At 64.4% G+C, this 114,422-nt stretch carries 105 protein-coding genes, 1 tRNA gene, 1 other RNA gene and 3 pseudogenes (1 of these 110 running past the window's edge); 37 read left to right on the forward strand and 73 right to left on the reverse strand.

Going from position 1 to position 114,422, the window contains the following annotated elements:
- Window positions 1-91: 91 nt before the first annotated feature.
- A protein-coding gene (locus IQ16_RS26595) for an IS630 family transposase (RefSeq protein ID WP_145831636.1) occupies window positions 92-1,034 on the forward strand; the annotation gives its coding sequence in 2 pieces (ribosomal slippage) (window positions 92-427 and window positions 429-1,034; 942 coding nt in all).
- Window positions 1,035-1,267: 233 nt separating this feature from the next.
- Here IQ16_RS26595 and IQ16_RS26600 read toward each other — a convergent pair.
- Window positions 1,268-1,459, reverse strand: coding sequence for a CsbD family protein (locus tag IQ16_RS26600; protein ID WP_018640760.1), 192 nt, complete (start codon window positions 1,457-1,459; stop codon window positions 1,268-1,270).
- Window positions 1,460-3,178: 1,719 nt separating this feature from the next.
- On the reverse strand, window positions 3,179-3,811 hold the full coding sequence (locus IQ16_RS26615; protein WP_244635855.1) for a hypothetical protein: 633 nt from the start codon (window positions 3,809-3,811) through the stop codon (window positions 3,179-3,181).
- 725 nt (window positions 3,812-4,536) lie between these two features.
- On the opposite strand from IQ16_RS26615, the gene IQ16_RS46660 reads away from it, so the two are divergent.
- Window positions 4,537-4,737: a hypothetical protein gene (locus IQ16_RS46660; protein WP_018640763.1), complete on the forward strand. Its 201-nt coding sequence runs from the start codon at window positions 4,537-4,539 to the stop codon at window positions 4,735-4,737.
- 231 nt (window positions 4,738-4,968) lie between these two features.
- Entirely contained in the window at window positions 4,969-5,187 is a 219-nt protein-coding gene (locus tag IQ16_RS26630; RefSeq protein ID WP_145642295.1) for a hypothetical protein, read from the forward strand.
- A 1,248-nt stretch (window positions 5,188-6,435) separates the two neighbouring features.
- Here IQ16_RS26630 and IQ16_RS26640 read toward each other — a convergent pair.
- The 8 genes and pseudogenes from IQ16_RS26640 to IQ16_RS26670 all read right to left on the reverse strand — a co-directional run bounded on the left by IQ16_RS26640 (window position 6,436) and on the right by IQ16_RS26670 (window position 12,256).
- Window positions 6,436-6,639: a hypothetical protein gene (locus IQ16_RS26640; RefSeq protein WP_018640766.1), complete on the reverse strand. Its 204-nt coding sequence runs from the start codon at window positions 6,637-6,639 to the stop codon at window positions 6,436-6,438.
- A gap of 709 nt (window positions 6,640-7,348) precedes the next feature.
- Window positions 7,349-7,789, reverse strand: a pseudogene (locus IQ16_RS47670) (DUF3363 domain-containing protein); the annotation flags it as partial.
- An 87-nt stretch (window positions 7,790-7,876) separates the two neighbouring features.
- Entirely contained in the window at window positions 7,877-8,269 is a 393-nt protein-coding gene (locus tag IQ16_RS47675; protein ID WP_430648215.1) for a DUF3363 domain-containing protein, read from the reverse strand.
- 120 nt (window positions 8,270-8,389) lie between these two features.
- Window positions 8,390-8,584 carry a hypothetical protein gene (locus tag IQ16_RS47680; RefSeq protein WP_430648216.1) on the reverse strand — a complete coding sequence of 65 codons (195 nt, stop codon included), beginning with the start codon at window positions 8,582-8,584 and terminating at the stop codon, window positions 8,390-8,392.
- A gap of 449 nt (window positions 8,585-9,033) precedes the next feature.
- Window positions 9,034-9,267: a hypothetical protein gene (locus tag IQ16_RS26655; protein WP_141379031.1), complete on the reverse strand. Its 234-nt coding sequence runs from the start codon at window positions 9,265-9,267 to the stop codon at window positions 9,034-9,036.
- 317 nt (window positions 9,268-9,584) lie between these two features.
- Window positions 9,585-10,648, reverse strand: a pseudogene (locus IQ16_RS26660) (IS110 family RNA-guided transposase).
- Window positions 10,649-10,847: 199 nt separating this feature from the next.
- Window positions 10,848-11,564 carry a lytic transglycosylase domain-containing protein gene (locus tag IQ16_RS26665; protein WP_014493153.1) on the reverse strand — a complete coding sequence of 239 codons (717 nt, stop codon included), beginning with the start codon at window positions 11,562-11,564 and terminating at the stop codon, window positions 10,848-10,850.
- 179 nt (window positions 11,565-11,743) lie between these two features.
- Window positions 11,744-12,256, reverse strand: a complete 513-nt coding sequence (locus IQ16_RS26670) for a S26 family signal peptidase (RefSeq protein WP_018640767.1) — start codon at window positions 12,254-12,256, stop codon at window positions 11,744-11,746.
- 79 nt (window positions 12,257-12,335) lie between these two features.
- Here IQ16_RS26670 and IQ16_RS26675 point away from each other — a divergent pair, with 79 nt between their 5' ends.
- Entirely contained in the window at window positions 12,336-12,701 is a 366-nt protein-coding gene (locus IQ16_RS26675) for a hypothetical protein (protein WP_014493151.1), read from the forward strand.
- A 136-nt stretch (window positions 12,702-12,837) separates the two neighbouring features.
- The gene (locus IQ16_RS26680; protein WP_014493150.1) at window positions 12,838-13,047 is read left to right on the forward strand and encodes a hypothetical protein; all 210 of its coding nucleotides are present in this window, start codon (window positions 12,838-12,840) and stop codon (window positions 13,045-13,047) included.
- A 1,064-nt stretch (window positions 13,048-14,111) separates the two neighbouring features.
- Here IQ16_RS26680 and IQ16_RS26685 read toward each other — a convergent pair.
- The 5 genes from IQ16_RS26685 to IQ16_RS26705 form a co-directional block, all read right to left on the reverse strand.
- A tRNA-Lys gene (locus IQ16_RS26685) sits at window positions 14,112-14,187 on the reverse strand.
- 180 nt (window positions 14,188-14,367) lie between these two features.
- Entirely contained in the window at window positions 14,368-14,976 is a 609-nt protein-coding gene (locus IQ16_RS26690) for a Spy/CpxP family protein refolding chaperone (protein WP_026311667.1), read from the reverse strand.
- A 212-nt stretch (window positions 14,977-15,188) separates the two neighbouring features.
- Window positions 15,189-16,205 carry a TRAP transporter substrate-binding protein gene (locus IQ16_RS26695; protein ID WP_018640771.1) on the reverse strand — a complete coding sequence of 339 codons (1,017 nt, stop codon included), beginning with the start codon at window positions 16,203-16,205 and terminating at the stop codon, window positions 15,189-15,191.
- Between the two features lie 290 nt (window positions 16,206-16,495).
- Window positions 16,496-18,058: a 2-isopropylmalate synthase gene (locus IQ16_RS26700; RefSeq protein ID WP_018640772.1), complete on the reverse strand. Its 1,563-nt coding sequence runs from the start codon at window positions 18,056-18,058 to the stop codon at window positions 16,496-16,498.
- Between the two features lie 676 nt (window positions 18,059-18,734).
- Entirely contained in the window at window positions 18,735-18,998 is a 264-nt protein-coding gene (locus IQ16_RS26705; protein WP_018640774.1) for a hypothetical protein, read from the reverse strand.
- 274 nt (window positions 18,999-19,272) lie between these two features.
- Here IQ16_RS26705 and IQ16_RS26710 point away from each other — a divergent pair, with 274 nt between their 5' ends.
- The 11 genes from IQ16_RS26710 to IQ16_RS26755 all read left to right on the forward strand — a co-directional run bounded on the left by IQ16_RS26710 (window position 19,273) and on the right by IQ16_RS26755 (window position 32,913).
- Window positions 19,273-20,505, forward strand: coding sequence for an SMP-30/gluconolactonase/LRE family protein (locus IQ16_RS26710; protein ID WP_026311668.1), 1,233 nt, complete (start codon window positions 19,273-19,275; stop codon window positions 20,503-20,505).
- 142 nt (window positions 20,506-20,647) lie between these two features.
- Window positions 20,648-21,289, forward strand: coding sequence for a glutathione S-transferase family protein (locus IQ16_RS26715; protein WP_018640776.1), 642 nt, complete (start codon window positions 20,648-20,650; stop codon window positions 21,287-21,289).
- Window positions 21,290-21,349: 60 nt separating this feature from the next.
- A complete protein-coding gene (locus IQ16_RS26720) occupies window positions 21,350-22,471 on the forward strand; it encodes a D-alanine--D-alanine ligase family protein (protein WP_018640777.1) in 1,122 nt (373 codons plus the stop codon).
- Window positions 22,472-22,529: 58 nt separating this feature from the next.
- Complete coding sequence (locus tag IQ16_RS26725; RefSeq protein ID WP_018640778.1) at window positions 22,530-23,627, forward strand: NAD(P)/FAD-dependent oxidoreductase; 1,098 nt, start codon at window positions 22,530-22,532, stop codon at window positions 23,625-23,627.
- Between the two features lie 367 nt (window positions 23,628-23,994).
- A complete protein-coding gene (locus IQ16_RS47345; protein WP_283812192.1) occupies window positions 23,995-24,129 on the forward strand; it encodes a hypothetical protein in 135 nt (44 codons plus the stop codon).
- Between the two features lie 98 nt (window positions 24,130-24,227).
- On the forward strand, window positions 24,228-25,103 hold the full coding sequence (locus tag IQ16_RS26730) for a branched-chain amino acid ABC transporter permease (protein WP_018640780.1): 876 nt from the start codon (window positions 24,228-24,230) through the stop codon (window positions 25,101-25,103).
- Window position 25,104: 1 nt separating this feature from the next.
- Window positions 25,105-26,031: a branched-chain amino acid ABC transporter permease gene (locus IQ16_RS26735; protein WP_018640781.1), complete on the forward strand. Its 927-nt coding sequence runs from the start codon at window positions 25,105-25,107 to the stop codon at window positions 26,029-26,031.
- A complete protein-coding gene (locus tag IQ16_RS26740; RefSeq protein WP_020607778.1) occupies window positions 26,031-27,512 on the forward strand; it encodes an ATP-binding cassette domain-containing protein in 1,482 nt (493 codons plus the stop codon). The genes IQ16_RS26735 and IQ16_RS26740 overlap by 1 nt, the downstream gene beginning before the upstream one ends.
- A 40-nt stretch (window positions 27,513-27,552) precedes the next feature.
- Window positions 27,553-28,788 (forward strand): ABC transporter substrate-binding protein, encoded by a 1,236-nt coding sequence (locus IQ16_RS26745; RefSeq protein WP_018640783.1) that lies wholly within the window; start codon window positions 27,553-27,555, stop codon window positions 28,786-28,788.
- 161 nt (window positions 28,789-28,949) lie between these two features.
- Complete coding sequence (uvrA, locus tag IQ16_RS26750) at window positions 28,950-31,460, forward strand: excinuclease ABC subunit UvrA (RefSeq protein ID WP_018640784.1); 2,511 nt, start codon at window positions 28,950-28,952, stop codon at window positions 31,458-31,460.
- A 142-nt stretch (window positions 31,461-31,602) separates the two neighbouring features.
- Entirely contained in the window at window positions 31,603-32,913 is a 1,311-nt protein-coding gene (locus IQ16_RS26755) for an ABC transporter substrate-binding protein (RefSeq protein WP_018640785.1), read from the forward strand.
- A gap of 184 nt (window positions 32,914-33,097) precedes the next feature.
- Here IQ16_RS26755 and IQ16_RS26760 read toward each other — a convergent pair whose 3' ends face one another.
- From IQ16_RS26760 to IQ16_RS26800, 9 genes are all read right to left on the reverse strand, one after another.
- A complete protein-coding gene (locus tag IQ16_RS26760; RefSeq protein WP_018640786.1) occupies window positions 33,098-34,267 on the reverse strand; it encodes a Gfo/Idh/MocA family protein in 1,170 nt (389 codons plus the stop codon).
- 44 nt (window positions 34,268-34,311) lie between these two features.
- Complete coding sequence (locus IQ16_RS26765) at window positions 34,312-34,626, reverse strand: septal ring lytic transglycosylase RlpA family protein (RefSeq protein ID WP_018640787.1); 315 nt, start codon at window positions 34,624-34,626, stop codon at window positions 34,312-34,314.
- A 103-nt stretch (window positions 34,627-34,729) separates the two neighbouring features.
- Entirely contained in the window at window positions 34,730-35,575 is an 846-nt protein-coding gene (locus IQ16_RS26770; protein ID WP_018640788.1) for a CmcJ/NvfI family oxidoreductase, read from the reverse strand.
- Between the two features lie 336 nt (window positions 35,576-35,911).
- A complete protein-coding gene (locus tag IQ16_RS26775) occupies window positions 35,912-36,850 on the reverse strand; it encodes an ABC transporter substrate-binding protein (protein ID WP_018640789.1) in 939 nt (312 codons plus the stop codon).
- The gene (locus IQ16_RS26780) at window positions 36,847-37,947 is read right to left on the reverse strand and encodes an LLM class flavin-dependent oxidoreductase (RefSeq protein ID WP_018640790.1); all 1,101 of its coding nucleotides are present in this window, start codon (window positions 37,945-37,947) and stop codon (window positions 36,847-36,849) included. The genes IQ16_RS26775 and IQ16_RS26780 overlap by 4 nt, the downstream gene beginning before the upstream one ends.
- 30 nt (window positions 37,948-37,977) lie before the next feature.
- On the reverse strand, window positions 37,978-39,150 hold the full coding sequence (locus tag IQ16_RS26785; protein WP_018640791.1) for an acyl-CoA dehydrogenase family protein: 1,173 nt from the start codon (window positions 39,148-39,150) through the stop codon (window positions 37,978-37,980).
- Window positions 39,144-39,941: an ABC transporter ATP-binding protein gene (locus IQ16_RS26790; protein ID WP_018640792.1), complete on the reverse strand. Its 798-nt coding sequence runs from the start codon at window positions 39,939-39,941 to the stop codon at window positions 39,144-39,146. Before IQ16_RS26790 ends, IQ16_RS26785 begins: the two co-directional genes overlap by 7 nt.
- Entirely contained in the window at window positions 39,935-40,957 is a 1,023-nt protein-coding gene (locus IQ16_RS26795) for an ABC transporter permease (protein ID WP_145831843.1), read from the reverse strand. The genes IQ16_RS26790 and IQ16_RS26795 overlap by 7 nt, the downstream gene beginning before the upstream one ends.
- Window positions 40,935-42,038 (reverse strand): ABC transporter substrate-binding protein, encoded by a 1,104-nt coding sequence (locus IQ16_RS26800; protein ID WP_018640794.1) that lies wholly within the window; start codon window positions 42,036-42,038, stop codon window positions 40,935-40,937. The genes IQ16_RS26795 and IQ16_RS26800 overlap by 23 nt, the downstream gene beginning before the upstream one ends.
- Window positions 42,039-42,512: 474 nt before the next feature.
- Here IQ16_RS26800 and IQ16_RS26805 point away from each other — a divergent pair, with 474 nt between their 5' ends.
- Window positions 42,513-43,493 carry an ABC transporter substrate-binding protein gene (locus IQ16_RS26805; RefSeq protein WP_026311669.1) on the forward strand — a complete coding sequence of 327 codons (981 nt, stop codon included), beginning with the start codon at window positions 42,513-42,515 and terminating at the stop codon, window positions 43,491-43,493.
- 126 nt (window positions 43,494-43,619) lie between these two features.
- Here the strand turns inward: IQ16_RS26805 and IQ16_RS26810 are convergent, their stop codons facing one another.
- Window positions 43,620-44,084 (reverse strand): hypothetical protein, encoded by a 465-nt coding sequence (locus IQ16_RS26810; RefSeq protein ID WP_018640797.1) that lies wholly within the window; start codon window positions 44,082-44,084, stop codon window positions 43,620-43,622.
- 326 nt (window positions 44,085-44,410) lie between these two features.
- Here IQ16_RS26810 and glgC point away from each other — a divergent pair, with 326 nt between their 5' ends.
- From glgC to IQ16_RS26825, 3 genes are read left to right on the forward strand one after another with little or no spacing between them, the layout of a single operon-like run.
- Window positions 44,411-45,673, forward strand: a complete 1,263-nt coding sequence (gene glgC / locus IQ16_RS26815; RefSeq protein ID WP_018640798.1) for a glucose-1-phosphate adenylyltransferase — start codon at window positions 44,411-44,413, stop codon at window positions 45,671-45,673.
- Window positions 45,670-47,124, forward strand: a complete 1,455-nt coding sequence (gene glgA / locus IQ16_RS26820) for a glycogen synthase GlgA (protein ID WP_018640799.1) — start codon at window positions 45,670-45,672, stop codon at window positions 47,122-47,124. Before glgC ends, glgA begins: the two co-directional genes overlap by 4 nt.
- Window positions 47,125-47,157: 33 nt before the next feature.
- The gene (locus IQ16_RS26825) at window positions 47,158-47,418 is read left to right on the forward strand and encodes a SemiSWEET transporter (protein WP_018640800.1); all 261 of its coding nucleotides are present in this window, start codon (window positions 47,158-47,160) and stop codon (window positions 47,416-47,418) included.
- 47 nt (window positions 47,419-47,465) lie between these two features.
- On the opposite strand, the gene IQ16_RS26830 is transcribed toward IQ16_RS26825, so the two are convergent.
- Window positions 47,466-48,260, reverse strand: coding sequence for a DODA-type extradiol aromatic ring-opening family dioxygenase (locus IQ16_RS26830; RefSeq protein WP_018640801.1), 795 nt, complete (start codon window positions 48,258-48,260; stop codon window positions 47,466-47,468).
- A 158-nt stretch (window positions 48,261-48,418) separates the two neighbouring features.
- Between IQ16_RS26830 and IQ16_RS26835 the strand changes: the two genes are divergently transcribed.
- Window positions 48,419-48,598 carry a hypothetical protein gene (locus IQ16_RS26835; protein ID WP_018640802.1) on the forward strand — a complete coding sequence of 60 codons (180 nt, stop codon included), beginning with the start codon at window positions 48,419-48,421 and terminating at the stop codon, window positions 48,596-48,598.
- A gap of 7 nt (window positions 48,599-48,605) precedes the next feature.
- Here the strand turns inward: IQ16_RS26835 and IQ16_RS26840 are convergent, their stop codons facing one another.
- Both IQ16_RS26840 and IQ16_RS26850 read right to left on the reverse strand, forming a co-directional pair.
- Window positions 48,606-50,072: a carboxylesterase/lipase family protein gene (locus IQ16_RS26840; protein ID WP_026311670.1), complete on the reverse strand. Its 1,467-nt coding sequence runs from the start codon at window positions 50,070-50,072 to the stop codon at window positions 48,606-48,608.
- 258 nt (window positions 50,073-50,330) lie between these two features.
- Window positions 50,331-50,579, reverse strand: coding sequence for a hypothetical protein (locus IQ16_RS26850; RefSeq protein ID WP_018640804.1), 249 nt, complete (start codon window positions 50,577-50,579; stop codon window positions 50,331-50,333).
- A gap of 191 nt (window positions 50,580-50,770) precedes the next feature.
- On the opposite strand from IQ16_RS26850, the gene IQ16_RS26855 reads away from it, so the two are divergent.
- The 3 genes from IQ16_RS26855 (at window position 50,771) to IQ16_RS26865 (ending at window position 54,256) form a co-directional block, all read left to right on the forward strand.
- Entirely contained in the window at window positions 50,771-53,461 is a 2,691-nt protein-coding gene (locus tag IQ16_RS26855; RefSeq protein WP_018640805.1) for a flavin-containing monooxygenase, read from the forward strand.
- A 132-nt stretch (window positions 53,462-53,593) separates the two neighbouring features.
- The gene (locus IQ16_RS26860) at window positions 53,594-53,866 is read left to right on the forward strand and encodes a hypothetical protein (protein ID WP_018640806.1); all 273 of its coding nucleotides are present in this window, start codon (window positions 53,594-53,596) and stop codon (window positions 53,864-53,866) included.
- Window positions 53,867-53,950: 84 nt separating this feature from the next.
- Window positions 53,951-54,256, forward strand: a complete 306-nt coding sequence (locus IQ16_RS26865; protein ID WP_018640807.1) for a hypothetical protein — start codon at window positions 53,951-53,953, stop codon at window positions 54,254-54,256.
- A gap of 267 nt (window positions 54,257-54,523) precedes the next feature.
- Here the strand turns inward: IQ16_RS26865 and IQ16_RS45840 are convergent, their stop codons facing one another.
- The 10 genes from IQ16_RS45840 to IQ16_RS26905 all read right to left on the reverse strand — a co-directional run bounded on the left by IQ16_RS45840 (window position 54,524) and on the right by IQ16_RS26905 (window position 67,222).
- On the reverse strand, window positions 54,524-54,679 hold the full coding sequence (locus IQ16_RS45840) for a hypothetical protein (RefSeq protein WP_018640808.1): 156 nt from the start codon (window positions 54,677-54,679) through the stop codon (window positions 54,524-54,526).
- A 160-nt stretch (window positions 54,680-54,839) separates the two neighbouring features.
- Window positions 54,840-55,358 carry a septal ring lytic transglycosylase RlpA family protein gene (locus IQ16_RS26870; RefSeq protein WP_026311671.1) on the reverse strand — a complete coding sequence of 173 codons (519 nt, stop codon included), beginning with the start codon at window positions 55,356-55,358 and terminating at the stop codon, window positions 54,840-54,842.
- 152 nt (window positions 55,359-55,510) lie between these two features.
- Complete coding sequence (locus tag IQ16_RS45845; RefSeq protein ID WP_018640810.1) at window positions 55,511-55,675, reverse strand: hypothetical protein; 165 nt, start codon at window positions 55,673-55,675, stop codon at window positions 55,511-55,513.
- Window positions 55,676-55,705: 30 nt separating this feature from the next.
- Window positions 55,706-56,956 (reverse strand): DUF1501 domain-containing protein, encoded by a 1,251-nt coding sequence (locus tag IQ16_RS26875; RefSeq protein WP_018640811.1) that lies wholly within the window; start codon window positions 56,954-56,956, stop codon window positions 55,706-55,708.
- Between the two features lie 2 nt (window positions 56,957-56,958).
- Window positions 56,959-58,416, reverse strand: coding sequence for a DUF1800 domain-containing protein (locus IQ16_RS26880; RefSeq protein WP_018640812.1), 1,458 nt, complete (start codon window positions 58,414-58,416; stop codon window positions 56,959-56,961).
- 173 nt (window positions 58,417-58,589) lie between these two features.
- Window positions 58,590-61,109, reverse strand: coding sequence for a M56 family metallopeptidase (locus IQ16_RS26885; RefSeq protein ID WP_018640813.1), 2,520 nt, complete (start codon window positions 61,107-61,109; stop codon window positions 58,590-58,592).
- Window positions 61,106-61,498: a BlaI/MecI/CopY family transcriptional regulator gene (locus tag IQ16_RS26890; RefSeq protein WP_018640814.1), complete on the reverse strand. Its 393-nt coding sequence runs from the start codon at window positions 61,496-61,498 to the stop codon at window positions 61,106-61,108. The genes IQ16_RS26885 and IQ16_RS26890 overlap by 4 nt, the downstream gene beginning before the upstream one ends.
- A gap of 341 nt (window positions 61,499-61,839) precedes the next feature.
- Window positions 61,840-63,489 carry an NAD-dependent malic enzyme gene (locus IQ16_RS26895; protein ID WP_080648012.1) on the reverse strand — a complete coding sequence of 550 codons (1,650 nt, stop codon included), beginning with the start codon at window positions 63,487-63,489 and terminating at the stop codon, window positions 61,840-61,842.
- Between the two features lie 300 nt (window positions 63,490-63,789).
- Window positions 63,790-64,788 carry a Bug family tripartite tricarboxylate transporter substrate binding protein gene (locus tag IQ16_RS26900; protein ID WP_018640816.1) on the reverse strand — a complete coding sequence of 333 codons (999 nt, stop codon included), beginning with the start codon at window positions 64,786-64,788 and terminating at the stop codon, window positions 63,790-63,792.
- Between the two features lie 100 nt (window positions 64,789-64,888).
- The gene (locus tag IQ16_RS26905; RefSeq protein ID WP_018640817.1) at window positions 64,889-67,222 is read right to left on the reverse strand and encodes a mechanosensitive ion channel domain-containing protein; all 2,334 of its coding nucleotides are present in this window, start codon (window positions 67,220-67,222) and stop codon (window positions 64,889-64,891) included.
- Between the two features lie 808 nt (window positions 67,223-68,030).
- On the opposite strand from IQ16_RS26905, the gene IQ16_RS26910 reads away from it, so the two are divergent.
- Window positions 68,031-68,915 (forward strand): MBL fold metallo-hydrolase, encoded by an 885-nt coding sequence (locus IQ16_RS26910; RefSeq protein WP_018640818.1) that lies wholly within the window; start codon window positions 68,031-68,033, stop codon window positions 68,913-68,915.
- A gap of 366 nt (window positions 68,916-69,281) precedes the next feature.
- On the opposite strand, the gene IQ16_RS26915 is transcribed toward IQ16_RS26910, so the two are convergent.
- From IQ16_RS26915 to IQ16_RS26955, 9 genes and pseudogenes are all read right to left on the reverse strand, one after another.
- A complete protein-coding gene (locus IQ16_RS26915; protein WP_018640819.1) occupies window positions 69,282-70,319 on the reverse strand; it encodes a patatin-like phospholipase family protein in 1,038 nt (345 codons plus the stop codon).
- Window positions 70,316-71,245 (reverse strand): polyphosphate kinase 2 family protein, encoded by a 930-nt coding sequence (locus tag IQ16_RS26920; protein WP_018640820.1) that lies wholly within the window; start codon window positions 71,243-71,245, stop codon window positions 70,316-70,318. The genes IQ16_RS26915 and IQ16_RS26920 overlap by 4 nt, the downstream gene beginning before the upstream one ends.
- Window positions 71,205-72,224 (reverse strand): branched-chain amino acid ABC transporter permease, encoded by a 1,020-nt coding sequence (locus IQ16_RS26925; protein ID WP_018640821.1) that lies wholly within the window; start codon window positions 72,222-72,224, stop codon window positions 71,205-71,207. The genes IQ16_RS26920 and IQ16_RS26925 overlap by 41 nt, the downstream gene beginning before the upstream one ends.
- Window positions 72,221-73,102, reverse strand: a complete 882-nt coding sequence (locus tag IQ16_RS26930; protein ID WP_026311672.1) for a branched-chain amino acid ABC transporter permease — start codon at window positions 73,100-73,102, stop codon at window positions 72,221-72,223. Before IQ16_RS26930 ends, IQ16_RS26925 begins: the two co-directional genes overlap by 4 nt.
- Before the next feature lie 5 nt (window positions 73,103-73,107).
- Window positions 73,108-73,815 (reverse strand): ATP-binding cassette domain-containing protein, encoded by a 708-nt coding sequence (locus IQ16_RS47525; RefSeq protein WP_018640823.1) that lies wholly within the window; start codon window positions 73,813-73,815, stop codon window positions 73,108-73,110.
- A 9-nt stretch (window positions 73,816-73,824) separates the two neighbouring features.
- Window positions 73,825-74,580 (reverse strand): annotated as a pseudogene (locus tag IQ16_RS47530) (ABC transporter ATP-binding protein); the annotation flags it as partial.
- 12 nt (window positions 74,581-74,592) lie between these two features.
- Window positions 74,593-75,903 (reverse strand): ABC transporter substrate-binding protein, encoded by a 1,311-nt coding sequence (locus tag IQ16_RS26945; RefSeq protein WP_018640825.1) that lies wholly within the window; start codon window positions 75,901-75,903, stop codon window positions 74,593-74,595.
- Window positions 75,904-75,997: 94 nt separating this feature from the next.
- Complete coding sequence (locus tag IQ16_RS26950; RefSeq protein WP_018640826.1) at window positions 75,998-76,702, reverse strand: hypothetical protein; 705 nt, start codon at window positions 76,700-76,702, stop codon at window positions 75,998-76,000.
- Between the two features lie 28 nt (window positions 76,703-76,730).
- A complete protein-coding gene (locus IQ16_RS26955) occupies window positions 76,731-77,756 on the reverse strand; it encodes an ABC transporter substrate-binding protein (protein ID WP_026311674.1) in 1,026 nt (341 codons plus the stop codon).
- A 138-nt stretch (window positions 77,757-77,894) separates the two neighbouring features.
- Between IQ16_RS26955 and IQ16_RS26960 the strand changes: the two genes are divergently transcribed.
- Window positions 77,895-78,344, forward strand: a complete 450-nt coding sequence (locus tag IQ16_RS26960; RefSeq protein WP_018640828.1) for a cupin domain-containing protein — start codon at window positions 77,895-77,897, stop codon at window positions 78,342-78,344.
- Window positions 78,345-78,389: 45 nt separating this feature from the next.
- Here the strand turns inward: IQ16_RS26960 and IQ16_RS26965 are convergent, their stop codons facing one another.
- On the reverse strand, window positions 78,390-79,178 hold the full coding sequence (locus IQ16_RS26965; RefSeq protein ID WP_018640829.1) for an ABC transporter permease: 789 nt from the start codon (window positions 79,176-79,178) through the stop codon (window positions 78,390-78,392).
- On the reverse strand, window positions 79,178-79,996 hold the full coding sequence (locus tag IQ16_RS26970) for an ABC transporter ATP-binding protein (RefSeq protein WP_018640830.1): 819 nt from the start codon (window positions 79,994-79,996) through the stop codon (window positions 79,178-79,180). The genes IQ16_RS26965 and IQ16_RS26970 overlap by 1 nt, the downstream gene beginning before the upstream one ends.
- A 287-nt stretch (window positions 79,997-80,283) precedes the next feature.
- Here IQ16_RS26970 and IQ16_RS26980 point away from each other — a divergent pair, with 287 nt between their 5' ends.
- Window positions 80,284-81,066, forward strand: coding sequence for an ATP-binding cassette domain-containing protein (locus IQ16_RS26980; protein WP_026311675.1), 783 nt, complete (start codon window positions 80,284-80,286; stop codon window positions 81,064-81,066).
- Window positions 81,063-82,619: a glycine betaine ABC transporter substrate-binding protein gene (locus IQ16_RS26985; RefSeq protein WP_018640832.1), complete on the forward strand. Its 1,557-nt coding sequence runs from the start codon at window positions 81,063-81,065 to the stop codon at window positions 82,617-82,619. The genes IQ16_RS26980 and IQ16_RS26985 overlap by 4 nt, the downstream gene beginning before the upstream one ends.
- Window positions 82,620-82,800: 181 nt before the next feature.
- On the opposite strand, the gene IQ16_RS26990 is transcribed toward IQ16_RS26985, so the two are convergent.
- Both IQ16_RS26990 and IQ16_RS26995 read right to left on the reverse strand, forming a co-directional pair.
- Entirely contained in the window at window positions 82,801-84,513 is a 1,713-nt protein-coding gene (locus IQ16_RS26990; protein WP_026311676.1) for a sulfatase-like hydrolase/transferase, read from the reverse strand.
- 198 nt (window positions 84,514-84,711) lie between these two features.
- On the reverse strand, window positions 84,712-85,365 hold the full coding sequence (locus tag IQ16_RS26995) for a TetR/AcrR family transcriptional regulator (RefSeq protein WP_035665804.1): 654 nt from the start codon (window positions 85,363-85,365) through the stop codon (window positions 84,712-84,714).
- A 106-nt stretch (window positions 85,366-85,471) separates the two neighbouring features.
- Between IQ16_RS26995 and IQ16_RS27000 the strand changes: the two genes are divergently transcribed.
- The gene (locus IQ16_RS27000; protein ID WP_035665807.1) at window positions 85,472-86,092 is read left to right on the forward strand and encodes a hypothetical protein; all 621 of its coding nucleotides are present in this window, start codon (window positions 85,472-85,474) and stop codon (window positions 86,090-86,092) included.
- Between the two features lie 7 nt (window positions 86,093-86,099).
- Here IQ16_RS27000 and IQ16_RS27005 read toward each other — a convergent pair whose 3' ends face one another.
- The 9 genes from IQ16_RS27005 to miaA form a co-directional block, all read right to left on the reverse strand.
- On the reverse strand, window positions 86,100-86,951 hold the full coding sequence (locus tag IQ16_RS27005) for an SDR family oxidoreductase (RefSeq protein WP_018640836.1): 852 nt from the start codon (window positions 86,949-86,951) through the stop codon (window positions 86,100-86,102).
- Window positions 86,952-87,428: 477 nt separating this feature from the next.
- Window positions 87,429-88,448 (reverse strand): ketol-acid reductoisomerase, encoded by a 1,020-nt coding sequence (gene ilvC / locus IQ16_RS27010; RefSeq protein ID WP_018640837.1) that lies wholly within the window; start codon window positions 88,446-88,448, stop codon window positions 87,429-87,431.
- A gap of 133 nt (window positions 88,449-88,581) precedes the next feature.
- Window positions 88,582-89,184: a LysE family translocator gene (locus IQ16_RS27015; protein WP_026311677.1), complete on the reverse strand. Its 603-nt coding sequence runs from the start codon at window positions 89,182-89,184 to the stop codon at window positions 88,582-88,584.
- 7 nt (window positions 89,185-89,191) lie between these two features.
- Window positions 89,192-90,067: an EamA family transporter gene (locus IQ16_RS27020; protein ID WP_018640839.1), complete on the reverse strand. Its 876-nt coding sequence runs from the start codon at window positions 90,065-90,067 to the stop codon at window positions 89,192-89,194.
- A gap of 49 nt (window positions 90,068-90,116) precedes the next feature.
- On the reverse strand, window positions 90,117-90,812 hold the full coding sequence (locus tag IQ16_RS27025; RefSeq protein ID WP_018640840.1) for a class I SAM-dependent methyltransferase: 696 nt from the start codon (window positions 90,810-90,812) through the stop codon (window positions 90,117-90,119).
- A 3-nt stretch (window positions 90,813-90,815) separates the two neighbouring features.
- The gene (ilvN, locus tag IQ16_RS27030) at window positions 90,816-91,358 is read right to left on the reverse strand and encodes an acetolactate synthase small subunit (RefSeq protein ID WP_018640841.1); all 543 of its coding nucleotides are present in this window, start codon (window positions 91,356-91,358) and stop codon (window positions 90,816-90,818) included.
- A 23-nt stretch (window positions 91,359-91,381) separates the two neighbouring features.
- Entirely contained in the window at window positions 91,382-92,353 is a 972-nt protein-coding gene (locus IQ16_RS27035) for a threonine dehydratase (protein ID WP_018640842.1), read from the reverse strand.
- A gap of 4 nt (window positions 92,354-92,357) precedes the next feature.
- Window positions 92,358-94,133, reverse strand: coding sequence for an acetolactate synthase 3 large subunit (locus tag IQ16_RS27040; RefSeq protein ID WP_018640843.1), 1,776 nt, complete (start codon window positions 94,131-94,133; stop codon window positions 92,358-92,360).
- 503 nt (window positions 94,134-94,636) lie between these two features.
- The gene (miaA, locus tag IQ16_RS27045) at window positions 94,637-95,578 is read right to left on the reverse strand and encodes a tRNA (adenosine(37)-N6)-dimethylallyltransferase MiaA (RefSeq protein WP_018640844.1); all 942 of its coding nucleotides are present in this window, start codon (window positions 95,576-95,578) and stop codon (window positions 94,637-94,639) included.
- Between the two features lie 11 nt (window positions 95,579-95,589).
- On the opposite strand from miaA, the gene serB reads away from it, so the two are divergent.
- Window positions 95,590-96,495, forward strand: coding sequence for a phosphoserine phosphatase SerB (gene serB / locus IQ16_RS27050; protein WP_018640845.1), 906 nt, complete (start codon window positions 95,590-95,592; stop codon window positions 96,493-96,495).
- A gap of 155 nt (window positions 96,496-96,650) precedes the next feature.
- Here the strand turns inward: serB and IQ16_RS27055 are convergent, their stop codons facing one another.
- The 12 genes from IQ16_RS27055 to IQ16_RS27110 form a co-directional block, all read right to left on the reverse strand.
- Window positions 96,651-98,162: a Do family serine endopeptidase gene (locus IQ16_RS27055; RefSeq protein WP_018640846.1), complete on the reverse strand. Its 1,512-nt coding sequence runs from the start codon at window positions 98,160-98,162 to the stop codon at window positions 96,651-96,653.
- A 144-nt stretch (window positions 98,163-98,306) separates the two neighbouring features.
- Window positions 98,307-98,513: a DUF2065 domain-containing protein gene (locus tag IQ16_RS27060; RefSeq protein WP_018640847.1), complete on the reverse strand. Its 207-nt coding sequence runs from the start codon at window positions 98,511-98,513 to the stop codon at window positions 98,307-98,309.
- A 70-nt stretch (window positions 98,514-98,583) separates the two neighbouring features.
- Complete coding sequence (gene hflC / locus IQ16_RS27065; RefSeq protein ID WP_018640848.1) at window positions 98,584-99,480, reverse strand: protease modulator HflC; 897 nt, start codon at window positions 99,478-99,480, stop codon at window positions 98,584-98,586.
- On the reverse strand, window positions 99,477-100,619 hold the full coding sequence (gene hflK / locus IQ16_RS27070; protein WP_145831845.1) for an FtsH protease activity modulator HflK: 1,143 nt from the start codon (window positions 100,617-100,619) through the stop codon (window positions 99,477-99,479). The genes hflC and hflK overlap by 4 nt, the downstream gene beginning before the upstream one ends.
- Before the next feature lie 153 nt (window positions 100,620-100,772).
- Complete coding sequence (locus IQ16_RS27075; RefSeq protein WP_018640850.1) at window positions 100,773-101,285, reverse strand: dihydrofolate reductase; 513 nt, start codon at window positions 101,283-101,285, stop codon at window positions 100,773-100,775.
- On the reverse strand, window positions 101,285-101,770 hold the full coding sequence (locus IQ16_RS27080; RefSeq protein WP_018640851.1) for a GNAT family N-acetyltransferase: 486 nt from the start codon (window positions 101,768-101,770) through the stop codon (window positions 101,285-101,287). Before IQ16_RS27080 ends, IQ16_RS27075 begins: the two co-directional genes overlap by 1 nt.
- A 5-nt stretch (window positions 101,771-101,775) precedes the next feature.
- Window positions 101,776-102,570, reverse strand: coding sequence for a thymidylate synthase (locus IQ16_RS27085; RefSeq protein WP_014493053.1), 795 nt, complete (start codon window positions 102,568-102,570; stop codon window positions 101,776-101,778).
- A gap of 170 nt (window positions 102,571-102,740) precedes the next feature.
- Window positions 102,741-103,724: a tripartite tricarboxylate transporter substrate binding protein BugD gene (locus IQ16_RS27090; RefSeq protein WP_018640852.1), complete on the reverse strand. Its 984-nt coding sequence runs from the start codon at window positions 103,722-103,724 to the stop codon at window positions 102,741-102,743.
- Between the two features lie 118 nt (window positions 103,725-103,842).
- On the reverse strand, window positions 103,843-105,360 hold the full coding sequence (locus tag IQ16_RS27095; protein ID WP_018640853.1) for a tripartite tricarboxylate transporter permease: 1,518 nt from the start codon (window positions 105,358-105,360) through the stop codon (window positions 103,843-103,845).
- A 4-nt stretch (window positions 105,361-105,364) separates the two neighbouring features.
- Entirely contained in the window at window positions 105,365-106,126 is a 762-nt protein-coding gene (locus IQ16_RS27100; RefSeq protein ID WP_018640854.1) for a tripartite tricarboxylate transporter TctB family protein, read from the reverse strand.
- Window positions 106,127-106,221: 95 nt separating this feature from the next.
- Window positions 106,222-106,752: a chromate transporter gene (locus IQ16_RS27105; RefSeq protein WP_018640855.1), complete on the reverse strand. Its 531-nt coding sequence runs from the start codon at window positions 106,750-106,752 to the stop codon at window positions 106,222-106,224.
- The gene (locus IQ16_RS27110) at window positions 106,749-107,354 is read right to left on the reverse strand and encodes a chromate transporter (protein ID WP_018640856.1); all 606 of its coding nucleotides are present in this window, start codon (window positions 107,352-107,354) and stop codon (window positions 106,749-106,751) included. Before IQ16_RS27110 ends, IQ16_RS27105 begins: the two co-directional genes overlap by 4 nt.
- Window positions 107,355-107,449: 95 nt before the next feature.
- Here IQ16_RS27110 and ssrA point away from each other — a divergent pair.
- From ssrA to feoB, 7 genes are all read left to right on the forward strand, one after another.
- Window positions 107,450-107,816: a transfer-messenger RNA gene (ssrA, locus tag IQ16_RS27115) on the forward strand.
- Window positions 107,817-107,929: 113 nt separating this feature from the next.
- Window positions 107,930-108,448: an SspB family protein gene (locus IQ16_RS27120; RefSeq protein ID WP_018640857.1), complete on the forward strand. Its 519-nt coding sequence runs from the start codon at window positions 107,930-107,932 to the stop codon at window positions 108,446-108,448.
- 90 nt (window positions 108,449-108,538) lie between these two features.
- The gene (gene fumC / locus IQ16_RS27125) at window positions 108,539-109,972 is read left to right on the forward strand and encodes a class II fumarate hydratase (protein WP_026311678.1); all 1,434 of its coding nucleotides are present in this window, start codon (window positions 108,539-108,541) and stop codon (window positions 109,970-109,972) included.
- Between the two features lie 278 nt (window positions 109,973-110,250).
- On the forward strand, window positions 110,251-110,439 hold the full coding sequence (locus IQ16_RS27130) for a DUF4169 family protein (protein WP_018640859.1): 189 nt from the start codon (window positions 110,251-110,253) through the stop codon (window positions 110,437-110,439).
- The gene (locus IQ16_RS27135) at window positions 110,436-110,687 is read left to right on the forward strand and encodes a ribbon-helix-helix domain-containing protein (RefSeq protein ID WP_018640860.1); all 252 of its coding nucleotides are present in this window, start codon (window positions 110,436-110,438) and stop codon (window positions 110,685-110,687) included. The genes IQ16_RS27130 and IQ16_RS27135 overlap by 4 nt, the downstream gene beginning before the upstream one ends.
- Window positions 110,688-110,803: 116 nt before the next feature.
- Entirely contained in the window at window positions 110,804-111,079 is a 276-nt protein-coding gene (locus tag IQ16_RS27140) for a FeoA family protein (RefSeq protein WP_018640861.1), read from the forward strand.
- A 36-nt stretch (window positions 111,080-111,115) separates the two neighbouring features.
- Entirely contained in the window at window positions 111,116-112,987 is a 1,872-nt protein-coding gene (gene feoB / locus IQ16_RS27145; RefSeq protein WP_018640862.1) for a ferrous iron transporter B, read from the forward strand.
- 905 nt (window positions 112,988-113,892) lie between these two features.
- On the opposite strand, the gene IQ16_RS27155 is transcribed toward feoB, so the two are convergent.
- Window positions 113,893-114,422: the 3' portion of an outer membrane protein gene (locus tag IQ16_RS27155; RefSeq protein ID WP_018640865.1), read on the reverse strand. The gene runs 229 nt beyond the window's last position; only the last 530 of its 759 coding nucleotides appear in the window; the start codon falls outside the window, past its right edge; it ends in the stop codon at window positions 113,893-113,895.

The following is a 114,422-nucleotide window of genomic DNA, read 5'->3' on the forward strand; positions in this document are numbered from 1 at the left end:
CTAGAGCATGTTGTTTTTGACTGGAATCGGGGTTCCCAGAGGGGGCGATTTCTGATTCAAACTCCATGCTGGGTGGGGGAGGCCAGCATGGATGACGCGTCCCTATTCGGAAGACATCCGTGAACGCGCCTTGGCTCGCGCTGACGCGGGCGAGACGGTTCGTTCGATCGCAGAGGCGCTACAGATCAGCCCCTCCTGCGTGACGAAGTGGAAGAACCTAAGGCGTGATACCGGAGGCCTGGCGCCCGGCCAGATCGGCGGCCACAAGAAGCGGGTTCTGTCGGATGCCAACGCCGACTGGCTGCGCAAACGCATTCGCTCGGGGCCATTCACCTTGCGCAAGCTGACGCAGGAGCTGGCTGCACGGGGGATCAAGACAGACGTGCGGGCGGTGTGGACTTTTGTTCACGCCGAGGGGCTCAGCTTCAAAAAAAACGCTTCTACCAGCCGAGCAGGATCGCCCAGACGTCGCACGTAAGCGGACCCGCTGGAAAGCGCATCAAGGCAGGATCGATGTCGCACGGTTGGTTTTTATCGACGAGACGTGGATCAAGACCAATATGGCGCCGCTACGCGGCTGGGGGCCTTGTGGACAGCGCCTCCAAGCATCTGCACCTTTCGGCCATTGGAAGACCATGACCTTCATCGCGGCGCTGCGTCACGATCGGATCAGTGCGCCTTGGGTGATTGATGGCCCTATCAATGGTGAACTCTTCACGCTGTACGTCGAGAAGGTGTTGGCACCCACCCTCGCACCGGGCGAGATCGTCGTTCTCGACAATCTTGGCAGCCACAAGGGCAAAGCGGCTCGCCAAGCTATCCGGGCCAGAGGCGCCCACCGTATCTTCCTGCCGCCCTACAGCCCTGACCTCAACCCGATCGAGCAAGTCTTCGCCAAACTCAAACACCTCATGCGAGCCGCAGAGCCTCGTGACGTGGAGGCAACCTGGCGGAAGGTTGGTGAACTCCTCGATCTCTTCTCCGAGGCGGAGTGCACCAACTACTTCAAAAACTCAGGCTATGTTTCCGTGTAAATACATCATGCTCTAGCTGTTCCTATAGGATGCAAACGCTCCCTCACGCTTGGTGGCTGAAAACCTCAGTAAGGAAGAGCAGCGAACGGCCGGCGCACACGAAAATTGAGAGTCGGGGCGAGGACGGGCCTTTCCAAGCCTCGCGCCATTTCGGAACAAAGATCCAAGAAGCCGTCTGCCCACCAGAAAAGAGAAGGCCGCCCGGAGGCGGCTAGTTTTGTCTTCTCTTCTGCTTATTTCTTGAGGGCGTCAGCGGCGTCCCGCTCTGCATCCTTCACATCTCCCGCCGTGTTGTGGGCAGATCCCGTCGCCTTGTCGATCTTGCCTTCGACTTCCACGTCCTTGTCGCCGATAAGTTTACCGGCACCTTCTTTGATGGCGCCTTTTGCCTTGTCGGCAAGGCCCTTCACATGTTCGCGGTCCATGATCGTGTCGTTTGCTGTTGGAAGTGTACACAACGAAAGCGTTGCGCAGTGGTTCCGCCTGCGGAGGCCCGCTTAAGGCCGCCGGCGTCGGACGCCTCGGCATATTGAAGGCAAGACAAGCCACCACGAAACTCTCGTCACCTGCGGGCCGTTCTAACCGACTCGTGCTCTTATGGGACGCGCCGGCCGGTCGCCGAGTGCGCCCAAGCGGATGGTCAAAATTGCTCAGACCTGGTCTGCCACAAGTGTTAACAACGCCTATCACCGTCCGGCTCATGGCTTCTATCGGTGCTGAGAACGCCAATTGCGCTCCCGCCTAACCGAACAGCGAGCACCCATGTTCAAGCAATCATCGATATTTCAATACCGCTTAGAGGACGAGGCAATTGACTTGCGCAAGCAGGCTGAGGGTATGCCTCATGGCGTTCGACGCGACGAGCTTCTACGGATGGCCAACCGGATCGATAACTCGGTTATCGTCAATAAGTGGCTGGATTCACCAGGTCTGCGCGCTCCGACATAGACTACTAGCGCAGAGAGGCCGCCTCAGTTGGCGGCGTCTGGCCTTAAGAGCCTGACATAGGTCGCGAACACCAGCCCGCGCGCGGAAGCGATCACCGCATGACGGCAGTCGGCCTGCGGCAGAAACTCGAATAGTTCCTAGCGGGAGCCGAAACAAGTGCTCGCTATCCAGCACCGAAAGGCGCACTGTCCGCCATCGCGCGGCCCTTAGCAATTACGGTGATGTGATCGCAAGTTGCGCTCCCGCTTGACCCGCAGCGGAGCATCAAACATGGCGGCTCGACGGCCCTCACACCAATCATCGACACTCGAATATCGCCTCGCACAGGAGGCGATCAATCTCCGCCTAGTCTACAGGTCAAGGAGTTGCCCGTTGGCGTTCGCCGCGCAGAGCTCTTGCGAAAGGCCAGGCACATCGATGTTGCAGGAGAGATCAACAGGTGGTTGACCTCGCCGGACTACAGGCGCCACCTTAAGCTTGGCTCTCGTTCGCGTGATGAACTTCTGCACTCCACGAAGAGACCAACCTATACCGGGATTTTACAGTCTCCCTCCCGGGCTGGTAAGCCGCCGCCTGCGCTTTATTTAAGCGGGCGGCGTTTTTGTTCTCAGGGGCCAAACGACCTCATCTCCTGCGGTTGCCCCACCACCGGCCAAGGCCCAGTCATAGGCGCCGGTGGTTGACAGACGGGTCCCAGCCTACGGTCGGTAGCCATGTGCGACGACGATCTGTTACTTCCATCTATGTGCCGATGCGACGTCCCTGGCGGGACATCACCCGGGACGCGCTGCGCCGCTCTCATGCGCTTTGGAAATCGAGCCCGAAATGAAATCGGGCCGCTGATGCAGGTCCGTTCTCATGCGCTTAGTCTTCTACCACCTTAGTCTTTCTTTCTTCGGCTTCTTGGCTTCGCGATTGCCGCGTTGCTATCCCTTCGCCATGCCGTCAATCTCCTGTTGCGGTTCGAGTTCATCCAGTTCATCCGACTGCAGAACGCGCCCTCGATCAACGTCGGCAGAAAACGATAAGCTTTTCATACTTTCTTTAGCAAATCTCGACCGACTCCGCTTTGGTGAACTCTCTTCAGGGGGGCTTACCTTTGCGGCTGGGGAGCGTAAGCAATCTTCTTCAGTGCCTTGTTCGCATCACCGCGACCTTGATAAGTGCCGAGCAACTCGCCCTCGTCGTCAATTTCTTCAACCCGACACAGGGTCCAGCGCTTGTCTTTGCCCTGCGCGATGCGGAACGCACGACCGTTGCGGCGACAATAGAATGCTTCGGATCTCTCGATTCTGGTCCACGCACAATCCGCGCCCAACAGAAACCGCTGTTCCAGCCTTATTCGCTCTTCCTCTCTCCAGCGCCGATAGCTTTGCTCCTGCTCCGTTTCTAAGCCTGTCTTCCTCGCGCTCGATGCGCTCCTGCAACGCTCCAATGATCGCGCGCATCTCGGTGCCGTTTCCCTTGTCTGACTGACACAATGCGACACAGCCATTTCTGAGTTCGTCCTTGGGATAACTTGTATGTGGTTCTTCCCAAATAGCGCGCAGACTCTGCTCCACATCCGTTTTCGTCAACGGCAGGCCGGGTAACGTATTCAGAAACGCCTGGAGGTCCTCGACGGGTATCCAGATGGAGCCGCTGCCTGTGCGGCCTCTTCTCGCCGACTCTCCCCACTTCTTCCACACGGAGCTTGCTCCATCCAGCGCTTTCATAATCTCGCGCGATACCTTGTGAACGCTATGCGGCTCACGCAGGTGCTTCAAGGATGGGCTTTTTACGTAATCAAACAAGATAGAGGCGACGGCGTAGTGACGATCAGCGTTCATGCGGAGCTCTCGTCGTTTTAATGCAACAGCAAGGCAAGTTACGCGGTGCGGCTCAGGCAACTCTCAACAGGCTAACTCGATAACACCATTAGGTTCACGGTTCTGGGGATGCTCCGGATCGATGCCATTGAGAACCCGCCGCTTAACGGCGCGCCAGATGGTCTGGCATAGCTCCGCCGCAGCTTTCGATGCCTGAGTGCAGATTGGCTCTTCGGTGACCAGCCCACGCACCGACATGGATATGTGCCCACATTGAACACATACTCATTAAACGTAGCACCGATGAAGTGCCGGGCTAAGTGTGGATGGCGGACTACTTCGCCCTCCCACTGTGGTGGACTGCTCGGCGCTATGGTGCTTCGCATTCGCGCCACCCTTCCCGACAAGGGGAGGGCGAGAACCACGCTGGCAAGAATGAAGGCGATAGGGCTATGCGCTGCATGCCCCCTAAACGCATTTTGGGAGCTTTTTGTTGCTATGCACCGTAGGAACGGATCGCCAGCCGCTTCCGTTACCCATCATGGAAAATATACGCCCACAAGACGAAGACCCGCGCGAGACGCCGCTGGATGATCCGCGGCAGCAGACTGACGCCCCCCATCACAAGCAGACAAATGAACCGTGGAAGGGCAATCCTGAGAAGGATCAACTCCCTCCTGACCGGCCGGACATCGATCTGGAGAATGGCAGGAGAGCAACACCCATCAGTCGAGAGTAGCAGTATCATGTATCGTACCCGCGAATACCTTGAGTGCGCCGAGAACTGCGCGCAGCTCGCGGAGCAGGCTCGGACGGCCCCCGCCGCGCGCCGCTATCAACGCATGGAGGCGGCTTGGCGCGCGCTCGCCGAGGAGCAGCAGTGGCTGGACGGGGAGATTCCGCCGGTAGGCAGACCAAATTCATCCGCGCTACACTCGCACTCATGACGCGCACAATCCGCGCTCGCTGCCAATAAGGAATTGCTTCGTCGGCGGTAGCCCAACCTGACTTTCATCGTGCGCTGGCAGCGCACAACACAGTGACATGAGACATAATTGTACCCAACTTTGTGCGTAACCTCCCGTGTGCACAAAGACGCCTGCGCTTGCTCGGCGCTCAGCCAGGGTAGGAACCATAGTCGTTGGGACAGCTTGGTATCCAAAACGAAAGGATATCTTATGTCCACAAAGATACCCAACACAGAAGCCGATGCGGGCCGTCAAGTCCCGTCACGTCGTCACGACGCTGGTAGCGGCGCGAACGAAACTACCGATGGATTGGATGCAAGCACCGAAGCGTTGCGCCATGCTGCGGAAGACACGCCATCGGGTGCCTTGCCGGAGGATGTTGAGATTGTCCCGGTATTTGACCGCGCCGACTTAGCACCCAAAATTTAGTTGCAACCATGGTGAAGAAAAAGCACGGCATCATTATCGAAACACCCATGGAAGCGCGTCAAGCCGAACCCGGGCCCTCGATCCTCTTGCTGCTTCTCATCAGCGTAAGTGTCGCTGTGCTCGCTATGGCCGTTGTCTGGTTCGTTTTCTTCCGTACCTAGCGTCGCGTTGCTTTTAGCTAGGCCGATTTACAGCCCGTTAGGTGGAGAATTGTCAGACCGGACTGCATTGATCGCGAGCCGGGCCAATCCCATGTCCATCCTAACGGAGGACAGCTTGAAGCAATCGCAGCATTCCAAAATGCAGAGAACTGCCGAGCGCGCTGCCGAGATCCAACTTTCCACCGGTACAAGCGCATAGAAACCGCATGAAGGACTTTGGCCGATGAGCAAGAATGGCTGAATGGTGAGATTATTCAGAACGCCGAGTCCCGGGACTAGCTGCGTTCAAACTTAGCGAACTGAGTAACGGCGGGTCTGTTGCTAACCTTGGGGAGCACTTCCGGACCTGGGCAAACAGCGGTACCTCGACCAGTGTTCCGATCAGTCGCGGCAACGCTTGCTGTTCGACTCCATTTCCGTCACGCAAGAGCTCGCCCAATTCAATGTGAGAAAGGCGGCCACCAGAAGGGGCATTGGGCTGATGAATAATAAAAGCATGACCGCTAGTCGGCTCGCGCCCCGATGAACCAAGCGTCGCCATTTGGACTGCGATATAGTTCTCGCCGGTCTGAATATTTCCTCCTAATCGCCCCAAGCTAGGGCGCGTACTAATAACTCCCTTGTATGAGGTCCGCTATGATCCTGATAGTGGCGCACTAGCACTAGCCGCTCTCGCCAGGTCCGAGCTGGGACAACATCGGGCTAGCAAATAGAGCCGCCAACTGGATCGGCTTTTAGTTCATCTTCGCCGAAGCTCGTCATGTAGCCCGGGATCGTCGGCACACTCTTGCGCGGCCTGTCGAGCTTCCTCCATGCCGCCCCCCGGCGAAGGCTTTGGACGGGCTGCTTTTCGGTCACGCTATTTCGTCATCCCAAACACGGCTGTTGGCATCTCCGACATTCAAAAGACCCAACAGCTTTTTCTTGCCCGCGTCGAATGCCGAAAACGAAGGGAACAAGGCTCACGGATGGGGCCGGGATCCTGCGGCTCGGGAGGGCTGCTTTGCAGGAGTCTGTCATCGGTCGGTCGGCAAGGGTCGTTCAAATACCGAACCATCTCAGGCAAGCGTTGCCGCTATACAAACTCCTATTCTTCCAGCTCCGTGAGGATGCGGTTGCGGTGCTGGATATGCTGCATCTGAATGGCGAAGAAGGTGTTTAGAAGCTTCTGAGCCTCGGTTGTGTTCGCTCCTCGGCGAGCCAAGTCCGCAATACGCTCCTCTTGCTTGGCAATATTCCGCTCGCCTTGGGCGACGTGCCGTTCGGCCTGTTCCAAATGGCGAAGCTGCATTGCGCGGTCCACGAGGCAACCTAGAACAGAGTTGGACAGTTCCCAAACGCAGGCCCGATGTCATCCCGGCAAGAAAATTGTCTAGCATAAAAGGACGCCAAATGAAGCTGTCTCACTCGGGAGTGAGCTTGTAAACGTCACCGGTTGAGTTCCTGAAACAGCCCTTGCTGCTTTTCCGTAACAAGCGCTGGTACAATTTCCGCCGTCCAGCCTTCGGGGACAGCCGCGAGGACGAGTGTCAACGCCTGACTTGGCTTGCCGCTTCGCTGGCGGCGCATCGTCTGAGGCCACCTCCACAATCGTGAACGAATTGCCGAACGACTCTGCCATCGATGGCTAATCCGAAGACGTGCTGCAAGTTGCAACAACTAGCTGGGATGGGCCACGGTCGGTAAGCAGCCTTGACCGGGAATTAAGTTTCCCGGCAAGCCGAACTATGGGCCCCCGCCAAGGCTCTCAGGGGCCTCCTGGACGTGCGCGACGGCACCCGCGACGGATCGGACTGCGCCGAGTTCTCAGGGGAAGGGCGAGACGCCCGTGACCTGAAGGTGTCGCGGAACACGGTTCGGAAGGTGCTGAGGTCGGGAGAGACCTCCTTCGAGTACGAGCGGCAGGTGCAGCCGCGGCCAAAGCTGGGACGATGGGCAGCGAGGTCGCGCTTGCGACTAAAGCCCCATTCGATTCCACCGCCGTCCTTCACGACACCGGTGACGTGTTGGCCGAGCCTCTTTTCGAGTTCGCGGGACCAAGGCACGAGCTGGAAACCGAGCCCATTATCGATATGGCGAAGCGTCCCGAGGTGAGCGTCAGCCTGGCGATACGTTCCCGCCACATGCTCCCCGGAGGCGGCATTCACGCGAGGCAGGCCGGTGCCGACCGAGACCTTTGCTGCCACCTCGTCCAGTTCGCGTCGACGCAACGTGTCCAGGAGATCGTGCTGCAGGATGATGCGTTGGCCCTGCCGCCGGGCCAGGCCCTGCTGGATCAGATGCTCGGTACGGGCCTCCATGGCGTCGCGGGTCTCGCGGCCAAATCCACCCATGGCGAGCGGTATCGGGTCGCGTTCGACGAGCCTGTAGTCGAGCCAGGTTGCTCCTTTAGCCGTCACCTGCCCACCGAGATCGAGGTCGGAACGGGTCGCTAGCACCACGGTCGGTCGCGGATCGCCGGCTTGACCCAAGCGTCGGACCTCGACGATACCGCCGACCGGCGGTGCATGTTCGAAAGCCTCGAGCCCTCAAAAGCACACATGGTGCGCCCGTCCGTCTGTTCCGTCGATCAGAGCATAGGCCTCGCCGGTCAGTTCGTCATGCAGTCCACGGTCGACAAGTCGTCCGACAATCTGGAATGTCGGCTGGCCGCCCTCGATAATGAAGTCGGCAACGCCGCGAGCTTCTCCGCGCTCGGCAAAGGCGCGGTGCACTGTCTCGATGATGTCAGCGCGCATACCGAGGTCGCGCAAGCTGCGCTCGGCCTCGAGTCCGACCATCCATTCCTCTGGCGCGGCGGGTGCGGCGAGGCCCATCTTCTCCAGGTGTTGAAGACGACCGACCATCAGGCGCCGGATCTCGGGATCGGACTTACCGGGATTCTCCGGGCGAAGATCGATCGAGCCTGTCTCATCGGCCATCAGCCGGATCTCTCGGTCGAGCCGCGTCCATCGTTCCGCCGTGACTTCCCTCTCGAGCGAATTGCGGATCTCGTGCTCCGGCTTTGGACCGAGTTCGATGGCGACCAGTTCCTCGGCGCGTCAGCGCAGGCCTTGGCTGATGTAGTCGCGGGAGATCACGAGATCCGCTCCTTCCTCATCTACTCCCCGAACGAGAAGACGAACGTGAGGGTTGTCGGTGTTCCAATGATCGACAGCCACCCAATCGAGGCGCGTACCAAGGTCGATTTCCATCTGTCTGGCGAGATCGCGGGTAAAGGCCTTCAGGTCGGTCATGTCGCCGGCGTCCTCGGGTGAGACGATGAACCTGAATGATGCCGGTCGTCCTTGCAGCGTTCTGCGAAAGCTGCGCTATCGGTGCGGCCACCGGCGGCATCGAACATCTCTCCGCTCGCCGCTCCGGGTCACGCCGTCACGCTTCAGATATAAAATGTGGGTCGTCAGCGGCGCTGAGCGAAAGGCTCGCCCTGTGTGACGAACCACGCGTGCCTTCACCACAACGCGGCGTGTCGGGCTGAACAATCTGGCGCGGCTAAAGGACAGCCTGCCGCGGCCAAACGTCGAGCGCCCATAGGCTGCAGCACGCCTGCCAGCTGCGGCCTGCCCCGAGGTGTGTCCTGCTTTCTTCGCGGCCCGCAGCACCTGGTTGATGAAGCTCTTCGGCTTCGGCGCGCGGGTACTGCGGATGCGTCCAGGCCGAATACGCAGATCGCTGTCGCCCACGCTCACGGCAAGGCCTGCCAACGATCAAAATCGCACATGGTGCCGAAGACGCCTTTGATTCCATTGGTCAAAATGCAAAGCGCGGCACGCGCCCCGACTGACCGGCACGCCAGAACCCAAGCCATGCCAATGGCTTGCGGTTCGACCGGCGAGCCCCTTTTATCTCGCCTTCCTAATCGGGCATGCAAAGTCAATCCACGTCTACGCTTTTCTGCGACTTTCTGCACTTCAAACATCACGCACTCCTTGCAACAACAACGCACACACCTCACCAAAGCCGCGACCGCGGTTTGCATTCTCCAGGCGGGGTCCATGCGTTCCTTCGCGTTCAGCACTATGGCCGCCGCATGCTCTTCATCAGGTTCGTAAACAGGGCTGTCCAAGCAGTCTGGCGCTCTCATCACGTAGGACGGAAGCAGGCAAGAAATAGGGGACATTCCCCGTTTCGCGGCCCGCCAGGGGACGCTCACCGCGCGCGCGGATCTCTAATTGTTGCTCCTTCTCAGCATGCCGGCTGCAGCACCAGCGCTCATCCTCCGTGATCCAACAGAAGTTACTGCGCAGGCTTTAAGCGCAATCGTTGCGTGACCTTGGCACCGAAGCCGACGTGGAAGTCGGTCTCATTGACCCACATCCTGTGCAGAATGCTCGCAAGCTTGCGTGCAGCCGCGACGCCGCGCACAACATGCTCGACCGCTTGGCGATCCGCAGGCCCCAAGCCCGCAAGGCCGACCATTTCCTGACCCGCAGCAACAAGCTAGCGGCCGCCTCGCAGAGCGCTTAGCGAACTGCGACGTCGCCCTGTTTGGTAATTCGGCCTTCGAAGTCGATGGACGTTCCAGACTGGTGTCGCCTTGGCGTCAGACCAAAATGCGCGCCGACTGTCCGAGATCGCGCAAACCGGAGAGGGTCATCGACACCAACCTTGAACGAAAGAGCCGCAACGGGACCGACGCCGGGTACGGTCATCAGCCGACGACAAATCGTATCATGTTGGACCACCTGCAGGAGTACCTTATGCAATCGTTCGTAACCCTCGAAGATCGCTCGCCGTACGTCCAACATGGCCTCGATCATCACGGAGAATACCGGATCGCTGTGCTCGATGAGCTCGCGGACCTGCGCTTCGTATCCTCCGCGGCCGACCGCTCCAACCATCAGACCGTAAGCCCTCAGCGTGCCACGAATGTGGTTCTCGAGGTCGATCAGCTTGCGCTTGAGCAGCTTCCTGTTCGCCAGCAGCGAGCGCATTTTCTGCATCTCGATGTTCTTGACATGGACGGCGCGATACCAGCCCAGCCGCATCATCTGCGCGATGCCGCGCGCATCGTTGCGGTCGGTCTTATTGCGCATTGTCGAAAGCGAAACGCGCATATGGCGCGCTTCTACGACAATCATCGGAAGTCCAGCTGGTTGCAATTCGCGATACAGCCAGAAGCCTAGCGATGACGCCTCGACCCCCACTCTATCGAGGCGATCCGCGCAGCCCTCTACAGCGGAGCGGATCGCCTCTGGCTCCGTGCTGACCTTGACTTCGCGAACCGTGAGACCCTCGCCATCAACGATGCAAACGCTGGTTTCTTCAAGGCCGACGTCCAGTCCAACGTACAGTTTCATCGGAGCTCTCCCTTGTGGCAACGACCTTGCAAGTCGTTGCACCAGGCTCCAGATTCGGCCACGACCGTCTTATCCCCGTGCATCGGTATCTCGAAGCCCGATTTGAAGAGCTGTCCTGCTGTCGTGCGTCCCCACCTCCATCGCCTTTCCGCACATTCTTCTCCAGCGCACGCCAATGCTTGCGAGGTTGCGCATTCGGTCATCGCGGGCGTCCTGCATCAGATCTCGCGACGAACAACCCTGTTGCCTGTGGCACGATGGCCGAGATGTTGTGAACGGCAGCGGCCGTCGGAGCCCGGTTCGGCGGGCGCCCAGGCTGCAGCCGTGCATCGGTCTTCGAGCTTCCAGACCGCACAACGAAGAGCACCGCTGCCGATCGCTGCAGGTTCGCAACTGCCTCCGAACCTGTGATGTCGTCGCCGACCACTGGTCCAAGCTTGTCCAAATTGGCCTGGGTCTCAGCTGGCAATGGACGGCCGGCCAGATGCGTCTCGTAGCGAGCAGGTCCGGCGTTGTAGGCTGCAAGGAAGCCCGGTGAACCATACCGATCGTGCATTTCGCGAAGATACGCAGTACCCGCAAGAATATTGTCGCTGGGATCGTACGGATCGCTGCCGAGATGGTACCGCAGGTGCAGATCTGCCCAAGTCTCCGGCATGATCTGCATCAGCCCCATGTCGCCTTTCGGTGACTTGGCGCGCACGTCTCCAACGCTTTCGACGTCTATGACTGCGCGTATCCAGTGCACCGGGACGCCGAAGCGACGCGAGGCCTCCTCGACGAAAGCCGCAAATGGATCGCCAGTTCGATAACTCGCCGTAGCCACCGCAGGTCGCATCCGGGCGACAGCAGTAGCGTTATTGACGGCCAGGACGAGGAACAGCGGCACGACAACGCGCAGGCTTCTCTCGAACAAGCACAAGCATGCCGCCGTGCGCGCGCCCGTCCAGGGTAAAGTCGCTTCGCGCCGGCCTTCCGGCCGCCCTGGACCGCCGCTGCGCGCGACGGCTGTGCGTTTGTTGGTCGGGACGGAGGAATGGTGCCGCACTCGGTCGAACAGAGGAATGGCAGATCGGACTCTCAACACGCGCACGATCAGTCCTCCCAAGTCCACACAGGGAACGCTCGGCCAATCACGGCCGATGTCGGCAAGAACCCGAAATAGCGGCCATCCAGCGAGTTGGCGGACTGCCAGTTCATGACGAAGAATTCGCCCTCGCCGACGACGCGGCAGCCCTGCCATTTCGGGAGCGGTCGGCCGCGGTCATCGCGCTCCCGCGCTTGCCCCATTTCGATCGCGTCGACAGAAACTGTGAGCCCGTTTCGGCAGACGGTCTGCCCCGGAAGCGCCAGCACGCGCTTAAGCATCGGCACTCTGGCCGGCAGATAGCCGTTCAGGTCGAGGAAGCTTGCAAGCGGCTCCGGTGGCTGTACGGCGAGGAGTTCCGTGACGAACAGGCTGTCAACCGGTCGCAAACGATAGAGGCCGAACGGTACGCTCTCGGATGCATTCCAGACGTAGAGCGGCGTGATCTCGAGAACGATAGGCGCGATAAGAGCCGCGGCACCGCCGAGCATCGCGGTCAGCGTCTTGAACCTGCCGATCATCGCATGATCCTCTGCCGGTGAAGCCACGCCTGGTGGCCCACGGGGTGGCAGGAGCTTTGCGGCTCCCAGCACCCTGCGTATGGGTGTCGGAATTCGCGCGCACCTCGGCTCATCCCTAAGTCCGCTTGCCATTCGCGCGTTGCTCGTGCATTGCGCCGAACCCATAGACATCCCGCATGTCGAGGTCCGGGGTCGCGCCTCTCAACATCTTGCCGAAATTGCGATCTGCAATGACGATACCGTCCGCGTCGTGTTCGAGGGAACGATCACCGCATCCAAGTACATAAGGGCGCCAATCCCCGTTCCTGACGAACCTCTTGAAGGGCTGGTCAAGATCAAGGAGACGCTTGTTTACGCGACCGAAGTCGACCCCCACCATCCAGGCAACTACACGCGCGCGGGTCTGGATGTGATCTTTCGACCGAACAGCGGGCAAGGTACGTGACAAGGCAACGCATGCTGTATCGAAGAGCTTCTTCGGCAAGGATCGGCCCACGGTCGCCGAAGACGAGTTGCGCCGCGACGCCTGGAATGGGAGAATTGCCTCCATGCCGAGAATACATATCGGGGACGCTCGCTCGATGCTCCCGCATTCAATTCACTACAATGCGCGCGCGGAAGGACACAACAGCAAGAAAAAGCAGGAGCTGAAATACGCGCTCATCGTGTCTGTTACGGCGCGCCGCGTGACCGACCTCTACAATCGCATCGTGCGCCGTTACCGCGGAACGTTGGAAGCGCTCATGCCTGTGATTGAAATCCCTGTGCGTGTCGAAAGCCAGGAGGAATAACCTCGTGAGCTATTCGAAACGCGTCCTCTTCGGCAATGACCCGGAAGACGAGCCGGTGCGCGCTAAGCTTCAAGAGCAAGCCGAGGCCCTTCTAAGATCATTCACCTTCAAAATCCCGATGCGCCGCGAAAATCGCCTTCCTGGGCCCCACTGGGATTCCCGATGACCATTGGTACTGCAATGCGCCGTCGATGAATTGAGCATCGCGACGATCAAGGTCAACGATCAGTTGTGCGCACGCTCAGAAGCCGAGGCAAAGATCATCAAAAAGAGAGCTGAAGAGTTCTACAATGGCTTCCTCCAGGAAGACGTTCGGATACCCGCGAAGCTATAAGTCGGCGTGATGCGTTAGCGATCAAGCGAGTCCATGCTGCGTCCTTGCTGCGTGGAGCCGCCGATACAAGTTGGTAGTCATTGAAATTGAACGGGAATTTTTGCGAACGATGCCGCGTCGGAATTCGTGGGACGGAATCGCAATTTTTGCGATGAAATAAGAGAATTTCAGAGGGTTTGGTGGTTGGGGCGGCAGGATTCGAACCTACGTCTGGTGGAATCAAAATCGGCTGCGGCGGGCCTCGGCGCGAAACGATGATTTCTTCTCGGGCGCGGTCGCAACCATACCAGGTTCGCTCCAGGACCGACCTCCGTAAAACTCGACGAACGCGATCGAATGCAAGACACGTGCAGGCTACCGTACCGACCGACAGCAAAAACTTCAGAAAACTTAGCCAATCCATCTCGTTCTCAACGACAACCTTGGGGGAGCGAAGGTTGATATTCGATCCTCGCGAATAGACAAGGTGGTCAAACATTCAGATGGAAACCACCCCAAGGTGGCTGGGCAAATGTGCATGGTTCACGGAGCCGACGATCAAGAGGGCCGACAGTTGCGGCGCGGTCGTGCCTGTAACAGCTTGGCGAGGCTCATTCGCTTCCCGAAAAAGATTGCCGGCGCTTCACATTATCGAGAGCCAGCCGAGCGAAAACTCGAAAAAACACCGTTTGAAAAACCGTTTTAGTTCGGCCGTCTCAAACGGTCTCTCTCGCTAAGGTCCTGATTTATATGGTGGGCGCACCAGGGCTCGAACCTGGGACCCGCTGATTAAGAGTCAGCTGCTCTACCAACTGAGCTATGCGCCCGAAGGCCGGTCAAAGCCTTGCGAGGCCGGTCGTTTAGCAAAGCGATCCGGGTCTGGCAAGCGATGTGGCGCATGTTTTCCAAGGTTCTTCCACAGCCGCAAAAAAGCGAAAAGCCGCTGGATTCCAGCGGCTTCGCCAAGGCTGATCCAAGGTTAAATCCCTCGGAAAATACGGGGTGGCTCAGAGCCGGCCCTCGCGATCCCGGTCCGGGCCGCCGTCGCGGTCGAAGCGGTCCCGGTGGAAGTGCTCCATGCCCCTCTCCATCATCCGGTCCATGCCGCGTCCCATGAAGTGGTGGGGCGGGCCGTCCTCGCCGCCGCCGAACGGGCCGCGGTGACGGGTCAGCACGGCGAGGCGCCGCTTCTGGCCCTCGTCCAGGGTCTTGTAGAGCGGATCGGCGGCATCGGCGATCTTCTTCAGGGCAGCGGAACTGGCGCCCATGTCCTCGGCGCGCTGGCGCAGGCGGGCGATCGGATCGTCCGGCTTGTCGACATCCCTGTTTGCGTCACCTGGGCCTGCATTCATGCGCGCATTGGCGCGATCGATGCGCAGCTTGGCGAAGTCGCGCACGGCGGCCTCGACCGGCGGCCACAGCTTTTCCTGATCGGCATTGAGCTTCAGCCCGGCGTGGACGGCGGCGATCCGCGCGTCGACGAAGGCGGCGCGGTCTTCCGGGTTCATGCGGATGTGGCGGAAGTGCTCCATCCACGGGCGATGATACTGGGCATAGACCGCGCCCGAGCCGGCGATGCTGAGCGCGGCGATGGCGGCGATGGTGAACTTCTTCATCCGAACCTCCTCTGGAAGGATGCCCGCAAGGATGAGCGCGAGGAGGCTGACGCGCAACTTACAACTTGGACAGGGAGCGCGTTCTAACGGAGATGTAACTGCCGTGAATGTCCGTTCAGATGCATACTGAAATGATTTGCAACAGAAAGGGCTTCCGTGCCGACACGGAAGCCCTCTGTTCATGCATTATTTATCCGCGCGCCACGCGCGCGTCAGTTCGTCGTGCTCTTGGCTTCCTTCAGGAACTCGTCGATCAGCGGCTGGCCGACGCGGCCCGCGGCGTCCTTGTAGACCGGCTCCATCGCCTTGCGCATCGCCTCGTCCTGCGCGCCCGTGAGCTTGATGATCTCGCTCTTGCCGCTCTTCTTGATCTCGGCGAGCGCGTCGTCGTTCTCCTTCTGCGACTGCGCGTTGTTGAAGTCGGTCGCTTCCTTCATCGCCTTCGACAACTGGTCGCGGATGTCGGCCGGCAAATCGTCCCAGAACTTCTTGTTCACGATCACGACGTAGCCGATGTAACCGTGATTGGTCTCGGTGATGTACTTCTGCACCTCGTGCATCTTCTGCGTATAGATGTTCGACCAGGTGTTCTCCTGCCCATCGACCACGCCGGTCTGCAGTGCCTGGTAGACCTCGCCGAAAGCCATCACCTGCGGCAGCGAGCCGAGCGTCTTGAACTGGGCCTGCAGCACGCGCGAGGACTGGATGCGGAACTTGACGCCCTGATAGTCGGCGGGCGCAATCAGCTTCTTGTTCGCGCTCATCTGCTTGAAGCCGTTGTCCCAATAGGCAAGGCCGGTGATGCCCTTGGGCTCGAGCTGCTTGAGCAGCCGCGCGCCGAGCGGGCCTTCCGTCACCTTCCGCAGCGTCTTCAGGTCGGGCAGGATGTAGGGCAGATCGAACACCTCGAACTCGCGGATGCCGAGCGGGCCGAACTTGGAGTTGGACGGCGCCAGCATCTGCACGCTGCCGAGCTGGAGCGCCTCGAGTTCTTCCTTGTCCTTGTACAGCGTCGAGTTCGGGTAGACCTCGACCTTGACCTTGCCGCCGGTGTACTTCTCGGCGAGCTCCTTGAACTTCTCCGACGCCTTGCCCTTCGGCGTGTCGGTGGCGACGACGTGGCTGAACTTGATGATGATCGGCGACTGCGCCAGTGCCGGCCCGGTCAGGCCAAAGTTCAGACCAAGTCCCAGGACCGCGATGGACGCGGCGATCGCGAAGGTGCGCATAGTCTCTCCCTGTTGTTTTTTGGGCCGCCCGGCGCGCAGGCGCGCCAATCCTTATGCCGGCAGCATCAATAGCGGCTGGGAGAGACAGCCGCTATTGGCCCTTAGCAGGGCAGCTATTCATGATGAATGCCGCAAGCGCAGGTGCGCCCCCTCTCCCGCTTGCGGGAGAGGGCTGGGGAGAGGGTGTCTCCGCAACGGGACATTCCCCCAGAGGAGAGAACCCTCACCCGCCGCTTCGCGTCGACCTCTCCCGCAAGCGGGAGAGGTGCAACAACTCGCAGCTTCGCTTGTCAGCCCGCAGCCGCCGTCGTCACCGTGTCGCGCTGGCGCTTCATGACGATCTTGTTGAGCGCGCCGAGATAGGCCTTGGCCGAGGCCACCAGCGTATCCGGATCCGCCGCCCGCGCCGTCATCGAGCGGCCGTCCTGCGACAACCGCACCGAGACTTCCGCCTGTGCATCGGTGCCTTCGGTGACCGCGTGAACCTGGTACAGTTCGAGCTTGGCCTCGTGCGGCACCAGGCGCTTGATGCAGTTGAACACCGCATCAACAGGACCGTTGCCCTCGGCTTCCTCGATCTTGATCTGGCCGTCGACATCCAGCTTCATGGTCGCGCGCTGCGGACCATGGGTGCCCGCGATCACGGTCAGCGAGGTCAGCTTGATGCGATCGTGCGAGGCCGCCATCTCCTCGTCGACCAGCGCTTCGATGTCCTCGTCGTAGATGTCCTTCTTGCGGTCGGCGAGCGCCTTCATCCGCGTGAACGCATCTTCCAGCTGGTTCGGGCCGAGCTTGTAGCCCATCTCCTCCAGCTTGTGCACGAAGGCGTGACGGCCGGAGTGCTTGCCGAGCACCAGCGAGGACTGCTTCAGGCCGACCATCTCGGGCCGCATGATCTCGTAGGTCGAGGCGTCCTTCAGCACACCGTCCTGATGGATGCCGCTCTCATGCGCGAAGGCGTTCCGGCCGACGATCGCCTTGTTGTACTGGACGGGAAACGAAGTCGCCGCCGACACCACCTTCGAGGCGCGGGTCAGCTGCGTTGTGTCGATCTTGTTCCAGTACGGGAATTTGTCGTTGCGCACGTTGATCGCCATCACGATCTCTTCGAGCGCAGCGTTGCCGGCGCGCTCGCCGATTCCGTTGATGGTGCACTCGACCTGGCGCGCGCCGCCGACGATGCCGGCCAGCGAGTTCGCTACCGCCATGCCGAGGTCGTTATGGCAATGCACGGAGAACACGGCTTTATCTGAGTTCGGCACACGCTCGATCAGCGTCTTCATGAAGTGGGTGTATTCCTCCGGCACCGTGTAGCCGACGGTATCGGGGATGTTCACCGTGGTGGCGCCGGCCTTGATCACGGCCTCGACGATGCGGCAGAGGAAATCCATCTCGCTGCGGGTGCCGTCCTCGGCCGACCATTCGACGTCGTCGATCTGGTTGCGGGCGCGCGCGACCATGGCGACCGAGGTCTCGAGCACTTCTTCCGGAGTCTTGTTCAACTTCACCCGCATGTGCAACGGCGAGGTCGCGATCACAGTGTGGACGCGGCCGCGCTTGGCGAATTTCACTGCTTCGGCGCAGCGGTCGATGTCGGCCGGATGCGCGCGGGACAGGCCGGCGATGACGGAATTCTTGGAGCGGCGGGCGATCTCGCTCACCGCTTCGAAGTCACCCTGCGAGGTGATCGGGAAGCCGGCCTCGATCACGTCGACGCCCATGTCGTCCAGCAGCTCGGCGACCTCGAGCTTCTCCTCGAAGGTCATGGTGGCGCCGGGGCACTGCTCGCCGTCGCGCAGCGTGGTGTCGAAAATGATGACGCGGTCCTTGTCGGACTTGTTCGCGGGGGCCATTGCAAATTTCCTTTTGAGCTTTTGGCGCCGTCAGTCTTCTGGGCGCCTGAGGTGTCCGGTGATCTCGACCAGCCCCTGAGCGCCCAGGCGCGTTGCGCCCAGCCGGCCCTCAGGGGCAGCTAAGAAGAAGCCCGCCAAGAAGGAGGGTGGGCAGCGCGGCCGGGATCGTGGCGGCGGCCAGAGCCACCTCCTTCGAAATCCCATCAATTTGGCCGCGAATCAGCATTGCCAGACCCTTTTGAGCCCTCAAATCCTCGGTCAAAACCGTTGACGGTTGGTTGCCGGGAGGCCCGATGCGCCCGTTTCTAGACGAGAAACGGGCGCAACTGCAACGCCAAAAGATGGTCAAGAAGGCTGACCTGGTTGGAGGTCGACCCATGCCTCCCTCAGCAAGCCTCCCATCAGCCCCGTCATCCTGAGGCGCGAGTGGCGCGATGCGCTCAGCATCGCGCCGGGAGCCTCGAAGGATGAACGGCCGGGATGCATCCGGGCCGTCGCCCTTCGAGGCTTGTCCTGCGGCGCAGTCGCGCCGCAAGGCGCGCACCTCCAGCGAGGAGCGCTAAGCGCTCGCGCGGGGGTGACGGTGATGCAGGAAAGTTCGCCGCAAGCTCCGCGTCCTTGCGATACAAGGCCCCGGATTGTTCTTCGCCCTATCCGAATTACGAGGTACCTCGGACTATCCCGCGCGGCGGGCGCGGGCCCTGCTCTCCCAGCGATCCAGCATCTGGCCGAGTTCGCCGGTGGCTACCTTCGCAACTGCGTTGGAATTCGCGGCTTCGTTGGTGTTGGCGGGCGCGGCGGCGCGCAACCAGCCCGGCTCGCTGTATTCGCGCCAGCGCTGCGCCTCCGCCCGACGTTTGCGGGAGACACGATCGCGGGTGAAATAGCCGGCGGCGAACGCGACGGCGAGCGCAATGACCAGTGCAACAACGGCTAACACAGTGAACTCCGGAAATTGCCCCGCCCCGTTCTGCCAGCATCGCGCGCGAGGTCAAGGCTTGACAGACCCCAAAACCGGCCCCGGTTAACAGCCCGCGGGCGAGGCGAATTGTCGCCCTGCAGCTCGCGCAGCCGCAATGCGGCAATGTTGCGGCGATCTCGCGGCATCGCGCGGAGGCTGCGAACCTGCCCCTCGCAACCTGACGCGGACCGGACTAACCTTCGCCTCGCTTGGCCGGATCAACCGGCCAGCCGAACACGACCGGGAGGACGCGATGACACGCCAGGAGGCTCCTGAGCAGGAGCAGCGTGCGCAGGATGCTGCGCTTTCACGACGAACACTTGTCCGGGGATTGGCGCTCGGCGCCGCGGCCACAATGGCCGGCCCCGCGCTGGCCCAGACCGGGCCTGCCGCACCGCCGACGACGATCACGACGCCGCCACGCGATTTCGGCCCGGGCGGCGCGCCGACCACCTATTTCTGGGACCCCGACATCGTCGCGGTCGATCCGTCCTTCAACGATCTCGCGCAGCCCAACACCGCGATCAAGCGCCTCTATACCGGCCTGTTGTGGGCGGAAGGTCCGGCGTGGAGCGCACAGGGACGGTACCTGCTGTGGAGCGACATTCCCAACAACCGGCAAATGCGCTGGACCGAGGATGACGGCCGCGTCAGCGTATTCCGTTCGCCCTCCAACAACTCCAACGGCAACTCGTTCGACTTCCAGGGCCGCCAGCTCTCCTGCGAGCACCTGACACGCCGGGTGACGCGCTACGAGCATGACGGCACCGCCACGGTGCTGGCAGACTCCTATCAGGGCAAGCGGCTGAACTCGCCGAACGACATCGCGGCGCATCCCGACGGCAGCTACTGGTTCACCGATCCGCCCTATGGCGGCCAGCTCTATGAAGGCGAGCCTGACGTCGCGGGCGGTCCGAGCAATGCGGGTGGCAAGCTCAATCCGCGGATCGGACAGCCGGCCGGCTTCGTGCCGGGCAAGCGCGAGCTGCCGACCAACTGCTACCGCATCGATCCCTCCGGCCGCATCGATCTCGTCGTCACCGAGGACCAGGTGCCCGATCCGAACGGCCTGTGCTTCTCGCCCGACTACAAGAAGCTCTACATCGCTTCGACCGGCAAGGGACCGGGCGACACCGGCCCCGGGGGCAAAGGCGAGATTTTTGTCTTCGACGTCGGCACGGACAACAAGCTCTCCAACCTCAAGAAGTTCAGCGATTGCGTGATCGACGGCGTGAAGTGCGGGCCCGACGGCCTGCGCTGCGACGTCAACGGCAATCTCTGGGCCTCCAGCAACGCCGGCCGCGCCGTCGGCTACAGCGGCGTGACGGTGTGGTCGCCGGAAGGCAAGCTGCTCGGCCGCATCCGTCTGCCGGAAGTCTGCGGCAACGTCTGCTTCGGCGGCCCCAAGCGCAACCGCCTGTTCATGGCCGCGAGCCAGTCGCTCTACGCGGTGTATACGGCGACGCAAGGCGCGGGGCCGGGCTGAACGATACAAGCTGAATGCGACGAGGCGTCAGCGCACCCCCGCTGGCGCCTCAACTATGAAGCCGATCGTTCACCGGGATAACGAAGTGACTGTCACCGCCCGTCCAATGACCTCGTCTAACCTAATCTAGGAACGCTTAACTATGCTCACCGTCTATGGCGAAGGTCGTGGCTTCCGTGTCGTTTGGCTGCTTGAGGAATTAGGGTTGGCTTATCGGCTGCGGCCGGTCGATCTGCTGGCAGCAGAGAAGGATCGCGATTTCCTCACGATCAACCCCGCCGGCTTCATTCCCGCACTACAGGACGGCGAGACGATCATGGTCGAATCGATCGCGATTCTTGAGTACCTGCTCGCCCGCCACGGCTCAGGTTCGCTTGCCGTCGCCCCTGATGATCCCTCCTTCGCTTCCTATCTGCAATTTCTCCACTTGGGCGAGGCCGGGCTCGCCGGGCCGATGAACGCCGTCCTTGTCGGTCGCCAACTGGCGCCCGAAGCCGAGCGAAATGCCCGGGTTACCCGCTGGGCACTCGAGACCTTCGAGAGCCGGCTGGGGTTGGTTATCCGCCGCCTCTCGGATTGCCCCTATCTCGCCGGCGACCGATTCACTGCTGCCGATATCTCGGTGAGCTACGCGCTCCTGCTCGGCCTGCGAACTGGCAACTACGTCCCCGGTTCTACCGAGCGGGACTATCTCGCTCGCACGACGGCACGCCCTGCCTACGCCCGAGCGATGGAAAGCTGCCAGGCCACCAAGGCTTGGGCGGCGAGATCACCGGGGTTGTAATCGCCCTGGTCTTCCGCAGGCAGCACGTGACTTCCGGACAGCGCGCGTGATAATTGAGCCATGGCAGACAAAATTCGCGTGGTTGTTCTCTATGGCGGCAGGTCCGGCGAGCATGAGGTCTCGCTGAAGTCGGCGGCCTCCGTATTCAGGCATCTCGACCGCACCCGCTTCGAGGTGATCCCGGTCTCCATCGACAAGGAAGGTCGGTGGCAATGGAACGATCTTCGTTCTCTCGATCAGGCGCAGACGACGTCCTTGCCGATCCTGCCCAACGCGCCGGAGATAAGGCTTGCCAGAGAACCTGATGGACGCGTCGCTCTCATGCCGATTTCCGCAGGGACGATGGACCCGCTCGAGATCGACGTCGTCTTTCCGGTCATCCACGGCCCGCTTTGCGAGGACGGCACCGTGCAGGGCCTGCTGGAATTGGCTGACGTCGCCTATGTCGGATCCGGCGTTCTCGCCTCCGCCGTCAGCATGGACAAGGATGTCGCCAAGCGGCTCGCTGAATTCGCCGGCATTCCGGTCGCGCCCTATCGCGTGCTCACCCGCAAGGCCTTCGTTCAGGACCGATCTTCATCGCTTGCGAAGGCGGCCGAGGGCCTGAGCCTTCCGGTGTTCGTCAAGCCGTGCAACATGGGCTCCAGTGTCGGCATTCACAAGGTGAAGACCTGGGATGCGCTCGGAGCCGCGCTCGACGATGCGTTTCGCTATGACGTCAAGGTGCTGGTCGAGCAGGGCATCGACGCGCGCGAGATCGAGGTCGCGGTGCTCGAGGGCGAGACGCTGTTCGCGAGCCTCGCCAGCGAGCTGAACCCCAACGCCCATCACGAGTTCTATTCCTACGAGGCGAAGTATCTCGATCCTGACGGCGCTCGGGTCGACCTTCCGGCCGGGCTGGATGAAGCACAGATGGAGCGCGTGCGGTTGCTGGCGACGCGGGTGTTTGCGGCGCTCGAATGCAGTGGCTTCGCGCGCGTCGACTTCTTTCTCGACCGGCAGGGCGGAGAGTTCTGCTTCAACGAGATCAACACCCTGCCCGGCTTCACGTCGATCAGCATGTATCCGAAGATGATGGAAGCCTCGGGGGTCCCCTATGGCGAGTTGCTGACCCGCCTCGTCGATCTGGCGCGGGACCGGCACCGGCAGCGGCAATCGCTGGAACGGGGTTACGCGAGCTAGGTTGTCTCCGCTCGGGAGCAAAGCGCCCCAGCAATTGACGCGAGCCAGGGAGCCCATCATGCGCGTTGTGATCTGCGGCGGCGGCGTGATCGGAGCCTGCACGGCTTATTTCCTGCGCTGCCGCGGCATCGACGTGACTGTCGTGGAGCGAACCGATGTCGCGGCCGCCGCGTCCGGCAAGGCCGGCGGCTTCCTGGCGCGCGACTGGTGTGCCGGCACGCCGCTCGATGCGCTGGCCCGGCGCAGCTTTGCGCTTCACGCGCAACTGCCTGGCGAGATCGCGGGTGACTGGGGCTACCGGCCGATGACCGCCTATAGCGGTTTCGTCGCGTCCGACGGTGACACGCGCCGGGATGCACCATCCGCGCTTGGCTGGCTCAGCGACGGTGTCGTCATCACACAGCGCATTGGCACGACGAAGACGACTGCGATCGTTCATCCCCGCAAGTTCACGTCGGCCGTGATGGACGCATCGCTCGCGCTCGGCGCGGAGCTTCGCCCAGGCCGCGTCACCGGCCTCGTGCGCGATGGCGATCGTGCGAGGGGTGTCGAGGTCGAAGGTCGCGTCATCGCGGCTGATGCCGTCGTGATCGCGATGGGGCCGTGGTCGGTGCTCGCGGTGCAATGGATGAGCCTGCCGGCCGTCTACGGCCAGCGCAGCCCGAGCATCGTCTACGACACCGCCTCCGACGTGCCGGCCGATGCGCTGTTCCTGGAGTATGAGGGCGACGGCGGCGCGGTCTCGATCGAGGTCTTCCCGCGCGCCGATGGCAGCACGCACATCACGGCCCTGTCCGACATCGCACCGCTGCCGCTCGATCCTGCCGCCGTGATGCCGGACGTTGATGCGATCGCGCGGCTGCAAGGCATGTCGGAGCGGCTGTCACCGCTGTTCCGTCCCGAAAGGATCATCGCGCAGCAGGCCTGTTTCCGTCCGGTGACGCAGGACGGCTTGCCGCTGATCGGCAAGGTGCCTCACAGCGAGGGCCTCTATGTTGCGACCGGACACAATGTCTGGGGTATCCTCAACGCACCCGCCACCGGCGAAGCCCTGGCGGGCCTGATCGCCGACGGCGCAACGCGCGAGGTTGATTTGTCGCCATTCGATCCCGCCCGGCTGATACCGCTCGATCCATCCCTGCTGCAAGCACGCTGAACCGCCAACAGTTCGCTTTCTTGTAGCCCGGATGGAGCGAAGCGAAATCCGGGACCTCAGTGCCCATTGATGAGAACCCCAGATTGCGCTTCGCTCCATCCGGGCTACAGCGCTCGACGACGTCGCGGCTCTTCAGTCGCGGATTGCTCTCAGCCTTTGATACTCACGCATGCCCATCGACGGAATCTGCATGCCTGCGCGGCGCAATGAGCGTCGCGCATCTTTTCCCGCCCGCAAAACGCACAAGCGCTCAACTTTAGTCCGCCTCTCACAATCCTGAATGCAGTTTCACTTGCCGAGAAACTCTCCGCCGGTATAGTCGCGACACAATGGCTCACAAGAGGCCTGTTCAAAGGGAGAGAACAACATGAAGAAACGACTCTCTGTTGCGTTGCTTATAGCGTGCGACATGGCCGCGACCGGCGTGCCGAAGGACGTTGCAAAGGCCGGCGCAAAGGCCGACGTCTGGCTTCCGAGCCTCATCAAACCCATCACAGGCTGATCGGGACTGCTCTCCGGGCGTGAGCCTGGAAGCATTCACACGCGCTCCATCCAGCACCTTCCCTCAAGGAGGCAGCTCGTCTGCCTGGCCAATCATCTATGCGAGCTTTCCAGATCTTGATCGATGGCTTTGCCATCAGCGCTCTCTACGCCCTCGGTGCCACCGGCTTCACGCTGATCTTCGGCGTCTCGGGCGTCCTCAACCTCTCCCACGGAGCCATCATGGTCGCGGCAGCCGTCGCCGCCTGGGCCGCCGCGAGCATCCTCGGCGTCGGCACCTATGCCGGCGCCCTGATCGGCGTCGGGGTCGCCCTCCTCACGGCGTTTGCCACCTATTTCGCGGTGGTGAAGCCGATCCAGGATTCCCGGCGCATCCCGAACGAGGAGAAGGAGATCTTCGTCCTCACGGGAACGCTGCTCTGGGGCATCATGATCCAGGAGCTGATCGCCTATTTCTTCACCAACAACGCCAAGACTGTGCTGCCGATCGTCGAGGGCGTGGTCGAGATCCTCGGCGTGCGCACGCCGCGCAACGAGATTTTTACGGCGATCGTGTGCTGCCTCGTGATCGCGCTGCTGTGGCTGCTGGTGAACCGCACCCGCACCGGCAAGGCGGTGCTGGCGGCCTCAATGAACCCGCGCGGCGTGACTTTGCTCGGGCTCGAGCTCACCAACATCTACATCGTGGTGTGGGCGATCTACGGCATCCTCGCCGGCATCGCCGGCGTGCTGCTCGGCATGTTCCTCGGCGTCAGCTCGTACAGCGTCGGCCCTCTGACGGCGAGCGCGTTCTCGATTGTCGTGCTCGGCGGCCTCGGCAGTGTCTCGGGCTCGCTGATCGCCGCTTTCGTGGTCGGCTATCTGGAAACGCTGACGGCCTATCTGGTCTCGCCGGCCTATCGCACCATCCCCGCGCTCTTGCTGCTCGTATTCGTGATGTACATCCGGCCCCAGGGCCTTCTGGGGAGGCGCTGAGATGTCGAGCTTTTTCACCTCGCGCCTGTTCTTCATCTCGCTCGCGCTGGTCGTGATCGCGGCGACGCTGCCGCTCTATGTCTCCGGCTATGTGCTCGGCCTGCTCACCGTCGCATTCTATTTCGGCGTGTTCGCGATGGCCTGGGACCTCTTGTTCGGCTTTGCCGGCGAGGTCAATTTCGGCCCGACCTTCCTGATCGGCGTCGGCGCCTACACCGCCGGCATCCTGAACGCCCAGTTCGGCTGGTCGGTCTATGCTTGCATCGTGCTGGGCGCACTCGCCTCCGTCATCGCCGGTCTCGTTCTGGCGCTGCCGGCGCTGCGGGTGCGCGGGCCCTATTTCGGCCTGACCACATTGGTCGCGGTCTTGATGCTGCAGAACTTCATCGTCGTGTTCGCCGACCTCACCGGCGGCGAGATCGGCCTCACCATCCCCGACGTCATCAGCATCAATGCCGGCACGAACTACTGGATCGCGCTTGGTTTCATGACCATCTCCGCCGCGATCCTCTATGGCCTGTCGCAATCGCCTGTTGGACTCGTGCTGCAGGCCAGCGGCCAGGATCCGGTGCAGGCCGGCGCGCTCGGCTTCAACATCGTCAAGCACAAGCTCGCCGCCTTCATCGTCAGCGCGTTCTTCTCTGGGCTCTCAGGGGCGCTGCTGGTGTTCTATTTCGGCACCGCCTCGGTCGGCACCGTCGTGGACGTCGCGGTCGGCGTCAACGTGATTGTCTCGGCTGTGCTCGGCGGCCGGCGCACCGTGCTCGGTGCGGCGCTGGGCGCGATCTTCCTGATCGTCGCTGGCGAGTTCCTGCGCCCCACCGGGGAGCTCGCCACCTTCATCGTCTCGGCGGTCGCACTTCTCGTCGTGCTGTTCTTCCCCGGCGGCTTCTTAGGGGCGGCCCTTTCGCGCGAGGCTCGCTCGTGATGGATATGAGGCTTTCAAACCGGGCCGTGCTCGAAGTCCGCGGCCTGACCAAGCGTTTCGGCGGATTGACCGCGGTGAAGAACCTCGGCTTCGAGGTCAACAGCGGCGAGATCTTCGGCCTGATCGGGCCGAACGGCTCGGGCAAGTCGACCGCGATGAAGAGCGTGATGGGCATCGAGCGCCCGACCTCGGGCGAAGTGATCTTCGAGGGCGAGGACGTCGCCGGCCTGCCCGCGCACAAGATCGCGCGCAAGGGCTTTGGCATGGTGTTCCAGCACTCGCGGCCGCTGAACCGGCAGACGGTGCTGGAGAACATCATGGTGGCGCTCTTGCCGGACAGCCTGTTCATGCTGTTTCCGGACAAGGCGCTGGTCGAGCGCGCCAAATGGATCGCCGAGCGCGTGGGCCTAGGCAACGTCATGAACCGCCGTCCGCCGACGCTGCCCTTCGCCGACCTGCGCCGGCTCGAGCTCGCGAAAGCCATCGCCCGCGATCCCAAGGTCGTGCTGGTGGACGAGCCCTTTGCCGGGTTGACGCGGGCCGAGGTTGATATCTTCTCCGACCTGATCCGCAGCTTTCGCGACGACGGCCGCGCGGTGATGCTGGTCGATCACAACGTCAAGAGCGTCGCCGCGCTCGTCGACCGCGTGCTCGCGATGTATCTCGGCGAGGAGATCGTCACCGGCAAGGCTGAGGAGGTCATGCGAAACGAGACCGTGCGCCGGGTCTATCTCGGCGGCGCGATCGAGACCCATGCCCGGCCCGAGACCAGCTTCAGGGATAAGGTGCCGCTGCTCCAGGTCGAGAATGTCAGCGTGTTCTATGGCAAGGCGCAGGCGCTGGAGAACGTCTCGATCCACGTCCACGAGGGCGAGTTCGTCTCCGTGGTCGGCCTCAACGGCGCCGGCAAGACCACGCTGTTCAACACCATCTCCGGCTTCCTGCCCTACACCGGCGAGATCGTGCGCGGCGGCGATAAATTGCGCGGCACCAGTCCGGCAAAGATCGCGCGCAGCGGCCTCGTGCAGTGTCCGGAATCGCGCGAGCTGTTCGGCGAGATGACGGTCCGGGAAAATCTCGATCTCGGCGGCCAGCATCTGTCCGACGACAAGCGCGCCGCGCAGCTCGCCTGGCTGTTCGAGCTGTTCCCGATCCTCAAGGAGCGCCAGGGCCAGATGGCGCAGACACTGTCCGGCGGCGAGCAGCAGATGCTCGCGATCGGCCGCGCACTGATGATGCAGCCGCAGATCCTGATCCTGGACGAGCCGACGCTGGGCCTTGCCCCCGTCATCCTCGAGCAATTGTCCAAGGCACTGACAAAACTGCGCCAGACCACGGCGATCACGGTGCTGCTCGGCGAGCAGAACGTTACTTTCGCGCTGCCGCATGCCGACCGCGTCTATGTTCTGGAGCACGCCAGGATCGTCTGGGAGGGCGATCCCGCCCGCTTCGCCAGCGAAGCCGGCGCCGATTTTCTTTAAGTCCTCAACATCAACAAGAAGCATAGAAAGGGAAACGACCATGCGATCTTCAGTTCTCAGCGGCAGCTTCCTCGCCTCGGCGCTCGCCTTGTGCCTCGCCGCACCCGCCTACGCGCAGTCGAACGATCCGATCAAGATCGGCGTCATTGCCGAGGTGCAGTCGATCGCGGGCGCCGCGACACCGGGCGGCGCGCAGATCGCCGCCGACGAGATCAACGCCAAGGGCGGCATCCTCGGCCGCAAGGTCGAGATCGTCACCTACGACAACAAGAGCTCCTCGGCCGATTCGGTGCGCGCCTTCCAGCGCGCCGTGAGCGAGGACAAGGTGTCCGCGGTGATCGCGAGCTACATCTCCGAAGTCGTGCTGGCGCTGGAGCCCTGGGCGGCGCGGCTGAAGATGCCGCTGATCACCCCCGGTGCCGCCTCGAACGAGATCACCAAGGCGATCCACAACGACTACGAGAAGAACAAGTACACCTTCCACGGCTACCTGACCTCGGCCGCCCAGGCCCAGCTCGTCTGCGACGCGGCCAAGGACCTCCTGGTCGACAAGCTCAAGTTCAAGACCGTCGCGATCATGAGCGAGGACGCCGCCTGGACCAAGCCGCTCGACGTCGGCTACGAGGCCTGCCTGCCCAAGGCCGGGCTCAAGGTCGTCGAGCATGTGCGCTTCTCGCCCGATACCACCGACTTCACGCCGATCTTCAACAACATCGAGGGCAAGAAGCCCGACGTGATCGTGACAGGCATCTCGCATGTCGGCGTGCAGCCGACCGTGCAGTGGAAGAACCAGCAGGTGCCGATCCCGATGTTCGGCATCAGCGCGCAGGCGCTGAGCCCGACCTTCTGGAAGGACACCAATGGCGCCGCCGACGGCGTGCCGTCGCTGGCGGTCGCCACTCCTGATGTCGCCGTGACCTCCAAGACAAAGCCGTTCGCGGCCGCCTTCAAGGCCAAGTTCGGCTCGCCGCCGGCCTATACCGGCTACACCGCCTATGACGAGGTCTACATCATCACCGACGCGATCAAGCGCGCCGGCTCGACCGATCCCGACAAGATGGTCGCCGAGCTCGAGAAGACCGACTACGAGGGCACGATCGGCCAGATCCAGTTCTACGGCAAGAACGACGAGTTCACCCACGGCATCAAGGCCGGTCCGGGCACGGTGACCGGCCTCGTCTTCCAGTGGCAGGACGGCAAGCAGGTCGTCGTCTGGCCCGAGAAGATCGCCGAAGGCAAGATGAAGTTTCCGAATTTTGTGAAGCTGTCGCAATAACATCCGGGGCCGGCCCGCTGCCGGCAGCCCAACACTCGAGCAAGGCCCGTCGCATGAACGCGGCGGGCCTTCGCTTTGTGAAGAACGGAACTGCCCCGCTGGCATCAAAGGACCCATCCTGCGATCTTGCCGTTAATGCCGGATGTAGCCGGAGGAGCCAGATGGACGACCGACCGAGACAATCCGAGAGCCTGATGCAGGACGATGGCTTCGTCCGGGTCCGGGGCGCCCGCGAGCACAATCTCAAGAACGTCGACGTCAAGATTCCACGCAACGCCCTCGTCGTGTTCACGGGGGTCTCGGGCTCCGGCAAATCCTCGCTCGCCTTCGGAACGATCTACGCCGAGGCGCAGCGGCGTTATCTCGAATCGGTGTCGCCCTATGCGCGGCGCCTATTCCACCAGATGCAGATCCCGGAAGTCGACGACATCGAGGGCCTGCCGCCCGCCGTCGCGCTCCAGCAGCAGCGCGGCGCGCCGACGACGAGGTCGTCCGTCGGCAGCGTCACGACCATCTCGAACCTGCTCAGGATGCTCTATTCCCGCGCCGGCGATTACCCGCGGGGGCAACCGATGCTCTATGCGGAGTCGTTTTCTCCCAACACGCCGGAGGGCGCCTGCCCGACCTGCCACGGCATCGGCAGGATGCTCGACGTCACCGAGAAATCCATGGTGCCCGACGACACCAAGACGATCCGCGAGCGCGCCGTGGCCGCATGGCCGAGCGCCTGGCAGGGACAGAACCTCCGGGACATCCTGACGACGCTGGGCTACGACGTCGACAAGCCCTGGCGCGAGCTGCCGAAGAAGGACCGCGACTGGATCCTGTTCACCGACGAGCAGCCGACGGTTCCGGTCTATGCCGGCTACAACGCAGCCGAAGTCAAACGGGCGCTGCGCCGCAAGGAGGAACCGAGCTATCAGGGCACGTTCACCGGCGCCAAGCGCTACGTGATGCAGACCTATGCCAAGTCCGAGAGCGCGATGATGAAGCGCCGCGTTGCGCAGTTCATGATCACGCAGGACTGTCCGACCTGTCATGGCACGCGGCTGAAGCCAGAGGCGCTAAAGGTGAAGTTCGCCGGTCTCAACATCGCAGAGATCTCGCACCTGCCGCTGAAGCAATTGCAGGAGCTGATCAAGCCGTTCGCGAAGACTTCGCCGGACAGGTCGGAGAAGGCTGTCGTCGCCCGGCGCATCTGCGAGGATCTGTCGGCACGCCTCGCCGTCCTGCTCGACCTTGGCCTTGGCTATCTCGCCTGCGAGCGCAGCACGCCGACGCTGTCCCCGGGCGAGCTGCAGCGCTTGCGTCTGGCGACGCAGGTCCGCTCCAACCTGTTCGGCGTCGTCTACGTGCTCGACGAGCCGTCCGCAGGCCTCCACCCCGCCGATACCGAGGCGCTGCTGCGTGCGCTCGACCGGCTGAAACGCGCGGGCAACTCGATCTTCGTGGTCGAGCACGAGATCGAGGTGATCAGGCATGCCGACTGGCTGGTGGATGTCGGGCCCGACGCCGGCGACGGCGGCGGACGCATCCTCTATAGCGGGCCGCCCGCAGGGCTCGGCGACATCGCGCAATCGCGAACCGCGAGCTATCTCGCGCACCCTCGAAAGAAGCTGCCGACGATCCGCCGCGAGCCGAACGGGCATCTGAAGATCAGAGGTGTGGTCCGCAACAATCTCCGCGGCCTCGACGTCGATATTCCGCTGGGCGTGATCACCGGCATCACCGGTGTGTCGGGCTCCGGCAAATCGAGCCTGATCAGCCAGTTCCTGGTCGAGGCCGTGGCCGGGCATCTCGGCCATACGCTGATCACCGATGCGGATGACGACAGCCTGGCTCCGACGGTCGAAACCCTGGGCGGCAAGATCCTCGCCGGTCTCGACCGTGTCGATCGCCTCGTCGTCGTCGACCAGAAGCCGATCGGCCGTACGCCACGATCCAATCTTGCGACCTACACCGGCCTGTTCGACCACGTCCGAAAACTGTTCGCGGCAACGCCGCAGGCCAGGGCCCGCCGCTACGATGCCGGGCGCTTCTCGTTCAATGTCGCCAAAGGCAGGTGCGCCACCTGCGAGGGTGAAGGCTTCGTCTGCGTCGAGCTCTTGTTCCTGCCCAGCGTCTACGCGCCCTGCCCGACCTGCAAGGGCGCGCGCTACAACGACAAGACGCTCGAGGTGAGGATTGACGGCAACTCCATCGCGGACGTGCTGGCGATGCGCGTCGACGAGGCCTTCGACTTCTTCCGCGGCGATGCCACCCTGAACCGTTCGCTGTCCGTCGTGCGCGAGGTCGGCCTCGGCTATATCCGCCTCGGCCAGTCCGCGACCGAGCTGTCCGGCGGCGAGGCCCAGCGCATCAAGCTCGCAACCGAGCTGATGCGTCCACAGCGCGGGCACACGCTCTATATCCTGGACGAGCCGACCACAGGCCTTCACCCACGGGATGTCGAGCGGCTGATCGCCCAGCTCGATCGGATCGTGGATGCCGGCAACAGCGTGGTCGTGGTCGAGCATGACATGGATGTCGTGGCTCACAGCGACTGGATCATCGATCTCGGTCCCGGCGCCGGCGACGAGGGTGGCCTTATCGTCGCAGCGGGGACACCGCATCAGCTCGCCAAGGCGGGCGGGAAGACCGCGCGCTATCTGGCGCGCCGCCTGGAGCACTGATTGCACGATTTCGCGGCATCATTTCGCAATTGCGTTCCAGGCCGTGGAGGACGGACCCAGACTTTCGCGATGTTGACTTTCCGCCGCCCCCCTCCCCATACTTCGCGAAAAATAACAACCAACGGTTTTGAGGGAGGATAGGATGCCGACTTCACGCAGGCAGCTGCTGAAGGGTACGGCGGCTGCCGCCGCCACACTCAGCCTCGATTGGACCAGGGCCCAGGCGCAAGCGGAGACATTGCGCATCGGCCTGATCTACGACCTCACCGGTCCGTTCGCCGCCGGCGGCTCGGTCGCCTCGTCGATCGGCGCGCAGATCGCGATCGATCTCGTCAACGAGAAAGGCGGCGTCGGCGGCAAGACCAAGATTGCTCCGGTCGCCGCGGATTCCCAGAGCAAACCCGACGTTGCGATCAACGAGGCCGAACGCCTGATCAGTCAGGAGAAGATCGACATTATCAACGGCGTCTATGCGAGCTCGCATGCGGTGCCGCTCGCAGCCAAGGTCGAGCAGCAGAAGAAGATCCTCTGGATCACGACCGCGGTCTCGACCGCCGTGTTCAAGGACAAGAACCTGCAATACGTGTTTCGCGCGCAGATCCATTCGGATCAATACGGCCAAGCGTTTGCGGGCTTCCTCGCCGAGCACGCCAAGGCCAAGCTCGGCATGGAGCCGGGCGAGGTGAAGGTCGCGCTGATCCACGAGGACGGCCCCTACGGCGTCGGCGTCGCCGCGGCCGACGAGGCCTATGCCAAGCAGGCCGGCATCCAGGTGGTGCTGCGCGAGGGCTATTCGGCCTCGGCGCCCGACCTGTCGGTGCTGGTCACGAAGATCAAGCGCGCCAAGGCCGACGTGATCTCGCATGCCGGCTACAACCCCGACATCACCCTGTTCCTGCGCCAGGCCCGCGAGAGCGGATTGCGCTTCAAGATGCTGTTCGGCGCCGGCGCGGGCTACAGCCAGCTCGACAAGCTGCGCGCCACCTTCGGCGCCGACATCGACAATTTCTGCAACATCGATCCGGTGCCGGCGCAGCTGCTCGATCCGGCGAAGCTCGCGCCGGGTATCGGCGATCTGACCAACGCCATGGTGACGCGCTACAAAGCCAAGACCGGCGCCACCGACGTGCCGCCGCACTGCTCGATGGGCTTCAACCAGACCTGGGTGCTGCTCAACAACGTGCTGCCGGTCGCCAAGGAGAAGTACGGCAGCTTCGAGCCCGAGGCGATCCGCAAGGCCGCGCTCGACGTCGACATCCCCGCCGGCGGCACCATCCAGGGCTATGGCGTGAAGTTCTTCCCGCCGGGCACGCCGATGTCCGGCCAGAACGAACGCTCGACGCCGGTGGTGATGCAGAACGCCGGCGAGCACATCTCGGTGGTGTGGCCGACCAACATCAAGACGCAGGACCCGGTCTTCCCGCTGCCGAAAGGCTCGACCTACGGGGCGTGAGGGGGCCCTGCTCCCACCCTCCCCTGGAGGGGGAGGGTCGCTACGCATGCAGCGAAGCGGAATGCGTGGCGGGGTGGGGTGATCTCTCCTCACGGGCACTGCCCGATTGGAGAGATCACCCCACCCCGCTCGCGCTACGCGCGATCGACCCTCCCCTCCAGGGGAGGGTAAGCGTACCGATCCCCTACAACACCACCCTTCTTCCCTCCTCCGCCGCCCAGTACCCGGCGTAGTTCACCTTGATCGTCTCATAGGCCAGCGCGAGGCCCGACAGCGGCTGCCGCCCGGTCGCGGCGCATTCCATGAAATCCTGGATCTCCTGGAGATAGCCGCGCGTCCATTCCTCCTCGAGGCAGACATATTGCCAGCCGGTTTTGCGGTCGACCTTTTCGGTGATGTAGACGCTGGCGAGCTTCTCCTCGCTGGTCTGATAGCTCATCAGATGATTGTTCGGCGTGATGTTGGCGAACAGCGAGCCGCCGCTCGTGTAGGTCTCGATCAGGTTGCGCACGCCGCCCATGATCATGTCGCCGGAGAAGATGGTGGCCTTGGTGCCGTCGGAGAAGGTGGCGGTGAGCGTGCCCCAATCCTCGACGTCGAAGGGATTGGCCTTGATGTAGCTGCGCTCCTCCGGCTTGAGCGCGGCGGTGACGTTGCCGACATCGCCGGTGACGCTGGCGACATGGATGCTCTCGCCGCGCGCCCTGGCCTCCACCTGCTTCAGATACAGCACGGCCGAGAGCGGATGGCAGCCCATGCGGATCAGCGAACCGCCGCCGGTCATCGCCCATTGCGCCGCATGCGCGGCGTGCGAGCCGGAATGGCTCTCCTCGCCCTTCATGAACAGGATCTTTTCCTTGGTCGCCTTGATGATCTCCGCGGTCTTGGTCACCGCTGGCGCGTAGATCCAGTCCTCGGCATACATGAAGAGTTTTCCGGTGCGCTCGATCGCGGCGCGCGTCCTGTCCATCTCTTCGATCACGCGCTCATACATCAGCGCCTTGGGCACGTGCTTGCCGATCGGCTGCATGTCGCCCTCGCGCCCGAAATAGCCGGCGAACGGCTTTTCGCAGATGACGTGCTTGCCGGCCTGCATGCTGGCGACGATCATCTCCGCATGAAGGTTCGGCGGCGTGCAGATGTCGATGACGTCGAGCTCGCCGTCCGCGATCAGCTCGGCGAAACTCCGATAAACACGCGGAATATTGTGATGCCGGGCGAACGCGACGACCTTGTCGCCCCGCGCGGCGACCGCCGCGACCTCGACATCCACGCCATAGACGCGCCGGAACGCATACATGTGCAGCTCCGACACGAAGCCGCAGCCGACGAGTCCCACCCTGATCCCGGTCATAGCGCCCCCCTTGCTTCGGGCGGCACTATAGCGCGCTCGGAGAGCTAATCCACCGACACGCGCACCACGCCGGCGCTCATCATGCCGAGCGCGCGGGCGGCCGGCACCGAGAGATCGACGATGCGGCCGCGGATGAAGGGGCCGCGATCATTGACGCGGCACTGGATCGTGCGCCCGCTGTAAGACACCCTGAGCACGCTGCCGAACGGGCGTGTGCGGTGGGCGCAAGTCAACTCGCCGCCTTTGCCCGCCCTTCCATATCCGTAGTACGAAGCAAGCCCGCTTTCGGCGTTAGCGACGGAGATGAAGGCGGGGAATGAAGTCATCAAGCAAAACAGTAGAGTCGTCTGCGCGCGCACGGCACCGCTCCCGGTTAACCCTGCCCGGCGCTGCAAACGTCGTTTTGTTCCCTCAGGTTCCAGGAACCCTGCCGGAAGTGTCCGGCAGGGTCATCACAGTTTGTTACTGCCGGTGAAACACCAGCGTTCGCACCTCGATGCTTTCGCGGGGTGCGGCATCGGCCGGCGTGGTCGGATCCACGAACGCGGTGTGCGGCCCGAAACGGGTGCGGCCGTCGGTCGCGGAATCGTAGCACTTCAGCAGCAGCGCCTCGTCCGGCGTCATCTCCGGGAAATAGAACCAGCGGTGGTTCGGATTGTATGTCACCGAATAGGTTTCACCGCGACGGTTGGGATAGATCAGGTCGGATGCGACGAGATCCTCGGGCTTAACCGTCGTGCCGTCAGCCATGGCGAGCGGTGAATCGCGCAAGGGTCCGCGGATCGGTCGCCACAGATTGATCACCTGCACACGCCCCTTCAGCAGCTCCTCGGCCTCGTCAGGCAGATGCTCGCGCACGCGGTTGGCGCCGGAGATCACGGTCTGGTCGACATGCACGCGCGTCGCCGGCTGACGCGGCCCGCCGCCACGAATATCCGGGGCGCCCTCGACGCGCTTGCGCACGGTATGGTCGAAGATGACCACACGATCGGCCTTCAGCGTCGCGCGAAGGAAGGCTTCGACGGCGGGATAATAGACCGCGCGGATTTCCTCCTCGTTGTAAAAGTCCTTCACCTGTGTCGGGTGACGCACCAGCGCAAAGCCCTCGCGATCGAGCGAGACGTTTTGCGCGATCAGCCGCGCATCGAAGATCGGAACCTGGTGCGGCTCCGGCAGCGACGTGCTTTTCGGCTCACCCGGCGGCGGATCGAAGGCGTAGGTGCGCGGCTTGGCCGATGTCGGCGCGAGATAGTTGAGTTCGGCGGTGACGAAGGGAAGCGATTCGATTCTTGTTTCTTGCAGGCCCATGGCCGGTCTCCCGATGTGGTCGTCGGACTGATTTTTGCGGGAGTGCACCGTGCCGCAAGAGGTGCGATGCAAATAGCGATAGGGGTGTTGTCAGCGGTGTCAAACGCAGAAGGAACGTTTCGAGGAATCCTATTGGGTTGGAATGCGCTCTATCCGATTCACGGATGCTTGAGCGCCTTGTGAGGTCTCGTGCCCCGGACGCAGCGCATCACGAAGTGGTACGCTGCAGAGCCGGGGCCCATCTCACCCCGAGCGACATGTGCGGCATGGGTCCCGGCTCTGCGCAGCAGCGTTTCACGCTGCAGCGCGTCCGGGACACGAAAGCGTGCGTAAAGCCTACAACCCCGCCTTCGCGATCGCGTCCGCAAACGAGCGATCCACGATCTCGGCTGCATCGAGCTTCTGCTTGATCAGGCCCCAGCGGAAATAGAGATCGATCGTGCTCTGCTCGTCCGCGACGACGCCGTCATCGATCGGCGCGATGCGGATTTTTGCGCGCGACAGCCAGTTCTGCGGCACGGCGGTGGGGATGTTCATCAGTCTGCCCCAGGTCGCGGCGTAGCTGTCGACGTTGTTCAGCGACCACGCCCGCGCCGCGGTGAGGCGCCGGACGAAGTCGGTCAGCTCGGCGCGCTTGTCCCTGATAGCGTCGGGCCGCGCCACCTGGAAGCTCAGGCCCGGCGTGAGGCCTTCGGAGGTGATGATGCGGCGCGATTTGAACAGCACCTCCTCCTGGCTCACATAAGGCTCCCACGTCGACCACGCATCGACCGAACCTTGGGTGTAGGCGATCTTGGCGTCCGACGGCGCCAGGAACGCGATCTGCACGTCGCTCGCACTCCAGCCGTTCTTCTCGAGCGCGGCGAGGATCAGCTGATGGCCGATCGAGCCGCGGCCGGTTGCGATCTTCTTGCCGCGCAAATCGGCAAAGCTCTTGATCGGCGAGGTCTCGGGCACGAGGATGGCGAGCCCCTCGCGCGTCTGCCGGATGGCGGCAATCGCCTTCACCGGCGCGCCGGAGGCGGCGGCAAAGGTGAAGGGCGCGTCCCCGACGAGGCCGGTCTCGATCGCGCCGGCGCTCAGCGCCTCGAGCAGCGGCGCCGCCGCCGGAAATTCCTTCCATTCGATTTTGTACGGCACATCCTTGAGCACGCCGGCCGCTTCCATCACGGCCTGCGCATTGCCCTTCTGGTCGCCGACACGCAGGGTGGTTTGCGCCGCCACGAGTTCAAGCGAACCGAACAGCAGCGCGCCGGCCAGCATGAGGCGGATCACTCTGCCGCCTCGCCGCGAACCGCCTGGCGCTTGGCAACCAGCTCGCGCGTCAGCGGGATCAGCTCGCGTCCGTATTCGATGGCGTCGATCAGGGGATCGAAGCCGCGGATCAGGAAATGGCTGATGCCGAGGTCGTAATAATCGCCGAAGACCTCGGCGACCTGCTCGGGCGTGCCGACCAGCGCGGTGGTGTTGCTGTTGGCGCCGGTGAGCTTGGCGATCTCAGTCCAGAGCCGCTTGTCGATGCGGCTGCCCTGGTCAGCGAGCGCGAGCAGGCGCCGCGCGCCGGCGGTGGCATGGCCGTCGGCGGGCTTGCGATACCCCGTCTTGTCCTGCAGCGCGGTGGCGCGCGCCAGAATTTCCTCCGCCTTTTCCCAGGCCTGCTTTTCGGTCGGGGCGATGATCGGCCGCACCGACAGGCTGAAGCGCGGCGTCGGCCGCCCCTGCCGCACCGCGGCGTTGTGGACGCGCGAGGTCACATCGCGCACCTGCGCATAGGACTCGCCCCACAGCGCAAACGTGTCGGCGTGCTTGCCGGCGACGTCGATCGCCGCATCCGAGGCGCCGCCGAAATAGATGCGGATGCCTTCGGGGCGATACGGCTTCACCTGCGAGAAGGCGTTCTCGACCTGGTAGTACTTGCCCTTGTAGCTGAACGGCTTGTCGCTGGTCCATTCCAGCTTGAGCACGTCGAGGAACTCGGAGGTGCGGGCATAGCGCTCGTCCTTGTCATCGAGCGTATTGCCGTCCTGCCTGAGCTCGGCGGCGTTGCCGCCGGTGATGACATGGAGCGCAACGCGGCCGCGGGAAAACTGGTCGAGCACCGCGAACTGCCGCGCCAGCAGCGTCGGCGCGGTGAAGCCCGGCCGCTGCGCGATCAGCACGTTGAGCCTCTCGGTGTGATTCAGCACGTGCTGGGCGACCTGGAGCGCGTCCGGCGAGGTCGAATGAAACGCCAGCAGCGCACGATCGAAGCCGGCATTCTCGTGCGCCTTCGCCACCGTCTCGATGTGGGTCGGATTGAGGATCGGCCCCGCGCGAACGACGGTCTCGGACGAATTGTTGTTGCTGATGAAGCCGATGAACTCGATCGACATGATCGTCTCCCTGATTGTTTTGCGGAAAAGCTAGAGGCCCAATGCGGCGCGGCCGAGGCCGATGCGGGTGGAATCGTCCTGCGGCGTGTGCACGCGCCCGCACAGCACGTCGCGATAGTGCCGCTCCAGCGGATTGCTGCGGGACAGGCCGTGATTGCCGGTGAGCGACAAGGCCTCCTCGACCACGGCCACGGCGTTGTTGGTGACGGTCAACTTGATGACGTTGGATTCGCCGGCGGACAGCTGGACCCCATCATCGAAGTCGCGGGCGAACGTCTCAATCAGCCGCGCATTGACCGCGAGCCGCGCCTCGATCGCGCCGAGGCTCTCCTGCGCGCGGGCCAAGGTCGCCAGCGGCGCGCCGAGGCTGGCGGGAACGCGCTGTCTCAGGAACGTGATCAGCCAGTCGCGCGCCGCGCGGGCGACACCGTCATAGATCGCGCCGACGAAGACCGTGTGGATGGTCGCCTGCGTGACGTCGGGGACCCGCCAGTCCGCCGGCTTGCGCACGTCGACTTCGGAATCCAGCGGGATCACCACATCGTCGAAGATGACGTCATGGCTGCCGCTGGCGCGCAGGCCATGGTGGTCCCAGGTCTCGACGATGCGCGTGCCCGGCAGGCCCGCGGGCACCAGGAACTGACCGACGCGGGGCTCGGCCTCGTCCGTTCGTGCCCAAACCAGGTACCATTTCAGGATTGGCGAGCCCGTCGAATAGATCTTATGGCCGGAAAGGCGCCAGCCGGTTTCGGTGCGCCGGGCGATCGTCGCCGGCAAGCCGCCGCGCGCGGGCGAGCCGAGCTCGGGCTCGACCCGGAGCGCGTTGACGAGCGCAAGGCCTTCGACGCTCTCGCGGGCGAGCTTGCGCGACAGCCGCGCCGGCCAGGTCGGGCTGCGCGCCATGACGAGATGATTGATGTAGTGCATCGACAGCACCAGCGCGGTCGACGGATCGGCCTTTCCGAGGATGCCGATGACGCGCGCGGCGTAGCGCGCGCCCGCGCCCGCGCCGCCATGGGCCACCGGCACCGTCAGCGACAGCAGGCCAGCTTCCGACAGTTCGCGAAAATTCTCGAACGGAAAACTGCCGGCGCGGTCGTGCTCGGCTGCGCGCGTGGCGAAGGTTTCGGCCAGCACCTCGGCGCGCGCGATGTAGTCGGGTTCGCTGTGAGCCGTGCGGCCCTTGGCTGCGGGCGTTACCATGTGGCGTCCAACCCCAGCAGACCAAGGATCTGGCGGCGCAGATCGGCGAGATACGGATCGCCGCGATGGCGCGGATAGGGACGGTCGACACGGATGTCGGCCTTCACGCGCGCGGGACGCTCGCTGAAGACGACGACGCGGTTGGCAAGCACGAGCGCCTCCTCGGCGTCATGTGTGACCAGGAGCGTGGTAAACCCCTTGCGCTGCCAGAGCGAGACGAGCTCGGCCTGCATGGTGATGCGGGTCAGCGAGTCCAGTTTTCCCAACGGCTCGTCGAGGATCAGGATTTTTGGATCGTTGACCAGCGCACGCGCCAGCGCGACGCGCTGCGCCATGCCGCCGGAGAGCTGGTGCGGATAGGCGTTGCGGAACGACGACAGCCCGACCAGATCAAGCGCATCATCGACGCGCTGCCGCTGGCTCCTAAGAATGCCCTGGGCCTCGAGGCCCAGGGCGACGTTGTCCCAGACCGACCGCCAGGGAAACAGCGTCGGATCCTGGAACACGACGACGCGCGAAGGATGGGGACGTCTGATGCGCTCCTCGTCCTCCCGCAACCTTCCCGCCTTGGGCTTGTCGAGCCCGGCAACGAGCCGCAGCAAAGTCGACTTGCCGCAGCCGGACGGCCCGAGCAGCGCGACGAATTCGCCCGGCTCGACCGAGATGCTGACATCGCTGAGCACCGGCAGCTCGGCGCCATCGATGTCGAAGGCATGGCTGATCTGCTCGATGTCGAGCGCGGCGCCGGCTGCCGGATGCGTGAGCGCCTTTGTGAGAGCTGTGGCTACCATTTGACGGTCCCCTTCTGCCAGACCAGCAGGCGATCGCGGATCGAAAACAGCAGCGTGATCGCACCGGAGCAGAGCAGCGACATCACGATCAGCGCCGCGTACATGTTGGCGTAGGCGGCCCAGCCCTGGGCCCATTGCAGGTACCAGCCGAGGCCGGCCTTGACGCCGATCATCTCGGCGACGACGAGCACGGCAAAGGACGAGCCGAGCCCCATGAACAGGCCGACGAAGACGTGCGGCAGTGCCGCGGGGATCGCGACTTTCAGCACCAGGAAGGACGGCTTTGCACCCAGCGTGCGCGCAACGTCGTAATAGGCGTTGCTGACGCTTGCGACGCCGGACCAGGTCAGCACGGTGACGGGAAAGCCCGTCGCCAGCGCGATCAGGAAGGTCGAGGCGCTCCAGCTCGACGGGAAGGTGAAGAAGGCGATCGGCAGCCACGCCGTCGCCGGCAGCGGGCCGATGAAGCGCAGCACCGGATGCACCCAATAGCCGACCGCACGCGACCAGCCGATCGAGACGCCGGTCAAAAAGCCGATCGTCGCGCCGATCAGATAGCCGCCGAGCTGGAGCTTGACTGAGGCAAAGACGCTGTCGAGCAGTTTTGGCAGATCGTCGGTATAGACCTCGATGATCGATTGCGGCGGCGGAAAGAACGGCAGAGGCAGCCAGGCGAATTTCGCGGTCGCAACTTCCCACACGGTCAGGAACGCGCCGAGCGCGACCAGCCAGGGCGCACGCTTGTGCAACGCCTGCCCCGCCGATCCCAGATAGTCGGCGCCGACGGTCCCGAACAATGCGATCGCCGCAATGATGAAGGCGGCAATGCCGAGCGAATGCGTGCGCGACCAGTCGCCGACGTCCTCCCACCACAGGCAGGACAGGCCGAAGGCGATCCAGGCGATGCTGGCGAGAACGCCGACGCCGGATTCCCGGATCCAGGTCGCGAGCAGCGGCGCGCGCGAGGTGCGCGGCGCGCCGGAGGCAAGGCCGTCAGACAGCGAATACGTCGACATAGATGCGCTCCGCGAATTTGGCGGTGTCGGTGCTCTGCTTGAACACCTGCACGCTCTTGAGATCGTCGGCATAGGCCTTGAGCTCGCGCTTGAGCACGTCGCCGACGGGATGATGATGATGGGTGTGGTAGCGCACCATGCCCTCGATATCGGCGAGCGATGCCGTCTTTGGCGCGTAAGGCTGGAACGACTTTGCCGTCACGGCCGGGTTCTGCGCGGTGAACATCGCCGCATCGAGCAGCGCCTGCGTGAGGGCACGCGCGACCTGCGGCTCCTCGCGCACCAGACTGCCGCGCAGGCCGAGGATGCAGCAGCTCTTGTCGCGATATTCGCCGTCGAGGTTGGAGGCGACTTCCTTGTACTGGCTGTCCTTGAGCCAGAGATAGCCGAGCGGATCGGACGACAGGAAGGCCTGCACCTCGCCCTTCTCCACGGCAACGTTGAGCAGATTGCCGGGATAGGCGCGCCAGTCGACATCCTTGTTCGGGTCGATCCCGAGCTTGGCGAGCTGGACGGAGAAGAAGTTCTTGTCGGGGCCGCCGAGGTCGCCGACCGCGACGATCTTGCCCTTGAGGTCGGCGAGCTTGCTCACGCCGGAATCAGTCCGAGTGAGGAAGCGCATGCAGCCGCCATGGGTGCCGGCGGCGATCTTGACATCAAAGCCCTGCTCCAGCGGCTTCAGCCAGCGCAGCGCCATGCCGAGGCCGGCATCGCTTTTTCCTGTCGCGATCGCCTCGAGCAGCTGGTCGGTCGAGCCGGAATAGTTGATGAGCTCGATGTCGAGATTGTGCTTCCGGAAAAAGCCGTGCTCGATGGCGACCGGCACCGGGGCGAGGCAGACCGCGCCGGCATTCCACGACAGTTTCAGCTTGCGCGGCGCGCCGGTGAGCGCGGGCGCGTCGGAGGCCGTGCGGCACAGCGGAAACTCCGAGAGGTCGACGCCGGGCGCGATGGCGCGCGGTGCAAAGGCCTGTGCCGCGCCAAAGGCGCCAAGCGGCGCGGCGAACGCCGCAGCCAACCCCGCCTGCAGCAAATGACGCCGATCAAGGCCCGATCCGCCGCGCTTGTTGTCGTTGTCCATCAGCCCCGCTCCTGAGTTGGCACGGCTCCGCCGTTCGCGCAGCACATTGCGTTGCGCATGTTCCGTACGGAGATGCGTTGAGAGAATATTTTTCGCCGGCGCTTCACACGCGGCTTTGATGCGATGCGCAAATCATGCGGCGCGGCCGCCGCATCGTCAATGAAATGGAATTTCGAATGTGGCGCGATGCGAAGTCATTCTCTCCATCTGCAAGTGCGGGAACGGTGAAACGATTTTCGCCGCCGCATCGCCTTGCAAAGTGGGCGGCGACTCCGCCGCCTGCTTCATCCGTGCGCGTCTTCCGCTGCGCACACTGCACGTTCTCGAAAGCAGCACTTCGCTGAAACGTCCTTGCCGATCACGCGCACAATACGGTTGGCCATTTCATTGACTGCGTATCCCGCGCTCATAGACTTGATCGTCCTGCTGCATCGTCCGCTCACGCATCGTGAGCGACGCAACAAGACGGATCCAATGAGCATCAACTCCCACGACCATTCCATCACCCGCCGCCTCGCGGCATCGCTGCTGGCCGCCGCCATCACCCTATCGACGGCGGCTGTATCGCTCGCCGCCGACACCGTCGTGCTGCGGGTCGGCGATCAGAAGGGCGGCAACCGCTCGCTGCTGGAAATCTCCGGCTACGCGAAGGACCTGCCTTACAAGATCGAATGGTCGGAATTCCCCGCGGCCGCGCCGATCCTCGAAGCGCTCAACGCCGGCGCACTCGATGTCGGCTACACCGGCGACCTCTCGTTCCTCTCGGTCTATGCGGCGGGCGCGCCGATCAAGGCGATCGGCGGCACGCGTTCGGACGCGAAGACGCAGGCGATCCTGGTGCGCCAGGATTCGCCGATCAAGTCGGCCGCCGACCTCAGGGGCAAGCGCCTCGCCGGCACGCGCGGCGGCTGGGGCCAGTTCCTGATCGACGCAACGCTGGAGAAGGCGCAGATCAAGCTGGAGGATGCGACCTTCGCGCCGCTCGGCCCCGTGGATGCCAAGATCGCGCTGGTCGCGGGCTCGATCGACGCCTGGGCGGTGTGGGAGCCCTATGTCTCGTTCGCGACGCTGAAGGACAAGGCGCGCGTGATCGCCGACGGCGAAGGCCTGACGCCGACCATCACCTTCATCGTCGCCTCCGACAACGCCATCGCCACCAAGCGCGCGGCGGTGCAGGACCTCGTGCAGCGCCTGAACAAGGCGCGGCTGTGGTCGCTCGACCATCTCGGTGAATACGCAAAGAACACGGCCGAGCTGACAAAACTGCCGGAGGACGTGCTGCTGTCGGCTTACACCGCGCAGCGCACCAGTCCGATCGTGATCGACGAGAACGTGGTGAAGGAAATCCAGGCCGCCTCGGATCGCTCGACGCGCTACGGCATCCTGCCGAAGCAGCTCGACGTCAGCAAAGCCGTGGACCGCAGCTTCACCGCCGCGGCCGCGGGATCAAACTAAACGGAGGCGGCGGGATGCACAGGCCTCGCCTCAAGGCCGGCCCGCTGCATCTCGCCGCGATCGTGCTCATGCATTTCGCCTGCATGAGCCTGATCGTGTGGCTCTCGCTCTAGCTCCGCGAGGCGCTCACCAATATCCGCGGTAATAGGGCCGGTAGTAGCCGTAGCGAGGGCCATAATACGGACGATAGGCCCGATAGCCATAATAGGGACGCGCGTAGTAGCCGCCATAGCCGTAGCCCGGTCCATAGCCGTAGCCGCCGTAATAGGCCGGCGCATAGCCATAGCCGTAGCCCGGATATCCATAGCCGCCGCCATAATACGGTCCGCCGCCGTAGTAGCCGTAGCCGTATGGCGCGCTGCTGGCGATGGCGCCGCCGATGATTGCGCCGGCCGCGAGGGCGCCGAAACCCAATCCCCAGCCGCCACCCCAGCCGCGGCCGCGCCAATAGACCTGCGCGACATCATCGCCGACTGCCGCTTTCATGGCCGCGACATTGGTCGGCAGCGGGGCTGCTGCGGCCTGCCCGATTTGGCCGACCATGACCGCGCCCGCCAGTGAACAGGCAATTGCCGTTGTCCAGATCCTCATCGTCTTGCTCCCTGTCTGACGTTTCGCTTGGAAAAAGGATCGCAGGCCTATGATCGGGCATCGTTGCGCCAAGTCAAAGCCTCGATTTTGCGTGCGGCGCACAAGAGAGCGGGTGCATGCCTCAATTATGGTCAAGCGGGATAGCGCCGATATGACTCCGATACGACGGCGCCCGGTCCCGGCGACCACGGCAAAGCATTAAGCTTCCCGCGCGTTCGCAACCAACAACCGTCTTCCTGATTTACTATTCGTACCGTTACTATCGGTTCCAATGGTGCGCGGCCGGGACGCATCCCGCGACGCGTCAGAGGTGTGGGGAGGATTGCATGAGTGCCGTGGGTAGTGAGCCGCTCGCGCGTCAGGCGCTGGCGTTCGTCCTGGCTGGTGGACGCGGCAGCCGCCTTTTGGAGCTGACCGATCGGCGCGCCAAGCCCGCGGTCTATTTCGGGGGCAAGTCCCGCATCATCGATTTCGCGCTGTCGAACGCGGTGAATTCCGGCATCCGCCGCATCGCGGTCGCCACCCAGTACAAGGCGCACAGCCTGATCCGCCATCTCCAGATGGGCTGGAATTTCTTCCGCCCCGAGCGCAACGAGAGCTTCGACATCCTGCCCGCGAGCCAGCGCGTCTCCGAGAACATGTGGTATGTCGGCACGGCGGATGCGATCTACCAGAACATCGACATCATCGAGTCGCACGCATGCCGCTTCATCGTCGTGCTGGCCGGCGACCATATCTATAAAATGGACTACGAGGTGATGCTGCGCCAGCATGTCGAGAGCGGCGCCGACGTCACCGTCGGCTGCCTGGAGATGCCGCGCACCGAATCCTCGGGCTTCGGCATCATGCATATCGACGAGAACGGCTGGATCCAGCAATTCCTGGAGAAGCCGAAAGATCCCCCGCCGATGCCGGGCAAGCCGGACGTCTCGCTCGCCAGCATGGGCATCTATGTCTTCAACGCGAAGTTCCTGTTCGACGAGCTCAAGCGCGACGCCGAAGACCCGAACTCGAACCACGATTTCGGCAAGGACATCATTCCCTATATCGTCAAGAACGGCCGCGCCATCGCACACCAGTTCTCGACCTCGTGCGTCCGCTCCGGCAGCCACAACGGCGCCTATTGGCGCGACGTCGGCACGGTCGACGCCTATTGGGCCGCCAACATCGACCTCACCGACGTGGTGCCGGAGCTCGACCTGTTCGACCGCGCCTGGCCGATCTGGTCCTATGCGGAGATCACCCCGCCGGCGAAATTCGTCCATGACGAGGAAAGCCGGCGCGGCCAGGCGGTGAGCTCGCTGGTCTCCGGCGGCTGCATCATCTCCGGCGCCTCGCTGCGCCGCTCGCTGCTGTTCACCGGCGTGCGCATCAATTCCTATGCCAATGTCGAGAACGCCGTGATCATGCCTTACGTGAATGTCGGACGCGGCGCGCGGCTCAAGAATGTCGTGATCGACCGCGGCGTCGAGATCCCCGAGGGCCTCGTCGTCGGCGAGGATCCCGATATCGACGCCAAGCGCTTCCGCACCACCGAGCAGGGCATCTCGCTGATCACCCAGCCGATGATCGACAGGCTCAATACATGACGCCTGTTCGCGTCCTCGCGGTCGCCTCTGAAGTCTACCCCATCGTCAAGACCGGCGGCCTCGCGGATGTCGCCGGCGCGCTGCCGCTTGCGCTGAAGGCGCACGGCGTCGAGATGCGCACCCTCATGCCGGGCTATCCCGACGTGATGCGTCTGATGTCCGATGCAGAGGAAGTCCGGCGCTGGCCGGATTATTTCGGCGGGCCGGGACGGCTGCTCGCCGGCTCCCATGACGGGCTCGACCTGTTCGTGCTCGACGCGCCGCATCTCTATGCGCGGCCGGGCAATCCTTACGTCACCGCCGAGGGGGTCGACTGGCCGGACAACGGCGTGCGCTTCGCGGCGCTGTCGCGCGTGGCGGCCGATATCGGCCACGGCCTCGTTCCGGCGTTCGTGCCTGACGTCGTGCACGCCCATGACTGGCAGGCGGGGCTCGCACCGGCCTATCTGCACTATGACAATCGCCCGCGGCCCGGCACCGTGATGACGATCCACAACATGGCCTATCAGGGCAAGTTCGCGCGCGAGCTGATCGGTGCGATCGGCCTGCCGTGGAGCTCCTTCGACGTCAACGGCCTGGAATATTTCGGCGGCATCAGCTTTCTCAAGGCCGGCCTGCAATTCGCCGACCGCATCACCACGGTGTCGCCGACCTATGCCCAGGAAATCCAGAGTGACGAGGGCGGCATGGGGCTCGGCGGACTGTTGCGCGCACGCGCGGGCGCATTGAGCGGCATCCTCAACGGCATCGACACCGAGGTGTGGAATCCGCAAACCGACGCGCACATCGCCTATCGCTTCGGCGCGGAGGACCTGACGTTCCGGGCCGCGAACAAGGCGGTGCTGCAGCAGCAATTCAATCTCGATTCCTCGGATGAAGCACCGCTGCTCGGCGTCATCAGCCGGCTGTCCTGGCAGAAGGGGCTCGATCTGCTGCTCGAGGCCATTCCGACCATTTTGCGCGAAGGCATGCAGCTCGCGCTGCTCGGCAGCGGCGATCGCGATCTCCAGGAGCGCTACCAGGCCGCCGCCCGCGCCAATCCCGGCCGGATCGGCGTCGTGATCGGCTATGACGAGATTTTGGCGCATCTGATCCAGGCCGGCTCGGACGCGCTTCTGGTGCCGTCGCGCTTCGAGCCATGCGGCCTGACCCAGCTTTGCGCGCTGCGCTATGGCGCGGTGCCGATCGTGTCGCGCGTCGGCGGCCTCGAGGATACCATCGTCGATATCGGCGAGGCCGACGCATCGGGGCGCGATGCGACCGGCTTCAAGTTCAGCCCGGTGACGGCGGATGCCTTCGCCGGCACGCTGCGCAAGGCCAACACCGCCTTCCATGACAAGCTGACCTGGCGGCGGCTGCAGCGAAGCGGCCTCGCGACCGACGTCTCCTGGCGCAACCGCGCCGGCGACTATGCTGCGCTGTATCGCGATCTCATGGCGGCCCGCGCTTGAGGCATGACGTCGAATCCATGCTATAGAGCGCGCATGGACCCGCTATTGATCAAGCTGATCGGCTTTGCCGCCGCAACCTGCACCACCGTGGCCTACGCACCGCAAGCCATCAAGGTGTGGAAGACCCGCTCCACCGGCGACATCTCGCTCGGCATGTTCCTGGTCATGGTGCTGGGCCTCGCGCTCTGGCTGATCTACGGCCTGCTCTCGGGCGATGGCCCGCTGATCGCCTCGAACGCCGTCACCATGCTGCTCGCCGGCGGCATCCTGGTGATGAAGCTGCGATACGGGTGAGGCTTTCTTCGCCTCTCCCCGCGTGCGGGGAGAGGGAGAAGAGATCATCATCCAAACATATACGACGCCATCGCGACGCTCGCGACCTCGTCGACGAAGACCCGCTTGCCGACATCCTTGCCCGCAGCTCCGGCGGCGACCATCAGCGGCAGCAGATGGTCCTCGCGCGGATGCGCAAGCCGTGCGCTCGGCGCGTTCTCCCAGTCGACCAGCATCGCATTGCGGCGCGCCGCATCGGGGTTGCTGATCGCCTCGTTCAGATAGGCCTCGAAATCATACGAGACCGGCTTCGACTCCGGCCGGTTGAAGCCGCGCATGTTGTGATAGGTGAGCCCGCTGCCGACGATCAAGATGCCTTCGTCGCGCAGCGAGGCGATCGCCTCCCCGACCTTGATGTGCTCGGCCGCATCGTAGCTCGACTTCAGCGACAAGAGCACGATCGGCATGTCGGCATTCGGATACATCAGGCCGAGCGGGACGAAGGTGCCGTGGTCAAAACCCTGATTGGGATCTTCCCGGCAATCGACGCCCGCGTGCTTGAGCAGCGCCCTCACCTCGACGGCAAGCTCCGGCTTGCCCGGCGCGGGATATTTGAGGTGATAGGTATGCTCGGGGAAACCGTAATAGTCGTACACCATCGGCGGATGCGCCGAGGTCGAGACGGTGAAGGCGTCAGCCTCCCAATGCCCGGTGATGACGAGCACGGCTTTCGGTCTTTGCGGGAGAAGCTGCGGCAGCCGGCCGAACTCCTCGGCGGTCCTGGCATATTGCACCCGCCGGTCCTCCATGAAGGGCCAGGGGCCGCCGCCATGCGACAGGAAGAGGGTCGGAAATCGCGTCATGGGTAAAGGCTCGGCTCAAGGACAACATACGCGCGTAGCGGTCCTACGCGACCGGCGGCGAGCATAGGCAAAGCGGTATGGTTAGCAAGTCGTTAACGATTCCTCTTCCAAAATCCCCGTCGTGGCCGAAGGAGTCGGCCAGAAGACGAGGACGTGAGATGAGGAAGTTTTCGCTGGGGGACGTCGTCAACAGTGACAAGGGCCGCCGCGGCGTCGTTCGCGCCGCCTTCAAGTCGCGGGAAGGCCAGCAGTTCTATGCCGTCGAGAAGGACGGCGCGATGGACTATCTCGAGGAAGACCGGCTGAGCCCGGCCCCGCGCGTCGAGCTCGCTGCTTAAGTCCAACTCATTTCTTGCTCTCATCTGCAAGCCGGTCGAGGCGCTCCGCGAAGGGATCGTCTCCGCTCGCAATGTGATCGTTCGCGATCAGCAGCAGACGATCGCTGCCCGCCGCCGCGTCCCAACGCGGCAGGTCCGGGCCATTGGGATCGCCGCTTTTTGCAAAATTGATCCAGTAGCCGCGCACGCGGCTTGCGACCTCGCGATCACGCCGCGACAGGATGCCAGCACCGGGGACGCCTTCCGCGCCGAAGATGAATTGCAACTCGCGTCCGTGGCCGCCCTCGGGATTGGCGCGTCGGGCCTCCGGCACATAGGCGAAGCGATAGCGGTAGGTTGGCGCGCCGATCGCGGCATGCAGGCGCGCGAGCAGCCGCACCGGTTCGGAGAAGACCTTGTCGGTGTAGAACCGCGCTGCAAGGTCCGAAGGCCTGGTGAGGTCGGGATAGAGTTGTTCGGGCGCCGCACCTGACGATGCCATCGCCTCCGCGATCTCAGGCTCACTGTCGAAGCCGGTCTCGTCATCGTTGGAGCCGACGATCAGGGGAATGCGGCTTTGATGTCCGGCCGCAAAGCCTGCGGCGATATCTTCCGTCACGAGGCTTCCATCGATCGCCGGCGCGAAGCCGTGCGGGGATTTCGCCAGCAGCTTGCTTTCGGCGGCAAGCAGCCGCGCAGCCGCGATCGTGCGCAGGTCGGCACCATCCTGCCCGAGCGTCGCGACGAATTGCAGGCCCCAGGCCTCCGCCTCCTGCCGTGAGCGCAGGCGCACACGGCCGGGCAGCGATTGCAGGATGGCTTTCTCAAAAAGCTCACGCGCCTCGCCGCACAGCATCAACAGCGCGATCGATGTCGCCCCCGCGCCACTGCCGAACAGCGTGACGTTGCGCGCATCGCCGCCGAATGCCGCGATGTTGTCGTGAACCCAATGCAGCGCCGCGATCTGGTCCATCAACCCGTAATTTCCGGATCCGCCTTCGGACAAGGCAGGATGCGTGAGCCAGCCGAGCACGCCCAAGCGATAGTTCACGGTGACCACGATGAGCCCGGCCTGCGCGAGCCTCGCGCCGTCGAACAGCGGATCGTTGGCGGTGCCGCTGACGAAGCCGCCGTCATGGATGAACACCATCACCGGCAGCGGGCCGTCGACGCCGAACGGACGAAACACGTTGAGCGTGAGACAATCCTCGCGCGCACCGGACAGCGACGGTTGAAGGCACGGCGCAGCGTATTCATAGGCCGTGCGCATTTCCGAGCTTTCAGGCGTGACCTGCGGCGGCCGCCAGCGCAGCGGCCCGACCGGCGCGGCTGCATAAGCCAGTCCCTTGAAGAAGGCCACCTCGCCTTCGACGCCGCCGAGCATCTGGCCTTCGCGCGTCAGCGCAAACGGAAACTGCCCGACCGGCTGGGCCACGGCCGGGCCGGCAAGGCAAAGACATGCGGAAGCCGTAACGAGCGCAAGCAGGGATCGCATCTTGGGGATCTCGATGCGCGGAAGATTTCCTGGAAGGTTACGTCTGCGGTACGCGAAGAGGCAAGCCGCGTCTTACCTCTCCCCGCTTGCGGGGAGAGGTCGGATTGCATCGAAGATGCAATCCGGGTGAGGGGGTACAGGTCCCTCGATAATCTCCTCGTGCGGAGAGACGCCCCTCACCCCAACCCTCTCCCCGTAAGAACGGGGCGAGGGAGCGCACCGGCGGTGCGGCCAAACTGCAACTCAACCAGTGCGCAGCTAACCGCCCTTGGCCAAAATCTCCGCCAGTGCCCGTCGCGCGATGATGCCGAGCTCACCGAGGGTGGAGTGTCCCGCCTGCGCCGCCTCGATCAGGCGCTCGGCGATGAACCTGCGGCTGTCGTGATCGCCGCCGTGCGGCAATTGGCGACACGTCTGCTCCAGGACGACGTCCATGTTGGCTTTGGTCCGCTCACTCAACTCTGTCATGACGCCCGGCCGGCACGCGTGGCTTGTAACCGCAAGCATACACAGAGGGATCAGGCATGATTAGCCCGGACAATCACGGCCATTGTGCATCGCGATGCGTGCAATGGAGCAGCGTTCGCGCCGCTTTGGTGCCATCGAAAACGACTACCGAGGATTGCACTTGGTCTGATGACAAGCCGGGCCTGCAGGACTAGCCTGCCGGCAAAACAAAACGCACGGGAGGAAATGCCATGCCGGAAGCAATGGTTGCTGCGCGTGAGTCCAAAGCGGCGAATGGAACAACCCAGCAAGTCGACGTCGCCGTGGTCGGCGCCGGGTTTGCCGGCCTCTATCTGCTCCATCGCCTGCGCAAGGCGGGATTCACAACCGTTGCCCTCGAAGAGGCCGGCGATGTCGGCGGAACCTGGTACTGGAACCGCTATCCCGGCGCGCGCTGCGATATCCAGACCATCGACTACAGCTACACCTTCGATCCCGACCTCGAGGCGGCCTGGACCTGGTCGGAGAAATACGCGACCCAGCCGGAGATCCTGCGCTATCTCGGCTTCGTCGCCGACCGCTATGATCTCCGCCGCGACATCCGCTTCAGGACCAAGGTCACCGAAGCCAAATGGGACGAGGCCGCCCAGCGCTGGCAGCTCACCACCGACAATGGCGCGCCTGTTTCCTGCCGCCATTACATCATGGCCACCGGCTGCCTCTCCGCGCCGAAGCCGCCGGAGATCGACGGCGTCAAGGATTTCAAGGGCGAGGTCTATTTCACCGGACGCTGGCCGCATGACGGCGTCGATCTCGCGGGCAAGCGCGTCGCCGTGATCGGCACGGGATCGTCCGCCATCCAGTCGATCCCACTGATCGCCGAGCAGGCCACGCACCTGACCGTGTTCCAGCGCACGCCGAATTTCGCGCTGCCGGCGCACAACGGCCCCGCTCCCTCCGACCGCATGAGCCTGCTGCAGGGCGATCGCGCGACCTATCGCGAGCAGGCGCGCCAGTCGATGGCGGGCGTGCCCTATCCGCAGCAGACCGTCGTGAGCTGGCAATTGAGCGATGCCGAGCGTCGCGAGCGGTTCGAACGTGCCTGGGCGGCCGGCGACCTCGTCCACATCCTGACGCAGCTCTGGGCCGACCAGGCTGTCGATGTCGACGGCAACAAGATCGTCCAGGACCTGATCCGCGAGAAGATCCGCGCGGCCGTGAGGGATCCCGAGACGGCCGCGGCGCTCACACCGCATGACCATCCCTTCGGCGCCAAGCGTCCCTGTCTCGACACCAACTATTACGCCACCTACAACCGGCCGAACGTCACGCTGGTCAATCTGCGCCAGGAGCCGATCAAGGCGATCACCGCGAGCGGCATTTTCACGAACGGCCGCAGCTTCGACCTCGACGTCATCGTGTTCGCGACCGGCTTCGACGCCATGACCGGCGCGATCCGCGCCGTGCATCCGATCACCGGGCGCGGCGGCAAGTCGCTCACCGACGTCTGGGCGCAGGGACCGCAGACTTATCTCGGGCTCACGGTCGAGGGCTTTCCGAACTTCTTCATGATCACCGGCCCCGGCAGCCCGTCGGTGCTGTCGAACATGGCGGTGTCGATCGAGCAGCATGTCGATTGGGTCGTCGACCGGCTGGCCGCATTGCGCGCCGCCGGCTTCACCACGATGGAGCCGACCGAGACGGCGCAGGCGGGCTGGGGCCGGCACATGGCCGACTGCTCGACGCTGACGCTGCACCGGCTCGCCAACACCTGGTACACGGGCGCCAACGTGCCCGGCAAGGTGCAGGGCCTGATGCCCTATACCGGCGGCGTCGGCCCCTATCGCAGCATCTGCGACGAGGTGGTCAGCCGCGGCATGCTCGGCTTCAGGCTCACCGGGCCCAACGGCGCCGCGCAATGCAATGACGGCGAGGTGGTGCGGCTGCAACCGGACGTGCGGCTGGTGCTGAACCTGCTGGCAACGCTCAACCTGCCGCCGATCGAGTCGATGGGCGCAGCAGGCGCGCGCGCCTTCGTCAACCAGTTCAACAAGGGCCGTCCCGCCGGACGGCCGATCGGCGAGATCGTCGACGGCACCCTGCCCGGTGCCGCCGGCCCGCTGCCCTATCGTGTCTTCAAGCCAGCAACGCCTGGCCCGCATCCGGTCGTGGTCTATTTCCACGGCGGCGGCTGGGTGCTCGGCGACGAGCAGTCGGACGAGCCGTTCTGCCGCGACATGGTGCGCAGGGCCGGCATGATGTTCGTCAGCGTCGGCTATCGCCACGCGCCGGAGCATCGTTTCCCGGCCGCGGCCGAAGACGGCTATGCGGCGACGCGCTGGATCGCCGAGCACGCCGCCGAGCTCGGCGGCAGTCCGGGCCCGGTGCTAGTCGCCGGCTGGAGCGCGGGCGGCAACATCGCCGCCGTCACCTGCCAGCTCGCGCGCGACCGTGGCGGTCCTGACATCGCCGGCCAGCTTCTGATCTGTCCGGTCACCGACTGCAGCTTCGATCGTCCCTCCTACAACGACAATGCGACCGGCTATTTCCTGACGCGCTCGCTGATGGACTGGTTCTGGGACATCTACTGCTCACCGGCCGACCGCACCGATCCGCGCGTCTCGCCGCTGCGCGGCAAGGTCGCGGGCCTGCCGCCGGCCTTCGTCGTCACCTGCGAGTTCGATCCCCTGCGTGACGAAGGCATCGCCTATGCCGAGGCGATGCAGGCTGCCGGTGTCCCGGTCGAGCAACTCAAGGCGCGCGGCCATTTCCACTCGTCCTTCACGATGGTGGACGTGGTGATCACGGGCGCGCCCGGCCGGATGCAGATGGCCGAAGCCCTGCGGCGCTTCGCCGGACTGCCGCCGGAGGTCAATCGCGGCGATGAGAACAGCCACGGTCACACCAGCCCGGGGCATAAAATCGCGGCGGCTGCGAGCTGAGGAGCGCGGGAACGGCCGGGAACCTTTTTTCGGATGCTGCGTTAGGTAGCCGTGGCATTGAGATGCAGCGATAGGTGTAGGCCCCGGCGTGCAGATCCGCGCGCTGGGGTTATTTTTGCGTGAGGCGGGACGATGGGGGACGTTGTTGCGGAGTCAAAAGTCGATTTCGGCGCGCTTGCGGCGCTGCATAAATGGCCATCACTCGCCAATCAGCGCCGCCCGGACCGGGAGCCCTATCAGGTGAGCGAGGGGACGCTCGACGAATGTATCTCGGCCTTCATGCAGAAGCCGGCAGCGACCCGGCATCTCTATGAGATCCGCACGGCGCCGCAGCCGCCGCTGGTTACCGCCGTTCTCTCTCCCGAGCACGTCATCGAGCTATCACGCTGGCGGGAATTTCTCTGACGGCCTTCACAAGCACGTGCGTAGGAACCTTCTTCCGGTTTTTCCCGTTGTCGGAGATCGGAAGTCAAATCGTGAGCGCCTCACATGCTTGAAGCTGGCGTTGCATCTCCCGTCGTGCCCTATGGCGCGGACCAAACCCTCTTCGTCGTCGTCGACCGTCTCGACATTGCGACTGAAATCCGCATCGAGCGCAGCGATCTCGAAGCCACCATCGGCGAGTTCGTCGCCGGCTGCTTCAACGATCCCGTCAAGGTGATCTCGTTCAACACGCTCGAACACTGGATGAAGGACATCTCGACCGACGTCGCCGGCGCGATAAAGGCACGCTGCGACATCTATGGCATAGAGCTGCCCGACTATCTCAGCGACTTCGTCGAGAGCCATAGCTGAGGGCGCATCGCGCCTCAAACGCTGCACATCGCGCCCAACAAAAAAGCGCCGCTTCCGCGGCGCTTTTCGTGTGGCCACTCAATGGTGCCAGAACAATGCCAGCAGCAGAATGATCGGCAGCGGCACGCCAAGCAACCAAAGCAAAGCACCTCGTCCAAAACCCATGATGTCCTCCTCCTCTCTCACTGCGCAGATGACGCAGGAGACGAGCGGAAGTTCCGCGCTTCGCAGGGAGCACGAATGCGCTCACGGCATGGGTTATGGGAGTTATGCGCGCCGATACTTGCCGGTGATGACCTCGATCTCGCGGCGGCGTTCGCCGGCGAAGGTCAGGAGCTTTTCGATCGTCAGCGTATCCGTGATCCTCTTGGCCAGCCGCTCGGCACGCGCGGCCTGATCTTCGAGATACTGGATCGTGTTCAAGCGTCCGCCTCCCCAAGAGCCCCGAATTGTTTGGGCAGCCATGGTGCTTGAGAGGCGCCTAACAGCCGGTTAAGCGCTGCGCCTCACCTCGACGAAACGCGCTTGATTGTTTGAGCATGATCTTTTCGGAAAACCGCTACGCACTTTTCCTGATCATGCTCTATCGCACGACGTCGAGGCGGACATTGGCGAGGCCCTTGTCGACCATGCCGAGCGCTTCGGCCGCGGACGGCGAGATGTCGACCACGCGCCCGCGAACGAAGGGGCCGCGATCGTTGACCCTGACGGTGACGAAACGGCCGGAGGACACGTCGGTGACGCGCAGCTTGGTGCCGAACGGCAGGCTCCGATGCGCCGCGGTCAGTTCGTTCTTGTCGAACTTCTCCCCGCTCGCGGTTTCGGTGTCCGAGTAGAAGCTGGCGAGACCATGCGAGGCGGTTCGCCTTGCCTCACCGTCGGGGACACGCGCCCGGCTGATCGGCCGCGGATGCAATGCCACCACCCGGTGCGGCCGCTCGACGGTGGCCTGCCGGCTCGTTCCGGCGAGATCGGCTTTCTGGCGGCCGACCGGCGACTGCGCGCAGGCGGCGAGCGATGCGGCACCCAGGACAGCGAGCAACAATCGGCTCAAGGTTGCCAGCGACATTCGGGCAGTTTCGGCACGTGCAATGCGAGACATGATGCGCCCTCCGAACAACCCCAAGTTTCGGTGGGCAATCGGGGCAGAACCTTGTCGGAAGAAAAGCGGCCTTGCGGCCGCCGCCGTTTCGCGCCGGCTGTGACGATTCCATCACAGTTAATGTCCTGAATCGGGACAGATCAGCGGAACTATCAGCCCGATACGGTGCGCAAGATGGTCGAGCGCGCATCCGGCCGATCCTCATCGGCACCGACGTCTCCCCGCAGCAGCCGCATCAGCTCACGGCGATAGAGCCGCCGCCAGCCGGTTTTCAGACTGGCGAGAAAGTCGAGCTCCAATTGCGTCAGTGTGCACATGAACCCAATCCGGTTGCGAAAGGCGCGTCGTCAGCCGACGAGGCCTCCCATCGGTTTGACGTCAGTGCTGCCGGGGAAGACCGTCTCGGCGAGGATCTTTTCCTCGACGCGCAGATGATCCCTGAGCAGGCCTTTCAGCACGGCGCGTAAGTCAGTGGTCGGCTTGAGATCGCGGTCCTCGAACAGTTGCGCGGACTTCAGGCCCGGCCAGTCCGCGATCACGCGGCCGCCGGCGAGCCCGCCGCCGATGAGGAAAGCAACGGTGCCCGTGCCATGGTCGGTACCTTGCGTGCCGTTGATGCGCGCGGTGCGGCCGAACTCGGTGACGACGGCGACCACCGTCTCGTGCCAGACATCACCCATGTTGCTTTCGATCGCCGCGAACGCGCCGTCGAGCGCGCCGAGCAGATTGTAGAGCTGGCCCGAGGCTGCGCCTTCGGCGATGTGCGTGTCCCAGCCGACGAAGCCCATCGCGCCGACGCGCGGGCCGTCGGGCTTGGCGAGATAGCGCGCGGCGGTGCCGGCCGCCTCGGCGAAATAAGCGCGCACGCGCGCGATGCCGGGCGGTGCCAGCGTCGGATCGTCCGACATCGGATCGCCCGCGCCCATCGCGCCGTCGAGCGAAGCGAGCTTCATGCGCGCCTGCAGCACGGTCGCGAGCTTCGGATCGGTGTGCTGGTAGAGATCGAGCAGGCGGTTCTGCGTGTCCTGGCTCGCCGGCAGGAGTTTTTGCGGCACCCATGTCATGACGGGTGCAGAGCCGCGCACCACCAGCGGCGTCACCGAGCCGATGCCGAGCGCACGACTGCCGCGCGGATCGACACGGCCGCCGGACTCCATCGCGAGCAGCGCGCGGTTGAGCCATCCCGAAGCGGTCGCGCCGGGCCTGGTGAAGCCGCTCTCCAGCACGTCCTGGCCGTCGAAATGCGAGCGCTCGCGATAGGGCGTGGCCGTTGCGTGAACGATCGCGGCCTTGCCGCTCTTGTAGAGCCGATGCAGGTTCGGCATCGCCGGATTGAGCGCGAAGAAGGAATCGAGCGGCAGCGCCGGCGGCTTGCCGTCGAGCAGCAGCGCGCGATCGCCGCGCAAGGCGACCCAGTCGGGATCGCCGACCGGCGCCACCGCGCCGAGGCCGTCGAGCGCGCCGCGCAGGATGACGACGAGCAGGCGCGGATCGCGCCCTTCCGCGCGCGCGATCCGCGGCATCTGGCTCCATGCGAACAGCGCGCCCGAACCGGCCAGAAGCTCGCGCCGCGTGGGCAGATGACGATCAAGGCCCATGCTCACCTCCTCTGAAAATCCGCCGACATGAACAAGAGCGCCAGCGCCTGCTGCCGGCTCTCGGCACGGCCGACCGCCTGCTTCACCTCGGGTGCGATCTCGGACGCGAACACGTCCTCGATGATGATTTGCGGATCGGCCATGCCGGTGATGCGCTCAGCGAAGTTGTTGGCGATGTCGAGCCGCCGCCCGACACCGTCGATCCAGCTCGCCTCGTCGTCCGGATAGCCTTTTGGCGCGGACGGACGCCACAGCGCCTCGCCGAGCAGCTCCTGGCCGCCGGTGTAACGGACGGGATCGACGGTCGTGATGCCGGTCGCACGCACCATGCCGGCGACCCATTCTCCGGGCCGCTTGAGCTTTGACGGCGGTCCGCGCCATGCGTCGTCCGACGACACCATCGCGATCGCGACCTGCTTGAGGTCGCCCTCGGTGTCGCGAAAGGTCTTCGCCATCTGCTCGATCAAAGCCGGCGGCGGCTCGTCGGCCACGAAGTGCCGCGCCAGCTTGGTCGCGACATGGGTTGAGGTCGCCGGATGCGCGGCGAGATCGCGCAGCACGGCGCGGCCCTGCTCGGCGTCCTCCTGCTCGTAGCGCTTGCCGAGCACGGTCTGCCCGCCGGGCTCGTGCAGCCGCGGATTGAAGGTGAACTCGCCGCCGTGCTGGGGATCGGCGCCCGGCGGCACCAGCGTCCAGCCGGTCATGACATTGGCGAAGCTGATGACGTCGTCCTGGGTGTAGCCGGTGCGCACACCGAGCGTGTGCAGCTCCATGATCTCGCGCGCGATGTTCTCGTTGAGGCCGCGGCTGCGATTGATGCCTGCGATCGAGTTCGCGCCCATCGATTCCAGATTGTCCAGATAGAACAGCATCGCCGGATGGCCTTCGACGGCGAGCAGGAGATCGACGAAGCGGCCAAGCGCATTGGCGCGAACCGCCTCGCGCTCATAGGCGCCGGACATGCTCTGGATCTTGTTGGCCGAGACGCAGAAATGGTTGGACCAGAACCACACTAGGCGCTCGGCAAAGCCGATGTCGGCGGCGAGCGCTGCCTCCGTGCGCAGCTTGGCTTCCTGCAGATACATCGGGCGCCCGGGATCGGGAACGGCTTCGGCGGCCTGCTTGGCCGCCATCTCGGCCGCGTCCTTGTCCTGGACTTGACCGTGCGCCTGCGTCTGGTCTTCCGACATCGCCTGCGCCGCCGCCATCTGCTGCTTCTTAGCCTGCTGCTGCGCCTGCTTGGCGCGCGCCGCCCGCCGCGCATTGGCGTCGGCCACGGTGCGATAGGCTTTCGCGCTGGGAGGAAGGCTGGCAGCGGCGGTCAGCACCAGCGGCCGGTCGAGCTCGGCGATCAGCGCGCCGCGCGGGTCGCTACCAACAGCGGCGATCGATCCCGGCCGCGGCCCCATGCCGAAGCGATGCAGCGCCAGCACGGCCTCGGCCTTTGCAGAATTGCTCATGGCGAACGCCCAATTCTCTCGCGCCTGCCGACATCGCGCCGTGCGAGGCTACGAACCGTAATGCTACACATCGTAGCACTTGAGATGTGCCCGGGCAAGCGGAGATTGCGGCATCCCCGTTCGACTATTGCCAGCCGCCCGTACGGCCCGACGGACGGGCGGCCGCGACGCTCCTAGAAATTCGGGCCGAGCGCGATCTTGGTGATCGTGCCGTTCCTGACACCGATGCGCCATTCCGCCGAGCCGTTGGCGAACTGGGCGATGTAGATGTCGCTGTCGAGCGCGGTGACGCCGCGGAACGACACCGCACGCAGTGCACCGAGCCGCGCCAGGATGGCCTGGTCGAACGGAAGCTGCTGGCGCGTGATGTCGGCGACCTCCGGCGTCATGTGCTCGTAGTCCGGCTGTCCCTTCCCAACGTCCTCGATGTAACGGCGCAGCATCTCCTCGCCATTGGCGATCGGAACGGCGCGGCGCGCGGCACGCCCCGGCTTTGCGCCGAGGTTTGAAGCTTCGACATTGTGGAAGCGCGTCTGCCGGCCCGGCATCAGGACCTCAAGACACCGTCCCGACTTGTCGGCGATCACCCAGGCATTGTTCACGGTGGTCGTGGCCGCCCAGCTCATGTTGGATCTGACCACGCTCTGGCTCTTGCGATTGCCGTCGGCGTCGAGATTGAAGACACGAATGTCGTCGCCGAGTTCGTTGTAGACCATGATCCGGATCGGCGAGGTGCCGGCGCGGCCGCGCACATTCGCCTCTTCCGAGCAAGGCAGGATGCCGCCGAGCTCGTCGTTGCCGTCCGCCCGGAAGATCACGTCGCCGGCCTTGCCGTCGGGCTCGAGCAGCAAGCGGAATTCAGCCGTGCCGTTCTCGAACTTGGCGCCATAGATATCGTAGCCGCCGGGGCCGACGCCGCGGAAGAAGATCGACTCGAGGGCGCCGAGCGCCACGAAGGTCGCCTGCGTCTCGTTGAGCTGGCGGTGAATCTTCGCAGCCAGCGGCGCGCTCATGCGGTCGTAGTTCGGCATGCCCCGGCGCAGATCCTCGATCCCGCGCAGGATCATCTCCTTGCCGCCGGCGACCGGGACCTGCTCGCGGAAACGATCCGGCACTTCCGCGACACGGCGCGCGAAGTCGGCTTCGATCGCCTGCGCGGTGGCCGCATCGATCCGCGGCGCGAGACGGGCGCCGAACACCGCATTCTGGACCAGCACGCGCGAGACCCTGGCCTGCTCGTCGCGCAGGAAGATCAGGAGGTTGTCGCCATGGATCGAGAAGACGTCGGCGCCTTCGGCGAGCAGCGCGGCCCGGCCCTGCACCGTTTCCTGCACCTGTAGCCGATCGCCGTCGCGGCGCACGGTGAGCACGCGGTTCGGCGCAACCTTGTACCAGCCGACATATTGATCGAGTGACGCCGGCCCCGTCGCCGGCGTCGGCACCTCGGCGAGGCGGACCGCGCGGATGTCGCGGCCGTTCATGCGCAGCACCAGCTCGGAGGAGCGGCGCTCCGCATCGAGCGGAAACGTGATCTCGCCGGACGAGGCCGCGTAGGACGCGATGCCGTCACTGCCGACCGTCAGGCGCAATTTGCGCTGCCCGGTGAGCTGGCCGTAGAGCTCGTCGCCCTCGCGGAAGATCGCGAACACCGAGGCCGGACCCATGCCGTAGAAATTGACGAAGGGGCGGTAATGCTCGGCCGGCACCTCGCCGCTGTCCGCAACGGCGGGCGCAGGATCCGGCGTGCGATAGGCGATCATGCCGGTCGAGACGATCAACGCCGGCACGATCGCGGCCGCGATCCACAGCCGCTTGCGCCAGCCGACCGCGACCGGCAACGCCGCCGCCGCGATGATGCGCTCGACGCGGGCGCGCACGGTCGAGGCTCGCGCCATCGCGAGCTCGACGGGGCGCGGTTTCACGCTGCTGGCAAAATCGAGCAGGATCTCCGCATAGGACAGCCGGTCGTCGATCACCTCGATCGCCTGCGCGTCGCTGATGATCTCGGCGAGTTCGACGAGATGCGCGAGCTGCCACCAGGAGAACGGGCTGAACCAGAACACCGCGCGATTGAGCGAGGCCAGCAGGAGGATGTAGAAATCGCGGTTGGCGACATGCGCGCTTTCATGGGCGAGCACTGCGAGCCGCTTCTTGGCATCCCAGCCTGCAAATTGCGGCGGCACCAGAATGGTCGAGCCGAAGGTAACAGGGCCGCCGACGTCGCGGCTGACGCGGATGTCGGCATCGATCAACTGCGCACCCTTCACCGGCTTCGCCGCGCGCGCCAGGCGCCAGGTCAGGCCGAGGCCGATGGCGAGCCGCAGCAGCAACAGGCCGGCGACGCCGGCATAGACGATGGTCGCCACCAGCCACCAGTCGATCGAAACCCCACTTCGCGCAGGCGGCGCCACGGCAGCACCCGGCGCGATCGGCAGCGCCGGCTGCGGCGTCTCCAGCATCGCGATGTCGGCCGGCCACATTTCGCCCGGCACCGGAACGGAGGCGGGCAACCGGTCGATGGTGAGCGTCGGCCAATGCATCACGAACGGCATCGCGAGCGAAGCCATGAGCACGACGACCCACGCCGTCATGTGGACGTGCGGATTGCGCACGCGAAACAGGATGAGACCGAACCAGACGACGCCTCCCAGCACAAAGGAGCGCAGCGCCGCCTCCGCCAGAGTTGCGATCATTCTTTCTTCACTCCCCTCGCCCTCTTCGCCTTGGCCACCTGGTCGGCCAGCGTGCGCAATTGCTGCTGGTCGAGCATCTTGTTGTCCACCATGCCGACGAGGACCTCCTCGATCGAGCCGTTGCAGAACCAGTCGACGATGCGCTGCACCGCCTTGGCCGCAACCCGCGAGCGCTCCTCGGCGGCGTGATAGACGTAGGTGCGGCCGTCCACCGTGTGGTTGGCATAGCCCTTCTCTTCGAGCCGGCGCAGCACCGTGCGCACTGTGGATTCCTTCAGGCGCCGCGACAACCGCTCCCGCACGATTTCGGCCGTGACGGGACCATGAGCCCAAACCAATTGCATGACCTCACGCTCGAGGTCGCCGAGTTCAGGCAAACGATCGTCCATGGCATCTGACCTTGCGGATTGAGTTTTCTTGTAACGCTACAGACTGTCGCATATACGGCCGCGCGGCACAACGGCGATTCCACCTGAAATGGTGGCGATGGGCTGACCTAACGCCGGTCTAGAAACGTGTGGAGAGTCGGATGGACCTCCGACGCGATTGGCAGGATGCCCTGCCCCTCACCCGGATCGTCCGACGACGCTTCGCATCGTCGGAGCGATCCGACCTCTCCCCGCAAAAGAGCGGGGAGAGGTAAGGAAGGCACGCTGCTCGACTCCCTCGCCCCGTTCTTACGGGGAGAGGGTGGGGTGAGGGGCGCCTCCACGAGTCCGGTTTGAATGCCTCAGTACTTCGGCTCGTACATCTGCGACTGGACCAGGGCCTTCACGTCATTCGGCGCGGGTCCATCCGCCAGTCCGCGCTGATAGGCGACATCGGCAACCGCGGCGGCGATACGGACAGAGACCTCGCGGATGCGGGGCAGCGCCGGATAGAGGCTGCCCTGGGCGAGGTCCTCCTTGCCGACGCAATCGGCCAGAGCATGGGCGGCCGCCATGAACATCTCGTCCGTCACCAGCCTGGAGCGGCTGGCGATGACGCCGAGGCCGACGCCGGGGAAGATGTAGGAGTTGTTGCCCTGGCGCGGCACGAAGGTGCGGCCGCTCAGCGTAACTGGATCGTACGGACTACCGCAGGCGAACAGCGCGCGGCCCTCGGTGTAGCGATAGGCGTCCTCCGCCGAGCATTCCGCCTTGGAGGTCGGGTTGGAGAGCGCGAACACGATCGGCTGCTCGTTGAGCTCGGCCATCGCCTTCAGCACCTCGGGCGTGAAGGCGCCGCCGACCGCGGCGACGCCGATGATCGCCGTCGGCTTCAGCGTCTTGATCGCGGTGAGGAAATCCGCAATCGGCGCCTGGCCGGCATGGGCATAGCGCAGCTTGTGGCCGGAAAGACCCTCACGGCCGCTGACGACGAGGCCGCGGGAATCCACCAGCCAGTTGCGCCGGAGCGCTTCGGCTTCCGTGGCCCCCGCCATCATGGCGGAGACCACGAGATCGGCGATGCCGGTCGCTGCCTCGCCCGCGCCGAGGAACAGGATTTTCTGATCCTTCAGCTTGCCGCCGGAGACGCGCAGCGCCGAGAACAGGCCGGCGAGCGCCACTGCCGCAGTGCCCTGGATGTCGTCGTTGAAGACGCAGGCCTCGTCGCGATATTTGTGCAGCAGCTTGAACGCTGAGTGATTGGCGAAATCCTCGAACTGGATCAGCACGTCCGGGAAGGTCTTTCGCGCTGCTTGCATGAACTCGTCGACGAAACTGTCGTAAGCCTCGCCCGTCAGCCGCCGCTCGCGCAGGCCGAGATAATAGGGATCGTTCAGGAGCTCTTCGTTGTTGGTGCCGACGTCGAGCACAACGGGCAGGCACTGCTCGGGATGAACGCCGGCGCAGGCCGAATAGAGCGAGAGCTTGCCGACCGGAATGCCCATGCCGTTGGCGCCGAGATCGCCAAGCCCCAAAATGCGCTCGCCGTCGGTGACGACGATCAGCTTGGCCGGATAGGGCCAGTTCTTCAGGATCTCGGCGATCTGGCCGCGATCGCGCGAGGAGATGAACATGCCGCGCGGCCGCTGGAAGATCAGGCCGTATTTCTGGCAGGCGAGCCCGACGGTCGGCGTGTAGATGATCGGCTGGACCTCGTCGATGTTGTCGACCACGACACGGAAGAACAGCGCCTCGTTACGGTCATGCAGCGCGTTCAGCGCGACGTATTTTTCGAGGTCGGTCGGCAGCGCGCGCAGATTGGTGAGCACGCGCTCCGCCTGGGTCTCCATCGTCAGCACGCAAGGCGGCAGCAGGCCACGCAGGCCGAGCGCGGCGCGCTCCGCTTCCGTGAAGGCGGTGCCCTTGTTGAGCAAGGGATCGCGCAGCAGCGTCATGCCGTGCGCGGTGTCGGATGATGTCGAATGGGCGCTGACCCGAGCAGGTCTATTCACGAAATCCCCCAGGGAGTTTCTTATTGAAGGGCAACCATTGTCGGCCAGCGGTCCTCCGAGATCAAGGACGTAGCCATCGCAGCATCGATTGTGATCTCGCACCGCAGCGAGATTGGCGCCGAAACTGGCAAAAATGCGCGCGCGAAAAGGTTAACGGCGCTCAGCTACTCATGATGAGGGATTGAGAGCGGCCCCTCTCTCCCCTCGTCATTCCGGGCTCGCGACTTCGTCGCGCCCCGGAATGACGAGAAGGCCTCACTATCTGTCAGGATGAGGAGCTGTGCTCGTGGTGCCTCGAAACTACTCAGGCTTGATGTCGGCGGCCTTCACAATCGGCCACCATTTCTCGGTCTCGGCTTTCTGAAAGGCGGCGAGCGCTGCGGGCGTTTGCTGGGCTGCAGGCGGAATCTCCTGCCCGAGTTCGGCAAAGCGCTGCTTGACGGCGGGATCGGCGAGCACGGCGACAATGGCCGCATTGAGCTTTGTCACAATCTCTTTCGGCGTGTTCTTCGGGGCCCAGATGCCGTGCCAGTAGGAAATATAGAGCCCGGGCAGCCCCGCCTCATCGACGGTGGGAATATCAGGCGCGGATGCAAGCCGTGTCGGCGAGGTCACGGCGAACGCCTTGATGGCGCCGTTCTTGTATTGCGGCAGCGAGTTCGAAGCCTGGTCGAACATGATGTCGATCTGGCCTGCGACGAGATCGATCATCGCGGGCCCGGCGCCGCGATAGGGCACGAACTGGAAATCGGTGCCGGTCTTCTCCTTGAAGAAGACGCCGGCGACATGGGCGCCGGTACCAGCACCCGCCGTACCTGCGGTCGCTTTGCCGGGATGGGCCTTCAGCCACGCGATCATTTCCTTCAGGCTGTTCGCCTCGAGCGACTTCCGCCCGACGATGAGCTGCGTGCCCATCGCGATGGTCGCAATCGGCTCGAAATCGGCGATCACGTCATAGGGCAGCTTGAAGATCGCGCCGTTCAGCACATGCGTGCCCCAATGGCCGATGGTGATGGTGGTACCGTCAGGTGTAGCCCGCGCGACGCGGGCGCCGGCGATGCTGCCGGACGCACCCGCCACGTTCTCGACCACGATCGTCGTATGCAGCTCGGCCGCGATCCGCTCGGACAGGATCCGCGCCAGCGTGTCGGTGGGGCCGCCCGCGGCGAACGGCACCACGAGGGTGATGGGGCGCGACGGAAACGGCTGCGCGTTACCTGGTGCGGTCCACACCGCGCATCCGATCAACGCGCAAATGACGAACACATGACCACGAAATCCGGCCCACAGCCCCCGCATCAGTCTCTCCCACCCTTTTTGCCGCCCGCATTGTCAGCGGGCTGAGGCTGGAGTGAACGCTGCCGGACGAGCGCAGGCAAGCTGGAATTTTGCGGAGCGGTTACCCGGCCGCCGCCCGCCGCGGCGTCAGATTTGCGGCCCCCTCCGCCGGCGGCGCGATCTGCATCAGAATGGTCTGGGTCGCGGAGGCAACCTCGATGCCGTGCTGCTGGAAGCGCTGCTTCATGCGGCGGTTGAACTCGCGCTGCACCGGCCAGCGGCCGGCCTCGGTACAGCGGATCTGGCCGACGATCGACACCATCGCGCCGTCAACCTTGTCGACGCCCCACAGCTCGAGATCGCCGCGGATCAGCGCACGGAAGTCCGCCTCGCGCCGCATCTCGTCGACGATCTCCTTGAGGATCTGGCCGGCGCGATCGGTGTCCTCCTTGTAGGCGACGTTGACGCTGACGGAGGCGTTGCCGGCGCCGCGGCTGGCATTGGTGATGGTGGTGACCGCGCTGAACGGAACGATGTGCACGGCGCCGTCGCCGGCGCGCAGGCGGATGGTGCGGATCGAGACGTTCTCGACGACGCCCGAGAGCCCGGAGACGCTGACGGTGTCGCCGACCTGCACCGTGTTCTCCAGCAGCAGGAACAGGCCGGTGATGAGATCCTGCACCAGCTTCTGCGAACCGAAGCCGATGGCGATGCCGACGATGCCGGCGCCCGCCAGCAGTGGCGCGACATTGACGCCGATCTCGCTCAACGCCGTGAGGCCGACGACGGTGGCGATCAGGCAGAGCAACGCGGTGCGCAGCATCGGCTGAAAAGTGCGCAGGCGCGCGGCACGGGCGTAATGGCCGTCGCGTGACAGCGCATTGATCTGGCGATCCAGCAGCGCGTTGCTGATTTCCCAGATGGCGGCGGCGATGAACACGGCAATGCCGATCGTCACCACCGCCGAGATCAGCCGGCCGCCGATCTGGCCGCCATAGAACCAGACGATGGCGTCCACGCCCCAGACCTCGAGCACGGCCACGAAGCCGATGAAGGCGATCACGCCGGAGACGATCTTGCGCAGCAGCGGCAGATAGCGGTTGGCGCGGGTCTCCAGTCCCGGAAAGCGCTGCAGGATCTCCGGCTTGATGCGGAAGCCGCGGTCGATCAGGCTCAGCGTCAGCATGATGGCGACGCGCGTGATCACCGCGACCACAACGGTACCGACGAAATATTGCAGCAGCAGCGAATAGCCGTTGCGGATGTTCAGAGCCCACACCGCCCACAGCGCCAGATCGAGTGCGATGGCGAGATAGTGCCAGCCGCCGGCGATGCGGTTGCGCAGACGTGCCGCGATCCCCTGCCGTTCCACCGGCGCGCGGATGGCCTCGGCGACCTGGCGGCGGCATTGCAGGATGATGACGACGATGAAGAGGTGAACGACCAGCATCACCATGCGCAGCAGCGCGGCATAGCCGGCACGATGCAGGCCGAGCAGCAGCGCCACGTTGGCGAAGGCGATGCCGGTGACACCGACACCGACGATGCGGCGCGCCCAGATCTCGATATAGGCCGCAGTCTCGGCCCGCACCGGAAACAGGCCGAACGGCCCCGCCAGCGCCCGGACCAGGCAGATCAGCCCGCGCGAGAACGCATAGGCGTTGACGACCGCGAGGATCACGAGGCGGACGGTCGTCGGCTCGCCGATCTCCGTTCCCAGCAGCGCGGTGGCGACGCCGACGAACACGAACACGGGAAGCAGCTCGAGCACGAAACGGCCGAGCACGAAGGGCAGCCGCAGCATGACCTGCCAGATCCGCGCCAGACTGTGACGTCGCTTCTGCAACTCAGGTGCCGGCGTCACGTCGGCGACCGACGATGGCGGATCGGCGATCGGCAGCGCCTGCGCCGGCAGGCGCGCGGTCTGCGGCACACGTCCTTCCAGAAACACGACCGGACGGCGGATCAAACGGAAGATCACCCATTCGGCCGCGAGCGCGCAGCCGAGCACCAGCGCGAGCTTCCAGGCGATCTCGATCAGGAGATTGTAGGCCGCCGGATCGTTCGCCGTGCGCATGATCCAGTAGTAGAAGGCCGGGAAGTGCGTGAGCGTCCGCGTCATGCTGGCGATCTCGCTCGAGATCTCGCCGATCTGCTCCGAAACCGTGAGCATGAGCTGCGCACCGAGGCCATCGGCCGCAAGCGGGATCGGCGACTTCTGTTCGGGAGCCGGCTGCTGCTGACCGGACGCATTGGCGATCGCACGCAGCGTGTCGATCATCTGCGCGCGCTTCTTGTCGTCCTGAAGGGTCTCCAGCGCGCGCTTCGCCTCATCGGGCGACAGCGCGGCGGCATTATTGGTCGCCGGCCGAGGCGGCTCGGCGCGGGCGCTGGAGAGAGAAAGGATCGCGAGGAAGAGAGCGGCGAGGAGCGCCGGGGCGAGCTTATGCGACACGAGGATTCCCTAGAAAAAATGAATGCGCGCCGGCGGCGTCGGGATCGTCACCACCGAAGCACACGCGTCATGTCGGATTGCAGCTATTCGCCCCGGCCCTGTGTCGGAAATGGGCCAATGAGGCGACATTCTCTTGGCATTTGCCGCAATGCAGGATCAGGGAACCCTGCCTCGGCAGAGCTGGCGCCTGTCAGATCGGCGCACAAAAATCTCTACCGTCATTCCGGAATTCAATCCGGAATGACGGTGAGGAGGAGGAGAGAGAAGCAGGATGTCGAACGGCACATGTCGCGACGGCCATCTCGGCCATCCGACACGATTGATTGTGATGCAAATTACAGCGCCGGGAAGGTAGGGGCTATGCCTCACTGATGCAGCCCGCTAAACCTTGACCCGGCGTGCCGTTCGCGGTTTGCGCCGCTATGCGATAGTCCGAACGAGCTCCATCGCAATTAACGCGGCTGGATTTGCGGAGGTGGTGTCATAGACCTCCCCTTGCTCTGAGGTGGACGTTACGCGTCGCGTATTCGCGACCGTTGCGATGCTCCTCCTGAGACATAAAACTGTCAAGCGGGAACGTCGACGCAATCGCGAGATTTGAACGGCAGCAACCGGGTTCCATCCAGGCCATTTCACAACCTCAAGCTGCCCCGCGCGCGGCCGTTTTGACACCGGCGCAATGCCGGCGCTAGCTTGCAGCATATTGCGTCGATCATTGTGGTGACACGAAATGGACTACCGCGAACTCGTGAGACTTCTCGCCGGAATTTTGCTCCCACGCCCCTCCTCCCTTGCTGGACAATCAAACATGAAGCCAATCCATTGCCTTGCCGTTGTCGTGGCCCTCGCGACCGGATCGGCCTCCGCGCAGACCCCACCGCAGACCTCGACCAGGAAGGTCGACGGCACCGACAACGTCTACGTCTTCCGCTATGGCGGCCATCAGTCGATGTTCGTGGTGACGCCGCAGGGCGTGATCGCGACCGACCCGATCTCGTATCTGCGGCCCGCGAAGCCCTATATCGACGCGATCAAGGCCGTCACCGACAAGCCGATCAAATACGTCATCTACAGCCACCATCACTACGACCACATCGCCGGCGGCCAGCCCTTCAAGGATCTCGGCGCCACCTTCATCGCGCACCGGCGAACCAAGGAGCGCCTGCTCGAGCTGAAGAAGCAGAAGTCCCTGCTCGCCGACGTCGTCATGCCGGACCAGGTGGTGGACGACAAGAAGAACATCACGCTCGGCGGCACCACCCTGGAGCTGAACTATGTCGGCCGCAATCATTCCGACAATTCGCTGGTGATGCGACTGCCCAAGGAGAAGATCGTCTTCGTGGTCGACTTCGCACCGATTGAGAGCGTCCAGTTCCGCAACATCCCCGACAATGCCTCGCCGCTGGAATACATCGCCTCGCTGAAGAAGCTGGCCTCGCTCGACTGGGAGCGGATGATCCCCGGCCATCCCTATGCCGGCGGACGCTTCGGCACCAAGAAGGACGTCGAGGACGACATCGCCTACATGGAGGACCTCTCCACTGAAGTGAAGAAGGCGGCGGACGCCGGCAAGTGCTTCGACACCGCGATGAAGGAGGTGAAGCTGCCGAAATACGAGAAGTGGGCGAATTACGAGGCGAGCCTCCCCGCCAATGTCGAGCGCTTCTGCTACTGGTGGGGACGGGGATACTGAGGGACGGCGTACACGGACGCGACGAGCTTCGCTCGCGCTGAGGATACAGATATCGTAGGGTGGGCAAAGGCGCGTCAGCGCCGTGCCCACCACCTCTATCCTGTCGAAGATTGGTGGGCACGCTTCGCTTTGCCCACCCTACGAGATCAGAGCTTGTGGCTACGAGCTAGGGCGGACACGTCGCTTTGCCCAACCTGCCCGGTCCGCGGCGATGATGACAACATACCCGTGTTTTGCCCGACGGGTCAAATTGACTTCCTAAACTCCGAAAAATAGCGACAGGCCCGCCAAGCCATTGATTCCGCTCACACCGGCTACTGTGCATGGGGTTGTTTTCGTACTTTTTTGTCGATGGCGCTCAGCCGCCTAGAGAAACATGTCGGCCAGGTCGACCGTCGAGGACTTTCCGATCTGGTCGAAGTTGCACGCCAGCCAGCTTCGCGCCGCCTCGCGGCCCTCATCGCGCAGGCGGCACAACAGGCTCCATTCGGGGTGGAACTGCGTGGCCGTGCCGAGCTGCGACATCAGCAGGTCGTTGCCGATCCAGTGCATGTACATGCGGCTATGCTTGTCGCTGTCGAGCTCGCCGTCGTCGATCAGCCGCGTGGCGAAGGCGATCGCGCGCATCTCGCGCATCAGGGACGAATTGAAGCTGATCTCGTTGATGCGGTGCAGGACGTCGGCCGCACTGGTCGGCAGCTCGTTGCGCCTGATCGCCGTGACCTGCACGATGATGACGTCGTGGCTGCCCTTGCGGTAGATCAACGGATAGATCGCGGGATTGCCGAGATAGCCGCCATCCCAATAATGCTCGCCGTCGATCTCGACGGCCTGGAAATAGGGCGGCAGGCAGGCCGAGGCGAGCACGGTCTCCGCCGTGAGCAGCGGGCTCTGGAACACCTTGATCTTGCCGTTGCGGACGTTGGTGGCATTGAGAAACAGCTGCGGCGCCTCGGGCGAGGAATTGAGCCGGTCGAAATCGACCACGCGCTGCAGCAGCGCGCGAAGCGGATTGAAATGAAAGGGATTGAGCAGGCCCGGCGGCAGCGTGTGCGTCAGCGTGTGGATGATTGCGTGGACGGGATGATACTCCGGCGGCAGCTTCAGGGCCTGGATCCACTGGTTCAGCGGCGACATCAAATCGTACGCCATGTCCATGCGCGACACTTCGTACCAGAATGCGTGCAGGCTCTCCCGCGCGGCCTCCGCGCCTCCGTGCGCCATGCCGGAGGCCATCGCGACCGCATTCATGGCCCCGGCGCTGGTCGCGCTGATCGCCTCGATCGCGAGCCTGCCATCCTCGAGCACCTGGTCGAGCACGCCCCAGACGAAAGCGCCGTGCGCGCCGCCGCCCTGGAGCGCGAAGTTGACGGTCTTGCGGTCGGCGGTCCGGTTGGCTGTCACTTTGCTTTCTTCCTGCCTCCCGTCTCCTCTTTCTCCAGCGCCTTGCGCACCTGCTCGAACTCTACGAGTGAGGCCTTGTCGGCACGGGGAAAGCGCAGGTCGAGCTTTTCGAGCGCGGCATTGATCACCGAGCCGATCACGACGCGGGCGAACCATTTGTGATCGGCGGGCACCACGTACCAGGGCGCATGGGAGGTCGCCGTGTGGCGGACGATGTCCTGGTAGACCGCCTGGTAGCGCGGCCACAGCGCGCGCTCCTTGATGTCGTCCATGGAGAACTTCCACTGCTTGGCCGGATCCTCCAGGCGGTCGAGGAAGCGCTCGCGCTGCTCGTCCTTGGAGACGTTGAGGAAGAACTTCAGCACCACGGTGCCGTTGCGGCAGAGATAGCGCTCGAAGGCGGAGATGTCCTCGAACCGCTCCTTCCAGATGTTCTTGGTGACGACCTTTGGCGGCAACTTCTCCTTGGCGAGGATCTCCGGATGCACGCGCGTCACCAGGCATTCCTCGTAATGCGAGCGGTTGAAGATGCCGATATGGCCACGCTCGGGCAGCGCGACGACGTGGCGCCAGAGGAAATCGTGGTCGAGCTCCTTGCTGCTCGGCGCCTTGAAGGCCGTGACTTCGCAGCCCTGCGGATTGATGCCCTCGAAGATCGCCTTGATCGCACTGTCCTTGCCGCCGGCGTCCATCGCCTGGAACACGATCAGCACGGACCAGCGGTCCTGGGCGTAGAGCTTCTCCTGGAACTCGATCAGCCGCTTCTTGTTGGCGTCGAGAATCGCCTGCGCCTTCTCCTTGTCGAGATCGCCCTTTTCGTTCGTCTTGTGCGCCTTGAGGTGAAACTTGCCCGAGCCATCGTAGCGGAATGGCGTGATGTAGCGGTCAAGCTCCTGGGCGAGCGATTTGGACGGCTTCTTGCTCATGAGCGCGGGATACCTTGCGTTGCGGCTTCAATCGGTCGAGCAAGCTACCAAGGATGCCCTTGGGAAGGAATATGATGAAGAGCACGAGCAGCACCCCGTAGACGAGATTGTCCCAGCCGACCGCCTTGGTGCCGAAACCGATGCGCAAGGTCTCGGCCAGGAGAATGGTGATGATGGCGCCGACGGTCGGGCCGAGCGAGACGAACAGGCCGCCGACGATCGCCGCGAACACCATCTGCAGCGACACCGCGATGCCGCTGACCGTGTCGGGGGTGATGAACATCTGGTACTGGCAGTAGATCGCACCTGCGAGCGCCGTCATCAGCGCGCTGAGCAGCGTGATCTTCAGCTTCTCGGCGGTGACGTCGACGCCGGCTGCGGCCGCGGCGTCCTCGTCCTCCGAGATCGCCTCCAGCGCATAGCGGGCCATGCTGCGGTCGACCCAGTGCCAGACCACGATGCCGAACAGCCAGACCGCAAGCGCGATCAGGTACCAGGTGATCTTGTCGTCGAATTGCAGCGCCAGCAGCTTGTTGCCGGTCGCGCGGTTCGGGGTGTAGCCGAGCGAGCCGCCGGTGTAGTCGCGCGTCGCCGTGATGACCTGAAGCACGATGCCCGACAGCGCCAGCGTCACCAGCACGAAATAATGCCCGGTGATGCGGAAGCGGAAGCAGGGATAGCCGACGATCATCGCCAGCGCGCCGGCCGCCGCCATGCTGATGGGAATGCCGATCCAGGGCGACAGTCCCAGATGATTCCACAACAGCGCGGTGACGTAGGCGCCGATGCCCATGAAGCCGCCATGCCCGAGCGAGACCAGGCCGAACCGCCCCATCATCGACCACGACGTATAGGCGAACGACCAGATCAGGATCAGCACCAGAATGTGCAGATGATAGGGATCGCGATAGACGAAGGGCAGCGCGACCAGCGCCGCCAGCCCGATCCCCCATGCCGCAAGACGTCCCTGCCCCGTCATCGGCGCCTCGCAAGCAGGCCCGCGGGCCGGATGAACATCATGACGATGAAGAAGGCGAAGGCGAGCACATAGCCCCATTCGAGGTCGGAGAACAGGCCGCCGAGCGAGATGATCTCGGCGAAGAGAAAGGCCGCGATGAAGCCGCCGATGAAATTGCCAAGGCCCCCGAGCACGCAGATCAGGAAGGTGATCGGCCCGAAGGAGAGGCCGACGAAGGGATGCACGTCGTATTGCAGCACCAGGAGGCAGGCGGCGAGGCCCGCGAGTGCGCCGCCGAGCGCGGAGGTGATGAGATAGATGCGCTTCGTGTCGACGCCCATCAGCGCCATGATCTGCCGGTCCTGCGAGATGGCGCGGATCGCGGTGCCGGTGAAGGTGCGCGTCATGAACAGATAGACCGCGACCATGCCGACCAGCGCGGCCACGAACGACAGCAGCCGCGCGTAGCTGAAATTCATGTCGCCGAAGGCGAGCACCGGCAGGCGGATGCCGAGATTGCGGAAGTCGATGCCGAAGGCGACGGTAGCAAAGCTCTGCAGCACGAACAGCACGCCGCCGGTCGCCAGCAGCTGGTTGATCGGAGGTGCTGTGAGCAGCGGCGCGATCACGAGGTAGTGCAGCGCCGCGCCGAGCACGGCGACCAGCAGGATCGTGAGCGGGGCGGAAACGAAATAGCTGACGCCGTAATACTGCACCATGAAATACATGGCGTACATGCCGATCATCACCAGCTCGGCGTAGCAGATCCAGGTCACGTCGATGACGCCGAAGATCAAATTGAGCCCGAGCGCGAGCAGCGCCAGCACGCCGCCGAGCAGGATGCCGTTGATGACGGCCTCGAGCAGATAGATATCGAAAATGTCCAGGAACGCCTGCATGCCCATCACACCCCGAGATAAGCTTCCTTGACCGTGTCGCTCGCCAGCATCTCGGCCGAGGTGCCGGACGCCCGGATCGTGCCCGCCTCGATCAGATAGGCGCGGTCGACCACCTTCAGCACCTGCTGCACGTTCTGCTCGACGATCAGCACCGTCAGCCCGCTGGCGCGGATCCGCTTCACCAGCTCGAACACCTGCTGCACCACGACCGGCGCAAGTCCGGCCGACGGCTCGTCGAGCAGCAGCAGCTTTGGATTGGACATCATCGCGCGGCCGATCGCGCACATCTGCTGCTCGCCTCCGGACATGGTGCCGGCCATCTGGTGGCGGCGCTCCTTCAGGCGCGGGAACAGGTCGAACACCACCTCCAGCCGCTCGGTATAGTGCCCCCGCGCGTCCTTCATGAAGGCGCCCATCTTGAGATTGTCGTCGACCGTGAGTTGCGGAAACAGCCGCCGGTTCTCCGGCACATGCGCAATGCCGAGGCTGACGATCTTGTGCGCCGGTGTCGCGACGACGTCGACGCCTTCCATTTTGATCGAGCCGCGCGAGGGCCGGATCAGGCCGGAGATGACGCGCATCAACGTGGTCTTGCCGGCGCCGTTGGGGCCGATGACGCCCACCGCTTCGCCGGCCTTCACGTCGAGATTGACGTCGAACAGCGCCTGGAAGGTGCCGTAGCCGGCATTGACGCCGCGAAGCTCCAGCATCATTGGCCTCCCGCGGCGGCGCGCTTCGGCGGCCGCGGCCTGCGTGGTCTCGGCATCGGTGCCGAGATAGACCTCGATGACTCGCGGGTCGCCGGCGACCGCGCTCGGCAGGCCTTCCGAGATCTTCTCGCCGTGATCGAGCACCATGACGCGGTCGACGACGCGCATCAGGACGCCCATGATGTGCTCGACCCAGATGATGGTGATGCCGAGCTCGTCGCGGATGTTGCGCAGCATGTCGGCGGCCTGGTCCATCTCGGCCTCGTCGAGGCCGCCGAGACTTTCGTCGGCGAGCAGCAGCTTTGGCGAGGTGGCGAGCGCCTTCGCAAGCTCGAGCTTCTTCAGCCCCGCAGCGCCGAGGCCATCGACGCTGGCATGGCGATCGGTCGGCAGGCCGACCATCGCCAGCGCGCGCTCGGCCGCCTCCTCGGCCTTGGCGCGGCTGTGGCGGCCCTGGCCGTAGAAACCGGCGAGCGCGACGTTCTCGAAAATGGAGAGGCGACGGAATGGCCGCGGAATCTGGAAGGTCCGCCCGATGCCGCCATTGATGATCCGGTGCGGCGCAAGGCCCGCGATCTCGTAGCCGGCAAACAGGATCGAGCCGGAGGTCGGGGCCAGCGTGCCGGAGAGCATGTTGAAGATCGTGCTCTTGCCCGAGCCGTTGGGGCCGATCAGGCCGAGGATCTCGCCCTGGTCGACCCGGAACGACACGTTGTTCACGGCGGTGAAGCCGCCAAACCGCTTCACCAGCCCGCTGACTTCCAACACCGGAGCACTCCGCTACTGGTTGCTGTAGGTGGTGCCCTTGGGCAGCGGCAGCACGGCCTCGCGCTGCGCCTGACTCTTGGGCCACACCACATGGGACTTGTCGTCGAGATACTGGATCACGACCGGGAAGGAGCGCTCGTTCTGGCCCGCCATCGGTGTGCCCTCGCCGTAGAACTTGACGCCGAAGCCGAGCATGGTGCCGCCTTCGGGGATGTCGGTGTCGAGCGCGGCCTTGCGCAGCGCGTCGGGATCGACCCCACCATATTTCTTGATCGCGCGCGGCAGCACGTCGCTCATAAACACATAGGTGTTGGACGCGCCGATGCCGACATGTGCCGAGCGGATGGCGACCCCGGGCTTGATCCTGTCGAACTCCTCGCCGACCATCTTGATGACGGGCGGAAGTTTGGGATCCATGGTCTTCTGATTGGAGAGCCAGATCGAGATCGGATCGGCATTGAAGATGTAGGTCGCGTCCGCGCCCATGCCCTCCTTCAGCTTCTCATACACGCCGTAGCCGGCGCCGTGCCCCATCAGCGCAGCGAATTTCAGGCCCTGCTCGCGGGCCTGGCGCAGCAGCAAGGTGATGTCTGGATTATAACCGGTGTGGAAGATCACATCGGGCTTGGCGCGCTTCAGCTTGGTCACCAGCGCCGACAGATCCGGCGCGGTGGCCGAATAGCCTTCCTTCAGCACGACGTTGAAGCCGGCCTTCTTCGCGCCGGCCTCGTTGCCCTTGGAGACATCGACACCATAGGCGCCGTCCTCGTGGATGATGGCGACCCGCAGGTCCTTCGGCTCCTTGCCGAGCTTCGCGCTGGCATTCTGCGCGATGAAATCCATCGTCATCATGCCGAACTGGTCGCCGCTCGCCTGCGGGCGGAAGACGTATTTGTAGCCCTTCTCGTTGAACACGGCCGACGAGATACAGGTCGTCATCCACATGAACTTCTTGAGCTGCTCGACACGCGCGGCGACCGGCACGCATTGCGCCGAGGAGAAGAAGCCGAGCACCATGTCGACCTTCTCCTGCTCGAGCAGGCGGACGGATTCATTGATGGCGATGTCGGGCTTGCTCTGTGCGTCGGCGTAGACCGCCTCGATCTTGTAGCCCTCGACGCCGGACTTGGCGAAATGGTCGAGGATGATCTTGGTGCCGACATAGTTCAGCTCGGAGCCGCCGCCCGCGAGAGGCCCGGTCAGGTCGAAAACGACGCCGATCTTGATCTTTTTCTCTTGAGCATGGGCGGACACTGCCAAGCCCGTCGCTGATATCGCGACCAACAGCCCACGTACCAAGCGGGCAGCCATGCGCAGGCGCATCTAAACCTCCCTGGACGATTGTGCATTGCATTCTTCTTGCTTTTGCTTTTTTGCCCATCACATGGGCTGCGCGCGGCGATGTCAAGCCTCGCGCTCAGCGCGAGGCGAGCTGCTGCTCGACGAAGGCCGTGACAAATCGCGGCATGGCCGGCGTGAGATCGCTCATCCCGCGCACGAGATGAATGGCCGACAGTTCCGGCTCGGTCTCGCGTGCAAGATTGGCTTCGATCCGGGCGCGGGCAACATCGCCCGGCACATCCAGGTTGATGACCTGCAGCATTGCAATCGAAGGACCGGTGACGACGCAATGCCAGCCCGGCTCGACCCGGTAGTCGGCTGCGGTCAGACCGGTCTCCTCGCCGAGCTCGCGGACGACGCTGCCGGGAATGTCGAGCGTGCCGTCCCTGACGTCGTCGAGATCCGGCGTGCCCGAGGGGAAATAGATGCGGCCGGCATTGGCGGTGTGGGGCGCCATCTCGCCCATGACAAACGCGCCGTCGGAGGCGCGCAACGCGCCCATGCCAAAACCGTTGAACACGGCCTTGTCGGGAAAGCCCCAGTCGCGCCAGGCGAGGAAGCTTGCGAAATCAGTCTCGAAATAGGTCGCGGCAAGATGACCGTCGCTGAACACGGCATCGCGCCCGAGCAGGACGCGGCCGTTCCAGATCTTCGGCCGCTCACGCTGCTTCTCGGCGAAATGCGCCGCGATCTCGGCGCGCCGTTCCTCCGCGAACGGCCAAACGATCGGCCGCACGGCAAGATCAAGCGTCGTGACGCGATGAATGACCGGTGACGTCATGACACCTGGTACCACGCCTTCGCGTCAGCTATTTGGCGCTGCCCGTGGTCTTCTTGGCCTGATCGACGTATTTGTTGGTGAAGGTCTTGCTGACGTCGATCTTGGCGTTCGCCACCTCGGGCGAACCGACGCTGAACACCGCAAGCACCGCGTCGGCACCCTTCGGGTCCATCTTGCCGGTCTCGGAGAACATGGGAATCGTGTTCTTCAGCGCGGCGAGATAGAGGTCCTTGTTCTTGCCGACCATCTCCTCCGGCATCTTCGCCATGATCTCCTCGGGCGAGTGCGAATGGATCCAGGCGAGCGTCGCCAGGATCGCATTGGTCAGCGCCTGCGTCTCCTTCTCGTGGCCATTGACCCAGGCCACCGTCGAGTACAGCGCGCCACCAGGATATTCGCCGCCAAACGTCTCGAGCGTATCCTTCTGGGTGCGCGTGTCGCTGAGGATGCGCAGATCCTTGTGGCTGCCCTGGAGCACGGTCACGGAGGGATCGAGCATCACGGCCGCATCGATCTGCCCCTGCTCCATCGCGGCGACCGCGGTGGCGCCGAGGCCGACGCCGATCACGGCCGCGCTGGTGGGATCGAGCCCGTTCTTCTTCAGCATATATTTGAGGAAGAAGTCGGTGGAGGAGCCGGGCGCACTGACGCCGACCTTCTTGCCGGCGAGATCCTTGACCGACTTGATGTCATTGGTGCGCGAGGGCGCGACCACCAGCACGAGGCCGGGATAGCGGTCATAGACCACGAAGGCCTGCAGCTCCTGCTTCTTGGCGGCGAGGTTGACGCAATGGTCGAAATAGCCGGAGACGACGTCGGCGCTGCCGCCGAGCACGGCCTTGAGCGCGTCCGAGCCGCCCTTGAGGTCGACCAGCTCGACATTGAGGCCGGCCTTCTCGTACTCGCCGAGCTGCTTGGCCAGCACCGTCGGCAGGTAGCACAGGCAGGCCCCACCGCCGACCGCGACGGTGACCTTGCTTTGGGCTGCGGCAAGCGAGGTGGTGAGCGTCAGCGCGAGCAGCGCGCCGGCGAGCCTGGCAATCGTGTTCTTCATTGGTTTCCTCCGTTCGGCCGGCGGCACCATAGAGCAGCGGGACTGGCTTGAGAAGCACTGCCTAAGTGGGCTGGCCATCCGCCCTTCGGCGCAATAGCATGGCTGAACAAGAACAATTCCTGATGGGGAGAATGATCCATGAATCGCCTTGTTGCCGGGCTGTCGCTCGCCGCCGCCTTTGCCGCCGGGTGCGGCGCGAACCAGTTGCTCCGGCCGGCGCTGGCCGCCGAGAACATCACTGCACAGCTCATCCACACCGGCGAGATGGAGGGCGATGCGCTCGGCCCCGCCAACGCCGTCGGCTTCCGCTCAAAGATGTTCGCGAGCGCCGACGGCGCCACCATCTCGATCCAGGTCGGCAATGTGCCCAAGCACATGCATCCCAACACCAACGAGATCCAGTACATCCTGGACGGGACCGGGACGATCTGGCTCGGCGACAAGGAAGTCACGGTCAAGCCGGGCGACCTCGTCATCATTCCGAAGGGCACGCCGCACGGCGGCACCAAGCCGATCAGCGGCCAGGTCAAGGCGATCGCCATCAAGACGCCGCCGCAGGCGCCCGACGATACCAAGCTGCTGGATTGAGCCTCCGCGATCGGGGCTCGCGCCGATGCGGGCCCCACCTCGCGCCTAGCCGCGTCCATCCGAGGCGGTCGGCCGCCACACCAAAAGGCGCCGCTCGACCAGCGTCACGCCGTAGTCGATCAGGATGACGAAAGCCGACAGCACGAACATGCCGGCGAACACGCCGGCGACGTCGAACACGCCTTCAGCCTGCTGAATGAGATAGCCGAGGCCTGCGGCCGATCCCAGATATTCGCCGACGACGGCGCCGACCACGGCGAAGCCGACCGAGGTGTGCAGCGAGGAGAACATCCACGACAGCGCCGACGGCCAATAGACGTGCTGCATCAATTGCCGCTCGCTCATGCCGAGCATGCGGCCGTTGTCGAGCACGGTGCGGCTGACTTCCTTGACGCCCTGATAGACGTTGAAGAAGACGATGAAGAACACCAAGGTCACGCCGAGCGCGACCTTCGACCAGATGCCGAGCCCGAGCCACAGCGCGAAGATCGGTGCCAGCACCACGCGCGGCAGCGCGTTGACCATCTTCACGTAGGGGTCGAACACCGCCGCGACCAGCGGCTGGCGCGCAAACCAGAAGCCGACCAGCACGCCGCCGAGCGATCCGATCACGAAGGCGAGGATCGATTCCGCCAGCGTGATGCCGAGATGCTTCCAGATCACGCCGGAGGCGAACCATTTCACGATCTGGCTGAACACGTCGAGCGGGTTGGAGAAGAAGAACGGCGGCAGCAGGATCTTGCCGAACACGGGGACGGTCGACAGCACCTGCCACAGCACGATGCACACGACCGCGACCAGGACCTGCAGCGCAAACAGCGTCGGACGCGACATCAGACCGCCTCCGCCGCGTGAGTGGACTGCGCGTAGCCCTTCATCACCTCGTCCTTCAGCACGCTCCAGATCTCGCGATGGAGCGCATGGAACTCCTTGTCGAGGCGCACCTCGAAGATGTCGCGCGGGCGCGGCAAGCTGACGCGCCAGTCGCCGATGATGCGCGAGGACGGCCCCGCCGACATGATCACCACGCGGTCGGCGAGTGCGATCGCCTCTTCCAGATCGTGGGTCACGAACAGCACCGCCTTGCGATCGGCGTTCCACAAGTCGAGCAGCAGATTGCCCATGACCTGCCGCGTCTGCGCATCGAGCGGCCCGAACGGCTCGTCCATCAGCAGGATTTTTGGATCGCGGATCAGCACCTGCGCCAGAGCCACGCGCTTGCGCTGGCCGCCGGAGAGCATGTGCGGATAGCGGTTCGCGAAGGCGCCGAGGCCCACGGAGGTCAGCCATTTCCGGGCCTGCGGCAGCGACTCGCTGCGCGGCGTGCCCTTGATCTCGAGCCCGATCGCGACGTTGTCGAGCGCGGTCTTCCAGGGGAACAGCGCGTCGGCCTGGAACAAATAGCCGGCCTCCCGGTTCAGCCCCGCCAGCGGCTGGTCGAATATCCTGACGCTGCCGGCGGCCGGCTTGAGCAGGCCCGCGGCGACATTGAGCAGCGTCGATTTCCCGCAGCCGGTCGGGCCGACGATGGCGACGAACTCGCCCTGCGCGACCGCAAGATGCGCCTTCTCCACCGCCGTATAGACCCGGCCGTCCCCCAGCCGGAACGCGACCTTGGCATCTTCCAGCGCCACTGCCGTGGGCGTTGTCATGTGTTTCCTCCGAACTCAGGCCGATGCCTTAGCCTCTCGCGCGGCCAAGTTCAATCAAGCCGCCAAGCGTGCTACGCATGGGGTCCGTCATCCCCTTCACCCTCCCCTGGAGGGGGAGGGTCGGTGCGCATGAAGCGAAGCGGAATGCGAACCGGGGTGGGGTGACGGTCTCTCCACGTCCAACACTACCCGTGTTGAGAGATCACCCCACCCCGTCTCACATTTCGCTGCGCTCAATGTGAGCCGACCCTCCCCCTCCAGGGGAGGGTAAGAGCGAGCCCACCGCGATGTCTTCCAAGTTGGCGATCAGCTACCAAACGGCCACCAAGAGCTTCGGCTCCCTTAGGGCTGTGGACGATGTGTCGCTCGACATTGCGGAGGGCGAGTTTCTGGCCGTCGTGGGCGGCTCCGGCTCGGGCAAGACCACGCTGCTGCGGCTCGCCAACCGGCTGATCGAGGCCGATGGCGGCACCATCACGGTCGAGGGCGAGGACGTGCGGAATGTCGATCCGGTCGCGCTGCGGCGACGGATCGGCTACGTCTTCCAGAGTGGCGGGCTGTTTCCTCACTTAAGCGTCGGCGACAATATCGGCATCACGCCAAAGCTGCTGGGCGAGCCGGCAACGACTATCGCAACGCGCGTCGACGAGTTGCTGGAGCTCGTGCAGCTCGACCGCGCATCGCATCGCGACCGTCTGCCCGAGACACTCTCCGGCGGCCAGCGCCAGCGCGTCGGCGTGGCGCGCGCGCTCGCCGCAAAGCCCCGCATCGTGCTGATGGACGAGCCGTTCGGCGCGCTCGATCCCCTCACCCGCGATACTCTCGGTGACGACTATCGCACGCTTCACCGCAGGCTCGGCCTGACCACCGTCATGATCACGCACGACATGACCGAGGCGATCCTGCTCGCCGATCGGATCGCGGTGATGCGCGGCGGAAAGGTGCTGGCGCAGGGCACGCCCGCAGAGCTCTCGCGCAGCTGCGATGCTTATGTGCTGGAGCTGCTGCGCACGCCGCGGCGCCAGGTCGAGCGGCTGAATGCGCTGCTGCCGCAGAGCGGTGCGGCATGAGCCTCTTCACCGATCCGCGCTGGGGCGAGGCGCTGTCGCATCTGCCTGATTATCTCGGCAACCATGTGCGGGTGAGCCTTGCCGCGCTGGCGCTTGGGCTTGCCGTCAGCCTGCCGCTGGCGATCCTGACACGCAACCGTCCGGCGCCGCGCGGCATCCTGCTCGCACTCGCCAGCATCGTGCAAACCGTGCCGGGGCTGGCGCTGCTCGCGCTGTTCTATCCGCTGCTGCTGCTGGCGGCCTCGGTCACGCTCGCCTGGTTCGGCGTTTCCTTCTCCGCGTTCGGCTTCCTGCCGGCGATGCTGGCGCTGGCGCTCTATTCGATGCTGCCTGTTTTGCGCAACGGCATCACCGGCCTCAACGGCATCGATCCCGCGCTGATCGAGGCTGCCAAGGGCGTCGGCATGACCGCACGTCAATCGCTTGTCATGGTCGAGCTGCCGCTGGCTCTGCCGGTGATGATGGCGGGCATCCGCACCGCCGCCGTGTGGGTGATCGGCACCGCGACGCTCTCGACGCCGATCGGGCAGACCAGCCTCGGCAACTACATCTTCGCCGGGCTCCAGACCCAGAACTGGGTGTTCGTGCTGTTCGGCTGCGTTGCCTCGGCCCTGCTCGCGCTCGCGGTCGACCAGCTGCTCGGCCTGATCGAGAGCGGCCTGCGCCGCCGCAGCCGCTTGCGCAGCGGGCTCGGCGCGGTCGGAATGGCGGCGCTGGTCGCCGCAACGCTGGTGCCGACCATGGGACGCTCGTCGCAAGGCTATGTCGTCGGGGCCAAGACGTTTGCCGAGCAATATGTGCTGTCGGCGTTGATGAAGGACCGCCTCCAGGCGGCCGGCCTCTCAGCCACGGCGCGGTCAGGCCTCGGCTCCAGCGTGATCTTCGAGGCGCTGAAGGCGGGCGACATCGATCTCTATGTCGACTATTCCGGCACGCTCTGGGCCAACCAGCTGCATCGCACCGACATCAAGCCGCGCGCAGAACTGGTGGCGGAATTGAAGACGGCGCTCGCCAAGGACAACATCACCCTGCTCGGCGAGCTCGGCTTCGAGAATGCCTATGCGCTGGTGATGCCGAGGAAACGCGCCGAGGCGCTCGGCATCCGTACCATCGCCGACCTCACCGCGCATGCCGCGACGCTGTCGATTGCCGGCGACTACGAATTCTTCTCGCGTCCCGAATGGGCGGCGCTGCAGAAGGCCTATGGGCTGCAGTTCCGCGCCCAGCGCCAGATGCAGCCGGACTTCATGTATGCGGCGGTCGCCAGCGGCGAGGTCGACGTCATCGCCGGCTACACCAGCGACGGTTTGATCGCGAAATACGACCTCGTCACGCTCGACGATCCCAAGCACGCGATCCCGCCCTATGACGCCATCCTGCTGCTGGCCCCGAAGCGCGCCGGCGACGAGCGATTGCAGGCCGCCCTCCAGCCGCTGCTCGGCAAGATCGACATCGCCACCATGCGCGAAGCGAATTTGCGCGCCAGCGGCAATGACGCGAATTCGTCACCGGATGCGGTGGCGAGGTGGCTGTGGGAGAAGATTAAGCAGTAGGTCCGCTGCAAGACCCGTCATCCTGAGGCGCGAGCTGCGCGGTGCATAGCACCGCGGGGCGAGCCTCGAAGGATGAACTGCCACGATGTAGCCGGGCTGTCGCCCTTCGAGGCTCACCAAGCGGCTTGCGCCGCTTTGTGAGCACCTCAGGGTGACGGTCGAAGAGTTATGTCGGCGATGATTACAATCCCCGGATCATTCCCGCGTTGATCAGCAGCCGGTTCAGCCGCCGCGCCTCGGCGCCGTCCTTGCAACCGTAGAAGAGGCCCTTGCAGCGGAGCATGATCGCCTTCTGCTCGGCGAAGGACGGGTCGAGCGGGATGCCGGCGGCTTCCTGGATCACCAGCGGCAGGTAGGGGCCGTCGATCGTGTCCATCACGGCATCGCTTTTCACCGGCTCGAAATTGACGGCGTCGATCGCGTAATAGGTCGCGTAGAGGCGCGGATCGTAGGCGTCGAGCTTCTTGCCGATCGCGCCCTGGTCGAGCCCGGGCTCGAGCAGGTTCGGCGCAAATTCGGGCTGATGATCGCCATAGCGCACAATCAGGAAGGGCTCGCCGGGAAAATTCTTCTTCAGCCCCGCGACGAACGCCTTGTACTGCTCGGCGCTCATCGCCTGCCGGCGCAGATATTCGTCGATGGACGCCACATTGCCCGGCGCGCGCCAGTTCGGCAGCAGGTCCGGGCGGAAGCGCGTCTCCCAGGGGAAATGATTGGCACCGAGATAGATGAAGGTGAACAGCGGCTTGTTCGGCGGCTGCTGGCCCATCAGCTGAAGCGCCTTGTCGTAGAAGAAGCTGTCGGGCTCGACATCCTTCGCGCCGAGGTCTTTCGAGTCGAGAAAGCGCTCGATGCCGGTCGTCATCTGGAAGCTGCGCGCGCCCATGAAGCCGCCATAGGCGGGATAGAGCGACATCGTGTCGTAGCCGCAGCGGCGCAGCGCCAGCGGCAGGCCGCGCTCGACACGGCCTGTTGCGATGCGCGTCACGAAATAGGCGAAGCGGCCGAACGAGCGCGAGGAGAGCCCTGCGAGCACGTTGTATTCGGTGAACCAGCTCGGGCCGCCATTGCTCTCGGCAAGGAAGGTGCGCTGCTTGCCGTCCCACGACTTGAAATGATCGCCATAGCGCGACGGCACCTTGATGCCCTGCGCGGCACGGATGTCGAAGCTGGATTCATCATGGATCATGATGATGTTCGGCCGGCGGCCGGCAGGATGGCAGGCATCGACCAGCGGCATGTTGAGCCGCTCGTTGGTCGACGCCGCCGACTCCATGAAGCCGTACTGCGCGAAGTCTGAAACGGCGGTGACGCCCGAGCGAAAGAACTTCGAGAGATAGCCGTCGTCGTAATAGCCGCGCCAGGCCTCGTCCGGATGATAGAGCGAATAGCCGACCAGGGCGGCAAGGCAGGCGAGCTTGCAGGTGAACGCCGGCAGGCGACGGATGCGGAACGGATCGAGCCACCATAGCGCATACATCAGCGGCAGCGTGACGAGGCCGGCCAGGATCACCGACCAGCGCAAGTTCGGGAAGATCGTGAACAGGAAGGCGACCGTGTCGCGGTCGATCATCATCAGGTCGATGAAGTTGACCGTCATCTGGACGACGTCGTGCTTGAGCCGCGACAACAGCACCAGCACGACGACCATGGTCAGCGACAGGGCGCCCGACAGCGCCGGCCGACGCAGCAGCGTGATCCAGAAGAAGTTGAGGATGCCCCAGGCGAGAGCGAAGGACAGGCGCGAGCCGAAATCGGTCTCGGTCTCGTACATCAGTGCGAGCGCGGCCAGATGCGGCGCTGCGACCGCGAGCAGCCGCCAGATGCCGAGCGCAGCGACGCTCGCCAGCACGGCGGTTGTGGCAGAAGGACCTGGATTCGGCGCGGACGCCATCGACGACACGCAACTCTGGTCCGGCGCGGGTATGCAAAGCCGTCTGGCCGGTCCCAAGACGGCTAGGGCGTCCGGCGCAGCCGGAAACCTGCACCGTGTCATAAAATTGTAACGGAACAGTCAAGAACAGGCAACGTGCGCCGCGGTCCGACCTTCGCTTAATGGTGGTGGGTGGCGAAGCGCCGTCCGCCTTATCCCTCAGCGCTTCGCGATCCCCGCGATGAACAGGTCGATCACCGCTTCCGCCATCCGCTCGATCTCCCCCTCCTCGACGCCCCAGCGCGGAAAATGGCCGTCGAGGTTCATCCGCGCGAAACCGTAGACCAGGGCGCGGCCGGCGATCTGGATGCCCTTGAGGTCGGCCGACCGCAGCAGGCCCTGCGCGGCCGCGTCAGCCAGCATCTGCTCCGTCAGCGCGATCAGCTCGGCATTGTCACGCGTCAGCTCCGCCGAGCTGCCATGGGCGAAGTAACGCCCCGTCGAGATGATCTCGAAATGCGCCGGGTTGCGCATGGCCCAGCGCAAATAGGCGAGGCCAAAGGCGCGGAAGCGCAGAAGCGGGTCGGCGGCCGGAGCCTCGGCCAGCGCCGCCTCGATCTCGGTCCGGAAGCGCCGCTGCGCCTCCCCGGCCGCCGCCGCCATCAGCGCATCGCGGTTGGGGAAGTGTCGGAACGGCGCTCCCGGGGACACCGCAGCCCGGCGCGCGGCCTCACGTACCGAGACTTCGGCGCCTTCCGATGCGAGCTGCAACGCAGCATCGATCAACACGCGGCGGAGGTCGCCGTGGTGATAGGGCCGGGCTTCAGATATCTGGCGGCGTGCGCGCGGCTTGGAGGTCGGACGGGCGGACATTGCGCCTCCTAGCATCACCCCATCGTGAATGTAAGCAGCGATTACACCATTGACGGATGGGCGATCCCCAAATGTAATCAATGATTACATAAAGAGGGAGATCGCCATGTCGCAACGTCAAGGCTGGCTGGAAGGCTGGCGGCTGCTGGCCGCGCTCGTCGTGAGCCTGATCGCGCTCAGCCTGTGGATCGCGGCGATGCGGCACTTCGACGTCGAGGGGGTGCGGATGGTGATCCGCTTCACGGCGCGAAGCTCGCTCACGCTGTTCTGCCTCGCCTTCAGCGCCGCGGCGCTGGCGCGGCTGTGGCCGAATGCCTGGACGCGCTGGCAGCTCCGCAACCGCCGCTATCTCGGCCTCAGCTTCGCCGTCTCGCACACCATCCATGCGGCTGCCATCGTCGCCTTCGCCAGGATGGATCCAGCCGGCTTTGCCGAGGCCACCTCGGCGGCCTCCTACATCTTCGGCGGCATCGGCTATGCCTTCATCGTCGCCATGAGCGCGACCTCGTTCGACCGCACCGCCGCGCTGCTCGGGCCGCGCGCCTTTCGCGCGCTGCACCTTGTGGGCGGCTATTACCTCTGGATCCAGTTCATGGTGTCGTTCGGCAAGCGTGTGCCGGCGATGCCGCTTTACGCCGCCTTCCTCATTCCGCTGCTCATCGTGATGGCGCTGCGGCTGATCGCGATGGCCGCCCATCCGCGCGGACGGACGGCCGAGGCGAACTGAACGTCGGTCACCCCTGCGGCAGCAACCCGAGCCGCTTGGCGATGATGCGATCGACCGTCCGCTTGGGCAGCACGGCGCCGATCAGGTGACGCAGCGGATCCGGCGTGATCTGGTAGCGCACCTTGGGGCTCGCCGCCGTCAGCGCCTCGAACACGATCTCGGCGATGCGCTCGGCCGGCAGGCCCTTGGCGCCAAGCTCCATCATGAAGGCCATCACCTTGTTCAGCGCCGGCAGATAGGGCGAGTTCTTGTAAACGGTGAGATCGATCTCTTCGGCCTTGCTCCAGATCGGCGTCTTGACCGCGCCGGGGGCGACGATGATGACGTCGACGCCGAACAGCATCAGCTCGCGGCGCAGGCTTTCCGACAAGCCCTCGACGGCGTGCTTGGAGGTGCAGTAAGGCGCCGACAGCGGGTTGCCGTTCTTGCCTGCGACCGAGCTGATCATCACGATCCGGCCCTTCGGCCCCTTCAGCGAGGGATCGGCGCCGAGCAGCGGCCCGAACGCCTGTGTCGCGATCACAGGCCCGATGACGTTGATGTCCATCTGGCGGCGGAAATCATCGGCCGACAATTCGAGCACCGGGCCGGCGACCGCAATGCCGGCATTGTTGACGAGGCCGGCCAGCGTCTCCCCGGCCAGCACCTCGCGGACTTTTCGCGCAGCAGCGAGGACTGCGGCTTCGTCGGTGACGTCAAACAGGAGCGGGGTGAAGTTCGCACCGAACTCCCCCTGAAGCCGGTCGGCGTCGGCCTGCTTGCGGACGCTGCCGAACACGCGATAGCCACGCCCGATCAGATACTTTGCAACGGCCCAACCGATGCCGGTGGACGCGCCGGTGATGACGACGGATCGCATGGTCCCCTCCCCTCGAGTTCCCGCGATCATGTAGGAGGAAGGCACGGTCGCGCAATGCCGTCCGACGCTCAAGAAGGTGCAGCCAGTGTCGGTTCTTAAGATGAAGCGGCGTTCGAACGTTGCGACAGGAGATCGAGGCGCCTTAAACAAGCGGATAAAGCGCCGAATCCTTAGCCCTGAAGACGCACGGCTTTTGACGAACCCGGACTTCTGAAAAAGTTCTGAAAACGACGCGATGCCAAGAATGTGGTTTAAGCGTCAGTTCTTGGTCTCAAGGAGCACGTCAACTCGCGAAGAATTTGAATGAAGCAGCAATGCTTCGCGCGAGAAGGCGAGAAGGAAAGAGCGAGACCGCTGTCTGCGATCTCGCTCCACCATAGCCGCGAAGGTTTTAAGATTTGGTTTGGCAAGCGAAGCTTGTGCTTCGCTCGTCATTCCGGGGCGCGTTCGCGCGAACCCGGAATGACGGCGTAGCCGTCAGTTCTTGCTCTTGTCGACCAGCGCGCCCTTCTTGATCCAGGGCATCATGTCGCGGAGCTTCGCGCCGACTTCCTCGATCGGGTGCGCGGCGAGCTTGGCGCGGGTCGCTTTGAACGAGGTCTGGTTGACCTTGTTCTCGAGCATCCAGTCGCGGGCGAACTTGCCGCCCTGGATGTCGGCCAGAACCTTGCGCATCTCCTTCTTGGTCTCGTCCGTGATGATGCGCGGACCGGTGACATACTCGCCGTACTCGGCGGTGTTGGAGATCGAGTAGTTCATGTTGGCGATGCCGCCTTCATAGATCAGGTCGACGATCAGCTTCACTTCGTGCAGGCACTCGAAATAGGCCATCTCCGGCGCGTAGCCGGCTTCGACCAGGGTCTCGTAGCCGCCCTTGATCAGCTCGACCAGGCCGCCGCAGAGCACCACCTGCTCGCCGAACAGGTCGGTCTCGCACTCTTCCTTGAAGGTGGTCTCGATGATGCCGGCGCGGCCGCCGCCGACGGCCGAGGCGTAGGACAGGCCGAGGTCATGAGCGTTGCCCGAGACGTCCTTGGCGATCGCGATCAGGCAGGGCACGCCGCCGCCGCGCTGATACTCCGAGCGCACGGTGTGGCCGGGGCCCTTCGGCGCGATCATCAGCACGTCGAGGTCGGCGCGCGGATCGAGCAGGTTGAAGTGGACGTTGAGGCCGTGCGCGAACACGAGGGCGGCGCCCTTCTTCATGTTGTCGTGCAGGTGCTCGCGATAGATGTCGCCCTGGAGCTCGTCCGGGGTCAGCATCATGACGAGGTCGGCCCATTTGGCGGCTTCGGCGACTTCCATCACCTTGAAGCCGGCGGCTTCCGCCTTCTTGACCGAGCTCGAGTCCTTGCGCAGCGCAATGGCGACTTCCTTGACGCCGGAATCCTTCAGGTTGAGCGCATGGGCGTGGCCCTGGCTGCCGTAGCCGACGATGGCGACCTTCTTGCCCTTGATCAGGTTCAGGTCGGCGTCGCGATCGTAATAAACACGCATAGGTCGTTTCCTCGTTCAGGGCCGAAATCGGCCGATGGTCAGTGTCCGAAGGGTGAAATTTGCGGATTTCGGGGGCTGTCTAGAGCATTTTCAGCCCTGAGGGAAACCCGTTTCTGCATGGAAATCCGCGACATCATGCATCCATGAAAACGGGGTAGAGGGAGGCCAGCAGCAGGATCGCCATCAGGATGTTGAAGGCGCGGACCAGCCGCTCGGAGGTCAGGACCGGCCGCAATGCGGTGCCGAATAGCGCCCAGACCACGGTCGAGATCGTGCCGACGAGCAGGCTGATCAGGGTCTGGATCACGATGTTGATGGGAAACTGGGCAATCGCCGCGTAGGCCGTGATGGTGCCGATCACGATCACCCAGCCCTTGGCGTTGATCCACTGGAACATGGCGGCGCCCCAGAAGGTCATCGGACCGCGGCCGCTGTCGCCGCCCGGCGTGGTCGGACCGGACATGGCGATCACCGCAGCAAGATAGATCAGGTAGACCGCACCGGCATATTTCAGAATGGTCTGGAGGATCGGATAGGCCAGGAACACGGTGCCGAGCCCGAGGCCGACGGTGGCGACCATGAAGGCAAAGCCGATGACGATGCCGACGATGTGCGGGATGGTGCGGCGGAAGCCGTAGGTCAGGCCGGAGGACAGCAGCATGATGTTGTTCGGCCCGGGCGTGAAGTACATCACCACCATGAAGGCGAGGAAGGCATAGAACAGCGAGTAGGCCATGTTCACCTCACGCGGTCTTCGGCAGGACTTGCGGGCGCTTCGCCAGCACCATCACGGCGATACCACCGATCACGGTGAGCATGCCGGCGAGGCGCAGCGGGCCGAACCGTTCACCGAACACGATGCTGGAGGCGGCGGAGCCGACGAACGGCACCAGCAGCGCGAACGGCACCACCTGGGCCGCGGGATAGTCGCGCAAGAGGCGGCCCCACAGCCAATAAGCGATGCTGGTGGAGATGCCGCCGAGCATCAGCATGCAGAGCGCCGACGCGAGCGACAAGTGCGTCAGGGACGTCCATGTCGCCGCCGGTCCGTTGGCGATCAGCGCCAGCACGAACAGCGGCACGGCCGAGGCGAGGCACAGCCAGGCAAACAGGTCGAACATCGGCACGCCGCGGGCGCCGCGCAGCAGCAGATTGCCGACGGCAAAGCTGAGCGGCGAGATCATCAGCACCGCAAAGGCGGCAACGCTGAAATCATAGCCGACGGTGCCGCAGATCATCAGCAGGCCGATCGCAGCAACGACGATGCCCTGCGTCTGCATCGGCGTCGGCCGCTCGCCGAACGCAAGCGCGGCAAAGCCGATCGTGAACAGGGCCTGGCTCTGCACGACGACGCTGGTCAGGCCCACCGGCACGCCGTGGGCGATGCCGTAGGCCTGCGACAGGAACTGACCGAGGAACAGCGTGAAGCTGATCGCGATCAGCAGCGACCAGGCGACCTTCGGCTTGGGAATGAATAGGCACGGCACCGCGGCGATGGTAAAGCGCAGTGCCGTCATCAGCTCCGGCGGCAGCTCGTCGAGCGCGATCCGGCTCGCCACGAAGGCAAGCCCCCAGATGATCGCCACCATGACGGCGATGAGGATGTCGGCCGGCTTCATTGTTGTTTCCGGTTCTGCTTTGTCGTGCAGCCCTGTTTGTTGTTCTGGTCTAGCCTTGCTCGCCGGCTTTCGGTTTCCGCAGCAGATACGTGCCGTGCATCGGTGCGTGGTAGTCGGCCGAGACCAGCGTGAAGCCGACGTCGGTCAGCATCCGCTCCATCACCCAGCCGAAGGTGGAATATTCGTCGCGCATATGCGTCACCACGCCCTCGCGCGAGAAATCGTGGTTCTTGATCTGGAAGTCGGCCCATTGCTCAACGTCGCGCTCGACGGCGTCAGGCATCGACGCATAGACGATGTCGCGCAAGTAGAAGCTCGCACCCGGCTTCAGCGCGCGATAGATCCGCGACATCGCCACCGCCTTCCAGAAATCCGGCAGATGGTGCAGCGTGAACTCGCTGACGATGAGGTCATAGGATTCCGGCCGATAGGCGAAGCTGAGCAGGCCGGCGGACTGGGTGCGCACGGGCGCCTTGCGGTCGCGTGCGTAGATCTCGGCGAGCGCCAGCATCGCCGGCGAGATGTCGATGGCGTCGACCTCGGCGCCCATCAGCGCCGCTTCGGTGGCGAGCACGCCGTTGCCGCAGCCGATGTCGGCGATGCGCCAGCCGCGCTGGACCCCGAGCATTTTCAGCGCGGCGCGCGCCCGCAGATCGGCATCGTCATGGTTGTCGTAGATCGACGCCACGGCGGGTTCGATCCCCATCCGGTTCCGCTCGTTGTAGTACCAGTCGCGCGCCAGCATGGCTCACATCCCTTCAGGCCCGCGACCGATCGCGGCAACACCCGTACGCGACACCTCGACAAGGCCGAGCGGGCGCATCAGATCGATATATTGATTGATCTTGTCCGTATTGCCTGTGATCTCGAACACAAAGCTCTCGGTGGTGGCGTCGATCACCCGGGCGCGGAACGCGTCCGCGAGCCTGAGCGCCTCGACCCGATGCTCGCCCTGCCCGCGCACCTTCACCATCGCGAGCTCGCGCTCGATCGAGCGCTTGGTCTGGGTCATGTCGACGACCTGGTAGACCGGGATCATGCGGTCGAGCTGGTTCTTGATCTGCGCGATCACCATCGGCGTACCCGTGGTGACGATGGTGATGCGCGACAGATGCTTCTGGGCCTCGGTCTCCGAGACCGTGAGGCTCTCGATGTTGTAGCCGCGACCCGAGAACAGGCCGATGACGCGCGCAAGCACGCCCGGCTCGTTCTGCACGAGCACCGCAAGCGTGTGCGTCTCGTTGGGATCGTGGCGGTCCTCGATGAAATAGGCGGATGCGGGCTGGTTCATTGTCGTCCCCTCTTGTCTCTCCGTCACGCCATCGCTGGCGCGTCCGTCCCGACCCAACGGCGGAACAGATCGAAATCGATATTGCCGCCGGACAGCACGAGACCGACGCGCTTGCCCTTCAGCTTGCTCTTTTCCTGCAGCGCCGCGGCAAGCGCGGCAGCACCTGCGCCTTCGGCGAGATTGTGCGTATCGGTCCAGTAGGCGCGGATCGCGGCGGCAACCTCGTCGTCGGCGACCTCTACGATGCGCGAGGCGCCCTTGCGGATCAGCGCGAACGCATCCTCGTCGGGGATGCGCGTCGCCATGCCGTCTGCGAGTGTATTGGCAGTCTCGGTCGTCACGATCTTGCCGGCCGCCAACGACAGCGCATAGGACGGCGCTTCCGTCGACTGCACACCGACGATCTCGGTCTTCAGGCCGAGCAGGTCGCGCGCCATGATGCAGCCGCAGATGCCGGAGCCCTGCCCGATCGGCACATAGAGGATGTCGAGATCGGGCGCGGACCTGAACAGCTCCAGCGCGTAGGTCGCGACACCCAGCACGAGGTCCGGATGGAACGACGGCACCATGTGGAGCCCGGCGAACTGCGCGCGGCGCTCGGCTTCCTCGCGTGCCGCCTGAAAGTCCTCGCCGTGCTCGACGAGCTCGGCACCAAAAGCCGTCATCGCGCGGTTCTTCTCGACCGAATTGCCGCGCGGCACATAGATCACCGCCGGCACGCCGTGGCGGCTCGCGGCAAAGGCCAGGCTCTGACCGTGATTGCCGCGCGTCGCCGAGATGATGCCCGGCGTGTTCGGCCGCTCGCGCTTCAGCCGGTCGAGATAGACGAGCCCGCCGCGCACCTTGAAGGCGCCGATCGGCGTGTGGTTCTCGTGCTTGACCACGACCTCGGTGCCGAGGCGTTCAGCGAGCAGCGGCCAGCCGCGCGCCGGCGTTGCCGGCACCGCCTGCCCCACGATCGCATGTGCGCGCTCGAGCTCCCTAAGGTCGAACATGGCCTCACACCAGCGCCTTGCCGCCGGCGAACGCCTTGGCGGTGGCTTCGTCGTTGGCCTGCTCCGGCAGCAACATCTCGTTGTGCGCCTTGCCGGAGGGGATCATCGGGAAGCAGTTTTCGAGCGCGGCGACGCGGCAGTCGAACAGCACCGGGCGCTTGACCGAGATCATCTCCTGGATCGCGCCATCGAGATCGCCCGGCTTGTGCACCTGGAGGCCGACGGCGCCATAGGCTTCCGCGAGCTTGACGAAGTCCGGCAGCGCCTCGGAATAGGAATGCGACAGGCGGTTGCCGTGGAGCAGCTGCTGCCATTGGCGCACCATGCCCATGTACTGGTTGTTGAGGATGAAGATCTTGATCGGAAGCTCGTACTGCACCGCCGTCGACATCTCCTGCATCGTCATCTGCACCGAGGCGTCGCCTGCGATGTCGATAACGAGGCTGTCGGGATGCGCAACCTGCACGCCGACCGCGGCCGGCAGGCCGTAGCCCATGGTGCCGAGACCGCCCGACGTCATCCAGCGATGCGGCTCCTCGAAGCCGTAGAACTGCGCGGCCCACATCTGGTGCTGGCCGACCTCGGTCGTGATGTACGTATCCTTGCCGCGCGTCGCCTCGAACAGGCTCTGGATCGCGTGCTGCGGCAGGATGACGTCGTTACTCTTCTTGTAATAGAGCGAGTTGCGGGCGCGCCACTGCGCGATCTGCTGCCACCACGACTTGACGTCCGGCTTCTTCGCCTCCGCCTTGAACACCTGGAGGATGTCGCCAAGGATGTTGCCGCAGTCGCCGATGATCGGCACGTCGACACGGATGTTCTTGTTGATCGAGGACGGATCGATGTCGATGTGGATCTTCTTCGAGCCGGGCGAGAACGCATCGACGCGGCCGGTGATGCGGTCGTCGAAGCGCGCGCCGACGCACAGCATGACGTCGCAATCATGCATCGTCATGTTGGCTTCGTAGGTGCCGTGCATGCCGAGCATGCCGAGCCAGTTCTTGCCCGAGGCCGGATAGGCGCCGAGGCCCATCAGCGTGGAGGTGATCGGAAAACCGGTGACCTCGACCAGCTCGCGCAGCAACCTGGTCGCTTCGGGGCCGGAATTGATCACGCCGCCGCCGCTGTAGATCACGGGACGCTTGGCGTTCGCGAGCAGCGCGACCGCCTTACGGATCTGCGTCGCATCGCCCTTGACGCGCGGCGCGTAGGAGCGGTGCACGTCGGACTTGCGCGGCGGATGATAGGTGCCGGTCGCGAACTGCACGTCCTTGGGCACGTCGACCAGCACCGGGCCGGGACGGCCCGAGGTCGCAACGTAGAAGGCCTCATGCAGGACTTTCGCGAGGTCGTTGACGTCGCGCACGAGCCAGTTGTGCTTGGTGCAGGGACGCGTGATGCCGACGGTGTCGCATTCCTGGAAGGCGTCGTTGCCGATCAGATGCGTCGGCACCTGGCCGGAGATGCAGACCAGCGGGATGGAGTCCATCAGGGCATCGGTCAGCGGCGTCACCATGTTGGTGGCACCGGGTCCGGAGGTCACCAGCGCAACACCGGGCTTGCCGGTCGAGCGCGCATAGCCCTCGGCGGCATGGCCCGCGCCCTGCTCGTGGCGGACCAGGATGTGCTGGACCTCGCTCTGCTGGAAGATCTCGTCGTAGATCGGAAGCACCGCGCCGCCGGGATAGCCGAAAATGTCGGTCACGCCGTGATCGATGAGCGCGCGGACGATCATCGCGGCGCCGGTCATCTGGTTCGGATCGTGGCTCTTGTCGCTCATTGGCTTGCTCCGGATGCGCTGTTGTCAGCGGCTTCGTTCTGGGTTCGGGAAATAAAAAAGGCCCCGAAGAGGGCCCATGCACACCGCCTGTCTTGTGGATGGCAGCTAGCCATCCCCGGCGGTGTGCCTGGGTACGACGGCGATAAGGAGTTTGGTAATAATGTTACGCATGGCAGGCGCCCGGCTTCCCAAAGGTTGCGCGAAACATAGCGGCCAAAGCCCGGATGTCAAGGCAATGTGGCCGTTCCCGCGCGATTTTGGCAGTGTAGCGGCGTTCCCGGGGTTCGGCGAGAGGTAAATTCGGGAACCCGGCACAAATGCGCGTCAGCGCCTCCCCCCGACGTCGTTCCGGGGCGATGCGAAGCATCGAGCCCGGAATCCAGAGCCACAGGCCGTCCTGAGGTCCGAGGTAGGTGCCGGCAGCCATCGCCACTGAGGGCCTGGGGTTATGGATTCCGGGCTCGCGCTGCGCGCGCCCCCGGAATGACGACAGAACGAGGCTCTCACCTCTCGTCTCCGGCCGCGCTGACGCTGGCAGCTAACCATCCCCTCGCCTCTTCCGGCTTGACCCACTCGAATTCCGGCAATTGGTGCCGGAACCAGGTGAACTGGCGCTTGGCGTAGTGGCGGGTGTCGGCGCGGCCGATCGTGGCGGCCTCGTCCAGGCTGAGCTCCCCGCGCAGATGCCGGATCAGGGCCGGCACGCCGTGGGCCTTCATCGCCGGCAGCAGCGGATCAAGACCGCGCGCGGCGAGCCGCTCGACCTCCCTCAGGGCGCCGCCCCCCAGCATGGCATCGAAGCGGGCGTCGATGCGGGCATAGAGGTCGTCGCGCCCAGGGGCGAGGAATACCGCGCGAAAACTGTCCCTCGGCAACAGCGGCGGCTGGCCCTCCTGGTGCCAATCCAGCAGCGAACGGCCGGTCGCCTCGACCACTTCGAGCGCGCGCGCGATGCGGGTGCGGTCGCGCAGGTTCAAGCGCCCGGCCGCGCGCGGATCGCGGGCAGCGAGTTCCGCATGCAGCGCCTCGACGCCATTCCGCTCCAGCCGCGCCCGCACGTCCTCGCGCAGATCGGCGGGGATGGGCGGCACCACGGAAAGGCCCGCCGTGAGCGCCTTGAAATAGAGCCCGGTGCCGCCGATGAAGATCGGCAGCCGGCCTTCGGCCCGCGCCTCCTCGAGCGCCTTCGCTGCGTCGGCAACCCAGGCCCCGGCCGAGAAATTGACGGCCGCATCGACATGGCCGTAGAGGCGATGCGGCGCTCGCGCCTCATCGCCATGGGTCGGACGTGCCGTGATGATGCGGAGGTCGCGATAGACCTGCATGGAATCGGCATTGATGACCGTGCCGCTCGCGCTGAGGGCAAGCTCGAGCGCCAGCGCCGACTTGCCGCTGGCGGTCGGGCCTGCGATAAGCACCGCCTTGCTCGAATGCCCCTCGCTCACGAAAACCTCAAATGTCCCTCGTCGCCACGCTGATCTGCAACCCTGACAATCCCGCGCTCGACTCTACCATCGTCGACGGCGCCCGCGCCGTGCTGCCCCAGGCAGCTCCCGCGCACTGGCTGTTCGACGGGGTTGCGGTCGACATTCCCTTCGGCGCCGACAGTAACCTCGAAGGCGACCGTCACGCCATCGAGCAGCGGTTGCGCGAGCTTCGCGGCGACCTGCCCATCGATATCGTCGTGCAGCCTGCCGGCTTCCGGCGCAAGAAGCTTTTTCTCGCCGACATGGATTCCACCATGATCGGCCAGGAATGCATCGACGAGCTTGCCGATCTCGTCGGCATGAAGGCCCATGTCGCCGCGATCACCGAGCGCGCGATGCGCGGCGAGATCGAGTTCGAGCCGGCGCTGCGCGAGCGCGTCGCGCTGCTGAAGGGCCTTCCCGCCAATGTCGTCGACGAGGTGCTGGACAAGCGCATCACGCTGACGCCGGGCGGCCGTGCGCTGGTCGCGACCATGCGCGCGCACGGCGCCTACACTTGCCTCGTCTCCGGCGGCTTCACACTGTTCACGAGCGCCGTCGCCGCCAAGATCGGCTTCCAGGAGAACCGCGCCAACGAACTGGTCGTGCGCGACGGCAAGTTCACCGGCGAGGTGAAGGAGCCGATTTTGGGCCGCGCCGCGAAGCTGGCGACGCTGGTGGATCTGATGGAGTCGTTCGATCTCGACGACGTCGACTCGGTCGTGGTCGGCGATGGCGCCAATGATCTCGCGATGATCCAGGCGGCTGGGCTCGGCGTGGCCTATCACGCCAAGCCGACGGTGGCAGCGGCCGCAGCGGCGCGGATCGATCACGGCGATCTCACCGCGCTGCTCTATGCGCAGGGTTATCGGCGGGACGAGTTCGTGGAGGGGTAGCCTCTGCAATCGTTGCTACACGCTCCGCAGCCGTAGGGTGGGCAAAGGCGCACTTGCGCCGTGCCCACCGCTCGTTGAGACGGCCGAAAGATGGTGGGCACGCTTCGCTTTGCCCACCCTACGAGACCATGCCGCGGTGCGAGACCCTGCCTCGACTACTGCACGCTCAGCGCGACAAACCGCAGCTCGCCGTCGGCGTTCGAGACCAGCAGCAGCACCGACTTCTTGCCGTCCTTCTTGAGCTGGTCGACGCGCTTCTGGATGTCGGCACCGCTGGAGACGGCTTCCTGCGCGACCTCGACGATGACGTCGCCGGCCGAGAGACGCTTTTCGGCGGCATCCGAATTGGCGTCGACATTGGTGACGACCACGCCCTTGACGCTCTCCTTGATCTTGTAGCGCGTGCGCAGGTCCTTGTTCAGCGCCGCGAGATCGAGACCGAGCGCCTTCTGCGTCACCGGCTTCTCCGGCGCCGGCTCGTCGGTCTTCACCACGGCCTGCACCTTCTCGGGATCCTGCAGACGGCCGAGCGTGACCTTCTTGGTCTCTTCCTGGCCCTTGCGGATGATGACGACGTCGACCTCCTTGCCGACCGCGGTGTCGGCGACGACGCGGGACAGGTCCTTCGGATCCTTGACGTCCTTGCCGTCGAACTTGACGACGACGTCGCCGGGCTCGATGCCGGCGGGCTTGGCCGGGCCCTTGTCATCGACGCCGGCGACCAGCGCGCCGCGCGGCGGCTTGATGTTGAGGCTCTCGGCAATCTCGTCGGTGACGCTCTGGATGCGCACCCCCAGCCAGCCGCGGCGCAGCTCGCCGAACTGGCGGAGCTGGTCGACGACGCCCGCGACCGTCTTCGACGGCACGGCGAAGCCGATGCCGATCGAGCCGCCGGAGGGCGAGATGATCAGGGTGTTGACGCCGATGACGTCGCCTTCGAGGTTGAACAGCGGGCCGCCGGAATTGCCGCGGTTGATGGCGGCGTCGGTCTGGATGTAGCTGTCATAGGGACCGGAAGAGATGTCGCGGTTCTTGGCCGAGACGATGCCGGCCGTCACCGTTCCCCCCAGGCTGAAGGGATTGCCGATCGCGACCACCCAGTCGCCGAGGCGCAGCTTGTCGCTGTCGCCGAACTTCACCGCAACCAGCGGCTTGGTCGGCTTGAACTTCAGCACTGCGAGATCGGTCTTCTTGTCGACGCCGACCAGCTCCGCCTTGATCTTGGTACCGTCGTTGAGGATGACGTTGATCTCGTCGGCGTCCGCGATGACGTGGTTGTTGGTGACGACGACGCCTGACGTGTCGATGATGAAGCCGCTTCCGAGCGAGTTGGTCTTGCGCGGCGGCGGGCTGCTGCCGCTGTCGCCGCCCTTGCCGCCGCCACCGGGGCCCCTGCGGTTCTTGAAGAAGTCGTCGAAGAACTCCTCGAAGGGTGAGCCGGGCGGCAGCTGCGGCATGGTGTTGGCGCCGCCCTTGGCCTCGACAGTCTGCGAGGTCGAGATGTTGACGACCGCGTCGATCACCTTCTCGGCGACGTCGGCGATGCCCTCCGGCCCGCGCGCCTGAGCCGGGGTGCCAAGCGCGCCGAAAGCGCTGATGGCGAGCGCGGCCAGCCCAATTCGCACACCATGGCGCAAGCGGGTCGGGGCAATGATGGCAGCGGTCATTGTGATCTCCAGAGAAATAAGGATTCGGCGCCAGACTGCGCTCGAACGGGGGCACGGCGCAAGCGCGGACCTTAACGGGTCTCAAGACCCGGATAATATGGCGAAAACCGGCTTCTCGCCTTCACTTTGGCGTTGGCTCTTCGGCTAAATCGGACGGCGCATCACCCAGATCAGGATCAGGCCGACGACGGCCGAACCGATCCCGACCGCTCGCAGGATGTGGTCGGGAGTGGCCATCGCACTCTTCATGGCCTTGCGCATCCAGTTTGGACTTGCCGCAAACATCAAGCCTTCCAGCACGAACAGGATGCCCAAGCCGATGAGGAAGTCGGCGAACGCAATGGACCTCATCGGATTGGAACCTCCCGTAGTGCTGTTCTTGTCTGGACGAAGGGCGGCAGAACTGCCGCCCCTGTCTAGCTTAAGGCTTCGCCGGCGTCTCGGCCGCCCTCTTGCCGGTCGGGTTACCGAAATACCGGAAGAAATCCGACTCCGGCCGCAGCAGGAAGCGGGTGTCGTTCGCACGCAGCCCGTTCTCGTATGCCGTCATCGACCGGTAGAAGTAGAAGAAGTCGGCATCCTTGCTATAGGCCTCGGCGAATAGGCGGTTGCGCTCGGCATCGCCCGCGCCGCGGGTCTGGTCGGCCTGCGAATTGGCTTCCGCGATGATCACGGTCGCCTCGCGGTCGGCCTTGGAGCGGATCTCCTGCGCCTTCTGGCCGCCCTGCGCGCGGAACTCGGCGGCCTCGCGCTCGCGCTCGGTCTTCATGCGCAGATAGACCGCCTGGCTGTTCTGCTCCGGCAGGTCGGCGCGCCGGATCCGGACGTCCACCACCTGGATGCCGTAGCCGTCGGCCTCGCGATCGAGCTGGTCGCGGATGCGCTGCATCAGCTTCTCGCGATCGTCGCGCACCACGTTGATGAAGGTGACCTCGCCGAGCACGCGGCGCAGCGCCGCGTTCAGGAGCGTGGTGAGCTGGATGTTGGCAGCCTGGATCGAGCCGACGCTCTGATAGAAGCGCAGCGCGTCCTTGATGCGGTAGCGCGCGAAGGCGTCGACCACGAGCCGCTTCTGGTCGGACGCGATCGCTTCTTGCGACGGGTTCTCCAGATCGAGAATCCGCTTGTCGATGTTGATCACCGAATTCCACGGCGCCTTGAAGTGCAGGCCCGGGGCGGTGACGACGTCGACGGGCTTGCCGAACTGCAGCACGATGGTCTGTTCGGTCTGTTGCACCGTGAACAGCGACATGTAGCCGACAATCACGACGAGCAGGAGACCGAGCAGCGTGACGATACCTGTGACCGGAGACCTCATCGGGTACCTCCGCTCGAGGGCTGACCGGTGGTAGGCGGCCGCTTGGTCGTCAATTCGTTGAGAGGCAGGAAGGGCACGACACCCTGGCCCGAGGGGCCGCCGTCATAGACGAGCTTGTCCGCGCCACCGAGCACGCGCTCCATCGTCTCGAGATAGATCCGTTCACGCGTCACGTCGGGCGCCTTCTTGTATTCTTCGTAAACCTTCAGGAAGCGCGCGCTCTGGCCCTTGGCCTCGGCGATCGCCTGCTCCCTGTAGCCTTCGGCGGCCTGCTGGATCTGCGCCGCACGACCGCGGGCCTGCGGCACCACCTGGTTGGCATAGGTCTGCGCTTCGTTCTGCAGCTGCTCGAGATTGGCGCGCGCCGCCTGGACGTCGCGGAACGCGTCGATCACCTGCGCGGGCGGGTCGACCTTCTGCATCTGCACCTGGGTGACGAGAATGCCGGCGCCGTAGCTGTCGAGCGTCCGCTGGATCAGCTCCTGCACGCCCTGCTCGATCGTGTTGCGAGCGCCGGTCAGGATCGGCTGGATCTGCGAGCGGCCGATCACCTCGCGCATTGCGCTCTCGGCGACCGCCTTCACGGTGCCTTCGGGGTTCTGGATGTTGAACAGGAAGTCGCCGACGCCGCCGGCATCGGGCTTGATGCGCCACAGCACGGTGAAGTCGACGTCGACGATGTTCTCGTCGCCGGTGAGCATCAGGCTCTCTTCCGGCACGTCACGGATGGAGCGGCCGCGCCGCGCCGGATCGTCGATCAGGGTCATGCCGATGGAGGTGGTGTTGACGCGCAGCGCCTTCGGCAGCAGCACGGTCTCGATCGGATAGGGCAGATGATAATTCAGGCCGGGGTCCACGGTGCGGACATGTTTGCCGAACCGCAGCACGACACCGCGCTCTTCGGACTGCACGCGGAAGAAGCCCGACAGCAGCCAGAACGCGATGATGAGCAGGACGATCAGCGTGATGCCGACGCCGGAGAAATAGCCGCCCGGCATGATCTGCTGAAGGCGGTCCTGGCCGCGCCGGAGAAGATCTTCCAGATCCGGCGGCCTCGGCCCGACCGGTTGCGGGCCTGAGCCCCACGGTCCCTTCGGACCCGAGCCCCATGGGCCACCGCCCTGATTCTTCCACGGCATTCGACGCTCTCCTCGGCAGGGTTGAATTGCCCCCGCCCGCTTTGTCCGGTCCGGCTTTATAGGGGACAGGCAGGTCCCTTACAACGCAGCCTTCGCCACCTTCCGAGCTAAGCCCGAAGGCAGAAAAGTCAATGTTAACATTGGCGAATGCGGTTAACGGGGCGACCGCCGACGATATGTCACATAGGAGTAGTCGGCGCTGTCGTCGGGGCCGGCAGGATGACGGATGCGCGCCGTCTCATCCCATTCTGCCTTGTCGATGTCGAAATAAGTGTCGCCGTCGGGCCGCGCATGCACTTCGGTGATTTCGAGGCGATCGGCACGATCGAGCCATTGCCGGAAGATCTCGGCGCCGCCGATCACGGCGATCTCGGTGACTGAACGCCGCAGGGCATCGCCAAGCGCAACCGCGCCGGCATCCGCGGCGGATGTCGTGACGATGGCACCAGCGGCGCGATAGGCCGCATCGCGCGTGATGACGATGTTGGTGCGGCCCGGCAGTGGACGGCGGGGCAGGGATTCGAAGGTCTTGCGGCCCATGATCACGGGCTTGCCGATCGTGAGCGCCTTGAAGCGCGCCATGTCGGACTTCAATCGCCACGGCATCGCATTGCCCGCGCCGATGACGCCGTTTTCCGCGATCGCGACGACGAAGACGATGTCCATCAGGCAGAGCTCCCGGCAAGCTGCGTCAGCGCAGGCCCGGTGACGCGGCACAGCGTCCAATCGTCCATCATGACGGCGCCGAGCGATTTGTAGAACGCGATCGACGGCGCGTTCCAGTCGAGCACCGCCCATTGCAGGCGCGACCAGCCGTTCTCGACGCACTCCCTGGCAAGATAGACCAGCAGGGCCTTGCCGAGGCCCCTGCCGCGATGCGACGGCCGCACATAGAGATCTTCGAGATAGATGCCGTGGCGGCCGCTGAATGTGGAGAAATTGGCGAACCAGACCGCGAAGCCGACCGGCTCGCTGTTCCACTCGGCGATCGCGCAATAGAGCTGCGGCCTCTCGCCGAACAGTGCCTCCGCGATGTCAGCCTCGGTTGCCTCGACCTCGTGGGACAGCTTTTCGTATTCGGCAAGCTCGCGGATGAAAGAGAGAACGAGACCGGCTTCGCCCGGGCGCGCGCGGCGGATGTTGACCGACATCCGCGCTAGACCGCGACTTCCGCCTTGATGTGCGGATGCGGATCATAGCCGACGAGCTCGAAATCCTCGTAGCGGAAGGAGAAGATGTCCTTCACATCAGGGTTGATCCGCATCACCGGCAGCGCGCGTGGCGCGCGCGTGAGCTGGAGCCGCGCCTGCTCCAAATGGTTGGAGTAGAGATGGGTGTCGCCGAGCGAATGCACGAAGTCGCCGGGCTTCAGGCCGGTGACCTGCGCGACCATCATGGTGAGCAGCGCATAGGAGGCGATGTTGAAGGGCACGCCGAGGAAGACGTCGGCCGAGCGCTGATAGAGCTGGCACGACAGCTTGCCGTTCGCGACGTAGAACTGGAACAGCAGATGGCAAGGCGGCAACGCCATCTTCTCGACGTCGGCCGGATTCCAGGCAGTGACGATCAGCCGGCGGGAGTCCGGGGTGCGCTTGATCATGTCGATGACATTGGCGATCTGGTCGATGCTGCGCCCGTCGGCTGTGGGCCAGGAGCGCCACTGATGGCCGTAGACCGGGCCGAGATCGCCATTGGCGTCGGCCCACTCGTCCCAGATGGTGACGCCGTTGTCGCGCAGATATTTGATGTTGGTGTCGCCCTTCAGGAACCACAACAGCTCATGCACGATCGCCTTCAGCGGCAGCCGCTTGGTGGTCAGCATCGGGAAGCCGGCCGACAGATTGAAACGCATCTGATGGCCGAACACCGACAACGTGCCGGTGCCGGTCCGATCGGTCTTCTCGGCGCCGTCTGAAAGAATCCGCTCGAGCAGGTCCTGATATTGGTGCATGTGCGACTGAGCCTTTGGGAGGCGGCGAACTTAACGACCGCCCCCGCGCTGCGACAGCAGCGATTCGCTGCTCCCACAGATTATACAAGGAAAAGGTGAGCGTTCCCGCGGCAAACGACAAGGGGCGGAACTTGCGTCCCGCCCCTCGCCTATCGGCTTGAAAGTGCTGATTAAGTTGCCGGCTTGAGCACCGGGGTCCACTTCGCGATCTCGTTCTTGACGAGGGTCGCCAGAGCCTCGGGCGTCCGGTCCTTGGGCGCCGGGATGACGCTGCCGAGCTCGAGCAGGCGCTTCTTCACGGTCTCGTCGTCGAGCGCCTTGATGGCGGCGGCGTTCAGGCTCGCAATGATCGCGGGCGAAGTTCCCTTGGGCGCGAACATCGCGTTCCAGGCCTGGGCCTGGAACGCAGGCAGTCCCGCTTCGGTCGTGGTGGGCACGTTCGGCAGCGACGGATTGCGCTCCGGCGTTGCGATCGCATAGGCCTTGATGGTGCCGGCGTTGATCTGCGGCACGGCATTGACGATCTGGTCGCACATGTAATCGACCTGCCCCGCCACCAGCGCGTTCATCGCGGGGCCGGTGCCGTTGAAGGGCACGCCGACCGGCTTGACGTCGAGGATGGAGTGCAGGAGCTCGCAGGAGACGTGCGAGACCGAGCCGACGCCGGCATGCGCCGCGTTCACCTTCTCGGCATTGGCCTTCACGTAAGCCACGAACTCCTTCAGGTCCTTCGGCGGAAAGTCCTTGCGCGCGAGGATCAGGATCGGTGTGCCCGCGAGCAGCGCGATCGGCTCGAAATCCTTTTCTGGATGATAGGCGAGCTTCGGATAGAGCGGCACGGACGCCGCATGCGTACCCATATGCCCGGTGATGAGCGTATAGCCGTCATTGGCGGCACGCGCCGCACGCGTGGTCGCGGTGGTGCCGCCGGCGCCGACCACGTTCTCGATGATGATGCTCTGGCCAAGCGTCTGCGCCATATGTGCGGTGACGATGCGCGAGATGACATCGGTCGGCCCGCCCGCGGCGAACGGCACGATCATGGTGATGCTGCGCGTCGGATAGTTTTGCGCCTTCGCAGGTGCAACAAATGCGCAGAGCGATGCGAGCGCGGCGGCACATGCGCCCGTAGCAAGCGCGCGAAGAGAGGTCATATCGTTTCCCCGGGACACAAACAAAAATGCCGGCCACAAGGGCCGGCATTTTCATGTCACGAAGACATCACATACGTCGATTCGACTTCCGAATGCGGCGCGCGGACGCAGGGCGCCGCTAGTTCTCCGACTCGGTGAACACCTCGTCGCGCTTGGCACGCAGCGCAGGCAGCACCGTGAGCAGCAGCAGGCCGAACGAGATCGCGAGCAGCACCGCTGACAACGGACGCGTCAGGAAGACGCTCCAGTCGCCGCGCGAGATCAGCAGCGCACGGCGCAGGTTCTCTTCCATCAGCGGTCCGAGCACCATGCCGAGCAGCAGCGGGGCCGGCTCGAAATCGTGCTTGATCAGCCAGTAGCCGACGAGCCCGAACACGCCGGCGAGGATGACGTCGACGGGCGCGTTGTTCACCGAGTAGATGCCGATCGCACAGAAGATCACGATCGAGGGGAACATCAGCCGGTAAGGCACGCGCAGCAGGCGGACCCAGATGCCCACGAGCGGCAGGTTGATGATGATCAGCATCAGGTTGCCGATCCACATCGAGGCGATCATGCCCCAGACGAGATCCGGCTGCTTCTGCATCACCTGCGGACCCGGCACGATGCCGTGGATGGTCATCGCGCCCACCATCAGCGCCATCACCGCATTCGGCGGGATGCCGAGGGTGAGCAGCGGGATGAAGGAGGTCTGCGCTGCGGCGTTGTTGGCGCTTTCCGGCGCCGCCACGCCTTCGATCGCGCCGCGGCCGAACCGCTTCGGATCCTTCGCGAGCTTCTTCTCGAGCGTATAGGCCGCAAACGAGGCGATGACGGCGCCACCGCCCGGCAGAATGCCGAGGATCGAGCCGAGCACGGTGCCGCGCAGGATCGGTGGCGTCGAGTCGACCAGGTCCTTCCTTGTCGGCATCAGGCCGGTGATCTTCTGCTGCACGAGGTCGCGGTTCATCTCGGCGCCGGCGTCGAGATTGCGGATGATCTCGGCAAAGCCGAACACACCCATCGCCACCGTCGCAAAGCCGAGACCGTCGGCCAGCTCCGGAATGTTGAAGGCCATGCGCGAGGCGCCGGTCTCGATGTCCGAGCCGACCATCGAGAGCAGGAGGCCGAACACGATCATCGCGATCGCCTTCAGCACCGAGCCCTTGGCCAGCACCACCGCGAAGATCAGGCCGAGCACCATCAGCGAGAAATACTCGGCCGGACCGAACGCCAGCGCCAGCTTTGTCAGCGGCGCGCCGAGCACGGCGATCAAGATAGTTGCGACGCAGCCGGCGAAGAACGAGCCGATCGCGGCGATCGCCAGCGCCGGGCCGGCACGGCCCTGCTTGGCCATCTGGTGGCCGTCGATGGCGGTGACGACGGATGTCGCCTCACCGGGAATGTTGACCAGGATCGACGTGGTCGAGCCGCCATATTGCGCGCCGTAATAGATGCCGGCGAGCATGATCAGCGCGCCGACCGGCGGCAGACCGAAGGTGATCGGCAGCAGCATTGCGACCGTCGCGATGGTGCCGATACCAGGGAGAACACCGACCAGCGTGCCGACGAGGGCACCGATCAGGCACATCAGCAGGTTGATGGGAGAGAGCGCGACGGCAAAGCCGTGAGCGAGGTTGGCAAAAATATCCATCACACCCTCACTGGATCAGGAAACGCGGAAACATCGGCATCGGCAGTCCCAGCACGTAAGGGAACAGGATCGCGCAGCCGAGCGTCAGACAGGCGCCGACGATTGCGGCCTCCAGCCAGCGCGTCTCATGCGACCCTGTCGCGGCGATCATGAAGCTCACGAACGCAGTGACCACGAGCCCGAGCGGCCGGATCGCCAGCGCGAAGAACAGGATCGCGACCATCACGAACAGCGGCCCGCGCCAGGAATAATGCGCCATCGACGGGCCGTCGGACAGAAGGCCGGTCAGGGCGATGGCGGCGGACAGGGCGACCAGTAGCCCGCCAAACATTCGCGGCGCGGTGCCCGCGCCGAAGGAGAAGCCGCGCATGCCCTGCAGATCGCTCGACGCCCACAGCGCGAACAGCGCGACCGCCATCAGAATGACGCCGCCGACATAATCCTGCGCCGACCGGACGGTCATGAACAGCGTGACGATCGCCACCGCAAGGATCGGATAGGAATAGATCAGCGCCAGCAGCACATCGGAGGACGCCTTCTTGGTCTCACCGCCGGCCGCTCCGATCAGGGCCGCGGGAGCACCGGCGACCAGCGCGGTAGCGTGGCTGATCAGCACGGTGGCCGGGCCGCGTCCGGCACCCCAGCCGAAGATGGTCCCGATCGACCAGATGAATTCGAAGATCTGCGGCGCTATCGCCAGCAGGCAGAAACCGATCACCACCTTGGTGTTTCGGGTGGCTGTCGCTGAGTGGCCCATCGTCTCGGCCATGCATGTCTCCTCCGCGACCCGTAAGTCACGAGCACTGTTGTTCTAAATCGGCTGGAAAGGGATCCCCGGGCCGCAGCACTGCCTAGCGATTTTCATTACACAATGCCAGCAAAACCCAACAGGCCGCCGGCGAGCAAGAGCCAGAGGGGATTGATGCGCGAGACCGATGCGATCACCGCAACCATCGCGGTCAGAAGCACTGCAGCAATCGTCCGGTCGGTCGACTGGGCCAGGATCAGGGCACTCGCCGCCATCAATCCGATCGAGAGCGGAACCAGTGCAGCCTGGATCAGGGCCGGCCAGCGCGACTGGCTGGGCCGATTGAGGAGACGGCTGACATAATAGGCAACCAGCGCGGTCGGCAGGCACATCGCCAGCGTCGCCGCGAGCGCACCGGGGATGCCGGCGACGGCATAGCCGATTAACGTCACGATAAGCACGTTCGGACCCGGCGAGAGTTGTGCGATCGCATAGGCATCGGCGAACTGCTTGTCGGTCATCCAATGATGCACGTCGACCGCGATGCGGTGCATCTCGGGCACCGCCGCGGCGGCGCCGCCGACCGCGAACAGCGACATCAGGCCGAAGGTCGAGATCAGTGCCCAGAGCGGGCTCTCGGCGTTCACGCTGCTACCTTCCGCCGCAGGAGGAAGGTCGCGCCGATGCTCACGGGGATCGCGACCAGCAGCACGGCCTGAAGCGGCAGGCGGAGCACGCCGATGGCGAGGAAGACGCCGAGCATCAGGATCAGCGCGACCGCTTCCATCCGCTTCAGGAGCGGCGTCATCATGCGAAAGACCACGGCGATCAGGAGGCCGACCGCGGCGCAGGAGATGCCTGCGAGGATACGACGCAGCACCTCGAGGTCGCCGAAGCGGGCGTAGGCGATCGCGAGCACCGTCATGATCAGCGTCGGCGGCAGCAGCAACCCGGCAAAGGCTGCAATTCCACCCGCGATCCCGCGCAGCCGCGCGCCAAAGACCATCGACAGATTGACGATGTTGGGGCCGGGCAGGAAGTGGCAGAGCGCGAAAGTCTCGTTGAACTCGTCGGCCGTCATCCAGCGGTGCTGCTCGACGATGGCCCGCCGCGCAAACACCAGGACCCCGCCGAAACCCGCCAGCGACATCCGGGCGAAGGCGACGAAGAGCGCGGTCAGGCTGGGCGGGGCGGCAGCGCTGGTCGGATGGTCCGGCTCTTGGGCGGCCGGTGCTGAATCGGCGGACATGTCAGGAGCTTAGAACCGAGGCCGCGGCGCGGCCAAGATCGGATCAGCCGCCATCCGGAACCTATCCAAAGGGAACCGCACATCGCCGCTCGAAACCTCTGTTTTTTGAAACCTTTGCCCCCTATATTGGGGGTGCCGGTTCGCCGGCTATGGAAATAAACGGTCGTCGCAATAAACCATTCGGACCCGGGGGCGGTACCCGGCGCCTCCACCAAAGCCCACATCGGGCAGGCCCTGAAAGCGGGCTTTGGCGGGGGCGAAATAGGATCGACGAGGGCGTAAAGGGCGTACTTTTTCCCGGTATTGTTCCGCCGTTATCGGGCTACTGCAATAGTTGCCAACGACAACTTTGCTCCGGTTGCTCAGGCTGCGTAACGCAGTTTGAAAGACCACTTTAAAGTCCTAGCGGGTTAAGCTCCGCTAGGCGGGGTTCGGAGGCACCTGGCAACAGAAGCCTCCACTTACATTTCATTTCTTCCCGGCGGGGACTCCTGCTGACCCATCAGGCGCGGTACTATCGCGGCTTGGCGAGTCGGACCGGCAGGGTCCGGCTTGGGGGATGCAACAGGACCACCATGGCGACCGATCATATCCGATACGATGTGCTGGCCCGCGACGCGCTGCGCGGCGTGCTGCGGAAGGTGCTGACCGACGCCGCATCCCATGGCTTGCCGGGCGAGCACCATTTCTTCATCACCTTCGTATCGAAGGCCGAGGGCGTGAAACTGTCGTCGCGGCTGCTGGCGCAATATCCGGAAGAGATGACGATCATCCTCCAGCACCAGTTCTGGGACCTGACCGTGCTCGAAGACCGCTTCGAGGTCGGCCTGTCCTTCGGCGGCATTCCGGAGCGGCTGGTGGTGCCGTTCAGCGCCATCAAGAGCTTCCTCGATCCGTCCGTGAAATTCGGCCTCCAGTTCGATACGTCCGACGTCGCCGAGGTGGCGCCGGAGAATTTGCCGGCAGCGCCTGCCCCGTCGGCTGTCGCCGTGCCGGCGCCCGCCGCCGAGAAGGCGGAGACCGCCGAAGAGCCGACCCCGCCGAACCAGGGCGGAGCCGAGGTCGTGCGGCTCGATCGTTTCCGCAAGAAATGATCTAGGCTGTCGCGCGGAGCCATCGCGCCCGGTCAAACTGCCTGTATAGAAGAGCGCATGAAGAAGCCGCGCGGCGTTTCGCGCGGCAGAATGGATGTGCTCATGGCCAAAGCTGCCCGCTCGAAGACCGCCCGCCCCGCAACTCGCATCGAGACTGACAGCTTCGGTCCCATCGAAGTGCCCGCCGATCGCTATTGGGGGGCGCAGACCGAGCGGTCGCGGCAGAATTTCCGCATCGGCACCGACCGCATGCCGATCTCGCTCGTGCATGCGCTCGGCATGGTCAAGCTCGCTGCCGCGCAGTCCAACCTCGAGCTCGGCCTGCTCGACCAGCGCCGCGCCAACGCCATCATCCGCGCCGCGCGCGAGGTGATCGAGGGCAAGCTTGACGACCATTTCCCGCTTGTCGTGTGGCAGACCGGCTCGGGCACGCAGAGCAACATGAACCTCAACGAGGTGATCGCCAACCGCGCCAATGAGCTGCTCGGCGGCGAGCTCGGCGCCAAGAAGCCGGTGCATCCCAACGACCACGTCAACATGAGCCAGTCGTCGAACGACTCCTTCCCGACCGCGATGCATATCGCGGCCGCAAGCCGCATCAACGTCGATCTCGTCCCCGCCCTCGGCGAGCTGCTGCGCGCATTGCGCAAGAAGGAGAAGGAATTTTCCAAGATCGTGAAGATCGGCCGCACCCACACTCAGGATGCGACGCCGCTGACGCTCGGCCAGGAATTCTCCGGCTATGCTGCGCAGGTCGAGAGCGGCATCGCCCGGCTCAAGGTCGCGGTGAAGGATCTCTATCCGCTGGCGCAGGGCGGCACGGCGGTGGGTACTGGCCTCAATTCGAAGCCGCGCTTTGCAAAGCTGTTCGCAAAGCATGTCGCCGGGATCACGAAGCTGCCCTTCACCAGCGCTGCCAACAAATTCGAGGCGCTGGCCTCCAACGATGCCTATGTGCTGGCGCACGGCGCCATCAACTCGGTCGCGACCGGCCTGTTCAAGATCGCCAACGACATCCGCCTGCTCGGATCAGGCCCGCGCTCGGGGCTCGGCGAGCTGATCCTGCCGGAGAACGAGCCGGGCTCGTCGATCATGCCGGGGAAGGTCAATCCGACGCAGTGCGAGGCGATGACCATGGTGTGCTGCCAGGTGTTCGGCAACCACACCGCCATCACGGTCGCCGGCAGCCAGGGCCATTTCGAGCTCAACGTCTACAAGCCGGTGCTGGCCTACAACATGCTGCACTCGATCCGCCTGATGGCGGATGCGGCGCGCTCCTTCACCGAGCATTGCGTCAGCGGCATCCGCGCCGACGAAAAGCGCATCAGGGAGCTGATGGAGCGCTCGCTGATGCTGGTGACGGCGCTGGCCCCCAAGATCGGCTACGACAACGCCGCCAAGGTGGCCAAAACCGCCCATGCCAACGGCACCACGCTGAAGGAGGAGGCGCTGCGGCTCGGTTTCGTCTCGGCCGACGAATTCGACCGCCTGGTGCGCCCGGAAAAGATGACCAGCCCGGGCTAAATTTCCGAATTCCGATAGTCATCCGTAATCATACGGACGCTGGACGCTCAGAAATATGCGGTTTTGGGGGCGGGACTTGATTACCGTCAATGTTCCGGGGGGGCGGCGTGTTACGCAAGCCCCACCGCCCTGACGGGGCGAAATTCATCGTTTGATGGCCCGAAGGGCCGATTGACGAGGACGAGGACGAGCGAATGACCATCAAGTCTTTTGGGGCGCAATGCCGCCCCCTGAATATTTCATCCTGCCTGCCGAGGATCGGGTGATGGAGACGCGGCATGGGGAACGTCATCAACCTGAATCGTTTCAGGAAACGCGCCGAGCGGGAAGCCTCGGCGAAGCAGGCGGACGCCAACCGGACGAAGTTCGGCCGCACCAAGGCGGAGCGGTCGGCGGAGGAGACGCGCGCGGACAAGGCGAAGGCGCACCTGGACCAGCATCAGATCGATCGCGAGGAGCAGCCATGAAGTCGCCCGTCGTGAAGCGATCGATCGTCGTCGCCGGCCACAAGACCAGCGTCAGCCTGGAAGAAGCGTTCTGGAACGGCATGAAGGAGATCTCGGGCCTGCGTAACATGACGCTGTCCGAGCTCGTCGGCGAGATCGACGGCAACCGCCAGCAGGGCAATCTGTCCTCGGCGATCCGCCTGTTCGTGCTCGACTACTTCAAGAGCCGGGCCATGGCCGCCCAGCCGGACAAGGTCCCGGCGCAGTAGCCGCCGGGGCGTGTTTCCGGCGCGACTCCGGCGTCTGCACTTTAAAATCACTCTAAGGTGCAGTTTCGGCCGCCGAGTGCGCTTGACCTCAATGCCCTGCGTTGAAAATACAGGGCATGACCGACCATGATGATACGCGCCCGCATATGCCGCTGGGTCTGGCCCTGCGCGGCTATACCGGCGTCATCCAGCACCTTTCCACCAAGGATACGGGTTCTGCGCTTTCGGACATCGAGCTCGAAAGCCGCCTGATCGAGCTTGGCTTCGTCGAGGGCGCCCGGGTCGAGGTCCTGCACGAGGGGCTGGTCGGGCGCGACCCGATCGCGGTCAGGGTCGACAGCATCACGATCGCGGTCCGCCGGCGCGAAGCCATGGCCATCATCGTCGCCTAGTCAGCGACCGGATAACTGCCCCAGGCCTTTGATCCCATGGAAGCACCCCTGCTGCATCTCGCCCTGGTCGGCACGCCTAACAGCGGCAAGACCTCGCTGTTCAATGCCCTGACCGGCAGCCGACAGAAGGTCGCGAACTATCCGGGCGTCACCGTCGAGCGCAAGGAGGGCTTCTTCGTCACCCCGCTCGGCCGCCAGGTCTCCGTGGTCGACCTGCCCGGCACCTATTCGCTGCGCGGCCGCAGCCCGGACGAGGAGATCACCCGCGACTTCGTGCTCGGCAAGGCCTCCGGCGAGATCGTGCCCGATCTCGTGCTGTGCGTCGCCGATTCCACCAATCTGCGCCTGACCATCCGCCTGCTGCTCGAACTGAAGCGCACCGGGCGGCCGATGATCCTCGTCCTCAACATGTTCGACATCGCGTCCCGCCGCGGCATCACTGTCGACGTCGAGCGGCTCGCCAAGGAGCTCGGCGTGCCCGTGGTCACCTCGATCGCGGTGCGCAAGGGCGGCACGGCCGACCTGCTGGCGCTGACCGACGAGATCTCCGCCAAGCTCGCCAGCGAGCCGCAGGAGAACAGCTGGCGTGCGCTCAGCGTCTCCGAGCTGCGCGCCACCCAACGCGAGGCCGACCGCATCATCGCCGACTGCGTCAGCCTGCCCGCCAGGCCCGACACCTGGACCGCGCGGATCGATGCCGTCGTGCTGCATCCGGTCGGCGGGCTCATCGTGCTGGCGCTGATCCTGTTCGTGATGTTCCAGGCGGTGTTCGCCTGGGCGCAGCCGGCGATGGATCTTCTCAAGTCAGGGTTCGACGCGCTCGGCGAGCTCGTGAAAGCCACCCTTCCCGACGGCCTGCTCCAGAGCTTCCTTCAGGACGGCGTGATCTCCGGCGTCGGCAGCGTCATCGTGTTCCTGCCGCAGATCATCCTCATCTTCCTGTTCATCCTGCTCTTGGAAGATTTCGGCTACATGGCGCGCGCGGCGTTCCTGATGGACCGCATCATGGGCGGGGCCGGCCTGCACGGCCGCGCCTTCATTCCGCTGCTGTCGAGCTTTGCCTGCGCCATTCCCGGCATCATGGCGACGCGCGTGATCGACAACAAGCGCGACCGGCTGACCACGATTCTGATCGCGCCGCTGATGACCTGCTCGGCGCGCATTCCGGTCTACACGCTGATCATCTCCGCCTTCATTCCGGCAAAGGACGTCTGGGGCTTCATCAACCTGCAGGGGCTCGTGATGTTCGGCCTCTACACCACCGGCATCGTCAGCGCGCTCGCCGTCTCGTTCGTGATCAAGTTCTTCATGATCCGCGACTATGCGCCGGCGCCGTTCATGCTGGAGCTGCCGGACTACAAGATGCCCAGGCTGAAATCGATCGCGATCGGCATCTACACCCGCGCAAAGATGTTCCTGCAGCGCGCGGGCACCACGATCTTCTCGATGATGGTGCTGATCTGGTTCCTGGCCTCGTTCCCGCAGCCGCCGGCGGGCAGCACCGAGCCCGCCATCGACTTCAGCCTCGCCGCGATGATCGGCAAGGCGCTCGAGCCCCTGCTCGCCCCTGTCGGCTTCAACTGGCAGATCGCGGTGGCGCTGATCCCCGGCATGGCCGCCCGCGAGGTCGCGGTCGCAGCGCTTGGCACCGTCTACGCCATCGAAGGCGGCAAGGAAGCGGCCGAGCAGATCGGCCAGGTGCTGGCGACGAAATGGTCGCTCGCCACTGCGCTGTCGATGCTGGCCTGGTACATCTTCGCGCCGCAATGCGCCTCGACGCTGGCCGTGATCCGGCGCGAGACCGGAAGCTGGGGATGGATGGCCGTCACCTTCACCTACATGCTGGTGCTGGCCTATGCGGCGAGCCTCGTGACCTACAACGTCGCCGTCGCACTCGGCGCGGGATAAGCCCCTCTCAAAACTAAAACTGCGAAAACAACCCCATGCACAGTAGATGGGGGTTGTGAAATCAATGGGTTGCGCGGGTGCGATTCCGTAGCCCGGATGGAGCCACCGGGTCGGCGCGAAGCGCCGCCCGATGACAGGCTCCGCGAAATCCGGGAATCTCGCCGAAAAGCATCACCGGACCCGGATTGCGCTGCGCTCCATCCGGGCTACGGACTACGCCGGTTGCGCCGTCGGGCAAAACACTGGCATGATGGCACCATCCCGAAAATCATCGACGCTGCACCCGCTTGATCTCGTGAAGCGCGGAGCATGCGATTGGGCGAAGGCGTTCGGTCATGCGGAGCGTGGCGAGGTACCGCCTTCCCGATAGATGGCGCAGTCTGCCAAGAGCGTCACCACGGCGCGTTGCTTGCGCTCCACCCGGAAGTGCGACCTTTGATTTCGGTCAATGGTAGGGCTCATCGGCATGTCACGTTTTCTCGTCGTCCTGCAAAGGGAGAGAATACATGACCAGACATGCCAAGCTGCTTGGACTGTTCGTAGTCGCCGCGCTGTTCACGGTAACGCCCCTGTCGTTCCGCTACTCGCCGGTGGACGCGTTGACCGTGTCCACTGACACAGCCGAGGCCCGCGTCGGGCGTCCCCTTACGCCCGGAAGCGTTGCAGGTGTCAATCGCAGGGTCCATCGGCGCGCCTACTATGGTGCAGCAGCGGCCGGAGCTGCAGCCTATGGGGCTTATGGTGCCTATGGCTATCGCCGGGCTTGTGGATATTACCCCTACCCGCCCTGCTATTGAGGAGCGCGCGATCGCAGGAGCTAATACCGGACATCCTCGCGTTGTCCTTGCCCCATGAAAAAGGCCCCGGTCGATGCCGGGGCCTGAGTTCACTGGAGAGATTTAGGTTCAATAGCGCGCCGTGACCGGCGCACCGTAACCGCCGAAGCGGTAGTTCACCCGAACCGTGACCATGTCGACGTCCTGGGTGACCCCGCTGCCCGTGAGGATGAACCCACCGGGCGTGACCACGCCCGCGAAGGAGGTGTTGTCGCGCCCCATCCAGAGATGATCGTATTCGACGCCGACCGACCAGTTCGGGGTGAAGCCATACTCCCAGCCAACACCCAGGGCACCGCCCCAGCGCGTGTGACCTGCCGAAGCGAGGCCGACGCCGGTGACGTTGTTGAAGATGTCAAAGCGATTGCGCGTCACCGCGGCGCCGCCCTTCACGTAAAGCAGCGAAGCGTTCCATGCCCAACCGAGCTGGGCCGTGAACAGCCCGATCGCATCGATCTTGCCCGTGGTCGAGATCAACGGATCGACCAGGCTGACGCGGGTGTTCTTGATCTCGGCCCAATCGCCCTGCGCTTCCAGGCCGAGCACGAACTGATTGGTCTGCCAGCGATACCCGATCTGTCCGCCGGCGAGGCCTCCGG

It is taken from the genome of Bradyrhizobium huanghuaihaiense (assembly GCF_007830635.1).
Lineage (GTDB): Bacteria > Pseudomonadota > Alphaproteobacteria > Rhizobiales > Xanthobacteraceae > Bradyrhizobium > Bradyrhizobium huanghuaihaiense.

Coding starts and splice junctions, on each gene's coding strand:
- IQ16_RS26670 (WP_018640767.1), bottom strand. CDS start 12,256: ATGATCGGCAGGTTCAAGACGCTGACCGCGATGCTCGGCGGTGCCGCG.
- IQ16_RS26735 (WP_018640781.1), top strand. CDS start 25,105: ATGTCGAGCTTTTTCACCTCGCGCCTGTTCTTCATCTCGCTCGCGCTG.
- IQ16_RS26985 (WP_018640832.1), top strand. CDS start 81,063: ATGAGCCTCTTCACCGATCCGCGCTGGGGCGAGGCGCTGTCGCATCTG.
- IQ16_RS27060 (WP_018640847.1), bottom strand. CDS start 98,513: ATGAGGTCCATTGCGTTCGCCGACTTCCTCATCGGCTTGGGCATCCTG.
- IQ16_RS27085 (WP_014493053.1), bottom strand. CDS start 102,570: ATGCACCAATATCAGGACCTGCTCGAGCGGATTCTTTCAGACGGCGCC.
- hflK (WP_145831845.1), bottom strand. CDS start 100,619: ATGCCGTGGAAGAATCAGGGCGGTGGCCCATGGGGCTCGGGTCCGAAG.
- IQ16_RS26880 (WP_018640812.1), bottom strand. CDS start 58,416: ATGAGCAATTCTGCAAAGGCCGAGGCCGTGCTGGCGCTGCATCGCTTC.
- IQ16_RS27130 (WP_018640859.1), top strand. CDS start 110,251: ATGGGGAACGTCATCAACCTGAATCGTTTCAGGAAACGCGCCGAGCGG.
- IQ16_RS26805 (WP_026311669.1), top strand. CDS start 42,513: ATGAGCATCAACTCCCACGACCATTCCATCACCCGCCGCCTCGCGGCA.
- IQ16_RS26925 (WP_018640821.1), bottom strand. CDS start 72,224: ATGACGGGGCAGGGACGTCTTGCGGCATGGGGGATCGGGCTGGCGGCG.
- IQ16_RS27090 (WP_018640852.1), bottom strand. CDS start 103,724: ATGACCTCTCTTCGCGCGCTTGCTACGGGCGCATGTGCCGCCGCGCTC.
- IQ16_RS27055 (WP_018640846.1), bottom strand. CDS start 98,162: ATGACCGCTGCCATCATTGCCCCGACCCGCTTGCGCCATGGTGTGCGA.
- IQ16_RS27075 (WP_018640850.1), bottom strand. CDS start 101,285: ATGGACATCGTCTTCGTCGTCGCGATCGCGGAAAACGGCGTCATCGGC.
- IQ16_RS26955 (WP_026311674.1), bottom strand. CDS start 77,756: ATGAAGAACACGATTGCCAGGCTCGCCGGCGCGCTGCTCGCGCTGACG.
- IQ16_RS26690 (WP_026311667.1), bottom strand. CDS start 14,976: ATGAAGAAGTTCACCATCGCCGCCATCGCCGCGCTCAGCATCGCCGGC.
- IQ16_RS27025 (WP_018640840.1), bottom strand. CDS start 90,812: ATGCTGGCGCGCGACTGGTACTACAACGAGCGGAACCGGATGGGGATC.
- IQ16_RS47345 (WP_283812192.1), top strand. CDS start 23,995: ATGAAGAAACGACTCTCTGTTGCGTTGCTTATAGCGTGCGACATGGCC.
- IQ16_RS26780 (WP_018640790.1), bottom strand. CDS start 37,947: ATGTCGATCGAGTTCATCGGCTTCATCAGCAACAACAATTCGTCCGAG.
- IQ16_RS26810 (WP_018640797.1), bottom strand. CDS start 44,084: ATGAGGATCTGGACAACGGCAATTGCCTGTTCACTGGCGGGCGCGGTC.
- IQ16_RS26675 (WP_014493151.1), top strand. CDS start 12,336: ATGGGTGTCGGAATTCGCGCGCACCTCGGCTCATCCCTAAGTCCGCTT.
- IQ16_RS26600 (WP_018640760.1), bottom strand. CDS start 1,459: ATGGACCGCGAACATGTGAAGGGCCTTGCCGACAAGGCAAAAGGCGCC.
- IQ16_RS26640 (WP_018640766.1), bottom strand. CDS start 6,639: ATGCAGCTTCGCCATTTGGAACAGGCCGAACGGCACGTCGCCCAAGGC.
- IQ16_RS26890 (WP_018640814.1), bottom strand. CDS start 61,498: ATGGACGATCGTTTGCCTGAACTCGGCGACCTCGAGCGTGAGGTCATG.
- IQ16_RS26855 (WP_018640805.1), top strand. CDS start 50,771: ATGCCGGAAGCAATGGTTGCTGCGCGTGAGTCCAAAGCGGCGAATGGA.
- IQ16_RS26950 (WP_018640826.1), bottom strand. CDS start 76,702: ATGACGTCACCGGTCATTCATCGCGTCACGACGCTTGATCTTGCCGTG.
- IQ16_RS26795 (WP_145831843.1), bottom strand. CDS start 40,957: ATGTCGACGTATTCGCTGTCTGACGGCCTTGCCTCCGGCGCGCCGCGC.
- IQ16_RS27020 (WP_018640839.1), bottom strand. CDS start 90,067: ATGAAGCCGGCCGACATCCTCATCGCCGTCATGGTGGCGATCATCTGG.
- feoB (WP_018640862.1), top strand. CDS start 111,116: ATGGAAGCACCCCTGCTGCATCTCGCCCTGGTCGGCACGCCTAACAGC.
- IQ16_RS27080 (WP_018640851.1), bottom strand. CDS start 101,770: ATGTCGGTCAACATCCGCCGCGCGCGCCCGGGCGAAGCCGGTCTCGTT.
- IQ16_RS27015 (WP_026311677.1), bottom strand. CDS start 89,184: ATGGCCTACTCGCTGTTCTATGCCTTCCTCGCCTTCATGGTGGTGATG.
- IQ16_RS26655 (WP_141379031.1), bottom strand. CDS start 9,267: ATGTTTGAAGTGCAGAAAGTCGCAGAAAAGCGTAGACGTGGATTGACT.
- IQ16_RS26755 (WP_018640785.1), top strand. CDS start 31,603: ATGCCGACTTCACGCAGGCAGCTGCTGAAGGGTACGGCGGCTGCCGCC.
- IQ16_RS26760 (WP_018640786.1), bottom strand. CDS start 34,267: ATGACCGGGATCAGGGTGGGACTCGTCGGCTGCGGCTTCGTGTCGGAG.
- IQ16_RS26630 (WP_145642295.1), top strand. CDS start 4,969: ATGTCCACAAAGATACCCAACACAGAAGCCGATGCGGGCCGTCAAGTC.
- IQ16_RS26715 (WP_018640776.1), top strand. CDS start 20,648: ATGCTCACCGTCTATGGCGAAGGTCGTGGCTTCCGTGTCGTTTGGCTG.
- IQ16_RS26920 (WP_018640820.1), bottom strand. CDS start 71,245: ATGAGCAAGAAGCCGTCCAAATCGCTCGCCCAGGAGCTTGACCGCTAC.
- IQ16_RS27120 (WP_018640857.1), top strand. CDS start 107,930: ATGGCGACCGATCATATCCGATACGATGTGCTGGCCCGCGACGCGCTG.
- IQ16_RS26770 (WP_018640788.1), bottom strand. CDS start 35,575: ATGGGCCTGCAAGAAACAAGAATCGAATCGCTTCCCTTCGTCACCGCC.
- IQ16_RS26960 (WP_018640828.1), top strand. CDS start 77,895: ATGAATCGCCTTGTTGCCGGGCTGTCGCTCGCCGCCGCCTTTGCCGCC.
- fumC (WP_026311678.1), top strand. CDS start 108,539: ATGGATGTGCTCATGGCCAAAGCTGCCCGCTCGAAGACCGCCCGCCCC.
- IQ16_RS26835 (WP_018640802.1), top strand. CDS start 48,419: ATGAGGAAGTTTTCGCTGGGGGACGTCGTCAACAGTGACAAGGGCCGC.
- IQ16_RS27035 (WP_018640842.1), bottom strand. CDS start 92,353: ATGTTCGACCTTAGGGAGCTCGAGCGCGCACATGCGATCGTGGGGCAG.
- IQ16_RS47525 (WP_018640823.1), bottom strand. CDS start 73,815: ATGATGCTGGAGCTTCGCGGCGTCAATGCCGGCTACGGCACCTTCCAG.
- IQ16_RS26865 (WP_018640807.1), top strand. CDS start 53,951: ATGCTTGAAGCTGGCGTTGCATCTCCCGTCGTGCCCTATGGCGCGGAC.
- IQ16_RS26990 (WP_026311676.1), bottom strand. CDS start 84,513: ATGGCGTCCGCGCCGAATCCAGGTCCTTCTGCCACAACCGCCGTGCTG.
- IQ16_RS26965 (WP_018640829.1), bottom strand. CDS start 79,178: ATGTCGCGTCCGACGCTGTTTGCGCTGCAGGTCCTGGTCGCGGTCGTG.
- IQ16_RS26910 (WP_018640818.1), top strand. CDS start 68,031: ATGAAGCCAATCCATTGCCTTGCCGTTGTCGTGGCCCTCGCGACCGGA.
- IQ16_RS27140 (WP_018640861.1), top strand. CDS start 110,804: ATGACCGACCATGATGATACGCGCCCGCATATGCCGCTGGGTCTGGCC.
- IQ16_RS46660 (WP_018640763.1), top strand. CDS start 4,537: ATGTATCGTACCCGCGAATACCTTGAGTGCGCCGAGAACTGCGCGCAG.
- IQ16_RS26720 (WP_018640777.1), top strand. CDS start 21,350: ATGGCAGACAAAATTCGCGTGGTTGTTCTCTATGGCGGCAGGTCCGGC.
- IQ16_RS26885 (WP_018640813.1), bottom strand. CDS start 61,109: ATGATCGCAACTCTGGCGGAGGCGGCGCTGCGCTCCTTTGTGCTGGGA.
- IQ16_RS26830 (WP_018640801.1), bottom strand. CDS start 48,260: ATGACGCGATTTCCGACCCTCTTCCTGTCGCATGGCGGCGGCCCCTGG.
- IQ16_RS27000 (WP_035665807.1), top strand. CDS start 85,472: ATGTCGCAACGTCAAGGCTGGCTGGAAGGCTGGCGGCTGCTGGCCGCG.
- ilvN (WP_018640841.1), bottom strand. CDS start 91,358: ATGAACCAGCCCGCATCCGCCTATTTCATCGAGGACCGCCACGATCCC.
- IQ16_RS26745 (WP_018640783.1), top strand. CDS start 27,553: ATGCGATCTTCAGTTCTCAGCGGCAGCTTCCTCGCCTCGGCGCTCGCC.
- glgC (WP_018640798.1), top strand. CDS start 44,411: ATGAGTGCCGTGGGTAGTGAGCCGCTCGCGCGTCAGGCGCTGGCGTTC.
- IQ16_RS26840 (WP_026311670.1), bottom strand. CDS start 50,072: ATGCGATCCCTGCTTGCGCTCGTTACGGCTTCCGCATGTCTTTGCCTT.
- IQ16_RS26615 (WP_244635855.1), bottom strand. CDS start 3,811: ATGAACGCTGATCGTCACTACGCCGTCGCCTCTATCTTGTTTGATTAC.
- IQ16_RS26860 (WP_018640806.1), top strand. CDS start 53,594: ATGGGGGACGTTGTTGCGGAGTCAAAAGTCGATTTCGGCGCGCTTGCG.
- IQ16_RS26695 (WP_018640771.1), bottom strand. CDS start 16,205: ATGCGCACCTTCGCGATCGCCGCGTCCATCGCGGTCCTGGGACTTGGT.
- IQ16_RS26725 (WP_018640778.1), top strand. CDS start 22,530: ATGCGCGTTGTGATCTGCGGCGGCGGCGTGATCGGAGCCTGCACGGCT.
- ilvC (WP_018640837.1), bottom strand. CDS start 88,448: ATGCGTGTTTATTACGATCGCGACGCCGACCTGAACCTGATCAAGGGC.
- IQ16_RS26680 (WP_014493150.1), top strand. CDS start 12,838: ATGCTCCCGCATTCAATTCACTACAATGCGCGCGCGGAAGGACACAAC.
- IQ16_RS26995 (WP_035665804.1), bottom strand. CDS start 85,365: ATGTCCGCCCGTCCGACCTCCAAGCCGCGCGCACGCCGCCAGATATCT.
- hflC (WP_018640848.1), bottom strand. CDS start 99,480: ATGAGGTCTCCGGTCACAGGTATCGTCACGCTGCTCGGTCTCCTGCTC.
- IQ16_RS26970 (WP_018640830.1), bottom strand. CDS start 79,996: ATGACAACGCCCACGGCAGTGGCGCTGGAAGATGCCAAGGTCGCGTTC.
- serB (WP_018640845.1), top strand. CDS start 95,590: ATGTCCCTCGTCGCCACGCTGATCTGCAACCCTGACAATCCCGCGCTC.
- IQ16_RS27110 (WP_018640856.1), bottom strand. CDS start 107,354: ATGTCCGCCGATTCAGCACCGGCCGCCCAAGAGCCGGACCATCCGACC.
- IQ16_RS26930 (WP_026311672.1), bottom strand. CDS start 73,102: ATGCAGGCGTTCCTGGACATTTTCGATATCTATCTGCTCGAGGCCGTC.
- IQ16_RS26700 (WP_018640772.1), bottom strand. CDS start 18,058: ATGGCCCCCGCGAACAAGTCCGACAAGGACCGCGTCATCATTTTCGAC.
- uvrA (WP_018640784.1), top strand. CDS start 28,950: ATGGACGACCGACCGAGACAATCCGAGAGCCTGATGCAGGACGATGGC.
- IQ16_RS26875 (WP_018640811.1), bottom strand. CDS start 56,956: ATGGGCCTTGATCGTCATCTGCCCACGCGGCGCGAGCTTCTGGCCGGT.
- IQ16_RS26785 (WP_018640791.1), bottom strand. CDS start 39,150: ATGGTAACGCCCGCAGCCAAGGGCCGCACGGCTCACAGCGAACCCGAC.
- IQ16_RS26850 (WP_018640804.1), bottom strand. CDS start 50,579: ATGCTTGCGGTTACAAGCCACGCGTGCCGGCCGGGCGTCATGACAGAG.
- IQ16_RS26800 (WP_018640794.1), bottom strand. CDS start 42,038: ATGGACAACGACAACAAGCGCGGCGGATCGGGCCTTGATCGGCGTCAT.
- IQ16_RS47675 (WP_430648215.1), bottom strand. CDS start 8,269: ATGGCCGATGAGACAGGCTCGATCGATCTTCGCCCGGAGAATCCCGGT.
- IQ16_RS26945 (WP_018640825.1), bottom strand. CDS start 75,903: ATGCGCCTGCGCATGGCTGCCCGCTTGGTACGTGGGCTGTTGGTCGCG.
- IQ16_RS26790 (WP_018640792.1), bottom strand. CDS start 39,941: ATGGTAGCCACAGCTCTCACAAAGGCGCTCACGCATCCGGCAGCCGGC.
- IQ16_RS27005 (WP_018640836.1), bottom strand. CDS start 86,951: ATGCGATCCGTCGTCATCACCGGCGCGTCCACCGGCATCGGTTGGGCC.
- glgA (WP_018640799.1), top strand. CDS start 45,670: ATGACGCCTGTTCGCGTCCTCGCGGTCGCCTCTGAAGTCTACCCCATC.
- IQ16_RS27135 (WP_018640860.1), top strand. CDS start 110,436: ATGAAGTCGCCCGTCGTGAAGCGATCGATCGTCGTCGCCGGCCACAAG.
- IQ16_RS27100 (WP_018640854.1), bottom strand. CDS start 106,126: ATGGCCGAGACGATGGGCCACTCAGCGACAGCCACCCGAAACACCAAG.
- IQ16_RS26730 (WP_018640780.1), top strand. CDS start 24,228: ATGCGAGCTTTCCAGATCTTGATCGATGGCTTTGCCATCAGCGCTCTC.
- IQ16_RS26825 (WP_018640800.1), top strand. CDS start 47,158: ATGGACCCGCTATTGATCAAGCTGATCGGCTTTGCCGCCGCAACCTGC.
- IQ16_RS26900 (WP_018640816.1), bottom strand. CDS start 64,788: ATGCGGGGGCTGTGGGCCGGATTTCGTGGTCATGTGTTCGTCATTTGC.
- IQ16_RS26710 (WP_026311668.1), top strand. CDS start 19,273: ATGACACGCCAGGAGGCTCCTGAGCAGGAGCAGCGTGCGCAGGATGCT.
- IQ16_RS26870 (WP_026311671.1), bottom strand. CDS start 55,358: ATGTCTCGCATTGCACGTGCCGAAACTGCCCGAATGTCGCTGGCAACC.
- IQ16_RS45845 (WP_018640810.1), bottom strand. CDS start 55,675: ATGTGCACACTGACGCAATTGGAGCTCGACTTTCTCGCCAGTCTGAAA.
- IQ16_RS26980 (WP_026311675.1), top strand. CDS start 80,284: ATGTCTTCCAAGTTGGCGATCAGCTACCAAACGGCCACCAAGAGCTTC.
- IQ16_RS26740 (WP_020607778.1), top strand. CDS start 26,031: ATGGATATGAGGCTTTCAAACCGGGCCGTGCTCGAAGTCCGCGGCCTG.
- IQ16_RS47680 (WP_430648216.1), bottom strand. CDS start 8,584: ATGACCGACCTGAAGGCCTTTACCCGCGATCTCGCCAGACAGATGGAA.
- IQ16_RS27040 (WP_018640843.1), bottom strand. CDS start 94,133: ATGAGCGACAAGAGCCACGATCCGAACCAGATGACCGGCGCCGCGATG.